This window comes from Streptomyces sp. NPDC088812, assembly GCF_044750285.1.
In the GTDB taxonomy this organism is placed as follows: domain Bacteria; phylum Actinomycetota; class Actinomycetes; order Streptomycetales; family Streptomycetaceae; genus Streptomyces.
Map to the genome: position 1 here is coordinate 1 of NZ_JBIVJP010000035.1, position 80,776 is coordinate 80,776.

Below are 80,776 nucleotides of genomic sequence, written 5' to 3' on the forward strand. Positions count from 1 at the left end.
GGCGACATCCCGGCCGTCCACGCCGGCGCCGACCTGCCCGGCAGCGGCGCGGGCAGCCACCTCCCCGGCGGTACCGCCGACCACCTCCCCGGCGGCACCGCCGACCACCTCCCCGGCGGAACGGCCGGGGACAACCTGCCCGGCGGATCGGCACACGAGCACGGTGCCGGACCCTTCGCCGGCCATGAACCGCCGACCGGCCACACCGAGGGAACGGGCGACGGGCCCAACGGTCACCCGGCCGACGGCGGACGCGAAAGATCGGACGCGGGCGGTCATGAGAGTGCCTCGGACGGGCATGGCGGCGATGTGGCGGACACCGGTCATGGTGATGGCTCGTCGGGCCATGGGAGCGACCGCGTGGGCGACGGTCATACCGGCGACGGCGGCACTCCGCACGATCACACCGATCACGGTGGGCACGAGGCCGACCCTCGGGACGTGCGTGAACCCAGGGGCTCGCTCGCGGACGACGCCGCACGGCGGGCGGCGGACCCCATCCAGATCGGAGACCAGCCGATGCCCTCCCCGGCAACGGGCGAGAACTCGCTCGGCCGGCTGCCGGAGAGTCGTGTACAACGCGATGCGGACGGTCTGATCACCCACGTCGACGGCCGCGACTTCGAGCACTTCCTCAAGGATCTCTCGTACCAGCGCGGTGCGGCTTTCCGGGAGGCCAAGGAACTCGGAACGCTGTCGAGAAGGCAGGTCGGAGCCTGCGCCGGCCAGGTCATGGACCTGCGTACCGGCAATATCGTCGAGGGCATCAACGGAAAGGCCGACAACGTCATTCCGCCGGACCGCGTCCACCCGACGCTCGCCGCGAATCTCGATGCCCTTCCCGATCCCGTTCCGGGTTACGACCATCCCCTGGGGCACGCAGAGGTGAAGGCGGTCAATGAGCTGCTCTGGGAACGCACCAAGCTGGGGCTGCCGGACGGCCCATCGGCGCTGGGCGAGCTTCGTGCGGCGGTCGAATTCCCCTACACCCCGCACATGGATACGCAGCTCCCTGGGCGTCCGGCGCCGTTCTGTGTGAACTGCCACCATATGCTGAAAGATGTGGACAGCCTGCACGGCAGGTTCACTGCTAAAGACGCCGACGACAGTAATTGGATTCCATGATGGCTGAGCCGATCCGTATCGACATTGACGACCCCGAAGTCAATATGGACCACATGCAGCGTTTGCTGTACCGGGGAAAGCTGTTCACGGGCGAGGTCGTGGAACACCTGGGCGATGCGCTAGTCAGCCTTGAAGGCTACGAGGACGGGTTGCGGCACGGTCCGAATCAGGAGTGGTACAAGGACGGCACGCTCCGCTCCGAAGGGACGGCGCGCAGGGGCCGCCCCGTCGGCGTCTCACGCGCGTGGCACGCGAACGGCACGCTCGCGTCCGAACGGGTCTTCGCCGACGACGGGCTGACCATGCTGTCAGACCGCGAGTGGGACGAGAACGGACAGCCTACGCGGGCTTGGAGCAGGGAGGACACCTAGGCGTGCGCCGTCGGTCTGCGGCCGCGAGGGGCGGGTCCAGCGTGGGCTGATGCCCAGATCGCGGCAGGTCTGGCGCCAGGTGGGCACGTCCGGCGACGTACAGCGGGAGGACCGGTGGACCGGGCGCGTGCCTGAACGGCAGCGGGGCGGTTCCCCGACACCCGTACTCGACGGACGACGTTCCGGAGACGCTGGACGCCCTCGGCGAGACGGCGAACCGGATGCCTCGACGAGTTCGCCGGCTCGCGGCTCGCGCTTTCGTACGCCGACGCGGGCAACTGGCTCACCTCCTTCTGGCCGGCCATCGCCTGCCTCGCCCACGACGCCGGCATCGCCGTCGAGGTCGAGTCCGACTGTGCACCGGCCGCCGTCCCGGGGCGCGACCGGTGCGGGGAGTTCCCCGCGTAGGGCGCGACGGGGCGCGGCCGTTCCGTCTCCGGCGCTCGTGCCGCGCCGCCGTCCGTGCCGTCTAGAACAGGCTCAGCAGCGCCTCCGCCGGATCCGTCAGGGTCGTCTCGCCGTCGGGCAGGGGGAGTTCGAACCACACCGTCTTGCCGTGCGGGGTGCGGCGTGAGCCCCAGGCCGCCGAGAGCAGGCCGACGAGTTGCAGGCCGCGGCCGCCCTCGTCCGTGTCGCGGGCCCGGCGGCGGCGTGGCTGGACCAGGCCCGCGTCCCAGACCTCGCAGACCAGGGTGCGGTCCAGCAGCAGGCGCAGCCGGATCTCGCCCTCGCCGTACCGCAGCGCGTTGGTCACCAGCTCACTGACGAGCAGCTCGGTGGTGTCGACGAGGGGTTCCAGGTCCCAGCTGAGGAGCTGGCCGCGTGCGTACTCGCGGGCGCGGCCGACGCTGCGCGGCTCGCGCGGCAGGGTCCAGTCGCCGACCGACTCGGTGGGCAGTCCCTGGACACGTGCCATCAGCAACGCGATGTCGTCCTCGCCGTGGTGCGTGTCGAGGGTGTTGAGGACGTGGTCGCAGACGTCCTCCAGGGGACGTGACGGGTCCGTCAGCGCCCCCACGAAGGCCTGGAGGCCCTCGTCCAGCGGGTGGTCGCGGGACTCGACCAGGCCGTCCGTGTAGAGCGCCAGCAGCGCGCCCTCGGGGAGTTCGACCTCGACCTCCTCGAAGGGCTCCCCGCCCACGCCGAGCGGCATGCCCGGCGGCACGTCGAGCATCAGGGCCGGCTCGCCGGGCTCGACCAGCACCGGCGGCAGATGGCCGGCGTTGGCGAACGTACATCGCCGGGTGACGGAGTCGTAGACGGCGTAGACGCAGGTCGCGAGGTACACCTCGGACAGGTCGGCCTCGCGGGGGCGGCGGGCGGCGCGGGTGGCCTGCTGGACGCCGCCGGGGGTGCCGAGCCCGCGCGCGATCTCGTCCAACGCGGAGAGGACCTCGGCGGGTTCGAGGTCGAGCAGGGCCAGGGTGCGGACCGCCGTGCGCAGTTCGCCCATGGCGACCGCGGCGCGCAGGCCCCGGCCCATCACGTCGCCGACCACCAGCGCCGTGCGGTGACCGGGGAGTTCGATGACGTCGAACCAGTCGCCGCCGACCTCGCTGGGGCGGCCGGTGGAGACGTTGCCGGGCAGGTAGCGGCAGGCGATGTCCAGGCCGGAGGCGACCGGGTCGCCGGGCGGGAGCAGGGACCGTTGCAGTATCAACGCCCGCTCGTGCTCGCGGCGGTAGAGGCGGGCGTTGTCGATGCAGACGGCGGCACGGGCGGCCAGCTCCACCGCCAGGTCCCGGTCCCGGTCCCCGAACGGCTCGCTGCCCTTGGCCCGGGAGAACTGCGCGAGGCCGACGACGGTGTCGTGCGCGACCATCGGAATGGCGAGCGTGGACTGCACGAGGCCGCCGTCCTCGGCGGGGATGCTCTGCGGGCGGGCGGTGCGCAGCGCGTCCGCGCAGGGCGAGTTGAACGGGTAGTGGTGCACCGCCCCGACCGCGACGGGTGCGCCGGTACCGGCGAAGGGTGCGTCGGAGACGGCGGACGCGAAGGCGACGCGGCGCAGTTCGGCGCTGCCGTCGGCGAGCCCGGGCGGGGTCTCGTCACCGGCCAGGAGACCCTGGTAGAGGTCGACGGTGGCCAGGTCGCAGAAGCCGGGGACGACGACGTCGAGGAGTTCGCGGGCGGTCGTCTCCAGGTCGAGGGAGTTCCCTATGCGGGCGCCCGCCTCGTTCAGCAGGGCGAGATTGCGCCGGGCGGCGGCGGCCTCGCGGGCGGCGGCGCGGCGGGCGGTGATGTCGGTGCCGAGCCAGGCGACGCCGATCGGGCGGCCGGATCCGCTCTTCACGCGGTAGAGGTTGATCGACCAGTGCCGGCGTTCGTCGGAGCCGGGGACGAATCCCGTGACGTGCATGTCCGTGATGGAGTCACCGGTCTTCAGGACGCGGCGCAGGATGGCGGTGACCCGCTCGGCCTCCGGGCGGGGCAGGTAGTCGTACACGCCCTTGCCGCGGTGGTCGTCGGGGGTGCCGCCGAAGAGGGAGGCGAACCGGTGGTTGGCGCGGCGGACCCGGAGCCCGGGGTCGATCAGCAGGAACCCGAACGGAGATTGACCGAAAATCGCCTGCGAGGCGGCCAGGTCGGTCTCGATGCTGCGCAGGGTGCGGACGTCGACGACGATGCACACGGCGGCCTTCTCGCCTTCCCGGGTGCGCGTCGGCATGACGTACACCTCGGCGAGGCCGTCCTCACCGGGCTTGCCGTTCTCCATGCCGGGCATCCGGAACGGGACCACGCCGGTCCACTCCCGCCCGTCGAGTATCTCGGCCATCTTGCGCTGGCCGCGTTCGCGCAGGTCCGGGTCGACGAACGCGTCGATCGGGTCTGTGCCGACGGCCCGTTCGGCCGGGATGCCGAAGATGTGTTCGGCGCGCAGGCTCCACTGGTCGACCAGCCCGTCGGGGCCGATGGAGAAGGAGGCGACCCTGATGTAGTCGTAGATCGAGCCGGGCGGACTGCTCTGCCACAGGGCGTCCCCGGCCGGCACCCCGACGTCGCCGCCGGCGCCACCGCCGACAGCCGGGACGTGTCCCGTATCCGCTGCGAGCGCACCCGCGTCCTCAGCCCTCGCGCCGTCCGACGGGTCCTGCGACTCCGTGGCCTTCGCTGGTATCTCGCTCACGCGAACCGTCCCCTCCAGCTCACCGCGCCCGGCACCGGTCACCGGGGGCGGCTGCCCGCAGTATCCAGCACTACGGCGCCGCACGGCACGGTGTTCACGATCACAGCACGGTCCAGACGTATTCAGAACCGTTCCGTGACAACACTTCCAGTCTTCTAACCAGCGAACACGCCGCCGAACCCCACCTTCCGGCACGGGTCGCCGGGCGGGCGTGCCGACGTACGCACACCCCGCCCCGTCCGCCCCCGGCTTCCCGGACGGACTCAGTCGGGCACCACCAGTTCGAACCACACCGTCTTGCCGGTGTCTCCGGGCCGGGTGCCCCACGAGCGTGCGGAGGATGCCACCAGTTGCAGTCCGCGCCCGCCCTCGTCGTCGGGCCGGGCGACCCGCTCACGCGGCGGGTCCGGCAGCGGGTCGGAGACCTCCGCCCGCAGCACGCCGTCCAGGCCGGCGGGGCGGACCAGCCGGACGCCGATGGGGCCGGTGGCGTGCCGCAGCGCGTTCGTCACCAGCTCGCTGACCAGCAGGGCCGCGAGGTCGCCGACGCTGTCCAGCCCCCAGTGGCGCAACTGCCCCCGCACCGCGCCACGGGCGGTGCGCACCGCTCCGGGGTCCGCGGGGAACGTCCACTCGGCGCAGTCGCCTTCGGTGTCGATCACGCCGATCACTTCCCGGGCCAGCAGGGTGCGTCCCATATCCGTTTTCACTGGGTTAATTGGCACATACCCGATATGCGGCGTGCGGTACCGCAGCCGGTGGCACTGGTGGCGCACGGTGGCACCGACGGCGTACGGCGACGCCGACGGCGTACGGGGCGGCGGGGCGGCGGACGGCGAGGCGCGGAAGGAGGCGGGACAGCCGGGAGGGGTGGCGGGGCGGGGGTTCCTCAGCGACGCGGCGCGCGGGGGCGGGGGCTGGGGCTGGGGCTGGGGCTGGGCGCCGTCGGCCCGAGCCGCTGGGCCGCCTCCCGTACGGCGGGCACGTCCTGGTCGAGCCAGTCCACGTCCCAGATCTCGTCCGGGGTGAGCCAGCGCAGGGCGTCGTGGTCCTCCAGGGGGGCGGGGGCCGGGGAGCCGGGGCGCAGACGGGCGGTCCAGACGTGGAGGACGTAGGGGGGTTTCAGCGGCCACTCCCCCGGCACGCGTTCGACGGCTTCGGCGGCCACACCGAGTTCCTCGCGCAGTTCGCGGACGAGCGCCTCCTGCGGCCGCTCGCCGGGCTCGACCTTGCCGCCGGGCAACTCCCAGCGCCCGGCCAGCTCGGGGGGTGCGCTGCGGCGCGCGGCGAGCAGGCGGTCGCCGTCGAGCAGGGCGGCGCCGACCACCACGGTGCGATCCGTCATGCGCCGGAGCCTACGGGACCGCCGGGGCGGTCAGTTGCGGGAGACGTCCCCGTTCTGGCCGATGCGCTCGACCCAGTAGAGCTGCTTGTGTCCGCGGACGTCGAGACTGTCCGCGATCTTCTGGGCCTCGGCGCGCGTCGCGTACCGCCCCACACGGTAGCGATTGCCGTTGTCGTCCTGCCGTATGACGAGCCAGGGCAGGGAGATGGTGCTGTCGTTCATCACGCCCCGCGCCCCCTTCCCTCCCCGGCCCATCCCGGTCCCGTCCCGAGCGCGCCTCGCGCCCGGCCTTGCAAGGAAACCGCAATCCGCATATGCCCGAGCGTACGCCTAACCTTTACGCAGCGAATACGGCTTTTCACCAACAGGTACGCAACCAGCCATGGCGGAGGGGGCGCACGGGTCCGGATGCGCCGGGCGCGCGGCGCGACGCCTCCGGTCGGCGGCACGCCGGGTATCTGGTGGGCCACCTGCGGGAACGACGGGATTCGACCGGATTCCGACGGCGTGCGGGCGGCCTCGCGGAGGGCGGTTTCCGGGGGCATCTGCCACAGGGGTGTGCGCTGTCTCACCGGACGCGCCGCCGCACCCACGACCGTCCGCACCTCACCGGCGGGCCGGGGCCCCAACCATTGGGCGGCCGGTGAGGACCAGGACCACGGACGGGCGGCCCGCCGTCACCCGCCGGGGGGAGCAGCGGGCGGCCACTCCACCGACGGGCGGCTGTCTCGCCGACGGGCGGCCAGGTCACCCGGCAGGCGGCCATTTCACCCGGCAGGTGCCTAGTTCACCGGCAGGAGGCGGCTATTTCACCGGCAGGTGGTAGGCGACCCGGTAGCGGTCGGCCGGGATCACCACGTCCGCCGTCTCCACCGGACGGCCCGACGCGTAGTACGTGCGGTGGACGACGAGGACGACGTGGCCCGGGACACCGCCCAGGGTGAGCAGTTCCTCGGCGAGGCCGGGACGGGCGCCGACCTCCTCGGTGACGTTGTCGACGACGACGTCGATGGCGCGCATCCGCTCGACGACGCCCATGCCGCCCAGGGGGCCCTCCTCGGGCAGCATGACCGGGGAGCGGCCGGTGACGGCGAGGGGCTCCCAGGAGGTGGAGAGCATCATCGCCTCGCCCCCCTCCCGGAAGACGTACCTCGTGCACATCACACGGTCACCGGGCTGGATCGCGAGCCGCTCGGCGACGGCCCGGCTCGCCTCGGCCTGCTCGCTGCTGGACTCCCAGGTCCCGCGCGCGCGGGCATCGGCCTGCTCCTGCCGGAACGGCGTCGCACCGCCGGACGGCCGGTAGCCGGAGCGGGCGATCCGGCGCGGCACCGGCCGCTCCCGCACGTACGTCCCCGACCCCGAGCGGCCCTCGACCAGTCCCTCGGCCATCAGCACCTTGCGCGCCTCCAGGGCGACGGTGTCGGAGACGCCGTACTCCTCGCGGATCCTGGCCTGGGACGGGAGGCGGGTGTGCGGTGGCAGCGAGCCGTCGACGATCTTCTTGCGGAGATCACCCGCGACCCGCAGATACGCCGGCTGCTCACCGAATGTCACTGGCCGCTCCCATCAGGTTGTACAGACAGCAACAGACTGGCAACCGTGGGTTGGGCCGTGCAAGTAAAGGCCAGAGAATCACTCGATGTGATGACTTATCGCCGGGAGAGGCTTTACGCAGGCACTTTCTCCCCGCTATGGACGTGATCACACATCGAGCCCGCCCTCGCCCCCGGAGCCGCTTCCGTCCTCGTAGTCCTCCCCGTAGGTCGGCGGGGTGGTGGCCAGCCCCAGAGCCTCGCGCGCGGTGACGGTGGTGTCGCCGTCCACGTAGGCGTAGGCGTTGTCGTAGTGCTCGTAGAAGGTGTCCACGTCGGTGGCATCCGCCGCCTTCGCCCACTCCTCGGCGGCGTCCCGCATGTCCTTCACCAGCTCGGCGACGGGCTGCTGGGCCTCGGCGGACCAGGTGTGCCCGCCCAGCGCCTCGGCCTGCTCACCGGTCGCGTCGCCGGCCTCGCCCGACCAGGTCCGGTTCACCTCGAGGTCGTCCTCGGCGTAGTCCTCCGGCTCCTCGTAGAGCACCTCGTCGACGGCGGCCATCGCCTCGAGGAAGAACAGCTGGTCGGCGTCGAGGGTCGTCCGGTCGGCGCGCAGCGAGCCGGTGAGGGTACCCCGCTCGTCGGTGTTGGCGAAGACGCAGGTGATCTCGCGGTCGCCCCAGTCCCAGCTGTCCTGGGTGGGCGTCAGGTAGTACATGTCCACCTCCTCGGTCAGCAGCCAGGGGTCCATGGTGTAACCGTCCTGGAGCGTCCAGCACTTGTCCTCGGCCGTGTCCGTGACGTAGTCGTCGCCCGGGTAGCCGCTCCCGGTGAGGGTGACCGTGCCGAAGACCTCTCCGTCGTGCTCACCGGAGCAGGACACCTTGTCGACGTCGTAGACGTCCTCGCGGAAGGTGTCGCCGGGCACGTCGAAGCACTCGCCCTTGGCGAGCGAGAGGCTGCTGTTGCCGCTCGTGCCCTCCTTGAAGCCCTCCCAGACGGCGGAGGCGCCCCCGGTGGCCAGCATCGTCACCCACAGGGCGAGCCCGAGGGAGGACAGCACCGCACCGCCGATCGCCATCCCCTTGCCGCGCTCGCCGCGCCGGCGGATCTGCACCAGCGCGACGATGCCGAGGAGGAGCCCCACGGCGGGCAGGAAGCACAGCACGCCGAGCACGAGCGCGGCGATGGCGACCCCGTTGACCGGCGCGGGCCGGTTGAAGGGCAGGTATCCCTGTCCCCAGACCGGGTACTGCGGCCCCCCGTAGGGGCCCTGCGGCATCCCGTGCGGTACGCCGTGCGGCGGCCCCTGGAACGGCCCGGGGAACGGCCCCTGGGGCGGCGAGGGGATTGCTCCCTGCGGCGCCCCCGCGGACGGCCCCTGCGGGGCTCCCTGAGCCGGCCCCTGGGGGTGGGGAGCGTACGGGTCCTGCGGCTGCGGAGGCCGGTACGGGTCCTGGGGCGGCTGGGGCCCGGAGGGCGGGGGTATGGACACGAGCGACGTGCTCCTGACTGGCGAACTGACGTACGACGACTGGGCGCATGGTAAGCACGGCGCGCGCGGGGGCGGTACGGGGGGCGCGAACGCGACGATCCGGGCGGCGGACCGGCGGACCCCACGCCGGGAGCCGCACCCCGGTCACCTCCCGGGAATACGCCACTGACACCCCGTCAGGGACTGCTCGACGACGTCGAGTCGGCGGACGCGTCACCGCCGAGGAGAAGTTCTTAGGCCGAACGGCCGCTGTGGTGCGTGCCTTCGCGGGTGATCGGGGACCCATGTCGCGCCGGACACTCCGGACACTAGGGACCGCCTGTCAGATCCGATCGGGAGCCACGCATGGAACCAGTCGCCCTTCCGCGAACCTGTCCGTTCGACTATGCCGAGGCCCTCGAGTTCGATCCCGTGCTCCGGCACCTGATGACCGAAGAGCCCGTCTCCCGTATCCGGCTGCCCCACGGCGAGGGGGAAGCATGGCTGGTCACCGGCTACGACGACGTGCGCACGGTCACCACGGACCGGCGTTTCAGCCGCCGCGCCATCATCGGCCGGAACTTCCCGCGCATGACCCCTGAACCCATCGTCCAGGACGAGGCGATCAACGTCATGGACCCACCGGCCAGCAGTCGCCTGCGCAGCCTGGTCTCCAAAGGATTCGCGCCTCGTCACATGGAACGCATGCGGGTCCGCACCCAGCATGTCGTGAACGAACTGCTCGACCGGATGGCGGAGCACGGTTCTCCCGCGGACCTCACCGAGCACCTGGCCGACCCGCTGCCCCTCGCCACCATCTGCGAGGTCCTCGACATCCCCGAGACCGACCGGGACCGACTGCGCGCCCACGCGCGGACCATGATGGACACCGGCGTCGACAACCGGGACGACGCCGTACGCGCCAAGGCCGATCTCCGCGCCTACTTCCACACGCTGACCCGGCACCGGCGCGAGAACCCGGGCGACGACCTGATCAGCGCGCTGGCCACGGCTCGCGACGGGGACGAGATCCTCAACGACCAGGAACTGGCCGTCATGGCCATGGTCCTGCTCATCACCGGACAGGACACCACCACCTACCAGATCGGGAACATCGCCTACGTCCTGCTCACCCGCCCCGAAGAGCTCGCCATGCTGCGCGCCGATCCCGCTCTGCTGCCGCAGGCCATCGAGGAACTGCTGCGCTTCATCCCGTTCCGCAAGGGCGTCGGCATTCCCCGCGTCGCCATGGAGGACGTGGAACTGAGCGGGGTGAAGATCAAGGCAGGGGACATCGTGCACGTCTCCTATCTGACGGCCAACCGTGACGGACGGAAGTTCGACCGGGCCGACGAGCTGGATCTGCATCGTTCCGGTACGTCTCACATGACCTTCGGCTGGGGTGGACATCACTGTCTCGGCGCTCCGCTCGCCACCACGGAACTCCAGGTCGCGCTCGGAACCCTTCTGGAGCGCTTCCCCGACCTGAAACTGGCGAAGCCGGCCGAGGAAGTGCGCTGGAACAAGACGTCGATCTGGCGCTATCCGCTCGCGCTGCCCGTCACCTGGTGACCGCGGGGACCGGCGGACGCGCTTGAAGTCCGTGCGTCCGACCGCCACGCACAGTGCTTCGGACGACTGCCGCCTACCGCGCTCCGCCTCGCCGCGAAGCGCGGATCCGGCAGGGCCCGGAGGCGTCGGGTTGCGATCCGCCGCCTCGACCGTGGTCGGGAACAAGGCTGTCGTCAACGACGCGACGTCACGCGAGCCACAAAGGGCGGCGCGCACCGGGTCCGCCTCGCCGGCCGCCACGCCACCGTGCTGCCCGCGCTCTTGAGCACGTCCGCGTTGGCTTCGGAATATGCCGTTCGTCGGCGCGCGGGCTTGGGAAAGCTCCCCTGCAGCGGTGTGCGTGTAGGGGAGCCTCGGAGAGCCGACCGCTCTCACCTGTCTGACCTTGCGTGGTGTACACATAGGACACTCGGTACACTTGAGCGCATGACACAGCCGTTGCCCATAGAGTCCATCCGCGATGTGCGCGCCCACCTGGCCGAGGTCGTGGAGCGAGCCGATCGGGACGACGTGCCCACGGTGATCACACGCCGGGGCAAGGAGGTCGCCGCCGTCGTCTCCATCGAGGTGCTGCGCAAGTACCAGGAGTGGGAAGAACGCGAGATCAACCGGATCATCGACGAGCGTATGACCAACCCTGCGCCCGGCATCCCGATCGAGGACATCATGAGGGAGACGCTGGCACGCAGTGAGTGAGTACCGCACCGTCTTCCGGCCCGAGGCCCAGGCCGAGCTTCGGAAGGTCCCTCGCGACATGGCGCTGCGCATCCTGGCCAAGCTGACCGAGCTGGAAAGTGACCCACTCGGCTTCAACACCACCGCACTCGTGTCCCAGCCCGAACGCCGCCGCCTACGAGTGGGTGACTATCGCGTCGTCTACACGATCGACAACGGTGAGCTGGTGGTGTGGGTCGTGCACATCGGGCATCGCTCCACGGTTTACGACACCTGATGCCAACTGATCCAGCGCCAGACTGTCCAGCACCGTGACAACGAAGGGGCCGGCCCCTGTCTGCGGGCTGATCCTGACCTGCGACGGAGCCCCTCCAGGGCTCTGACCTGCTCTTTCCGCGTTCGCGAGGACTGGGCGGCCGAGGACCGCGCCCCAGGGCCCGACGACCGCTCGGTGCTCTGCTGGCGGCTCCCCGCTTTCTGGCGCCGGGACCACCCATGACCACCCACATCGAGAGACTCATCCAGCAACTCGAAGTCTTCGAGAAGGTGAACGATCCGCAATGCGGTCCCGCCCTCGTCCCGGTCCCTGCTGGAAGCTTCCGAAGCCCCCACCCGCGATAACGTCTTCGTCGCTCCCACCTGGATCGACCGTACCGACCCATACCCGGAGAGGTGACCGATGCCGTTCCAGCACCCCGAGGAGACCGGCTACGGCCACGTCAACGAGCGCTACGTGACGCGGAAGGACTCGGACCACCCGCGCTACCTCGAACTGAACAGCGCCCGCGTCCTGCGGCCGGGGTGGCCGCACGCCAAACGCTTCGCCCGCCACCTGATCGAGGACGCCGCCACGATCGCTGACGCCGAACTGGAAGCCCTCCTCGCCTACGAATGGCGCTCGCGCCTCACCGCCGCCTGGCTGATCGGTGTCGGTCGGCGGGCGAGCTTCCGCGAGCGCCTCGGTGACCTCCTCCTCGCCAGCGAGGTCTGCTACTCCGGCAGCGCCTACTGTTTCGCCCTGGCCCGCCTCGGCACCCACGCCGACGCCGAGATCCTCACCGCCTACCTCGACCACTACCTCCCCCGCACCGACCTCCGCTACGACCAGCCCGCCGCTCTCGGTGCCCTCCTCCACCTCGACGCCCACCTCGGCACCCACCACGCCAGCCGCTTCACCCAGCCCGACGGCCTCTGGGACCAATGGGTGCAGGCTCTGGTCCACCTGCGCGACCACCCCGCCTGCACACCAGAGGAGCAGCGCCGCTGGACCGACCTCCGCTGCGATTTCGCCAACGGCTGGAGACGTCTTTGACGTTGAGGAGTGCTGCGAGGCGCGTCGAGGACAGCGACGTGACCGCTCCCCCACGTCCCGGACTCGTCCAGCACGCTGTGGCCCCGGTGCGGACGGCGAAGGCCGCCCGACCCACTCCGTGGCAGGTCGGACGGCCAGTCGCTGGACGTTTCGCTGGACGTGTCAGACGTTGAAGCGGAACTCCACCACGTCCCCGTCCTGCATCACGTAGTCCTTGCCCTCCATGCGGGCCTTGCCCTTGGCGCGGGCCTCGGCGACCGAGCCGGTCTCCACCAGGTCGCCGAAGGAGATGACCTCCGCCTTGATGAAGCCCTTCTGGAAGTCCGTGTGGATCACGCCGGCGGCCTCGGGGGCGGTGGCGCCCTTCTTGATGGTCCAGGCACGGGACTCCTTGGGGCCGGCCGTGAGGTAGGTCTGGAGGCCGAGGGTGTCGAAGCCGACCCGGGCGAGGGTGGCGAGGCCGGGCTCCTCCGCGCCGACCGACTCCAGCAGCTCCAGGGCGTCCTCCTCGTCGAGCTCGGCGAGGTCCGCCTCCAGCTTGGCGTTGAGGAAGATCGCCTCGGCGGGGGCGACCAGGGCGCGCTGCTCGTCCTTGAAGGTCTCGTCGGTCAGCTCGTCCTCGTCGACGTTGAAGACGTAGAGGAAGGGCTTCGTGGTGAGCAGGTGCAGGTCGTGGAGGAGCTCCTCGTTCCCGGAGCCCTGGACGATGCCCGCCGAGAAGAGCGTGTCGCCCTTCTCCAGGATCTCCTTGGCCTCCTCGACGGCCTTGACCTTGGGCGCCACGTCCTTCTTGATGCGCGACTCCTTCTGGAGGCGCGGCAGGACCTTCTCGATGGTCTGGAGATCGGCGAGGATCAGCTCGGTGTTGATCGTCTCGATGTCGTCCTTCGGGGAGACCTTGCCGTCGACGTGGACGACGTTCTCGTCCTTGAAGGCGCGGATGACCTGGCAGATCGCGTCGGACTCGCGGATGTTCGCCAGGAACTTGTTGCCCAGGCCCTCACCCTCGCTCGCACCGCGCACGATGCCCGCGATGTCGACGAAGTCGACGGTCGCCGGGAGGACGCGCTGCGAGGAGAAGATCTCCGCCAGCTTCGTCAGACGGGCGTCGGGCACGCCGACCACGCCGACGTTGGGCTCGATCGTGGCGAACGGGTAGTTGGCCGCCAGCACGTCGTTCTTGGTCAGGGCGTTGAACAGGGTCGACTTGCCGACATTCGGCAGACCGACGATTCCGATCGTGAGCGACACGTTGCGACTTCCCGTAGTCAGAGGGCCAGGGGGCCAGACGGCCAGGGGGCCAGAGGGCTGGCCGATCCCCCAGTTTACGGCGTGCCCGCGGCCGCCCCGGCGGACCTGTCGAACGCACGGTCAAGGTCCTGGCCCCGGCGTGTCCCGCGCCGGATTCGGCACATTAACCGACTTATGTTGGACCGATGGAGCAGCACAGGACTCGTCCACGGCGGAACGGGGCGCGACGCGGGACACCACCCCTCCCGCCGCAGGCGGGCCGCGGCGCACGTCCGGCGGTTCCCGCGCGGGGAGGGACCGGCTCCGGCTCCCGTTCCGGTGCGCCGGCCGAGTCCGGTCGCCCCCCGGGCCTCCCCCGGCCCGCACGTGCTCCGGGAGGGGGCGCTGCGGCTCCGGCGGGCGTCGCGCGCCGTCTGCCCGGTCCCCGGCTGACCGGGCTCGGCTGCGGGCTGTTCAGCATGGCGCTGATGCTGCTGGCCGGCTGGCTCGACCACGCGCTGTTCGGCGCCTCGCCGACGGTGTACGGGGTGCTGTTCCTGCCGGTGTGCCTGCTGACCGCGCTGTGGGTGCGCCGGGCCGAGCCGCTGTCCGCGCCCACCGTCGTACCGATCGCGTTCGCGGTGGGGCTCCTGCCCGTCGCCGACGGTGGCGACGGGTTCGGCTCCCGGCTGATGGGTGTGATCACCGCGCTGGCCACGGAGGTCGGCTGGCTCTATTGCGGGACCTTCGTCGCGGGGCTGGTGGTGCTGATCCGCCGGATCGGCGCGGCGGGCCGATCCGGCGGGCGCGGTCACAGCGGGGGCCGTCTGTAGCCGTGCCGGACGGGCGCGGCGACCTCCCCGGGCTGCCGGGGCCGCCCGGCCCCTTCCGGTGGCTGCCGCGCCGTCCGGCGGCCCCGGTGGCTGCCGCGCCGTCCGGCGGCCCCCCGGGGCCCCCGAGGGGCCCCTGAGGGGCTTCCCCGTCCGGCAGGTCCCCAAGAGGCTTCCCCGGGGGTTTGCCTGAAGGCTCTCCCAACGGCCCCCTAGGAAGCCTGGTGGCTGTCCTTGGCCGCCCGCATCGCCGCCCCCACGATGCCCGCGTTGTTCTGCAGCTGCGCCGGGACGATCTCCGCCTTGATGCCCTCGATGAGGGGCAGGAACTTCTGCGCCTTGCGGCTGACGCCACCGCCGATGACGAACAGCTCCGGCGAGAACAGCATCTCCACGTGGGCGAGGTACTTCTGGACGCGGTGGGCCCACTGCTCCCAGCTGAGGTCGCCGTCCTCCTTGGCCTTGCTGGAGGCGCGCTTCTCCGCGTCGTGGCCGTGCAGCTCCAGATGGCCGAGTTCGGTGTTGGGGACGAGGACGCCGTCGACGAAGAGGGCGCTGCCGATGCCCGTGCCGAACGTCAGCAGGATCACGGTGCCGCTGCGGTCCCGGCCGGCGCCGAACGCGACCTCGGCGACGCCCGCCGCGTCGGCGTCGTTGACGACCGTCACCGGGAGGCCGCCGAGCCGTTCGCTGAACAACGCGCGCGCGTCGACGTCGATCCAGCCCTTGTCGACGTTGGCCGCCGTGCGGATGGTGGATCCGCCGGTGACCACGCCCGGGAAGGTGAGCCCCACCGGTCCCGTCCACCCGAAGTGGTCGACGACCTGCTTCACGCCGTCGGCCACGCTCTCGGGCGTCGCCGGGTGCGGGGTGAGCACCTTGCACCGCTCCTGGGCCAGGTCGCCCTGGTCCAGGTCCACAGGGGCACCCTTGATCCCGGATCCACCGATGTCCACGCCGAAGATCTGCATGGCACCACGTTACGACGACCGACTGACGGTCACCGCCACGGTGCCCTCGTCACGCGGACGCCGCCACGGCCCCGCCGTCCGGTCTCACGCGGACGCCGCCACCACCCCGCCGCGCGGTCTCACGCGGACGCCGCCCCCACGCGCCGCGCGGTCACTGCGCCGACGCGGTCCCCGCGCCGGTCCCGCCGCGCTGGGCGACCAGGGCCGCGGCCTCTTCGCGCAGGTCGCGGCGGAGTTCCTTGGGCAGGGAGAAGGTGATGTGCTCGTCGGCGGCCTTGACGAGTTCGACGTCCCCGTAGCCGCGCTCGGCGAGCCACTCCAGGACCTCCTCGACGAGCACCTCCGGCACGGAGGCGCCCGAGGTGACGCCGACCGTGGTCACGCCCTCCAGCCAGGCCTCGTCGATCTCGCTGGCGAAGTCCACGAGGTACGCCTGGCGCGAGCCGGCGAGCTTGGCGACCTCGACGAGCCGCTTGGAGTTGGAGGAGTTGCGCGAGCCGACCACGATGACGAGGTCCGCCTCGGCGCCCATCTGCTTCACCGCCAGCTGACGGTTCTGCGTGGCGTAGCAGATGTCGTCGCTGGGCGGGGAGATCAGCTGCGGGAACTTCTCCTTCAGGGCGTCGACGGTCTCCATGGTCTCGTCGACGGAGAGGGTGGTCTGCGACAGCCAGACGACCTTGGACGGGTCGCGGACCTCGACCTTGGCGACGTCGGCGGGGCCGTCGACGAGCTGGATGTGGTCGGGGGCCTCGCCGGAGGTGCCGATGACCTCCTCGTGGCCCTCGTGGCCGATCAGCAGGATGTCGTAGTCCTCGCCCGCGAAGCGGACGGCCTCCTTGTGGACCTTGGTGACCAGCGGGCAGGTCGCGTCGATGGTGGCGAGCCTGCCGCGCGCGGCCTCCTCGTGCACGACGGGGGCGACGCCGTGCGCGGAGAACATGACGATGTTGCCCGGCGGGACCTCCTCCGTCCGTTCGACGAAGACGGCGCCCTTCTTCTCCAGGGTCTGCACGACGTACTTGTTGTGGACGATCTCGTGGCGGACGTAGACGGGAGCGCCGTACTGCTCCAGGGCTTTCTCGACGGCGATCACGGCGCGGTCCACTCCCGCGCAGTAGCCCCGGGGGGCGGCGAGCAGGACACGGCGGCCAGGCGAAGCGGTCATGCGTCCCATCGTAAGGCCGCGTCCGGCGGGTCGAAGATCGCCTGTGGACGGTGCGCGCGGGGAGACTGGCGGGTGGGCGGGGACGGGCGGGGCTGTGCGCTCCCCGCGGACGATCGGAGGCACGGATGTCCGACACCGGTACGTCGACGGGCCCGCCCGCCGGGGCGCACGAGCTGCGGCGCAGTCTCGGCTTCCGGGACCTGGTGGTCTACGGGCTGCTGTTCATCGCGCCCATGGCGCCGGTCGGCGTGTTCGGCACGCTGGACGCGAAGTCGCACGGGGCGGTCGCGCTCGTCTACGTCGTCGCGACCGTCGCCATGGCGTTCACCGCGTTCAGCTACGCGCAGATGGTGCGGGTCGTGCCGCAGGCGGGGTCGGTGTTCGCCTACGCGCGCGTGGGGCTCGGGAACGGGGCCGGGTTCGTCGCCGGCTGGATGGCGATGCTCGACTACGTCCTCATCCCGGCCGTGGCCTACCTCTTCTCCGGCATCGCGATGAACGCGCTGGTCCCGGAGGTGTCGCGGTGGGTGTGGACGGCACTGGCGGTGGTCGTCACCACGCTGCTGAACCTGTGGGGGGTGCGGGCCGCGGCCCGGGTGGGCTTCCTGGTGCTGGCGATGGAGATCGTGGTGCTGGCCGTGTTCGTGGTGTCGGCGGTCGTCGTCCTCGCGCGGGACGGCGCGGAGCGGGGCTGGCTGTCGCCGTTCACCGGGGACGGGACGCAGGGGGCGTTCGCGCTGTCGGCGGTGCTGGGGGCGGTGTCGGTGGCCGTGCTGTCGTATCTGGGCTTCGACGCGGTCGCCACGTTCGCGGAGGAGGTCACGGGCGGTTCGGCGAAGGTGGCGCGGGCGCTGCTGTTCTGCCTGGCGATGGCGGGTGTGCTGTTCGTCGCGCAGACGTATCTGGTGGCGCTGCTGGAGCCGGTGACGTCGGCCGGGCTGGCCGCGGAGCCGGGGCGGCAGGGGGCGGCGTTCTACGACGCCGTCGACGTGTCCGTGGGGACCTGGCTGCACGACCTGGTGGCCGTGAGCAAGGCGGTCGGGGCCGCGTTCGCCGCGCTGGCCGGGCAGGCGGCGGCCGGGCGGCTGCTGTTCGCGATGGGGCGGGACCGGCGGCTGCCGGCGGTGCTGGCGCGGACGGACTCCGGCGTGCCGCGGGTGGCGGTGGCCTGCTCGGCCGTGGTGACGCTGGTGGCGGCGGTGTGGGCGGCCCGGCGGGACGACGGGATGGATCACCTGGTGTCGGTGGTGGACGTCGGGGCGCTGACGGCGTTCACGCTGCTGCACGCGAGCGTGGTGGGGTGGTTCGCGGTGCGTCGGGCGGGCGGTCCGGTGGTGTGGTGGCGGCACGTGCTGGTGCCGGTGGCCGGGGCGGCGATCACCGTCGCGGTGATCGTGGAGGCGTCCCGCACGGCACAGGTGGTAGGGGCGGTGTGGCTGGCGGTGGGGCTGGTGGTGCTGGGGGCGCAGCGGGGGCGGAGGACACCGGGCGCCGCCACCGGCTGACCGTCCGCCTCGGCCGCCACCGGCTCACCGCGCACCTCGACCGCCACCGGCTCACCGCGCACCTCGAACGCCACCGGCTCACCGCGCACCTCGAACGCCACCGGCTGACCGGAGGCCTCGGCCGCCACCGGCTCACCGCGCACCTCGAACGCCACCAGCTCACCGCGCACCTCGAACGCCACCGGCTCACCGCGCACCTCGAACGCCACCGGCTGACCGGAGGCCTCGGCCGCCACCGGCTCACCGCGCACCTCGAACGCCACCGGCTCACCGCGCACCTCGGCCGCCACCGGCTCACCGCGCGCTTCGGCCGCCGCCGGACACTGCGGGGGTCCGCGGTGCCGGCGGCCGAGGCGGGCGCCCGATTGTCAGCGGCTGCCACTACTCTCGCGGGCATGGCTGTCAACACGTCCGCCGAGACTCCGCTGCCCGTGGGCGAGGTGTCCCGGCTCATCGGGAGGTGGATCGACCGGCTCGGCGCGGTGTGGGTCGAGGGGCAGATCACCCAGTTGTCGCGGCGCCCGGGTGCGGGCGTCGTCTTCCTGACGCTGCGGGACCCGTCACACGACGTCTCGGTGAGTGTGACGTGCTACCGGCAGGTGTTCGACGCGGTCGCGGACGTCGTCGGCGAGGGCGCTCGGGTCGTCGTGCACGCCAAGCCGGAGTGGTACGCGCCGCGGGGGCAGCTGTCGCTGCGGGCGGTCGAGATACGGCCGGTGGGGGTCGGGGAGCTGCTGGCCCGGCTGGAGCAGCTGAAGAAGTCGCTGGCCGCGGAGGGGCTGTTCGCTCCCGGGCGGAAGAGGCCGCTGCCCTTCCTCCCCCAGCTCGTCGGGCTGGTGTGCGGGCGGGCCTCCGCCGCCGAGCGGGACGTCCTGGAGAACGCCCGGCACCGCTGGCCCGCCGTCCGCTTCGAGGTGCGCAACGTCGCCGTGCAGGGCGTGCACGCCGTGCCGCAGGTCGTGCAGGCCGTCAAGGAGCTGGACGCGCTGGAGGAGGTGGACGTGATCGTCGTGGCGCGCGGGGGCGGGAGCGTGGAGGACCTGCTGCCGTTCTCCGACGAGCAACTGGTGCGGACGGTCGCGGCCTGCCGTACGCCGGTGGTGTCGGCGATCGGCCACGAGCCGGACAACCCGCTGCTGGACCATGTGGCCGACCTGCGGGCCTCGACGCCCACCGACGCGGCGAAGAAGGTCGTGCCGGACGTCGGTGAGGAGCTGGAGCGGGTGCGGATGCTGCGCGGCCGGGCGCGCCGGTGCGCGGAGGCGTTCGTGGAGCGGGAGGAGCGGGGGCTGGCCCACGCGCTGGCGCGGCCGGTGGTCCAGGATCCGCACCGGATGATCGACGAGCGGGCGGATCACCTCGCCTCGCTGGTCGACCGCTCCCGCCGTACCCTCGGCCATCTCCTGGACCGCGCGGAATCCGAGCTGACGCACACCCACGCGCGCGTGGTGGCGCTCTCGCCGGCCGCCACGCTGAAGCGTGGGTACGCGGTGCTCCAGCGGGCCGACGGGCACGTGGTGCGGGATCCGGGCGAGGTGACGGCGGACGAGGCGCTGCGCGCGCGGGTCGCCGCGGGTGAGTTCACGGTACGAGTCGACGATCAGGGGCTGGGTGCATGACGGGCAGGACGGACGAGGCGCTCGGGTACGAGCAGGCGCGCGACGAGCTGATCGAGGTCGTACGCCGCCTGGAGGCGGGGGGGACGACCCTGGAGGAGTCCCTCGCCCTGTGGGAGCGCGGGGAGGAGCTGGCCAGGGTGTGCCGGCGCTGGCTGGAGGGCGCGCGGGCACGGCTGGACGCGGCGCTCGCGGAGGAGGGGGAGGCGGAGGAGGAGGGGTGACACGGTGGACGGCTGTGAGGGCGGTCACCCCGCCCCACCGCTAGTTGAAGCTTGAACTTCCATGGCGTACGGTCGATCACGTCAGCCGGTCCGGTGCACCCGGGTCCGGACGCGCACCCCAGGGAAGTCCACGCATGTCTCTCGCTCTTGACCCCGCCGCCCAGGACCTGCTGTTCCGCGAGGCCCGCACCGCGAACACCTTCACCGACGAGCCGGTGACCGACGAGCAGGTGCAGGCGATCTACGACCTGGTCAAGTACGGGCCGACCGCCTTCAACCAGACCCCGCTGCGCATCACCCTGGTCCGCTCCCCCGAGGCCCGCGAGCGCCTGGTCCAGCACCTGGCCGAGGGCAACCAGGCCAAGACCGCCGCCGCGCCGCTGGTCGCGATCCTCTCCGCGGACAACGAGTTCCACGAGGAGCTGCCGCAGCTCCTCCCGCACTTCCCGCAGGCCAAGGACCTCTTCTTCAGCGAGCGTCCGGCCCGTGAGGGCGCCGCCCTGCTGAACGCCGCCCTCCAGGCCGCCTACTTCATCATCGGCGTCCGCGCCGCCGGCCTGGCCGCCGGCCCGATGACCGGTCTGGACTTCGAGGGCCTCCGCAAGGAGTTCCTGGACGACGACCACACCCCGCTGATGGTCGTCAACATCGGCAAGCCGGGCGAGGACGCCTGGTTCCCGCGCTCCCCGCGGCTGGCGTACGAGCAGGTCGTGACCACGGTCTGACAGCTCGAGCACGGCATGACCGAGGCCCCCGGCGATCGCCGGGGGCCTCGGTCGTCGGTCACGCCGGGCGGCGCGGCGCGCTCACCAGGAGGGCGGTACGTCCGGCAGGCGGCGCGGCGCGCTCACCCCGTCACCGATGACGTCTGCGACGACTCCGTCTCCAGCGACTCCGCGAACTGCGCCAGCTTGGCCCACGACGCCGTGCCGGCCACCACCGTCGTCGATCCGTCGGCGCTCTCCACGACGAGGGCGTCGTAGCGGCCCTCGGTGTAGCGGGTCCAGGTGCGGCCGGCGAGCTGCTCCGTCCTCTCCGCCCGTCGGCCGCCCTGCGTCGCCTCGTCGATGAACGTGGACGGCTTCTGAGTGGACTGCTCGACCTGGACGTACTCCCCGTCGGGCGTGTGGAAGCCCAGGTGCCAGGAGTCGTACTGGGTGCCGTCGAAACGCACGGAGGTAGCCTTCCAGGTGGACGGCAGGCCCTCCGGCGCGGCGATCGGGTAGGAGGCCGCGCGACGTGCCGTGAGCAGCTCCACGCGGTAGTCGACGCGCTGGACGTCGGGAGCGTGGTCGTCGTGCGGGATGAAGAGGTACATCACCAGGCCTGCGATCATGATCACTCCCAGGGAGAGCACCATGTCCCGGACCGTCTGCATCTTGCCTTTCGAACCTGCCACGCCCCCTATCGTCGCAGGTGCCCGGTGCGCTCATCCGTGGGGTCCCCTGCTCATTTTGTCGGACTGACGATAGAGTCGGGTTTCGAACCCTCATCCGGCCGTCGTCGTATCAGAAAGGTGCGCTCCGATGACCGAGCACCATCATCTGCCGTCCGAACTCGATGTCCCCTCCGAGGCTCCCGACCGCAACCTCGCTCTGGAACTCGTCCGGGTGACCGAAGCGGCAGCGATGGCCGCGGGTCGCTGGGTCGGGCGCGGCGACAAGAACGGCGCCGACGGTGCCGCGGTGCGCGCGATGCGGACCCTCGTCTCCACCGTCTCGATGAACGGCGTGGTCGTCATCGGCGAGGGCGAGAAGGACGAGGCGCCGATGCTCTTCAACGGCGAGCGCGTCGGCGACGGCACCGGGCCGGAGGTGGACATCGCCGTCGACCCGATCGACGGCACCACGCTGACGGCCAAGGGCATGCCGAACGCGATCGCCGTCCTCGCCGCCACCGAGCGCGGCGCGATGTTCGACCCGTCCGCGGTGTTCTACATGGACAAGCTGGTCACCGGCCCGGAGGCCGCCGAGTTCGTCGACATCGACGCACCCGTGGAGGTCAACATCCGCCGGGTCGCCAAGGCCAAGCGGGCCACGCCGGAGGACGTCACCGTCGTCATCCTGGACCGGCCCCGGCACGAGGGGATCATCAAGGAGATCCGGGACACCGGCGCACGCATCAAGCTGATCTCGGACGGTGACGTGGCCGGCTCGATCCTGGCGCTGCGCGAGGGCACCGGCATCGACCTGCTGCTCGGCATCGGCGGCACCCCCGAGGGCATCATCTCGGCGTGTGCCGTGAAGTGCCTGGGCGGCACCATCCAGGGCAAGCTGTGGCCCAAGGACGACGAGGAGCGGCAGCGGGCGATCGACGCGGGGCACGACCTGGACCGCGTGCTGACGACCGAGGACCTGGTGAAGGGCGAGAACGTCTTCTTCGTCGCCACCGGGATCACCGACGGCGAGCTGCTGCGCGGGGTGCGCTACCGCTCGGAGACCGCGACGACCGACTCGATCGTGATGCGGTCGAAGTCGGGGACGGTGCGGCGGATCGACTCCGAGCACCGGCTGAGCAAGCTGCGGGCCTACAGCGCGATCGACTTCGACCGCGCGAAGTAGGTGGCCTGCGGGAGGGCCTGAACGAGCGTGACGGCCCGTCCCGGACGAGAGGGGCGCCCCCGGTGCGGAGGGGGCGCCCCCTGTCGATGTGCGTCAGCCGGCCGCCGCTATGCGGTCGGTGGCCCTGGCCGCCTTCTTCAGCTCCATGTCTCGGCGCCGACGGCGCGCGAGGACCACCCGGCGCTCGGCGGCGGTGAGGCCGCCCCAGACGCCGTACGGCTCGGGCTGGAGCAGGGCGTGCTCGCGGCACTCGACCATCACGGGACAGCGGGCGCAGACCCGCTTGGCGGCCTCCTCGCGGGAGAGCCGTGCGGCGGTGGGCTCCTTGGAGGGGGCGAAGAACAGGCCTGCCTCGTCGCGCCGGCACACGGCCTCGGTGTGCCACGGAGCGTCTTGGTCCCTGTCCCGCGCCGGCACCCGCTGGGCCGGAACGGCGGCGACCTGCAGGGACGAATGCGGCGGTTGCAGCACGGTCTACTCCTGACGACGGCTTCGCGAGCGAGAGACGATGCAGCAAGGCCTACCCGCTGTGCGCGCGCCTATGCACTGGGTTCCGAACCGCCGGACCGGGCCCCGCGCCGGAAACCAGGCCTCGCGCGCGCCCCCGCCAGGGACCGGTGTTCACCAGCCCCGCCGGCCCATTCGCCGGCCCATCCGCCGGCCCACCCGCTGGTCCGTCCGCCGGTCCACCCGCCGGCCGGCCCCGCCGATCCGCTCCTCGGCCCGCCCCCTCGGCCCGCCCTGCCGGCCCGCCCGCCGGTTCGCGACCGTCAACGGTCCAGATGCCTGCGCACACTCCGGTCGACCGCGCGGTGCACCTTGTCGAGGATGTCCGCGACGACCCGCCCGCGCCTGGGCCGGCCCTCGATGTGGCCGAGGACGGCCCACCCCTCGACGTGGACGACCGGCGCGTCGGGATCGGCGGAGTCGAGCGTGTCGACCTCGAAGGTGCCGAGGACGCCGCCGCCGGTGCCGAACAGCGAGACGTTCTCCGGGACGCGGACCTCGACGTTGCCGAAGACCGAGAACGCCTTGACGACGACGTGCCGGTACTCGAACAGCGCCTCGCTCAGGTCGATCTCGACGCTGCCGAAGACCGCGTACGCGTGGATGCGGCGGCCGACCCGCCAACGGCCCCTGCGGACACTGCTGCTGAAGACGGCGACCAGGTTGTCGTCCGGGTCGGCCGGGAGCGCGCCGGGCGGCGGACGGTGCGGGGCGGGGGTGTACGGCGGGGCGTGCCGGTGGTGGGCGGCGGGCAGGTCCCTGATGAACCCGTCCAGTTCACCGACCGTCCTGGCGGCCAGCACGCCCTCGACGCGCTCGGCGTGCTCGTCGGCGGTGAGGCGTCCCTCCGCGAGGGCCTCGCGCAGGATGTCGGCGATGCGGTCACGGTCGGCGTCCGAGGCGCGCAGCTCGGCAACGGAGGCACGCGGGTCGGCGCCGGGGGCACGGGGGGCGGTCCGCTTCTGAAGGTCCACCACAGCAGCGTACCGAGACACGATAGATCGCGACAGTCCCCGTCGAGGCCGAACTGAGCCTTACCTCACAAGCTCACCGCCGACGGCAGGTTCTACGCTGGTGGACGCTGCCGAAGGAGGCCAGCCGTCGTGCTCTGGAAACCGGCCGCACGCGTCAGTCGAGTGAGGAATGGGCGAGATGCCTGAGTTCGCGTACACCGATCTGCTCCCCATGGGAGAGGACACCACCCCGTACCGGCTGGTGACCTCCGAGGGTGTCTCCACCTTCGAGGCCGACGGGCGGACCTTCCTCAAGGTGGAGCCGGAGGCGCTGCGCAAGCTGGCCGAGGAGGCGATCCACGACATCCAGCACTACCTGCGCCCGGCCCACCTCGCGCAGCTGCGCCGGATCATCGACGACCCGGAGGCGTCGGGCAACGACAAGTTCGTCGCCCTCGACCTGCTGAAGAACGCCAACATCGCCGCGGCGGGCGTGCTGCCGATGTGCCAGGACACCGGCACGGCGATCGTCATGGGCAAGCGCGGGCAGAACGTGCTCACGCAGGGGCGGGACGAGGAGGCGCTCTCCCGCGGCATCTACGACGCGTACACGAAGCTGAACCTCCGCTACTCCCAGATGGCTCCCGTCACCATGTGGGAGGAGAAGAACACCGGCTCCAACCTGCCGGCCCAGATCGAGCTGTACGCCACGGACGGCGGCGCCTACAAGTTCCTGATCATGGCGAAGGGCGGCGGCTCCGCCAACAAGTCCTTCCTGTACCAGGAGACGAAGGCCGTCCTGAACGAGGCCTCCATGATGAAGTTCCTGGAGGAGAAGATCCGTTCGCTCGGTACGGCCGCCTGCCCGCCGTACCACCTGGCGATCGTGGTCGGCGGCACGAGCGCCGAGTACGCCCTGAAGACCGCGAAGTACGCCTCCGCGCACTACCTGGACGAGATCCCGGCCGAGGGCTCGCCGCTCGGGCACGGCTTCCGCGACAAGGAGCTGGAGGAGAAGGTCTTCGAGCTGACGCAGAAGATCGGCATCGGCGCGCAGTTCGGCGGCAAGTACTTCTGCCACGACGTGCGCGTGGTGCGGCTGCCGCGCCACGGCGCCTCCTGCCCGGTGGCCATCGCCGTCTCCTGCTCGGCCGACCGGCAGGCCGTCGCGAAGATCACCGCGGAGGGCGTCTTCCTGGAGCAGCTGGAGACGGACCCGGCGCGCTTCCTGCCCGACACCACCGACGAGCACCTCGAACAGGACGGCGACGTCGTCCGGATCGACCTGAACCAGCCGATGGACGACATCCTCGCCGAGCTGACCAAGTACCCGGTCAAGACCCGGCTGTCGCTGTCCGGTCCGCTGGTCGTGGCGCGTGACATCGCGCACGCCAAGATCAAGGAGCGGCTGGACGCGGGTGAGGAGATGCCGCAGTACCTGAAGGACCACCCGGTGTACTACGCGGGTCCGGCGAAGACCCCGGAGGGGTACGCCTCCGGTTCCTTCGGTCCGACGACGGCCGGCCGCATGGACTCCTACGTCGAGCAGTTCCAGGCGGCGGGCGGCTCCAAGGTGATGCTGGCCAAGGGCAACCGCTCGCAGCAGGTCACCGACGCGTGCGGCGCGCACGGCGGGTTCTACCTCGGCTCGATCGGTGGGCCCGCGGCGCGGCTGGCCCAGGACTGCATCAAGAAGGTCGAGGTCGTCGAGTACGAGGAGCTCGGCATGGAGGCCGTCTGGAAGATCGAGGTCGAGGACTTCCCGGCGTTCGTCGTCGTCGACGACAAGGGCAACGACTTCTTCAAGGACCCGGCGCCCGCGCCGACGTTCACGTCGATCCCGGTGCGGGGGCCGGGGCTGGCGTAGCACCGCGTACGGCGGGGGCGGCGGGGGCGGCGGGGGTTTCTTCGCCCCCGCCGCCCCTTCCCTTCCCGTCCCCGGGGGCTGCCGCCCCCGGCCCCCCGCTTCGGCCCTGAAGGGGCCTCGTCCTCAAACGCCGGACGGGCTGTTTGAGCGCCCCCGATCAGCCCACTCCCGGAACAACCGCGCCCGCCCCCACGCTGAACCCGGTATGAGCGACTACCGCATCGAGCACGACTCCATGGGCGAGGTCCGCGTCCCCGCGCACGCGAAGTGGCGGGCCCAGACACAGCGGGCCGTGGAGAACTTCCCCGTCTCCGGGCAGCGCCTGGAGCGCGCGCACATCGAGGCCCTCGCGAGGATCAAGGGCGCCGCCGCCAAGGTCAACGCCGAACTGGGGGTGCTCGACAAGGAGATCGCCGAGGCGATCCAGGAGGCGGCCGCCGAGGTGGCCGAGGGCCGGTGGGACGAGCACTTCCCGGTGGACGTGTTCCAGACCGGGTCGGGGACCTCGTCCAACATGAACACCAACGAGGTCGTCGCGACGCTGGCGGCCGAGCGCCTGGGCCGGGACGTCCACCCCAACGACCACGTCAACGCCTCGCAGTCCTCCAACGACGTCTTCCCCTCCTCCCTCCACATCGCCGCCACCGCCGCCGTCACCCGCGACCTGATCCCGGCCCTGGAGCACCTGGCCGCCGCGCTGGAGCGGAAGGCCGGGGAGTTCGCCGACGTGGTGAAGTCCGGGCGGACCCACCTCATGGACGCCACCCCGGTGACGCTGGGCCAGGAGTTCGGCGGGTACGCCGCCCAGATGCGGTACGGCGTCGAGCGGCTGCGGGCCTCGCTCCCCCGGCTGGCCGAACTGCCGCTCGGCGGCACCGCCGTCGGCACCGGCATCAACACGCCCCCCGGCTTCTCCGCCGCCGTCATCCAGGAGGTCGCCCGGGTCACCGGGCTGCCGCTGACCGAGGCCCGCGACCACTTCGAGGCACAGGGCGCGCGGGACGGCGTCGTCGAGACCAGCGGGCAGCTCAGGACCATCGCCGTGGGACTGACGAAGATCGCCAACGATCTGCGGTGGATGGCCTCGGGGCCGCGTACCGGACTGGCCGAGATCTCCCTGCCCGACCTCCAGCCCGGCTCCTCGATCATGCCCGGCAAGGTCAACCCGGTGATCCCGGAGGCCGTGCTGATGGTCGCCGCGCAGATCACCGGGAACGACGCCACGGTCGCCGCGGCGGGCGCCGCCGGCAACTTCGAGCTCAACGTCATGCTGCCGGTCATCGCGAAGAACGTGCTGGAGTCGGTCCGGCTGCTCGCCAACGTCTCCCGGCTGCTCGCCGACCGGACGGTCGACGGCATCGTCGCCCACCGCGAACGGGCCCGCGAGTACGCCGAGTCGTCGCCGTCCGTCGTCACCCCGCTCAACCGGTACATCGGCTACGAGGAGGCCGCGAAGGTCGCCAAGAAGGCGCTGGCGGAGCGGCGGACCATCCGGGAGGCGGTCCTGGAGGGCGGGTACGTCGAGCGCGGCGACCTGACGCTGGAACAGCTCGACGAGGCGCTCGATGTCCTGCGGATGACACGTCCGTGACGTTTCGCGCCCGGCGCGAGAACCGTGACGCGCGCCGCAGCGTCGTATGCCCATGGCACCTAATATCTGTGCATGGCAGACGGCGGAGCGGTGAGACACGTGGGAACGGGCGGTGCGGCGGCCTTCTGGGAGCCGGGTGACCAGATCCTGTGGCGCTACCGGGAGAACGGCGGCGAGCGCTTACACATCGCCCGGCCCGTGACCGTCGTCCGCGACGACGAGGACGTGCTCGCCGTGTGGCTCGCCCCCGGCACCGAGTGCGTCAAGCCCGTCCTCGCGGACGGCACCCCGCCGCACCAGGAACCGCTGCACAGCCGGTACGTCAAGCCGCGCAGCGTGGTGCTCGACCGCTGGTTCGGCACGGGCGTGCTGAAGCTGGCCCGGCCCGGCGAGCCCTGGTCGGTGTGGCTGTTCTGGGAGCCGGGCTGGCAGTTCAAGAACTGGTACGTCAACCTCGAGGAACCGATGGCCCGCTGGGACGGCGGCGTCGACTCCGAGGACCACTTCCTGGACATCTGCGTCTATGAGGACCGGACCTGGGAGTGGCGCGACGAGGACGAGTTCGCGCAGGCCCAGCAGGACGGCCTGATGGACGCGGCGGCGGCCGGTCGGGTGCGGGAGGCGGGCCGGGCCGCCGTGGCGGCGATCCGCGCCTGGGGGCCGCCGTTCGACGAGGGCTGGCAGCACTGGCGCCCGGATCCGTCCTGGGCCGTACCGTTGCTGCCGGAGGACTGGGACCGCGTGCCCGCGCGCCTGTCCACATGAGACCCTTGCTGCGCCCCCGGGCAACAAACGTAGGATCGTCCTCCGCAAGCGCAGCACAGAGCAACTCCCGGATCAGACGCCCGGTCTGACCGAACGTCACCGAGGGGCGGCAGGACGTGAGCGAGGGGTACGAGGGCAACACCGGCAGGGCCTTCGACGTGGGCCCTTGGGGCCGTGCCCGATCCACCGGTGACACAGGAACAGCCTCTGACCACGCGGGAATTCCGTTCCGGGGACATGTGTTCCGGGTATCGGGTTCTTCGCGGGACCGACTGCGCGCGCGGCGCGCAGCCCCGGACGGACGGATTCGACACGCGTGACGGAGCAGCCCACCTCCTACGAACGCCCCCAGGGCGTCGACCCCACGGACCCTCGCGGGGCGCTGTTGCGTGCCCAGGCCTCGGCGCCGGGCTCCGCCGCCTTACCGTCCGCCACCGCCCAGGGCCGCACCGAGGACACCCCGGGGGCCGCGCCGCGCGGCCAGGGGACGGGGTCGGCCCCGGCCGGCTCCGAGCACTCCCAGCCCGCGGCCGCCGAGCCGCTGGGCGTGTCGTCCGCGGGGGTGGAGCCGGGCGTGGAGGAGCACCGGCCGCGGCCCGCGCCCGAGTCCATCCCGGTCCAGCCGGGCGCCCAGACCCGGTCCGAGCCCGGCCCCGACGGGCAGGAGCGCCGCACCGGCCAGGCGCCGGCTCCGGGCCGGCCCACGCCGATGCGGCGGGACGGGGACCGGCTGCGCTTCGTGGGCGCGGCCACCCGGCGGATCGCCCGGGGCCTGGACCTGGACGAGATCGTGATGGGGCTGTGCCGGGCCACCGTGCCGACGTTCTCCGACGCGATCCTCGTCTACCTGCGCGACCCCCTGCCGGTGGGCGACGAACGGCCCGTCGCGGACCGGGTCGTGCTGCGGCTGCGGCGCACCGACCGCATCCCCGAGGAGCGCGACACCGAGACCGGGTTCGCCGCGCTCGGCCTGCCGCCCCCGGAGGCACCGGAGCTGTCGGAGCTGTCGGCGGCGATCGCGGAGCTGTGCGAGGTGCGGCCCGGCGGCGCGCTGGCGGAGGTGCTGCGTGGTGTGCGCCCGGTCTTCGCCGATCATCCGGCCGCGCGCGCCGCCCTCCCGGAACTGCTCGGCGAGGACAGCCAGTTGGACGTGCCGGACGGCCAGCGGGCGATCCTGGCCCCGCTGCGCGGCCGGCGCCGGGTGATCGGGGCGGCGGTGTTCATCCGCCGCCCGGACCGCATCCCCTTCGAGAACGACGACCTGCTGGTCGCCGCCCAGCTCGCCACGCACAGCGCCCTCGGCATCGACAAGGCGGTGCTGTACGACCGTGAGGCGTACATCGCCGACGAGCTCCAGCGCACGATGCTGCCGGAGACCCTGCCGCGCCCCACGGGCGTCCGGCTGGCCTCCCGCTACCTGCCCGCCGCGGAGACCGCGCGGGTCGGCGGCGACTGGTACGACGCGATCCCGCTGCCGGGCAGCCGGGTGGCGCTGGTGGTGGGCGACGTCATGGGTCACTCCATGACGTCGGCCGCGATCATGGGCCAGCTGCGGACCACGGCGCAGACGCTCGCCGGGCTCGACCTGCCGCCGCAGGAGGTGCTGCACCACCTGGACGAGCAGGCACAGCGCCTGGGCACCGACCGCATGGCGACCTGCCTGTACGCCGTCTACGACCCGGTCTCGCACCGCATCACCATCGCCAACGCCGGCCATCCGCCGCCCGTGCTGCTGCACCTGGGCGGACGGGCCGAGGTGCTGCGGGTGCCGCCGGGCGCGCCGATCGGGGTGGGCGGCGTCGACTTCGAGGCCGTGGAGCTGGACGCGCCCGCCGGGGCGACGCTCCTGCTGTACACCGACGGCCTGGTCGAGTCCCGGCTGCGGGACGTGGCGACCGGCATAGAGCAACTGCGCGAGAAGCTCGCGGTGACCGCCCAGCTCACCGGGCCGGACCATCCGCCGCCCCTGGAAGCGCTGTGCGACGAGGTGCTCGACATGCTCGGTCCGGGCGACCGGGACGACGACATCGCGCTGCTCGCCGCGCGTTTCGACGGGATCGCACCGAACGACGTGGCGTACTGGTACCTGGAACCGGAGGACGCCGCGCCGGGCCGGGCGCGGCGGCTGGCCCGTCGGGCGCTGGCCCGCTGGGGGCTGGAGGAGCTGTCCGACTCCGTCGAGCTGCTGGTGAGCGAGGTGGTCACCAACGCGGTGCGGTACGCCACCCGGCCGGTGACGCTGCGGCTGCTCCGTACCGATGTGCTGCGATGCGAGGTCGGGGACGACGTGCCGCAGCTGCCGCGGCTGCGGCAGGCCCGCGCCACGGACGAGGGCGGCCGGGGCCTGTTCCTCGTCAACCGGCTGGCCCGGCGCTGGGGAGCGACCCGGCTGAGCACCGGCAAGGTGGTCTGGTTCGAGCTCAACCACGGTTAGACGGTGTGCCGCGGCAGGGCGCCCGATGATCACCGGGCGCCCTGCCGTCACCGAACCGTCCACCACCGAACCGTCCACCACCGGACGGTCCGCCACCGGACGGTCCGCCACCGGACCGTCCGCTACTGGCCCGTCCGCTACTGGCCCATCTGCTCGAACGGGTTCTCGGATTCCTCCGTCTCGGACTCCTCCGCCGTCGGCGACTCCGACGGCTCCTCCGTGGTCGCCTCTTCCGAGGGTTCCTCCGTGGTCGGCTCCTCGGACGGGGTCGCGCTCTCGGCGGGCGCACTGGACGTCGGGGCCTCGCTGCTCGGCTCCTCCGTCGGCTCCGGGGACTCCGACGGGGACGGCTCGGCCGTCACGGTCGGCTGGACCGCGGCGCCCTGGTCGGTCTCCAGGTCGAACTTGGTGACCTTGGTGGAGACGCCGAAGGTGTACGCCGCCCAGATCTGCGCCGGGTAGCCACCACCGTTGATGCGGCCCTTGCCGGGGATCAGGCCGGTCGCGCCGGTCAGGCTGACCTGGGGGTGCGGGGACTTGGCGGACTCGCCGAACAGGCCGACGGAGGTGACCAGGTCGGGGGTGTAGGCGGTGAACCAGGCCGACAGGTTGTTGTCGGAGGTGCCCGTCTTGCCCGCGACCTTCTGGCCGTTGCGCTCGGGGTTGTCCCGTACGGACGTCTGGGCCGTACCGTCGTCGACCACGCCGGTCAGGACCGAGGTGACCGTGTCGGCGGCCTCGCGGCTGATGACCTGCTCGCCGATGGGGTCGGAGAGCTCCACCTCGTGGGCGCTGTTCTCCACCGACTTGATGACGGCCGGGGTGACCTTCTTGCCGTGGTTGTCGAGGGTCGCGTAGACGCCGGCCATCTGGAGGGGGCTCGCGCCCATGGTGCCCAGGGTCTGCGCGGGCACGGCCTTCAGGCCCTCGGTGTCCATGCCGAGGTCACTGGCGGTCTGGAGCACCTTGTCCATGCCGACGTCGACGCCCATCTGCGCGAAGGCGGAGTTGATGGACTTGTTCATCGCCGTCTGGACGGTGACGTCGCCGTAGTCGACGTCGTCCTCGTTCTCCGGGGCGAAGCCGATGTCGCTGCCGACGACGGGGCGCTTGCTGGTGCCGTCGTAGAGGGTGTCGGCGGTGATCTCCTCGCCGTCCTGGGTCTGGGCCGCCTGGTCCAGGGCCGCGGCGAGGATCACCGGCTTGAAGGTGGAGGCGGGCTGGTAGTCGGCCCGGGTGGCGTTGTTCGTGTAGTGCTTGACGTAGTCGACCCCGCCGTACATGGCCACGACCGCGCCCGTTTTCGGGTTCACGGATACGGCACCGGCCTGCACATCGCCGTCGACCGAGCGCTTCTTCGCGTCCAGTTTGCTGGTCAGCTGCTCCTCGACGGAGGTCTCCAGCGCCTTCTGCTTCCTCTTCTCGATGTTGAGCGTGATATTCCAGCCGCCGGCCCTGACCATCGTCAGGGCGTCATTGATGTTCTCGGCGCTGCCCTGGGCGACCAGTTGTCTTGCCAGCTCATTGTTGGCTGCGTCCACCAGGTAGCCGACCTGGCCCTCCATCCCGGGGGCGGCCTTGGGTTCCTCGGGCACCGGGAACTTCAGGGCGTCCCGCTCGGACTGGTCGAGCCAGTCCTCCTCGACCATGTTGTCCAGGACGTAGTTCCAGCGCTGCTGGACCAGCTTCTTGCCGGTGTCGGAGGCGACGGCCCAGTCGTACTGGCTGGGGGCCTGGAGCAGTGCGGCGAGGTAGGCGCCCTGGGCGACGGTGAGCTGGTCGGCGTCGACGCGGTAGTAGGCCTGGGCGGCGGCCTGGATGCCGTAGGCGCCGCGGCCGTAGTAGCTGGTGTTGATGTAGCCGGCGAGGATGTAGTCCTTGGACTTCTCCCGGTCCAGCTTCAGCGAGATGACCAGTTCGTTCAGCTTGCGCGTGACGGTCTGTTCCTGCGTCAGGTAGTAGTTCTTGACGTACTGCTGGGTGATCGTCGAACCGCCCTGGGCGCCCTTGCCCATGACCGTGTTGAGCAGACCGCGGGCGGTGCCCTTCAGGTCGACGCCGGCGTCCTGGTAGAAGGACTTGTTCTCGGCGGCGACGAAGGTGCGCTGGACGGCCTTGGGGACCTCGGAGAGGTCGACGTTCTCCCGGTTGAGCTCGCCGTCGCGGGTCAGCAGGGTGCCGTCGCTGTAGTTGTAGACGTTGCTCTGCAACTGGGCGGCCGCGTTGCCCTCGGGGATCGGCGTCGTCAGGTACAGCACGACGAACGCGCCGATGCCCAGCAGACAGACGCCGAGGAACGTGCCGATCACCTTCTTCCAGGTGAAGAGCCGGCGTATGCGGCCCTTGTCGCCGCCTTTGGCGCCCTTCCTGGCGCTCCGGCGGGCCGCCGCGCGTCCGCCGGCCGCGACGCCGGTGGCCGCCTGGGCCGTCGGCACCGACTCCTCGCGCGGCTCCGGGGCCGCCCCCGGCGAACGGTCCCTGGGCGCTGTGCGGCGGCCACCGCGCTGTCGCGCTCGTCTCTCGTCCGCTCGTCCCATGAGTCCGCTCGCTCCGCTTCCTGTTCGGCAGTCGCACCCGTGCCCGGAGGCAGGTCAGCTCAGAAAGCTAACACCGCTCTCTGTGACAAAGGGGGCCCGATCCGGCCGGGCCCGGGCGTGAGAATCAGCACCCCCCGCGGTGGAACCGGCACACCGTTCCACCGGAAACGACGAACGACGGGGTCCCAGGGTTGCCATCCCGCAATAAAGTGCTATCACTTAGATAGAAGGCCTCGGGCAGAAGGCCGGAGAGAGCAGAGCCAGTTCGCGAGGCAGTGCTCGCGAGAACGGGGGACCCCTATGTCCACGCACGACCCGCAGATCCCGGCGCCCGCCGCGCCCGTCCCATCCGAGCTCGACGTGCCGGAGATGCCCGCCCCGCGCGTGCGGGAGTTCCCCGCACGGAGCGTGGGGGGCGGGCTCGCGCTGCTGACGGGGCTGGCCGGGCTGCTGGCCGGCGGCGGCCTGATCTCGGCCGGCGCGGCGGTGGCGGCGACCGCCGGCAAGGCCGTCCTGATCACCGCGGGCGTCCTCGTCGCCCTCGCCTCGCTCATCGCCGTGTGCGGGCTGAACATGGTGGCCCCGGGCGAGGCCCGCGTGGTGCAGCTCTTCGGGCGGTACCGCGGGACCATCCGCGAGGACGGCCTGCGCTGGGTGAACCCCTTCACCTCCCGCACGAAGATCTCCACCCGGGTCCGCAACCACGAGACCGCGGTCCTGAAGGTCAACGACGCCTACGGCAACCCGATCGAGCTCGCCGCGGTCGTGGTGTGGAAGGTCCAGGACACCGCCCAGGCGACCTTCGAGGTGGACGACTACTTCGAGTTCGTCTCCACCCAGACCGAGGCCGCCGTCCGGCACATCGCCATCGAGTACCCGTACGACGCCCATGACGTGGACGGGCTCTCGCTGCGCGGCAACGCCGAGGAGATCACCGAGAAGCTGGCGGCGGAGCTGCGCGTGCGGGTGGAGGCCGCCGGTGTGCAGATCATCGAGTCCCGCTTCACCCACCTCGCCTACGCCCCGGAGATCGCCTCCGCGATGCTCCAGCGGCAGCAGGCGGGCGCGGTGGTCGCGGCGCGGCGGCAGATCGTGGACGGCGCGGTCGGCATGGTCGAGGACGCGCTCAGCCGGATCGCCGAGCGGGACATCGTGGAACTGGACGACGAACGGAAGGCGACGATGGTGTCGAATCTGCTGGTGGTGCTCTGCGGGGACCGGGCACCGCAGCCCGTGCTCAACACCGGGTCCCTCTACCAGTGACGGATCCCGCCGGGGGCGGTGCCCCGCAGCGTCGGCCGCGGCAGCGCAAGCAGGTGCTGCTGCGGCTCGACCCGTCGGTCCACGACGCGCTGGCCCGGTGGGCGTCGGACGAGCTGCGGTCGGCGAACGCCCAGATCGAGTTCCTGCTGCGCAAGGCGTTGAAGGAGGCGGGGAGGCTGCCGGGCGAGGCCGGCCCCCTCCCGCGTCGCGGACGGCCGCCCAAAGACTCCGCGCCCCGGCCCCCGTCGCCCTGAGAACGGGTGCAGACGCCCCGCGGAGCGGCCGCGGACTTCCCGAGGAGCAGCCGCCGACTTCCCGAGAAGCGACCGTTGACTTCCCGAGGAGCAGCCGCCGACTTCCCGAAGAGCAGCCGCCGACTTCCCGAGGAGCGACCGTCGACTTCCTGCGGAGCGGCCGTCGTCGCCCCGAGCGCGGCCACCGCGGCCCGGCCGGTGACCCGCCGGCGCTGTAGCAGATCTGTGACAATCGGCCCCCACCTGCACACTCCCCAACGCCTCCCCACCGTCCCGGACTTCACGTATACACACCGCGTATACACCGTGTGTACAGTCGCTGCCATGTCCATCGGTCACACCCTTCTGGGACTCCTGGAGTCCGGGCCCCGCCACGGCTACGACCTCAAGCGGGCCTTCGACGAGAAATTCGGTCACGACCGGCCGCTGCACTACGGCCAGGTCTACTCGACGATGTCCCGGCTGCTGAAGAACGGGCTCGTGGAAGTCGACGGCGTCGAGCCGGGCGGCGGCCCGGAACGGAAGCGGTACGCCGTCACCGACGCCGGCGTCACCGACCTCGCCCGCTGGCTCGCCACGCCCGAGAAACCCGAGCCGTACCTCCAGTCGACGCTGTACACCAAGGTCGTCCTGGCGCTGCTCACCCACCGCGACGCGGCCGAGATCCTCGACACCCAGCGCGCCGAGCACCTGCGCGGCATGCGCATCCTGACCGACCGCAAGCGCCGGGGCGATCTCGCCGACCAGCTGATCTGCGACCACGCCCTGTTCCACCTCGAGGCCGACCTGCGCTGGCTGGAGCTGACCGCCGCGCGCCTCGACAGGCTGCGCCGGGCGGTGACGTCATGAGCGCCCCCGCCGGCTCCCTGCTCGCCGCCGAGGACCTGCGCAAGGCCTACGGTCCGACCCTCGCCCTGGACGGCGCCGACTTCTCCGTCCACCCCGGCGAGGTCGTCGCCGTCATGGGCCCGTCCGGGTCCGGCAAGTCCACGCTGCTGCACTGCCTCGCCGGGATCGTCACCCCCGACTCGGGCTCGATCACGTACGACGGGCAGGAGCTCACCGCCCTGGGCGACGCCCGGCGCAGCGCGCTGCGCCGCTCGGAGTTCGGGTTCGTGTTCCAGTTCGGGCAGCTGGTGCCGGAGCTGACCTGCGTGGAGAACGTGGCGCTGCCGCTCCGGCTGAACGGCACCCCGCGCAAGCAGGCCGAGCGGACCGCGCTGACCTGGATGGAACGGCTGGAGGTCGACGACCTGGCCGGCAAACGGCCCGGTGAGGTGTCCGGCGGGCAGGGGCAGCGGGTCGCGGTGGCGCGCTCGCTGGTCACCGGCCCGCGGGTGGTGTTCGCCGACGAGCCGACCGGCGCGCTGGACTCCCTCAACGGCGAGCGCGTGATGGAGCTGCTCACCGAGGCCGCCCGGTCCGCGAACACGGCCGTCGTCCTGGTCACCCACGAGGCGCGGGTGGCCGCCTGGTCCAACCGCGAGATCGTCGTACGGGACGGGAAGTCCCGGGACATGGAGCGGATCGTATGAACCTGCCGCGGTGGCCTCGTGACCTGGGGCTGGGGGTCCGGTTCGCCCTGGCCGGCGGGCGGGAGAGCTGGGTCCGGACCGTGCTGACGGCGGTGGGCGTCGGACTCGGCGTGGCGCTGCTGCTGCTGTCGACCGCGTTGCCGAACGCGCTCGCGGAGCGGAACGCCCACGAACAGGCCCGCATGGACTACACGTTCGACTCCGAGCCGCCGCCCGCGGCCGACGACACCCTGCTCGTCGCCGATGTCGACACGGCGTTCGGTGACCGGGACGTCCGCGGCCGGCTGGTGGAGCCGGAGGGGCCGCGCGCGCCGCTGCCGCCCGGGGTGGACGCGTACCCGGCCGAAGGCGACATGGTGGTCTCCCCCGCGCTGAAGGAACTGCTCGCCTCGGACGACGCGAAGCTGTTGCGCGAGCGGCTGCCGTACCGGATCGTCGGGACCATCGGGGAGAGCGGGCTCATCGGCTCGCGGGAACTCGCCTACTACGCGGGCGCCTCCGGGCTCGCCGCGCACATCGACGGCTCGACGGTGTCCCGGCTGGAGCGGTTCGGGGAGCGGAGCCCGACGGAGGAGGAGTCCGACCCGGTCCTGGTCCTGATGAACATCGTCGTGATCGTGGTGCTGCTGATGCCGGTCGCGGTGTTCGTCGCGGCGGCCGTCCGCTTCGGCGGCGAGCGGCGCGACCGCAGGCTCGCCGCGCTGCGACTGGTCGGTGCCGACAGCCGGATGGCCCGGCGCATCGCGGCGGGCGAGGCGATGGCCGGCTCCCTCCTCGGCCTGGCCGTCGGCACGGGGTTCTTCCTGATCGCACGTCAGCTGGCGGGCTCGGTGGAGGTGATGGGCATCAGTGTGTGGCCCAGCTACCTCGACCCCTCGCCCGTGCTGGCCGCGCTGGTCGCGGTGGCGGTCCCGACGGCCGCCGTCCTGGTCACCCTGTTCGCGCTGCGCGGGGTGGTGATCGAGCCGCTCGGCGTGGTCCGGGCGGCGCGGCCCGCCCGGCGCCGGCTGTGGTGGCGGCTGCTGCTGCCGCCGGCCGGCCTCGCGATGCTCTCCCCGATGGTCGGGCAGGGCCGCGCCGAGGGCGACTTCAACCAGTACCTGGTGGTCGGGGGCGTGCTGCTCCTCCTCGTCGGGGTCACCGCGCTGCTGCCGTGGCTGGTGGAGCGGTTCGTCGCCCGGCTGGGCGCGGGCGGTGTCGCCTGGCAGCTCGCCGTGCGCCGCCTCCAGCTGAGCAGCGGTTCGGCGGCCCGGATGGTCAACGGCATCGCGGTGGCGGTGGCCGGGGCGATCGCGCTCCAGATGCTGTTCGCCGGGGTCGACGGCCAGTACACCGAGGACACCCCCCAGGACCTCGGCCGGGCGCAGATGCAGGTGAGCCTGCCGGACGGCACCCCGCTGGCCCCGACCGCCGAGAGGTTCGCCGGCACCGAGGGCGTACGGAAGGTCACGGCCCTGTGGGAGGGCTACTTCGGCGACTCCAGCTGGCGCAGCGGGAACGGCCCGGACCTCGCCACCGAGCTGACCGTCGGCGACTGCGCGGCGCTGCGCGAGGTGGCCGAGCTGCCGTCCTGCGCGGACGGCGACCTGTTCGTCCTCGACGGTTCCGACTACTCCCCCGACGGGCCGAAGCTGAACGTGCCCGGCACGAAGCTGTACCTGGAGTCGTCCCCCGCCGCGAGCCGCGCGGAGGTCGTCTGGACCGTCCCGGCGGGCGTCACCCGCGCCCACGCGGTCGAGGACCCGACCGGCACCCGGCGCGGCGGCTTCCTGATGACCCCGGCCGCGCTGCCCGAGGACTTCGGGACCGCGGTCGCCGGTCAGCTCTACCTCTCGGTCGACGCGTCGGTGCCCGACGCCGTCGAGCACGTCCGCAACACCGCCGCCGCGATCGACCCGCTGGCCGAACCGGTGACCTGGTCGGCCACGACGACGTCCGCGCGGTACGACTCCCTGCGCACGGGGCTGCTCGTCGGCGCCGTCTGTGTGCTGGCGCTGATCGGGGCGAGCCTGCTGGTGTCGCAGCTGGAGCAGTTGCGCGAGCGCCGCAAGCTGCTGTCGTCGCTGGTCGCCTTCGGCACCCGGCGGCGCACGCTGGGCCTGTCCGTGCTGTGGCAGACGGCGGTCCCGGTCGCGCTGGGCCTGCTGCTGGCCTCGGTGGTGGGGCTCACCCTGGGCGCGGTGCTGCTGCGGATGACGGACACGCCGGTGGCCGTGGACTGGGCGAGCGTCCTGGCCATGACCGGCTGCGGCGCGGCGGTCGTCCTCCTGGTGACGCTGCTGAGCCTGCCCCCGCTGATGCGGCTGATGCGGCCGGACGGGCTGCGCACGGAGTAGGCCGCCCACGGCCGAGGGCTCCTCGCCGAAGAGCGCGGTGAGGAGCCCTCGACACGCTCACAGCCGGTACTCCTTCACCACCCTCCGCACCTGCGCGAAGAGCATCCCCACGTTGACGGACTTGCGGCAGACGACCACCACGACGACGTCCCGCTGCCCGGTCATCCGCACGAACAGGTGGGTGAGGTTGTCGCTGTTGACGAGGATCTCCTGGAAGAAGTGGTTGTCACCGGTGATCCCGCGCCGCTCCTTGAAGACGTCCTCGATCATGACGACCGTACGGCCCTGGAAGAGGTCGAGGGTCGCGCCCGCGAGCAGGTCGAGGACCTCGGGCGGATGGTTGTCGACGGTCTCGCAGGAGAGCAGCATGCCGGTCGACATGTCGACGACGCCGGAGGCGACGCAGTCGGGGGCATCCGTACGCAGTGCTTTGACCAGGCCCATCACCTGGTCGGAGAATTCGGTGGCTCAGTCATCGGTGGCTCAGTCGTCGGTGTCGAGCACCCGTACCGGCAGCGGCCGCAGCGCCTCGCGCAGGGCGGCAGCCAGCTCCGTGTACTCCGCCCCGCGGACGGCGCCGGCCCGCATGGCGAGGGCGATCCGGCGGGTGGGGGCGGGGGCGGCGAAGGAGCCAGTGAGGAGCCGGCTGGAGCGGCTGGTCTCGACGGTGACGGCGGTGCGCGGCAGCAGCGTGCAGCCGAGTCCGCCGGCGACGAGCTGGACGAGCGTGGAGAGCCCGGCGGCGGTCGTCGTCACCGGCGCCCCCTCCCGACGTCCGCCCCCGCCCTCGGACGAGGTCCGCCCCGCCCCGCTCATACCGCGCCCGGCCTCGCGGCAGATCTCGAGCGCCTGGTCGCGCAGGCAGTGCCCTTCGTCCAGGAGCAGCAGATTCAGTTCCTTGAGCACCTCGCGCGGGATGCCCTCCTGGCCGCCGAGCCGGTGGCCAGGAGGAGTGACGAGCACGAAGTCCTCGTCGAAAAGGGGGAGTTCCCGCGTTCCGGGCACCCCGAGCGGCACGGCGAGCAGCAGCAGGTCGAGCCGGCCGCTGTGCAGGCCGTCGACGAGGCTGGCGGTCTGCTCCTCGTGGACCTGGAGGTCGAGGAGCGGGTAGCGCTCGTGGACCAGGCGCAGGACGGTGGGCAGGAGATAGGGCGCGACCGTGGGGATGACACCGAGGCGCAGCGCGCCGGTGAAGGGCGCCCGGACCGCCTCGGCCTCCTCCAGCAGCGCCCCGACCTCCTCCAGCACCGCCTTCGCCCGTACGGCGAGCCGCTCGCCGGCCCCGGAGAGCAGCACCTTGCGGGTCGTACGCTCGAGGAGCGTCACGCCGAGCGTCTCCTCCAGCGCGGAGACGGCGCCGGACAGGGCGGGCTGGCTCATGCCGATGGCGGCGGCCGCGTCCCGGAAGTGCAGGTGCTCGGCGACGGCCGCGAAGGCCCTCAACTGGGCCAGGGTGGGCTGTCGCCGCTTGGCCCCCGCACCGCCCACGCTCTTGGCACCGACATTACCGACGGTCACTGATAACTACCTCCGATCAACCCTAACGAGTGTAGCCATTTCCGTAATCAATGCACTCTGTGCCACGATCGCCTCCGTCCAACCCATGGGAAATGTCCGCGATCCGGACGTTTCCTCGCTGCAAGGAGGGCCTGTGCTCACCGTCGGTGACAAGTTCCCCGAATTCGAACTGACCGCCTGTGTCTCGCTGGAGAAGGGCAAGGAGTTCGAACAGATCCACCACAAGTCCTACGAGGGCAAGTGGCTCGTGGTCTTCGCGTGGCCGAAGGACTTCACCTTCGTGTGCCCGACCGAGATCGCCGCCTTCGGCAGGCTGAACGACGAGTTCGCCGACCGCGACGCGCAGATCCTCGGCTTCTCCGGCGACTCCGAGTTCGTCCACCACGCCTGGCGCAAGGACCACCCGGACCTGACGGACCTGCCGTTCCCGATGATGGCCGACTCCCGGCACGAGCTGATGCGCGAGCTCGGCATCGAGGGCGAGGACGGCTTCGCCCAGCGTGCCGTGTTCGTCGTGGACCCGAACCACGAGATCCAGTTCACGATGGTCACCGCCGGTTCCGTCGGCCGGAACCCCAAGGAGGTCCTGCGGGTCCTGGACGCCCTGCAGACCGACGAGCTGTGCCCCTGCAACTGGTCCCAGGGCGAGGACACCCTCGACCCGGTCAAGCTGCTGGCCGGGGAGTGACCTGACATGGCCCTCGACACCCTGAAGTCCCGCATACCGGACTACGCCAAGGACCTGAGGCTCAACCTGGGCTCGGTCATCGGCAACTCCGACCTTCCCGCGCAGCAGCTGTGGGGCACGGTGCTGGCGACCGCGATCGCCTCCCGCTCCCCGATCGTCCTGCGCGAGCTGGAGCCGGAGGCGAAGGCGAACCTCTCGCCGGAGGCGTACACGGCCGCCAAGTCGGCCGCCGCGATCATGGCGATGAACAACGTCTTCTACCGCACCCGTCATCTGCTGTCGGACCACGAGTACGGCAACCTGCGGGCGGGCCTGCGGATGAACGTCATCGGCAACCCCGGGGTCGACAAGACCGACTTCGAGCTGTGGTCGTTCGCCGTCTCCGCCATCAACGGCTGCGGCATGTGCCTGGACTCGCACGAGCAGGTGCTGCGCAAGGCGGGCGTCGAGCGCGAGGTGATCCAGGAAGCGTTCAAGATCGCCTCGGTGGTCCAGGCGGTCGGCGTGACCCTGGAGACGGAGGCGGTGCTCTCCGAGTAGGGCCGGTCGTACACGGGCCCCGTCCACCCGGGTGGTGGGCGGGGCTCGGCCGTCGCCGCGCGCCCCCCGCCGGGGCACCCGCTCCCGCCGGGGCACCCGCCCCTTCCGGGGCACCCGCCCCTTCCGGGGCACCCGCTCCTTCCGGGGCACCCGCTCCTTCCGGGGCGCGCGTCGCCGCCCCCGCAGGGGCGGCCCCGTTCTCCTCCGGGCTCCCCCGGCTTTCTCAGGCCTCCCCGGAGGGAGCACTCTCCGACGGGCGGCCGGAGCCGTCCCCGGCCTCGATGGGCGCCACCGGCGCCACGTCCAGCGCCGTGGCTCCCCGCGGCCGCGGCGCCTGCCGCAGCGCCGACTCCCGCGAGTACGCGGCCAGATAACTCACGACCGTGTTGGACACCGCCACCAGCGGTACGGCGACCACGGCGCCGCCGATACCGGCGACCATGCCGCCGGCCGCGACCGTCAGCACCACCGCGAGCGGGTGGACGCGCACCGCGCGGCCGAGGATGAACGGCTGGAGGATGTGGCCCTCGATCTGCTGGACGGCCAGGACGACCGCCAGGGTCATCACCGCCGTGAACACGCCCTGCGTCACCAGCGCGACCACGACGGCCAGCGCGCCGGAGGCGACCGCGCCGACCAGCGGGATGAAGGAGAACAGGAAGATGAAGACGGCGAGCGGCACCGCCATGGGCACGTCGAGGAAGTAGATGCCCAGGCCGATGAAGATCGCGTCGATCAGCGCGACGATCACCGTGCCCCGCACGTACGCCGTGAGCGTCGCCCAGGCGCGCGGGCCCGCGCCCGCCACGCCGGCCCGGGCGGTGGCCGGGACCAGCTTGAGGGTCCACTGCCAGATGCGCTTGCCGTCGTAGAGCAGGAACAGCGTCGAGAAGAACGCGAGCAGGATGCCCGTGAGGGCCTCGACGACGACGGTGACGCCCTCCAGGCCGGCCGAGGTGATCTCGTCGGTGTTGGCGCCGACGGCGTCCCGCAGGTTCTCGGCGATGCCGTTGATCTGCTTGTCGGTCACATGGAACGGGCTGGTGAGCAGCCAGCGCCGCAGGTCGTCGATGCCGTCCTGGACCTGGTCGGAGAGGTTGTCGATGTTCTCCATGACCTGCCAGGTCACGAACCAGCCCATCAGCCCGATGACGACGAACCCGAGGATGGCCGTCAGGGCGGTCGCGGGGCCCCGGGGCACCCCCAGGCGCTTGAGGCGGGCGACGGTGGGCTCCAGCAGGGCGGTGAGCAGCAGCGCCACCACGAAGGCCAGGACGACGAGTTGGACGGCGCTGATGACCTTCATCAGGACCCAGACGGTCCCCGCGAGCACCAGCAGCCGCCAGCCCGCCTCGGCGGCGACCCGGACCCCCCACGGCACGACCTGTGCGGGGTCGGGGCGGGGAGTGGGAGGCGGCAGTTCCTCGGGGGGCACCACCAGGGTGTCGGGCGCCACCGGTCCGGTTCCCCCGGCCTCCGCGCTCTCCCGCCGGGCCTCGGCACGGCGCTCGTCGAGCCGCTCCCCCATCCTGGTCAGCCCGGCACCGATCCGGCCGAGCCAACGTGGCACTCGCGACATGATCCGTCCTCTTCCCCCGTCTCTCCCCACCACTCCCCCTGGAGTCGCCGGATCCGACCGTACAGGGCGAAAGCCCCTCCCCCTAGGACGGGGAGGGGCTGCGCGGGGTTGAGCCGACGGGCGCGGACCACGGGTCCTGCTCGACGTGGGGTACCGAGGGGCCGGGGCCGGGTACCGGTGGTCGGCTAGTACCAGTGGTTGGCCTGCCAGAAGGTCCAGGCCTCGCAGGGGCTGCCGTACCGCTCGTTCATGTAGTTGAGGCCCCACTTGATCTGGGTGGCCGGGTTCGTCTGCCAGTCGGAGCCGACGGACGACATCTTGGAGCCGGGCAGGGCCTGGAAGAGGCCGTAGGCGCCGGAGGAGGCGTTGACGGCCTGATAGTTCCAGCTGGACTCGTGGTTCACGATGTTGCTGAAGCACTGGAACTGCCCGCTGGGGACCATCTGCGCCGCCATCGCCTGGATCTGCGCGACGGTGTAGGAGCTCTGGACCGGGAAGTCGGAGGAGCTACGGCTGGCCGTGGCCGTCGCCTCGGCGCGCTCCTTGGCTTCCTTGGCCGCCTCGGCCGCCTTCTCGGCGGCCTTCTTCTTGGCGATCGCGGTCTTGGCGGCCGCCTTGCGGGCCGCCTCCTCGGCGTCCTTCTTGGCGCTCTCGTCCGCGGCGATCGCCTGGACGCTGGCCTGCTGCGTCAGGGACGCGGTCTGGACCTGGGCCTGCTGGCCGACAGGGATGTCCGCGAGGAGGGTCGCGTCGCTGGCCGTCGTTTCAGCGTCGATGGTCTGCGCGGTGCTGCCCGAGGCAACGCCGACGACGCTTCCGACAGCGGTGACCGCCGTGGCCGAGGCCACTGCGAATCCCCGGACCGAGATCCGGCTCACACGGTTTCCTTCCAGCATCGCCCGCTGAGGTGACCCTGGCGGACGCGATCGTGCCCCTGGCACTGGCCTCCCCACTGCGGGGTCACGGAGGCGCGGGCCCGGTGGGCAACTCCCCGTGGGGAGCGCCGCGTGGTGCTCGGGCGGCATACGACGGGCGGTATGGAGTTGGCTGTGAAGCGCTTGTGGTGCCGCACCGATGGGGGCGCAGATGTGTCGTATGCGGGGCCTGACAGGAGTGAGACTCTGCCGTAGTCCAGCGCCGCAAGGCAATTCCGAATCGGGTGTGAAAGCTCACATCCTGTTCGCCCCTGGGGATTTCGCCGTTCGGCCCCACACGAAGGCGCCGCCCGGCTAGGCTCACAGCCTTTGCCGGACGGCGCCAACTACCCCGCGACCTGCGCGAATTCGAGCAGACAGGTCAGATCTGCACGTCCTCCAGCATTTCGGTCACAAGGGCCGCGATCTGGGACCTCTCGGACCTGTTCAGGGTGACGTGCGCGAAGAGCGGATGGCCCTTCAGTTTCTCCACGACGGCGACCACGCCGTCATAACGGCCGACGCGCAGATTGTCCCTCTGCGCCACGTCATGGGTGAGAACGACCCGCGAATTGGCGCCGATACGGGACAGAACGGTCAGCAGGACGTTCCGTTCGAGCGACTGGGCCTCGTCCACGATCACGAAGGCGTCGTGGAGCGAGCGGCCGCGGATATGGGTGAGCGGGAGGACCTCCAGCATGCCGCGGGCGGTGACCTCCTCGATGACCTCGCGGCTGGTGACCGCCGACAGGGTGTCGAAGACCGCCTGCGCCCACGGACCCATCTTCTCGGCCTCGGTGCCGGGCAGGTAGCCCAGTTCCTGCCCGCCCACCGCGTACAGCGGACGGAAGACCATCACCTTCTGGTGCTGGCGGCGCTCCAGGACCGCCTCCAGGCCCGCGCACAGCGCGAGCGCCGACTTGCCGGTGCCGGCCCGGCCGCCCATGGACACGATCCCGATGTCCGGGTCGAGCAGCAGGTCGAGCGCGATGCGCTGTTCGGCGCTGCGGCCCTTGATGCCGAACGCCTCCCGGTCGCCGCGCACCAGCCGGACGTTGCCCTCGGGCGTCACCCGGCCGAGCGCCTTGCCGCGCTCGGACTGGATGGTCAGGCCGGTGTGCACGGGGAGGTCGGCGGCTTCCGGCACGTACACGTGCCCCTCGTCGAAGAGGATGTCCACCTGTTCGCCCGACAGGGGCAGTTCGGACATCCCGGTCCAGCCGGAGGAGTCCGTGATGGCGAGCTCCGCCCGGTACTCCTCGGCGAGGAGCCCGACGGAGGACGCCTTGATCCTGAGCGGGAGGTCCTTCGACACGACGGTGACGTCGAACCCCTCGGCCTGCAGGTTGCGGGCGACCGCGAGGATGCGTGAGTCGTTGTCCCCCAGGCGGTAGCCGGTGGGCAGCACGCTGGGGTCCGAGTGATTGAGCTCGACACGGATGGTCCCGCCCAGTTCCCCGATCGGGATGGGCGCGTCGAGGCGTCCGTACCGCACCCGGTAGTCGTCGAGCAGGCGCAGCGCCTGCCGGGCGAAGTAGCCGAGTTCGGGATGGTGCCGCTTGGCCTCCAGCTCCGTGACCACGACGATGGGGAGCACGACCTCGTGCTCGTCGAAGCGGGTCAGGGCGTTCGGGTCGGCCAGCAGGACGCTGGTGTCGAGAACGTAGGTGCGCCGGTCGGGCTTGTGGCGCTTTGTGCTGGTCACCACGGAAGGACGTACCCCCTCGGATGAGGTCGGGGAGCGACGGAGTGGAGCTGGACCGGAGTTCGGCGCCCCTGCACGGGCCGAAAACCGGCCCTCCGCTGCGTCCGTGCTGACCGCACGATCGGGCTGGTGCAAAGGGCCTCCCGGGCGGACGGCCCCGTGCCGCCCACTGAGGATGCGACACCCGTGGTTCGGGCGTCGACCTGCTTGGACTATGCCCTCGAACACGCGACGCCATGCCACGGCCCGGAACGGCGCGCCGGTGAACTCCTCGTTACTTCCGCACCGACCGGGGCACTCGCGACACTTTCCCCGGTGGTGCGGGCGGGCTCCGGGGCGGGGTGGGGTACGCCCGAACGGGTGGCCGTCCGGAGGTGCGTCAGCCGCCGAAACGGCGGTGGCGGGCCGCGTAGTCGCGCAGGGCGCGCAGGAAGTCGACCTTGCGGAAGGCCGGCCAGAAGACGTCGCAGAAGTAGTACTCGGAGTGGGCCGTCTGCCAGAGCATGAATCCGGACAGCCGCTGCTCCCCGCTGGTGCGGATCACGAGGTCGGGGTCGGGCTGGGCGCCCGTGTAGAGGTGACGTCCGATCATGTCGATGTCGACGGACTCGGCGAGGTCCTCCATCGAGACGCCGTTGTCCTGGGCGTCGACGATCATCGAGCGGACGGCGTCGGCGATCTCCTGGCGGCCGCCGTAGCCGATGGCCACGTTGACCAGTATCCCGTCGGTGTGGGCGGTGCTCTCCTCGGCCTCCTTCAGCGTGCGCTGCATGCCGGCCGGGAGCAGGTCGAGGGTGCCGACGTGGTGCACGCGCCAGCGGCCGTCGGCGGCGAGGGTGCGCACGACGTCCTCGATGATGCCGAGGAGGGGGACGAGCTCCTCCTCGGCGCGGTCGAAGTTGTCCGTGGACAGCAGCCAGAGGGTGACGACCTTGACGTCCGTCTCCGAGCACCAGCCGAGGAACTCCTCGATCTTCTCGGCTCCGGCCCGGTGGCCGTGCACGGTGGTGGAGCCCGCGGCCTTCGCCCAGCGGCGGTTGCCGTCCATGATGACGCCGATGTGCTTGGGCACCTGAGCGTGGTCCAGGTGTCCTTCCACCCGGCGTGCGTACAGCCTCACCAGCAGGCCGCGCAGCTTGTCGCGCAGGTTCACGTGAATGTCAGCCCCTCCGTGCGGATGCGGTCCCTCCGGGCGAATGCGGTCCCCGCGAGGCGGAAGCCTACCCCTGCGGGGCCTGGCCCGTGGAGCTCGGGGGCCGCCGACGGCGCGGTGCGGGGGGCGGTGCGGCATGGGGGCGGTACGGCGCGGAGACCGGTACGGCGCGGAGACCGGTACGGCGCGTGCGGCATGGGGGCCGGTGCGGCACGGAGACCCGGTGTGGCACACGCCGGACGCACGCTCCGGGCCGGCCGCCGGGGGCCGCGCACGCGGGCAGAAAAAACGGGCCGGTCCGTGGGGGGGAGACGGACCGGCCCGAGGGGGGGGTTCCCACCATAACCCTTCGTGAGGGATGGTGCGTGCATCAGCGCGCCACAATTACTCTCCGAAGCCGCGCGGCGACGCGGCGCTGGTCCTGCGCGACCGGGTTTTCAGATGACACATGGCCGAAAGACAGTAGATTCTCAAGTCAATCAGTCATACGGCAACGGAAGTGGAGGTATCCACCCCACTTCGCCCCACATCAGGCAGGCGCACGACCGTCCCCCCGACGGGCTACCCCGGGGACGCACGCCACCTTGACGCGAACGTCACCGCACAGCCCCCTCCACCGCGCGGTGACGCCCGCGCAGCTTTGCTGGCGCGAATTGCACGGCCCTGAACCTATGTGAGGCAGACGGGTGATGCGAGCCGCCGGCGATAACGATGGGGAAACCCTGTGGAGATGGCGGGGCGTTCTGTCGCGGAGTAAGACGGAATACACCGTTCCACTCGGCTGCCACCGAGGACGGCACGGCCCTCTTCGGGCTCTTCCACCAGCGGCCCGACCTCGACGACCGGTTGGCGTGGGGTGAGCGTGCGAGCGCTCGGGCGGAGCTTCCTGGCCAATCCCGCGGCGGGGTGCGGCGAGGGCCCGGGGAAGACCGAGGGGCATCCGCGGAGACGGTCGGCACGGTGCCGAGACGCACGCTCGGGCGCCGTCGGCGGCGGAACTGTCGACCGGGGAACAAGTTTCCCGCCGCACCGGCCGGGCCGACCTCGGTGAAGGCCGGGCCGACCTCGGTGAAGGGTCACTCACCTCCCCGCCTTCCGTGAGGAGGTAGGTCTTCCGAGGGGCTGGGCCTTGTCATCCCCTCACAATGCTTCAGGAATGCGTGGCGAGTTGGCGCATGGGAGGCCCTTCGCGAGCACGCTGGCGAGCCGGGCGGTCATCTCGCTCAGGAGATCGGCGTCGAAACCGGGGACGTTCCGCACCTCGGTCTCGACTTCCAGGGGGAGTTCCGCTTCCTGATCCTGGTGGGACCCCTTGATCTTGCAAGGGAACACGGCGGTGAGGTGCAGGCCGGCATCCTCGCGCACGACATGGACATCGCCACCTGTCGACTGCCAGCCGTCCCTGGACGCGACACCGTTCTCGATGTCCTCAGGAGTGTCGACGGACCAGCGCACGTAGGAGTTGAACCGCGCGCTCGTTCCGTCGATGCCGAGATCGCAGGGGTGTGCGGTATTGGCGTAATGTACTTCGCTGCCTGGCTTCCAGGATTTCGCGACACCTGCCCGTCCGGACATCAACTCACTCACAGGGGTTGAGTTCAGGGGCTCCAGGGTTCCGTCCCCCAATTCGGCCTGCAGCGCATCGATCCTGCTGGATCCGAACAACTCGTTGCACACGCTCCAACCCTGCGGTGCATCGCCCCTGTCCTTACTCTTTCCCTCGCCGGATCCGGAGCAGGCAGACAGCACAACCACCGCCGCGACCACCATGCCGACTCTCCCGGACGCCCTTCCGGTAAACATCACTACGACACCTTCTCCGCGTCCGAGATAGCGTCCTTACCATCTCTGTACGAACCTTCAATCTCCGTAACGAGAGCGTCCTTTTCCTGTTGAGTCATGCCAATGGCATCGGCATAGTTGGAGACAGGCACCCAGACTCCACGCTCACCGACAGTCTCGAGGTTCTGAACCTCCTGCAGTGCTTGCGGATCGTTCTTGTACTCGTTGTCCTGCAAGTACTGCATCGTGTGGTTGCCATAGGCCGTACTGACCGTCGAAGCACCCGACTCCAGCACGATCGGGACGACGGTGGTGGCGACGACGCCGGCGGCCGGACCTAGGATCAAGGCCGTGCCACCAGCGGCGGCCGCCGTTACGACGCCGGTCATCAGGCTCTTGCGCCACTCACCCTGCTTTGCCAACTCCATGTTCTCAGCGGTTGCGTCGTCCTTGAAGTCCTCGCGGATCTGGTGTGACCGGGATTCGTCGAGGATTCCGTTCACCTTGGCCGAGTTGTGGGCGAAGGAAATTCCGTCTTCCCGGTCGCCTTCAAGAGCCGCGAGTCCGCTTGCGGTGTAGACCTGCTGAGCGGCAGAGAGGGTCTGGTAGCCGTCCTGGTCCGCGGCGACCAGCATCATGAAGTTCCGTGCGTCCTGCTCTCCGAAAGACATACGTGTCGAGCCGTCACTGCTGTTGGCGAAGATACGGCCGCGCCCCACTTCGTCACCCGATGCACCGAAGTCCTTGATCGAGTAGTTGATGTCGTCGATGTACGCCGCGCCCATGCGGGCCAGGCTGTCCTTCATGACCTCGGGCGGCGCCCCGGCTTCAGAGGCGACGTTGTAGCGGTCGATCACCTTGTCCATGACCTTCCACGTCTCCTCGTCCCGGTGCAGCACCGGCGGATCCGCGTCCCACGCCGCCCCCGTGGTCGCGGCCTCCAGCGCGTGCCCCAGGGCATCTGGGCCCATCTCACGGGCGTGCTTCGCCTCGTCGCTGCCGGGGTGGACGAGGCTGTCGGGGGCCCACTCGAAGTTCTTGTCGTTCAGTTCGTCGAAGTACGACGTGAAGTCGAGGGTGCCGTCCTTGTCGACCGTGCCGTCCTCGTTGTAGGCGGTGGGCGGGTCGGTGAAGAACCTCTTCGCGGCCTCGGGGCTGTGCCCGAGTGCCTCCAGGACGCTGGTCAGCGGGTCGTAGCCGGCGCCGTTCTTTCCCGACGGGTTGAAGCCCCAGTCGAGGTCGGACCCGCCGATCATGGGCTTGTTCTCCATGAACCGGTACGGGTCCTTCTTGTGCAGTTGCACGACGTGTTCGGCGATGGGGTTGATGAACCGTGCGTCGTAATTCCCGTAGCGCAGGATTCCGCCCAGGAGCTGGTAGCCGTACGGCGACATGCCCGCGCCGGGGTAGAGCTCGACCCGCTGGGTGCCCAGCTTGCGGAACTCCGTCGACCAACTCGCTGGCAGGTGGGGCTTGTTGTCGGGGTCGGTCGCCGAGGCCAGGGCCAGGCCCATGTTCCGCTGGAGCTGCCGGGTGAGGGCGAGCCGCTCCTTGTTGTCGCCCATCGTGCCGTCCAGGGACATGCGGCCGTAGAACTCCAGCGCCTCCTTGGGGCCGCCGAGGGACTTGTAGAAATCCGTGGAGAAGTCCGCGTCCCTGGCGTTGAACTTCATGATGGAGTTCAGCTCCATGAACTGCTTGTCGCTCAGCTCCGGCCCGAGCTTCGCCAGTTCGGCCGCGCGCTCGGCCTGGGCGTCGTCGAGGGACTCGTACGATGCGTGACCGGCGTTGTGCTTGTCATTGCCGTGGCTCTTGGCCAGCGCACGGGTCAGGGACGTGTCGATCTCGGTGGCGTGGGCGACGAGCCGGTTGATGCGGTCCTCCAGCTCCTGCTTGGCGTCGAGCTGCTCCTGGGTGCGCTCGTCGCTGTCACCCCGGATGTGCGGGAAGAAGCAGCGGACCTTGCCCTCGCCGATGTCCTCGACGCGTACCCCGAGGTTCACCGCGTCCTGCTGGACCGCGGTCCGGATCTTCTTCTGGAGTGAGACCAGTTCCGTGTGGCCGTCGACGAGCACCTTGTGGATGCTTTCGGCCTCGGTGTGCAGGTCGTCGATCTCCTTCACCGTCTTGGTGACGAACTCCCGGGTCACCGTGGCGTTCACACCGGCCCATCGGGCCTTGTCCGACTTGGCCTGCATGCCCGTGCGGGCATTCTCCGCCGCGGTCTTGAGCGCGTCCACACTCTTGCCCCAGTCGGAGACCGCGGTGCCGAGTTTGCCGAGGTCGACCTCGACGAGGTCCGTGTAGGTGAGGGCCACCGAGACGCTCCTACTGGAAGTACTTGTCGATCTGGGACACGGGCAGGGCCCCGCCGTCGGTGCCGAGGATCACGGCACCGATCTTGGCGTCCTCCTGGGCATGCAGCTTCTTGCTGAAGTCGAGGTGGTCCGAGATGTGGGCGCATGCCTGGAGCACCGTCTTGAGCTGCGACGTCCAGATGTCGACCGTCGTCTCCAGCGCGCCGCCGGTCGCGAAGCCGTGCGACTTCAGGGCGGCGGCGGCCTGGCTCGAGGAGCCCACGCCGTCCTTGTTCGCACCGGCGCCGGCGATGTCCGCGCCGGTCTGGAGGTCCTCGTACAGGAGGAAAGCGTCGTGGCCGACGGCACCGAGGTCGTCCTGGTTGACCACCAGGTCACCGGCGCCGCTGCCACCACCCGGGTCCGCGGGGATCTGGTTGAGCCGCATCCGCGTCGCTCCGCCCTCCACCGCGTCGGCCTTCAGTTGCTCCCACTCGTCCCACGCCACGTCAGTGCCCCCGCTGCACTCCACCGATCACACAATGTGCTGTGACTTTACCGTGCGTACGGTGTGCGTGGGCTGACTCTGCGCACACAACTCGACTGAGTCATGGGCGCACTTGAGTACGCGGCGGCCGTGATCAGCGGAGGACCGTGTAGTGCAGCAGGGTCACTCCGCTGGGGAAGGTGCGGGACTCGGTGAGGTGGAGGGGGATGGTGGTGCCGGTGGGTGGGAAGAGGGGTTTGCCGTGGCCGAGGAGCACGGGGTGGACGTAGAGACGGATCTCGTCCACCAGGTCGTGACGGAGAAAGGTGGCGGCGAGGTCGGCGCCTCCGAGAACGAGGTCGCCCGTGCCCGGTTGGTTCTTCAGGGCGGTGACCTCCTCGGGTACGACCTCCCGGACGATCGTCGTGTTCCAGTCGGCCCGTTCCAGCGTCCTGGAGTACACGTACTTCGGGATGTCACGCCAGATGCCCGCGAACTCGGCCTCGGTCGCGCTCGCGCGTGGGTCGGCGTCGGCCGTGGGCCAGTAGGCGGCCATGAGGTCGTAGGTGACCCTGCCGTGGATCAGGCCGTCCAGGTCTCTGACGATGTCGTTGAAGTGCTGGTGCAGTGCGTCGTCGACCCGGTGCCAGGAGATGTCGTGGTCCGGGCCCTCGAAGTACCCGTCGATGGAAACCGATGACATCAGAACGATCCTGCGCATACGACGGCCACCCCTTCGTGTCCCGGCTCGCTACCGTGCAGAGGGTAGCTACGCGGCCGAGGGGAGACGAGTATGGCGCGCTGGCGTGACGGGCGGGGGGAGTTCGTCGTGGGCGGCGAGGCGGGCCTGCGGGTCCCCCTGGAGATCGCCACCTCGTACCGGGCACGGACGCGGGGACTGCTCGGCCGGGACCGCGTCGAGGGGGCGTTGCTGCTCTCCCCCGCCGGGAGCATTCACACCTTCGGCATGCGCGTCCCCATCGACGTCGCCTATCTCGACCGCCACCTCACCGTGATCGCCGTCCGGACCATGCCACCGGGGCGGCTGGGGCTGCCCCGGCCGCGTTCCCGGCATGTGGTGGAGGCGGCCGCGGGGGCCCTGGCGGGGTGGGGGGTCCGCGTGGGCGTGACGCTGCGGGTGGAGGTGGCCGACGGGAGGGGCGAGGGACGGCGGGAGCGGTGAGTGGCGGCCCGGGTCAGCTCGCGGTGCGGGGGAAGGTGACCTCCACTCGGCGGTTCTTCTTGCGGCCGGCCTCGGTGGAGTTGTCCGCGATGGGGAACTGTTCGCCGTAGCCGCGCACCTCGAAGGTGATGTTCGGGTCGTTCAGGTCGCCCGCGAGAGCGGCCTGGACGGCGTCGGCGCGCTGTTTCGACAGGACGTCGCCGTGGGCCGAGGAGCCGAGGTTGTCCGTGAAGCCGAAGACGCGGACCTGGGTGGCCTTCTGTGTGTTGATCTCCTGGGCGATCGTGGCGATCCGCGCCTGCGCGGCAGCGCTGAGCTTCGCGCTGTTCTTGCCGAAGAGGACTTCCGCCTGGAGTGCGAAGGTCACGTCGGCGTTGGTGTCCTCCCGGCGTTCGTCGCCGCTCTGGTCCTCGACGACCTGCTTGATGTCCAGCACCTTGGGCTCGGCGAGGGTGGCGCCCTCGGGGAGCTTGAGGTCGGGGTCGTTCGGGTCGACCTCCACGGGGGCGGTGGCGGTAGGTTCGGTGCCCGGCGGGACGCTGGGGCCGTCGGCCCGGGCCGGGCTCGCGGGGGTGAGGAGGAACGCGGTGGTGACCATCGCCAGGGCGAGGGGGGCGGACGCCGTCCGGGTGCGGGTCATGACCGGCCTCACCCGGAGATCTTGACGACCGCGCTGGGGAACAGCGGCAGCTGGAAGGAGACGTCGGTCGTGTCGGCGGGCGGCGACGGGAACTGGAGGAACACGTCGATCGATTCCCCGGCCTTGAGGGTCGAGAAGCCCGTGGTCGTCAGGGGGCGGCCTTCCGTGTCGCGCAGGACGTAGTAGCGCTTCTTGGTCTTGGAGTCGACGAGGGTGGCTCCGCCGAGGGACCTTCCGTTGTTCATGATCTCTGTTTCGTTGCCACTCAACTCCACCGGAATGACGGCCACTTCCGATCCGTCGTTCTTCAGCGCACCGTTGACGGTGACGAAACCGCCGGAGTCACGGACCGCCGAGGTGATCTGGAGGAGGAGCCCGCTCGGGCCCTTGATCTCGGCCAGCGGCGAGTCGGACTGGCCCTCCTGAGCACTCGGCGCGGACCCACTGCTCTGCGAAGCGGACGCCGAATTGTTCGATTTCTTGTCGTCGTCCCCGCCGCCACTACCGCAGGCGGTGGACCCCAGAGCCAGGCCGGCCACGACGGCCAACGTGACCATCCCCCTGCGGGCCTCCGCAGTGAACCGCATGCTCATCACTCTGCTTCCTTCTCCACTCGTCGTTCGCTCGTCAGCCGACCAGGTGGACATCGAAGAGGTCTTCGGGCCCCGGCAGATCGGTGAGGTCATCCGGGTCGAGTTCCCAGTCCTCGTCGTCACAGGTGAGCCCCGGCAGGACGTCGTCCTCCGCGTCCTCGCCCGGAAGTTCGAACGTGCACAGCGGCTCGATCACGGCGGTCGCGGAGGCATGCGCCCGCGTCGTGCTCGTGAGAGGGATGACGGAGTCCCCGGCGGACCGGTTCGCCTGGACGGTGACCTTGTATCCCAGCAGGCCGTCCGGGCCGCACTGCACGTTGCCGGCGTCGTTCAGCGCCGCGAGCTGCGCCGCCCGCCAGCAGGAGTCGGTGGCGCCGTTGCCGTCGAAGACGTCCTGCCATTGGGTGGGATCCCGGACGACCAGCAGCCACTGGTCGGCCAACTGGTCCCGGGTCTCCTGCGCCGCCGCCAGGGCCGCCGCGTCGGCGGCGGTCTGGGCGCCGTTCCGGTTCACCGCCGCCTGGCCGACCGCGAAGTACGCGAACGCGAGAAAGAGCAGGCCCCCCACCACCGTGATGTAGACGGGGAAGACCTGCCCTGCGTCGCCGTACGTACGCGCTCGGGTCAGGGTGCCACCTTGGCGATCTGAGCCGTGAGTTTGTTGACGATGGTGGCGCCCAGGTTCGTATTGGCGATGAGCACCACGATCGCCACCACCACCGCGATGATGCCCAGGTACTCCACGGCGGTCTGTCCCCGGTCGCCACGGCGTCGTACGGCCTGTGCCGTCGTGTTCTTCCAGCCGCTCACCCGGACCCGGGCTGCGACGGTGGTCCTCAGCAGCAGGTCGCTCAGGTCGCTCATGGCGTTCCTCTCCGTTTGAGGCGTTCCCGGCTCTGGGAACGTAGGGCGGAGCGGACGGCCGGGTGAAGGGTCCCTGGGCCCAGATCCGGGCCCAGGCGAAGGGGTGGCGGGGCCTCATGGGGTCACCGCCGTTCCCAGCCACTTGGCGGCCGCCTCGGAGCGGCTGCTGCTGTGCAGTTTGGCGAAGATGCGGTTGATGTGGTTCTTGACCGTCTTCTCGCTGATGAAGCAGGTGGCGGCGATCTGCTGGTTGGTCATGCCGGATGCGATGAGGTCCATGATCTCCGCCTCCCTCACGCTGAGTTCGGAGCCCCGACGTGACTGTCCCACAGCCGATTGCAGTTGCGAAAGCAGTTTGGGAGAAGTCGCTGGAAATGGGGGTGGTTGGGTTACGCCATTGTGTGCAGTCGCACTCTTCATCGATCTCAGCCGGGTCAGTACGGCGGTCGCCGCGGTCGGGGTGAAGTGGGCCCGGCCCTCCCGGACGTCCCGGACGGCGTTCACCAACTCCTCGACGGTGAACTCCCCGTGGACCAGATAGCCGCCCGCGCCCCGGCGCAGTGCCTCCTCGACGACCTCCGACTCGCCGCTGTACGTGAGCATCACGACCGGGGCGATCCCCACCAGGTGGGGCAGCGCAGCGAGGCCGTCCACGCCGGGCATGCGGACGTCCAGCAGGACGATGTCGGGCCGGTGGCGGTGGGCGGCCTCGTAGGCCTCGCGGCCGTCGGCGGCCTCCGCGACGACCGTGATGTCCTCGTGGTCGGAGAGGAGTGCCGTGAGACCGGCGCGGACCACGGGGTTGTCGTCGGCGATCACGACGCGCAGGGGTGGGCGGGGGCCCGGGTGGGGCCGGGAGACGTCTCCGAAGGGGGTCGGTGGCGGAGGCGGAGGCGGAGGCTGAGGCTGCGGCTGCGGCTGCGGCTGCGGTGGTCGGTCCGGCATCGGAGGCGGCCTCCTTTCGTCATGGGGATGGCGGGCGGGGTGTCACGGGTGGAGGGCGGGCGGGGTGCCATGGGCCGAGGGCGGGCGGGTGCCATGGGTCATTCGAGGGCCGTGAGCGGGAGTTCGAGGAGCACGCTGGTGCCGCGGGCGTGCGGGCCGGCGCCCAGGTGGAGGCGGGCGCCGACGGAGGCGGCCCGCTCCGCCATGCCGACCAGGCCGAAGTGTCCGCCGCGGCGGAGCTGTTCGAGGGTGGTGCCGGGTGGGAGGCCGCGGCCGTCGTCGAGGACGCTCAGGCGCAGTACGCCGCCGTGGACGCCGGCCCGTACCTCGACGCGGTGAGCGTCCGCGTGGCGGTGCGCGTTCTCCAGGGCCTCCGAGGCGATCGTGAGGAGGTGGCGGGCCACGGTCGGCGGGACGGGGAACGCCGCGCGGTCGCCCGTCGGGTGGTACGTGGCCGGTACGCCGAGGCGGTCGGCGACGTCGCGGGTGCGTGCCGCCAGTTCCGCCAGGACGTCGACGCCCTGCGCGGGGTCCGTCTCGCGGCGCAGGTCGGTGAGGAGTTCGCGGGACTCCGCGGCGGCCCGGCGGGCGGCGCGGGCGATCAGCGCGGCCTGGTGCTGCACACGGGTCCGGTCCACGCCGGCGGCCGCCGCCGAGCGGGCGAGGCCGTCCGCGGCGAGGGCGACGCCGTGGAGGGTCTTGGCCACCGAGTCGTGCATCTCGCGGGCCAGGCGGGCGCGTTCGGCCGCGACCGCCTCGGTGGCGGCGAGCCGGGCCTTGACGGTGGTCAGGGCGTGCGTCGCGGTGCCGAAGCGGAGCATGAGGTTGCGCAGGGTGGAGCCGACGGCGCCGGTGATGACGCAGAAGCCGGGCAGGAGCAGCCGTTCGGCGAGGCTCGCGCCCGACTCCCGCTCCAGGGTCGCGTGGACGAGCAGGAGGATCAGCGACTGGAACGAGGCGAAGCAGGCCGCCCCGCGCCAGCCGTAGACGATGCCCGCGAGGAGGGGCGTGCAGACGCTGACGTAGGCGAGGGTGGTGTCCGGGCCGGCGGAGATCAGCAGGAGGGTGCCGAAGAGGGTGTCCACGGCCAGGAGGGTGGGGTGGCGCAGGAGGAGCGGGCCGAAGCGTTCCCAGTCGCGGAAGAGGGCGTACGAGCCCATGAAGGTGACGACCACGGCCGCGCCGACCAGCCGGGCGCCCAGGCCCGGGGAGGCGTTGAGGAGGGCGGCCGGTGCGGCCAGCGCGATCATGGCGAGGCGGAAGCCGAAGACCTGGCGGCACATGGCCTGGAGGGCGTTGACCTGGAGGGTGAGGGGTGGCTGGGTCATGAGGGGTGGCTGGGTCGCGGGGGGCGGCTGGGTCGCGGGGGGCGGCCCGCTCTCGGGCACCGCCCCCTCGGGTGCTTCACCGGCTGCTCCCGGGCCGGCGCGTCGGTCCGGGCGGTCGTCGTGCCCCTTGGTGGTCGCCGTCATGACCGTCACCCCGCTCCCCCTACTCGCCCGTGATCGAGGTGAAGTCCGTGCCGGAGCCGAGCAGCATGCCCGCGCCGAGGAGGAGCATGGTGGCCGGGACCATGAACGTGGTGATCATCAAGGTGGCCTTGGGGACCGCCCGGGCCGCCTTGCGGCGGGCGTTCTGGGCGTCGGTGCGGCGCATGTCCTTGGCGATGGAGACCAGCGTGTCCACGATCGGCGCGCCCAGCTCCTCCCCCTGCTGGAGCGCCGTGACGAACATGGCGACCTGCTCGGAGTCGTTGCGGCGGCGCAGTTCGGCGAAGGCCTCGCGGCGGCTCATGCCGAGGTCCATCTGGCGGAGCGTGATGCGGATCTCGTCGGCCCACGGACCCTCGTACCGGGACGCCACGCGGTCGAGGGCCTGGCGGAAGCCGAGGCCCGCGCTCACGACGACGGCGAGGACGTCCAGGAAGTCGGGCAGCGTCCGTTCGATCGCGTCCTTGCGGACGCGGATGGCGGACCAGATGCCGACCTCGGACCAGAACACGCCGAAGGCGACCATGAGGAGGGCGAGGAAGTAGCTGCCCTGGAGGAGGGCGACCAGGCCGCCGAGGGCGCCGACCGCGCCGTAGACCGCGCGCCGGGCGGCGTAGCGGTCGAGGGTGAGGCCCCCGGGGTTGCCGGCCAGGTCGATCCGGCGCCGGTACCGGGCGACCTGCGCGGGGCCCATGAGGCGCAGGACGGCGGGGGCGTACCGCATGCCGAGGCGGTCGACGAGGGAGCCGACGGCGCCGGTGCGGCTGGAGCCGATCTCCAGGGCCAGCGCGAGGTCGCTGGGCAGTTTGGCGTCGGCCCGGTACATGCGCAGGCCGGTGAAGACGCCCCAGACGCCGAGGCCCATGACGAGTGCGAGCAGCAGTTCCATGGCGGGCGGTTCCTCCCCGGCCTCAGACGTCGATGCGGGACATGCGGCGGATGAGGACGAAGCCGACGGCGTACAGCCCGAAGGCGATGATCACGGCGGCCTGGCCGAGGGGGGAGCCCGTCATGCGGTCGAGGGTGCCGTCCTCGACGCTGTTCATCAGGAACAGCGCGCCGACCCCGAGCACCGGCACGGCGTACGAGGTCATGTTCACCTGCGACAGCTGCGTCCGCACCTCCCGTCGCGTCTCCTTGCGTTCCTCCAGCGTCTCCGTCAGGTTCCGCAGCGCCCCGACGACCTGGCCGCCGGCCCGGTTGGAGAGGACCAGGGTCGTGACGAGGACGACCAGTTCGCGGGAGGGGAGGCGGTCGGCGAGTTCGCCGAGGGCGTCGTCGAGGGAGTGGCCGACGGCCAGCTGGTTGGCGACCTTGGCCAGTTCCTCGCCGGCCGGGGCCTCCAGCTCCTCCGCGGCCATGCCGATCGCGGTGCGCAGGGCGAGGCCGGCGTGGGTGGCGTTGGCGAGGATGCGGGCGAGTTCGGGGAGCTGGTTGATGAAGCGTTCGATGCGTTTCTGGCGCTGCCAGGTGAGGAACTGCCAGGCCGCCCAGACGCCGAGGACGCCCGCCAGGGGGCCGAAGAAGGGGGCGAGGGCGGCCTGGCCGATCAGCCACAGGGCGGCGACCGCCGCCAGCATGGAGACGAAGAACTCGCCCGGCGTCACGTCCAGGCCCGTCGCGTTGAGCTTCCGCTCCAGGGTGCGGCCGAGGTTCGTACGGCGCAGCCGCCGGTCCAGGGTGCGGAAGCGGCGCCGGCGGCCGGTGAGGGGGATCTGGCCGGTGGCGGAGAGGCGCTCGACGAGGGCCGCCCGCTGGGCGCGGCCCCGTCCGTAGGTGTGCAGGCCCGCGACGGCCAGGACGCAGGCCAGGAGGGTCACGCCGGTGGTGAGGGTGATCAGGGTGTTCAAGTCCATGGGGCCGTGTCCTGTCCGTCCTGGCTGTCTTATCCGGCTTGTTTGTCTTGTCTACCGGGCTTCTCTGGTCGTCAGTTCGTCGAGCGTGCGGGCCACGCCGAAGGCCTGCGGGATGGGCTGGCTCGCCATGTAGAGGCGGTCGGCGGCGCGGCGCGGGAGCGGGGAGTACGCGAAGGAGCCGTGGATGCGGCCGTCCGCCGTCATCGGCCGGGCGTGGAAGCGGGCGATCGTCGCCAGCCGGTAGGGCTCGCTGCCGTGGCTGTCGAGCAGGGCGATCTCGGTGATGCGGCGGGCGCCGTCGGCGAAGCGGGTGAGCTGGACGATGACGTCCACGGCGCTGTTGATCTGGTCGTGGAGGGCGACGAAGGGGATCTCGACGTCCGACATGGAGGCCAGGGTCTGCAGGCGCATCAGGGCGTCCTCGGCGCTGTTGGCGTGGACCGTGGCGAGGGAGCCGTCGTGGCCCGTCGACATGGCCTGGAGCATGTCGAGCGACTCGCCGCCGCGGACCTCGCCGACCACGATCCGGTCGGGGCGCATGCGCAGCGAGTTGCGGACCAGGTCGCGGATGGTGATGCGGCCCTTGCCCTCGACGTTCGGGGGGCGGGACTCCAGGCGGATCACGTGCGACTGCTGGAGCTGGAGTTCCGCGGAGTCCTCGATGGTGATGATGCGTTCGCCGTCGGGGATGAGGCCCGAGAGGGCGTTGAGCAGCGTGGTCTTGCCGGTGCCGGTCGCGCCGGAGACGATCACGTTGAACTTCGCCTGCACCAGGCCCGCCAGCAGGTACACCATGTGCTCGTCGAGGGAGCCGAAGCCGGTCAGTTCGTGCAGGGTGAAGGAGCGCGGGAAGCGGCGGATGGTGAGGGTGGGGCCGGTCAGCGACAGCGGGGGGATGATGACGTTGACGCGTTCCCCGGAGGGGAGGCGGGCGTCGACCATCGGGTTGGTCTCGTCGACGCGGCGGTTGACCGTGGAGACGATGCGTTCGATGGTCTGCATCAGCTGGTCGTTCGACGCGAAGCGGAGGGGGAGCTGCTCGACCCGGCCGGCCCGTTCCACGAAGATCGCGTCGGGGCCGTTGACCATGATCTCCGTGATGGACGCGTCCTCCAGGAGCGGTTCCAGGATGCCCAGGCCGAGGGCCTCGTCGACCACCCGGCGGATGAGCTGGGAGCGTTCCGTGGTCGACAGCACGGGGCCCTCGCGGCTGATGATGTGCCCCAGCACCCGCTCCAGGCGGGCCCTGCGCTCGGCCGCCGCCAGCGCGCTCATCTCCGCGAGGTCGATCTCCTCCAGCAGCTTGGCCCGGTAGGAGGCGACCAGGTGGCCGTCCTCGCCCCGGCCGGTGTTCTCCTCGGGCGAGGTGATGCGTGCGCGCAGGCTCATCTCCGGTGCCTTCCTTCGCTGGCCTTCAGTGGTCGACCGGCATCGTGGCCGTCTTGCGGGCCTGGCCGAAGTCCCCGATCCCGGGGATGACGGACGGGATGGTGACACCGGCGGTGACCTGGACCTCGTCGCCCAGACCGGCGCTCGTGCAGCTGGTGCCGCCGGCCAGCCAGGAGCTGACCGCGCCCTGGCAGGCCTGCTGGGCGCCCTTGTCGAGGGACGCGCTGCGGGCTCCGGCCCGGGCCGCCGTCCCGGCCTGCTGGGCCGTGTACGCGATCAGGCCCAACTGGACGGCGGCCAGGGCAACGAGGAGCAGGACCGGCACGAACCCGAGGTATTCGAGGGCGACCTGGCCCCGGTCGCGGCGGAGATCGCGGACGCGGTCACGGCGGAGATCACGGACGCGGTCACGGCGGAGATCGCGGACGCGGTCGCGGCGGAGATCGCGGACGCGGTCGCGGCGGAGCTCGCGGACGCGGTCGCGGCAGTGGTCCCGGCATCCCCCGCGGAAGGTGCCCCGCCGGCCGTCCGGGCGGGCGCCGTCGCAGCCGTCCCGCAAGCCGTCCGGGCAGCCGCCGTCACAGCCACCCCCCAAACCGTCCGGGCAGCCGCCGTCACAGCCGCCCCCCAAACCGTCCGGGCGGCCGCCGTCACAGCCGCCTCCCAAGCCGTCCCACCGCCGGTCCCGGTGCTCGTACGCCATCTCAGTCGTCCTCCTCCTCGACCGCGCCCGCCTGACCGTGCACGTCGAACGGGAAGGAGACCGTGCCCGGGAAGAGGACGGGGACCCGCAGGGTGACCCGGGCCGTCACGTACTCCGCTGACCACCCGCAGTCGACCTGGGCGCCGGACCGCCACGCGCCCGACAGCTTCTGCGTGCCCGCCTGTTCGCACACGGCCTGCCGCTCCCCCCGATGCGCCGCCGTCGCCGCCCGCACCGCCTCGTCGGCAGCATTCCCCGCGAGCGTGAAGGTGTACCCCACCAGCACGAACTGCCACACGACCACCAGGGTCACGATGATGAGCGGGGTCATGCCGAGCAACTCGATCGTGACCTGACCCCGGTCGTCCTTGCGCCGCCGTGACATCACCCTCACTCCCTCCTCCGCCGGAACCCCACCGACCCCCGGTCCCCGCCCCGGACCGCGCCGCGGGCCCGTCCGTGTCGGCGCTCGGTGCCCTCCGGTGTCTTCACCAGGCCCAGCTCGCCGGCGAGCGCCCAGGTCGCCTGGCGGACGGCGCCCTTGGCGTCGAGGGCGTGGACGCGGCCGGCGTCGACGGCGGCCTGGAGTTCCTTGAAGTGGGCGGGGATCGTGGTCGTGGCGATGGCCGTACCGGTGATCTTCTGGATGAGCGCGGGCTGGATCTCGGTGGCGCGGCTGTGCCGGTTGACCACGACGGTGGTCTCCTCGGCCTTGCGGATCTGGAGGCGGTCCCACATGCGGACGGCGCGTTTGGCGCCCCGTACGGCCACCACGTCCGGGGTGGTGACCAGCAGGGCCGTGTCGGCCATCTCGACGACGGCGGCTCCGGCGCCGCCGAGCTGGGCGCCGCAGTCGACGACGACGACCTCGTAGCGGGAGCGCAGGGCGGTGACGATCTGGCGGGCCGCGCGGTCGGTGACCTCCTCGCCGCGTTCGCCCTCGCCGGGGGCGAGGAGGAGGGCCACGCCGGTGTCGTGGCGGAAGACGGCCTCGGCCAGGATGCGGGGCGAGATGTCGGTGATGGCGGCGAGGTCGACGACCGAGCGGCGGAACTGGACGTCCAGGTAGGAGGCGATGTCGCCGGTCTGGAGGTCCATGTCGACCAGGGCGGTGGAACGGCCGGACGCCTGGGCGGCGAGGGCGAGCTGGACGGCCGTGAGGGTCGCGCCCACGCCCCCCTTGGCGCCGCTGACGGTGACGACGGTGCCGCCCGCGCCGGTGAACACGTCGCCCCCGTGGCCGAGATGGCGGCGTACGCCGACCGACCAGCGGGCGACCGCCTGGACGCGGCTGGCCAGTTCCTCGTAGTCGAGGGGGAGGGTGACCAGGCCGCGGGCGCCGGAGTCCATGGCCGCGGCGAAGAGGCCGGGGCTCGCGTCGGTGGTGACGAGGATGACGCCGACCGCCGGGAAGCGCAGGGCGACGTCGCGGACCAGTTCCAACGCCGGTACGGGGCCGATGCGTTCGTGGACGACGACGACCTCGGGCAGTTCGTCGACGGACTCCGCGGCGAGGCGGCCGAGGGCGTCGACCAGCTGGGTGGAGTCGGTGACGGGGGTGACGGGTTCGGCGTCCGGGAGCTGGCTGAGCAGCGTGGTGAGGGAACGGGCCGCGTCCGCGTCGCCGACGGCCGGGAAGATCCTCGTGGGCATGGCGGCGGCCCCTTACTTGTCCGTGGCGAGTTCGTACGTACGGTCCTGGTCGGGGACCGCGGTGTCGGTGCCGGGCGCCACCAGCGCCAGCCGGACGCGCTTGGCGAACGACTCGGCGTACGTGATGCGCTGGGCGTCGAGCGTGGACAGGGCGAAGGTGATGGGGACGGCGTCGGTGGGCTGCTGCGCGCGGTTGTCGGCGTCGGGTTCGAGGGCCGTCAGCTCGCCGACGTCGAGGACGCGGGCGTTGGTGACGATGATCTTCGACTGGTCGGGGTCGCTCTCCTTGGCGCCCTCGAAGGTGGCGTAGACGTTGACGGAGGAGCCCGGGGTGATCTTTCCGGCGACGCCGGTGGCCGCGTCGATCATGATGGCGACCTCCTGCTGGCCGGGCTGGAGGGCGGGCTGGTCGACGATCATGTCGCTCTGGAGCAGCGAACCCTTCTTCAGGGTCGTCACGGCGATCTTGCCGCGGATGGCGGCGAGATCGGTCACCGCGTTCTCCGACAGCCACCGCTCGGGCATCTTGATCTTCTCGAACTGGCCCGTGCTGAGCGGAGTGTAGGGCGTGATGTCGGTTTTGAGCCGGTAGGCGGCGACCTCGGGGCCGACCTTGGACTCCACGTCGTCGATGACGGAGAGGACGCCGGCGGAGGCGCCGAGGGCGCACAACACGGACAGGAGCAGGAGGATCACGCCGCGGCGCTGACGGGAGTTCATGAACCGTGCAACCTCGTTGGGGGTCGGGTCGTGCGGACGGGAACGGGCGGGGCGGTGGACCCGGGTCAGCCGCCGGCGGTGAGCGCGCGGCTGTGGCGGCCGCCGCCCGCGGTGAGCGCGCGGACGGGGTGGGTCGTCTCGTGGGCGGGCGGCGGGGTGGCGGAGCAGAAGACGCAGCGGTCACCGATGACGTCGATGCCGCACCAGTGGCAGACGGTCTGCCGTACCGAGGTGACGAGCTGGTAGAGGACCGACAGGTCGGGGAGGTAGGCGCAGAACTCGACGAGCCTGCCGGTGCCCCACCAGTCGGCGGACTCGGCGGGCAGCTCCGTCTCGCGCAGGCCCTGGACCCGCCAGGCGGGGGCGAGGGTGCCGGTGACCCAGTCGGCGGGGAGCTGTCCGCGGGCGACCAGCATCCAGGTGCCGAACTCGGGCCCCTGGAGGACGGTGTCGGGTCCGGCCTTCACCAGCTGCGGCTGTGGATGGGCGAGCACCCCGAACTGGCTGCCCGGGACCCAGGACCGGGCGTGCGACGTCAGGCCCACGGGGATCCGGTCGAGCCGGGCGACGGAGCCGAGGAGGGCGCCGGCGTGCAGGTAGTGGGTGAGCAGCCGGCCCGCCGAGGCGAGGACGCCGGGGCTGAGGTCGCAGGAGGCTAGTTGGCGCAGCTGGCGGGCCAGCACGGCGAGTCCGAGCGGCGGCAGGTCGGGCCGGAACAGGGCGATGCGGTCGCTCTCCAGGAGGGAGCGGACGGTGTGCAGCCGGTGTTCGACGGCCGCGGGGACGGCCCGTGAGTAGACGACGATGAGGTGCCCGTGCTGTTCGACGAGCGTCTGGACGTCGGCGACGGCCTGGTCGAGGGGCCGGCGGTCCAGGCCGTCGAGCACGGCGGCGGGCAGGGTCCGCTCGTCCTGCGGTGGCAGCGCCAGGTCGGCGCCGGTCACGGCAATGGCTGTTGGCACGCGCAGCTCCCCGATTTCCACGGTCCGGCCCACCGGTGTTACTCCGGCGCACCGGGGTGACTTCATTGCGTGACTACCTCAGCACTGTATCCACGGCCCTGTGGCCGGAGAACCACTTTCCGTGGCACTTCCACGGCTGCGAAGCAACTCTTCTTCGCGCAAGTACCGCCAAACCGGCACAGGTTGCCCACACGGCGCCCCACGAACCGGCCTCGGCGCCCGCCGAACCGACCGCACCGACCGCACCGACCGCACCGACCGCACCGATCCACCACACCGCACGTGCCCGTACCGAGGCGCCCCCGCGACGGAAGCCCCCGCTGCCGGCACCCGACCGTCGGCATCCGGCCCGGAACCGTGGGCGACGTACCGCCACCGCACAGCCCCCCTGACGCAGCACACCGCCCGAGCCGCCCGCCGTTGCGGACTGCTCCCCGTACCCTCCATCGCCGGGCTCTCCTTCCCCGTGCCCTCCATCGCCGGGCCCTCCGTTGCCGGGTGCCCGGCCGCCGATATCCGGCCATGGCGGCGTATCGCAACGGATCCGCGTTGCATCCGGCAAGACGCCGGTGTGGTGATCGCGGGCATGGCCACAGACGGGGGAGCCGGTCCCGGCAGGCGGACACCCAAGTCCTCACTTGACGAGTACGCGGAGCTGACCGTGCCAGGCGGCGCAGGACCCGTGACGGAGGTGCCGCCGCCTCCCTCCCTCCCCTCTGCGGAGGCACCACGGCAAGATGTACCTGCAGCAGACGGACGTGACGCTGCCGGGCGCCCTCCCCCTGGTCTTCCGGCGACGTGTGGAGTCGGGTTACCACTTCGGTCGCTGGTTCGGCCCGTCCTGGTCCTCGACGGTCGACCAGCGCCTGGAGATCGACGCCGAGGGCGTCGTCTTCGTCACCGAGGACGGCATGCTGCTCGCCTACCCGCACCCGGCGCCCGGCCTGCCCACGCTCCCCGGTCACGGCCCGCGCTGGCCGCTGGACCGGGAGGACGGCGGCTACACGGTCACCGACCCCCGCTCACGCCGTGTCTGGCACTTCGCCGACCGCGGCGACGACCTGGCCGTCCTGGAACAGATCGACGACCGCAACGGAAACTGGCTCACCTTCGAGTACGACACCGACGGCACACCCCTGGGCATCGTCTCCAGCGCCGGCTACGACGTACGCATCGCCACGGAGGCGGGCAGGGTCACCGCCCTCCGCCTGTCGGCGGCCGACCAGGTGCTGACGCGCTACGGCTACACCGACGGCGACCTGACGCAGGTCGTCAACTCCTCGGGCCTGCCCCTGCGTTTCACCTACGACGAGTCCGGCCGCGTCACGTCCTGGACGGACACGAACGACCGCGGCTACACCTACGCGTACGACGACCGGGACCGCTGCGTCGCCGAGGGCGGCACACACGGCCACATGACCCTGCGCCTGTCCTACGGCGAGCGGGACCCCGAGACATGCCTGAACCGGACCGGCAAGGAAGGAAAGGAGTCGAATGAAAACTTCATCTCCGGATCCGCAGAAGGTCAAAAACTCGTCGATCGATTGCGACGTGAATCCGCAGAATCCATCTTCAGAGAAGATGGATGGCTGACCCAACAAACACTCAACGAGTCCCGTCTCATCATCCGCGGCGAGGATCTAGACAATATGGTGGTGCGCGACCTAATGGTCGAGGACGGAAGCAGCCTCAGCGACTGGGGTAAGTACACTACACGGACGATTCAGTCACCTGACGGAAAAGGTCCTGCAGTACGACTACAAAGCCGTCATGAACAGGAGGTGACAGGATTGCGCGCCCGCTTCAGCCTCCCCAGCAACGCAGACCGGCGAACCCGACAGGGGGTCGACGCACTTACGAAAGGGAAAGAATACGTCATTCTTGAGATATTCGCACCTTCCAATCAGGGTGCCCTTTTTCGTATCGAGTTCGCCAAAGGCGAGGATTCCGCCCTTTTTGCAAGTACGGCATTCACCGTCACGTCAAATGCCATGCCCCCCAGCTGGAAATACTACCAGGCGCGGCCGTACGAGAACTTCCGACTCAAGTTGACTGGGCACTCGACAGGTCTCGGAGAAATTGGGTGCTCGCCCCCACCCGACTTCTGCATGAGAGTCAAGGGCTGGCCGATCCCGAGTTCAGCGATGTCGTGCAATCGATCAACACTCAGGATCAGGAATTCTGCATCAAGGCACTGTCTGACTTGGAAGACATCATCCACCGCCTAGAGCAGCTCCCCGTCCCGGGGTAACGCATTTCGCGATCCGGAGTTCTCCACGCTGACCGACGGCTTATTGGCCTGGCAGCTTCGGTCTTGTCCAGAGGGCACTGACCCTCCGTCGAAAGGCCCCCGGAAAGTCAGTCCAGTGGCCGCAGGCACAGGCTTGTCGTGCCGTCCTCGCTGTATTCCGGGTACGCGAGGTAGTCGCCCTCCTCGCAGCCTGCCGTCCCCGGCTCCAGGACCCGGAACTGGGCGTCGGACGAGCCGCACGGCTCCTCGCTCAGGTCCTGGTCGGGCCAGGAGCCGTCGTTGCGGGCACAGGAGCCGGCGGTGAGGGGCTTCGGGGTGCTGTCTCCGGCCACCCAGCCGATGAGCACCAGGGCGGGGACGGCCGTCACGAGAAGGCCGAGGAGAGAGAGGGGCACGAGGGCGATCACGCCTGCCGGGCGGCGCATCACGGGCTTGCCCGGGTCGAGCGGTGGGCGGCCGCCCCAGGCCGTCGGCTCGGGGAGACGGAGCAGGGCGGACCGGGCGCCGAGGTTCATCAGGAGGGTGACGGGGGTGATGAGCAGCGACAGCGGGCCCCACCAGCCCAGCAGCAGGGTGTCCGCCTGCATCTCACGGAAGACGGCCAGCCCGCAGAGCCGGCAGTACGCACCCTGCCGCCGCAGGAAGCGCATCAGCACGATCATGCCCTGATGGCCTCGGACGGTCACCGGCACGGCCGGGGCGGCTCCGCAGATCTGACACAGGAGGGCGGGGGCCGGACCCGGCTGCGGGTGCGGGTGCGGCGCGGGCGCGTACGCCGAGTGGCCGGCCGGGGGGTGGTGGGGAGGTGGGGGTGTGCTCACGACGTCTCCGTTGTTGATCGGCAGTCGGTGGAGCACCCTATCCAGCTCTCCCGGCTACCCCATCGGCCGGTAGTGCCCCAGCACCCACGCCAACTGTGCGAACCAGTCCGCCAGTTTCTCCCGCGGCCTGGCGTCCACCACGGCCTCGTAGACCCTGCCGTCGGCGTGGACGACCGCCACCATCAGGGCCTTGCCGTTGGGGCTCGCCTTGTAGTGGACGCTGCGGATCTCGGGCCAGTCGAAGTCCGCCGACACGCCGTACATCTCGAAGGCGACGCCCGAGGCGTCGACGACGACCGAGTTGTGCTTGTCGACCGCCAGGAACTCCGGCCCCGACGGCGCGGGGTGGGGCGCCGGGGCGGCGGGGTACTGGGGCGGCGGTGGGGCGTACGGGGGCGGCTGGGGGGCGTACTGCGGTGGCGGGGCAGCACCGTACTGCGGTGGTGGGGCGCCGTACGGCGGTGGGGGCGGGCCGAAGCCCGGGGGCGGGGGCTGGTGGGTCATCGGGGGGCTCCTCGGGCGGCGCGGTGAACGAGTCGGGCCATATTCTTCCGTCTCCCTGGAACATCTCCTCCGGTGTGCCGGAGCGGGCCTCACACCCCTCGCCCCCCTCAGAAGAACTCCGACCACGGCTGGTCCCAGACCTGCTTCACGCACAGCACCAGGAACAGCAGCGCGGCCACCGCGAGCATGCCGTTGCTGATCCATCCGTTGCGCCACTCGCGGGGTGTGCGGGCGGAGTTGAGGAGCCAGATGAGGGTGAGGGAGAGGAACGGCAGGAAGGCCGCGCCGAGCACGCCGTAGAGGATGATCAGGCGGAACGGCTCGCCCTGGAAGAGCAGGACGATCGGCGGGAAGGTCAGCCACAGCAGGTAGGCGCGGAACGGCCGGGAACGCTCGCGCTCGCCGGAGGCGACCTCCGCGCCGGTCGTCCGTTCGCGGCTGCGGTAGCGGGCTACGAAGTCGGCGAACATCAGGCTCACGCCGTGCCAGACGCCGATCAGGGAGGTGAAGGAGGTGGCGAAGAAGCCGATGAGGAAGAACGTGGCCGTCGCCGTGCCGTACTCCTCCTCCAGGATGTCGCCGAGCTGGACAAGTCCCTTGTCGCCGCTCGCGATGGCGATGTTCGCGGAGTGCAGCAGTTCCGCGCCGACGAACAGCATGGCGATGACGAAGACGCCGGTGGTGGCGTAGGCGACGCGGTTGTCCAGGCGCATCACCTTCATCCAGCCGGTGTCGGTCCAGCCCTTGGCGTTGACCCAGTAGCCGTAGGCCGCGAGGGTGATGGTGCCGCCGACGCCGCCGATCAGGCCGAGGGTGTTGAGAACCGAGTCCTTCTCGTCGGGCAGGACCGGCAGCAGGCCCGCGAAGGCGTCGGCCAGGTTCGGGGTGACGCGGATCGCCAGGTACACGGTCACCACGAACATGACGCCCACCAGGACCGTCATGACCTTCTCGAACACCGCGTACTTGTTGAACCAGACGAACACCAGTCCCACCAGCCCGCAGGCGACGGCCCACCACTTCAGGTCCATCACGCCGGGGAAGAGGGCCTGGAGCGGCAGCGCGCTGGACGACATCGCCGCCGCGCCGTAGACGAAGCCCCAGACGACGACGTAGGCGACGAAGAAGTACGTCGTCCAGCGGCCGAGGCTCGCCCAGCCGTCGAACAGGGTGCGGCCGGTGGACAGGTGCCAGCGGCCGGCCGCCTCCGCCAGGGAGATCTTGACCAGGCAGCCGATGATCGCCGCCCACAGCAGGGTGTAGCCGAAGTTGCTGCCGGCGATGAGGGTGGCGACCAGGTCGCCGGCGCCGACGCCGGTCGCGGCGACGACGATGCCGGGGCCGATGTGACGCCAACCGGCCTTGCGGGGGAGCGGGCCGTCGTCGCCGGATGGTGCCTGGGAGGTATGGGGGGTCTGGGAGGCCTGGGAGTCCGTGGGGTTGCCCGTGGTGTCCGCCATGACGGTCAAGAAAGCCCACCGGCGCCGGTCCGGCAAGGGGGCGTGCGCGATCTCCACCCGATGTGGTCAAGCACCGGACGGCTCCCGTGACCCGTCCGGCAGGGGCGGTCGGGCGCCGGCCCGGGGGTCCGCTGCGGGTCGTGGACGGGGCCGGCGCTACGGCTGACGCCGGCCGCAGTCGCCGCATCCGCAGGTGCCGAGTTCGAACCACACGGTCGTGCCCGCCCCGTCCTGACGGCACCCCCAGCGACGGGCGAGCGCCTCCAGCAGGAACATCCCCCGGCAGGTCTGCGCACAGCCCGCCTCCGTCACCTGCGCGGTGCGGCGGCCCGCGTCGGTCACCTCGCAGCGCAGGACACCGTGCGCGGCGGACAGCGTGAGCCGGAAGCGGCGCGCGTCGGGGCCTCCCGCGCCGTCCCGGCCGTGATGGCGCAGCAGGGCGTTGGTGGCCAGCTCGCTGACGAGCAGGACGGCCGTGTCGGCCAGGTCGCCCCGGTCCGCCAGCCCCCAGAGCTCCAGCTGCCGGCGCACCTCGGCGCGCGCCTGACCGACCGCGTGCGGCCGGAGGTCGTACCCGACGCTGAGATGGCCCGCCCCGAGGGGCGGTTGCAGACAGGCGCCGTACGGAGCGTCGGGCTCCGGAAGGCGCCCCCCTGAGAGTTCCGGCATGGCTTCAGGATGGCCGGGCCGGGCGGCCCGTACACGGGGAGGACTACCCGATTCCGTACCTGCGGGGGCGCGATGGGACCCATGGGATCTGCGGGGAGACCGGGGGCCTACGGCCCGTGGGTCCCTGGGGCTCCGTACGGAGGTGTACGTGTCAGACGTACTGGAGGCGTACGGCGGTGCCCCCGTCGTCGGCGTCGCGGAGGTCGACGTAGGCGCACACCTGGCGGGCGAACCAGAGGCCCTGGCCGGGTTCCAGGCCGGGGGTGGTCGGCGGGGCGAAGCCGATGAGCGGGTCGTCGATCCGGCGGGCCAGGGTCAGTTCGCAGACGCAGCCGGGGGGCTCGCCCCACAGCACGGCGCCGGTGACCGGGCCGAGCGCGGCCGCCACCGCGACGGCCGCCGCGAACCGCTCGGCGTCGGCGGCGCCCATCCCGCGTCCCGCTGCCCAGTCCCGCACGGTGTCCGCTTCGGGCACGGCGAGGCGGCGCGCGTCCGGCGGGGGCGGGGGCAGCGGTACGGCCTCCAGCTCGGCCACGAGCCGGAGCGGATCCTCGTACACGCCCGTGCCGGGGTGGGCGCGGCGGGCGGCGGCCACGAGGGCGGAGCCGGCGGTGCGGGTGTCGTAGACGCACAGCGCGGTGGTGGCGGCGTCGGCGAAGAGGAGGTTGGCGAGGGCCTCGTAGCGGATCCACTCGGCGCTCTCGCGCGGTGAGCGGCCGGCCCGTCCGTTCCACACCGGCTCCATCAGCAGGTGGACGCGGCCGTCCGGACCGGTGTGCCCGGACAGGTGCTCGGCCGCCCGGGCCACGGCGTTGGCGGCGGAGCCGGAGTACCAGTCGGTGTGCGGGACGAAGCCGACCCGTTCGGCGTCGGCGCCGAGGGCGTCACGCAGGAGGTCCAGTTTGGCGGGGGCGGCGATGGCCAGGGGCGGGGGTTCGTCAGGGGTCGCGAGTCCTTCGGCGAGGAAGGGAAGGGCGGCGGCCAGGAAGGCGTCGTCCGTGGTGGGGGCGGCCATGCGGTGGTCGAATGCCACCGGCGGGTGGACGGGTCGAGCGGTCATCTGGCCCTCAACTTCGGTGTGCGAGGCGGTTGCGGTGGGTGGAGAGGCGGGTGGGCGGAGAGACGGGAGGCGGAGGAGAGGCGGGAGGTGGAGGAGAGGCGGGAGGCGGAGCGGGAGAGACGGGTGGGCGGTGGCGGGAGCGGTGCGTGGGCGGTGGCGGGAGGGGTGTGTGGGTCGAGGAGGTGTGTGGGTCGGAGGAGGGGTGTGTGGTGGCGGGAGGTTGTGGGTGTCTCACCGTTGGGCCGTCACCCATGCGGCGATCTGGCTGCGGTTGCTGAAGCCGAGCTTGCTGAGGACGCGTTCGACGTGCCCCTCGGCGGTGCGGCGGGCGATCACCAGGCGGTCGGCGATCTGCTGGTTGGCGAGGCCCTCGGCGACGAGTTCGGCGACCTGGGCCTCGCGGCGGGTGAGGCGGACGGCGTCCGGCGGGGCGTCGCCCGGCGGCCGGGGGCTCGCGGCGGGTGCGTGCGGACGGGGTGTGCGGACGGCGGTCGGGAGGCTGTCGGGCCGTCGGTGCCCGGGGGCCTCCGGGCACCGGACCGACGGGGACGGCGGGCGCCGCCGGACGGGGTCGTCGTCACTCAGGGCGTGGGCCACGAGGTCGGGGAGGGAGAGGGCGGCGCCCCGGTCGTAGGCCCTGCGGAAGGCGGTGCTGCCCAGGGCCCGGTGGGCGCGTTCCTCGCTGCCGCGCCGGGTGGAGTTGAGGGCCGCCGATCCCCAGCGGCTGCGGTCGACGTCCGCCCAGGTGCGGTCGGCGCCGCCCAGTAGGACGGCCGCGCGCCCGTGGGCGCCGCGTTCGGCCGCGACCCGGGCCAGCAGGTCGAGCGTGAGGCCCATCCCGACGACGTCGTGCACCGCGAACTTCAGGCGCAGCGCCTCACGGCCGTGCCGCTCCGCCTGCCGCCAGTCGCCCTTCACGCTGTGGGCCAGGGCCATCATCCGCTCCACGTACGACAGCACCCAGCGCTCGCCGTGCCCGACGCACAGCGCGCGGGTCTCCTCGCAGACCGCGACGGCTTCGTCGGCGTGGCCGAGCAGGGCCAGGGAGCAGGCGAGTTCGACGCGGTCGAGGCCGACGAGACCGAGGTGCTGGCCGGGGACGCGGCCGCGTTCGACGCCGGCCCGGAAGTGTTCCAGGGCGCCGGACAGGTCGTCGCTGAAGAGGCGGATGACGCCGACGGCGTACTCGGCGTGGGCGGCCTCGGCGGCGTCGCCGAGCCGGTGGGCGAGGTCGCGGGCCTGTTCGGCGAGGCGGCGGCCCCGGGTGAGGTCCTCGGGGCAGCCGGCGAGGAGCCCGGCGACCCACAGGGCGCGGGCGCGTTCCCGGGTCGGTCCGGGGCTGGCGTCGAGGGCGCGGTCGAGCCAGTAGCGGCCCTCGCGGGGGGCTCCGCAGGCGTGCCAGTGGAACCACAGGGTGCCGGCCAGGCGCAGTCCGGCGAGGGCCTCGCCGGGGGCGGTGAGGCTGAAGTCGAGGGCGGCGCGGAGGTTGTCCTGGTCGGCGCGGAGGCGGGCGGCGATGCCGGGCTGGTCCGGGCCGAACCAGTCCCGTTCGCAGGTGGTGGCCCTGTGCTGCATCCAGTCGCGCAGGCGGAGGCGGGTGGTGTGCTCCTCCCCGGGGTGCTGTCCCAGCCGTTCCAGGCCGTAGTCGCGCAGGGTGTCCAGGAGTCGGTAGCGGACGGTGCCGGTGGGGGTCGTCTCACGGCTGAGGACGGACTTGTCGACCAGGCCGGCCACGGCGTCGAGGACGTCGTGGGCGCGCAGGGGCGGAGCGGGGGGTGCGGTCGTCGGCGAGGACGGAGGCCGGCCCCCTCCCGTCGGCTGCCGCTCTTCCGTCGGCTGACCCCCACCCGTCGGCCGACCCCCGTCCGCCGGCTGCCGCTCTTCCGTCGACTGCTCACCATCCGTCGGCTGACCCCCGTCCGTCGGCCGACCCCCATCCGTCGGCCGACCCTTTTCCACCTGCGGCGCGGACTCCGCCTGCGGCCCGGACTCCGCCTGCGCCCCGGACTCGGACCGCGACCCGGACTCCGCCTGCACGGATTCCAACCGCGCCCCGGACTCCGCCCATGGCCCGTACATCGTCGGGCGCCCGTCCTCCGCCGGATGCCCGTCCTCCGTCGGATGCACGTCCTCCGTCGGATGCCCCCCGCACACCGCCTCCGCGGTCTCCAGGTCGAAGCTGCCCGCCAGGACCGACAGGCGGGCCCAGACCCGTTGTTCCGTCGCGCCGCACAGGTCGTGGCTCCAGGCGACCGCCGCGCGGAGGGTCTGGTGGCGGGGCGGGTCGGTGGGGCTGCCGGTGGTGAGCAGGTGGTAGCGGTCGTCGAGGCGGCGCAGGAGCTGGTCGACGCCGAGGACCCGCATGCGCACCGCGGCCAGTTCGATGGCGAGCGGGAGGCCGTCGAGGCGGCGGCAGAGGCGGGCGACGGAGGCGCGGTTGGCGGCGGTGAGGCGGAAGCCGGGGACGACGGCGGCGGCCCGGTCGGCGAAGAGGGCGAGGGCCGGGTAGCCGTCGGCGGCGGAGAGGTCGCCGTCGGGATCGGGGACGGGCAGCGGCCGTACGTCCAGGAGGTGTTCCTCGGTGAGGCCGAGCCGGTGCCGGCTGGTGGCGAGGAGGCGTACGCCGGGGGTGCCGTGCAGCAGGGCGCCGGCGAGGGCGGCGCAGACCGGCAGCAGGTGTTCGCAGTTGTCGACGACGAGCAGCAGACGGCGGTCGCGGACCCGCTCCACCAGGGCGTCCAGCGCGGGGCGGTCGGAGTGGTCGCGCAGGCCCAGGGCGTCGGCGACCGCGAGCGGGACGAGGGCGGGGTCGTGCAGACCGGAGAGGTGCACGAAGCGCACGCCGTCGGGGAAGGCCCGGGCGACGCGGGCCGCGAGCCGTCCGGCCAGACGGGTCTTGCCGACGCCGCCGGGACCGGTCAGGGTGACCAGCCGGGCCCTGGACAACAGCTCGCGTCCTTCGGCCAGTTCGGTCCGCCGGTCGACGAAACTGGTCGTCTCCGCCGGCAGGCGGCAGTCCCGTCGTGGCGCTGATCCGCCCATGATCAGCCAGTCCTTCGGGTGGGTTCGGAGGGCCGGAGGATACGGCTCCTCTTCCGTGCGGACCCCTAGCCTTCCCCGGTCCGTACATATATGCACGCCCGCCTCACACCTGCGGGTGACCTTCCTCGAGGACCCGGTCGGCACCGCCGCCGGGCCCTACACTGCGCGGCCGACCGAGCCCTCGCGGAGGCGGATTCCGGTCACCGGCCCATCCGTCCACACTTGACCTGACCATGTCACAGCTCGACGATGAGCGGACCCGCGCACAGCCCGTCGCACAGCACGTCGCACGAGGCACCACCCCCCGCTCCACTCCCCCACAGGTCCGGCGATCCCGGACTTCCGGAGAACCGAGGAGAGTTCATGCGACTCCGTATACGCGGCTCAGGCATCCGCGGCGGCAGGCGGACCGCCGTGCTCGCCGCCCTGATGGCCCTCGCCCTCGCGGCACCGGTCTCGGCGACCGTCACGCCCGCGGCCGCGGGCGGCGCCCCGGAGGCCACGGCCTCCGCCGACGACGTCCGCCAGTACGAGATCCACGTCCACCACAGCACGTCCCGGACGCGCACCGCGATCGCCGCGTCCGGCGTGAGCGTGGACGAGGCCGACGAGGAGACCGTGGTCGTCTCCGGGCGCGCGGACCAGATCGAGAAGCTGCGCGCCCAGGGCTACGAGGTCTCACCGGCCGGCTCCGCGCCGGACCGCGTCGCCGAGGGCGAGGTGCGGCTGTACGACTTCCCCTCCGCCGACTCCCAGTACCACAACTACGCGGAGATGACGGCGGAGATCGACCAGCGGATCGCCGCCTACCCGGGCATCATGAGCAAGCGGGTCATCGGCACGTCGTACCAGGGCCGGGACATCGTCGCCGTCAAGATCAGCGACAACGTGGCCACCGACGAGGCCGAGCCGGAGGTGCTGTTCACCCACCACCAGCACGCCCGTGAGCACCTCACCGTGGAGATGGCCCTGTACCTGATCCGCGAGCTGGGCGCCGGGTACGGCACCGACTCCCGTGTCACCGACGCGGTGAACGGCCGGGAGATCTGGATCGTCCCCGACCTCAACCCGGACGGCGGCGAGTACGACATCGCCACCGGCTCCTACCGCTCGTGGCGCAAGAACCGCCAGCCCAACTCCGGTTCCTCGTACGTCGGTACGGACCTCAACCGCAACTGGGCCTACCGGTGGGGCTGCTGCGGCGGCTCGTCGGGCTCGGCGTCCTCCGAGACGTACCGCGGGGCGGCGGCCGAGTCGGCGCCCGAGGTGAAGGTGGTCGCGGACTTCGTGCGCGGCCGGGTCGTCGGCGGCGTCCAGCAGATCAAGGCCGGCATCGACTTCCACACCTACAGCGAACTGGTGCTGTGGCCCTTCGGGTACACCACCGCCGACACGGCCACCGGGATGACGGCCGACGACCGCAACGCCTTCGCCACCGTCGGGCAGTCGATGGCCGCGAGCAACGGGTACACCCCGGAGCAGTCGAGCGACCTGTACATCACGGACGGGTCGATCGACGACTACCTCTGGGGCACGCACCGGATCTTCGGGTACACCTTCGAGATGTACCCGGGCTCCGCGAGCGGGGGCGGGTTCTACCCGCCCGACGAGGTGATCGAGCGGGAGACCGCGCGGAACCGGGACGCCGTACTCCAGTTGCTGGAGAACGCGGACTGCATGTACCGGTCGATCGGCAAGGAGACCCAGTACTGCGGCTAGGTCCGCATCGGGGACCTAGCCGGCGTCGCCCTTGGCGCCCTTGGTGTCCTTCACTTCCTCGGAGCCCCCGGAGCCCTCGGAGACCTCGACGTCCTCGGAGTCCTTGACGTCCTCGGGAGCTTCGGGGCCCCCGGTGTCCTCGGCGTCGTCGGCTTCCGTGACGTCACCGGCGTCCACGCTGTCGACAGTGTCCTCGGCGTCCTCGGCGTCCCCGGCATCCTCGACGCCTTCATCGAAGTAGGCGTCCAGGACCGCGTCCAGTTGGTCGTCCCACTCCTTGAAGCGCCCCCTGGCCGTCGCCTCGATCTCGATGGGGTACCAACGGCGGTCGGGGGTGTGCACCGTGATGGTGTACCGCTTGCCGAAGCGCGGGGTCTCCGTCTCGACCGCGCCGATCTCGTCCCAGCGGAACTCGCACTCCTCCGCGTCCAGCCGGAGACGGACGCCCTTGGCGTCGGCGACGATCCGGGCCCGGCGGTCGGCGGCCTCGAAGACGGGACCGTCGGAGGTCTCCTCCTCCGACTCCTCCCCGTCGGCGGCCGGTTCGGCCGCGGCGGCATCGTCCTCCGCGACGGCCGCCCCGGAGTCCTCCCGCACGGAGTCCTCCCGCACGGAGTCCTCCGGCGCGGCGTCCCCCGGAACGGCGTCCTGCGGGTCGACGCCCCCCGGCTTCCCGCCCTTCGGCTCCGCGGTCACGGGCGAGGTGAGCCCGGGGATGAATGCCGGGTCGAATCCGGCGCCCTCCAGGGGCTGGCTGCTCGAACCTATGCGCTGCTCCACAGCGGGCAGTATGGTCGACGATCCTGTGCCGTACACAGTCAGCCCCTGACTTCGTTATGAGACTCCTACATGGGGCCCCGGGCGCGCAACGGGCCATACGAACAGACTCGGTACGGCCCCGACGCCGGCCGGAGAGGACGTCAGCCCAGGACGGCGAGCGCGTCGATCTCGATGAGGAGCCCGGCGGGCAGGCCGACGTAGACCGTCGTGCGGGCGGCGGGGGGCCGGGTGAGGCCCTGCTCCTCGAAGTAGGCGTTGTAGAGGTCGTTCATCTCGGCGAAGTGGTCCACGTCGGTGAGGTAGACGCGGATCATCATCGCGTCGTCCCAGCTCGCGCCGCCCTCCTCCAGGATCGCCTTGACGTTGGCGAGGGTCTGGAGGGTCTGTTCGCGCAGGGTGGGGCCGGCGGGCGTGGGCGGCTTGCCCTCCTCGGCGGGCAGGAAGCCGACCTGCCCGGCGACCTGGAGGATGTTCCCCTTCCGCACGCCGTGCGAGAACCTCGCCGGCGGGGTGGTGTGGGTCTTCGGCGTGAGCGCGGTCTTGTCGGTCATACGGTGTCCTTCACTGGGGTCCTGCCGGAGTACTCGCCGCTGATGTCGTCGGCCGTGCGGCGCACCTGCGGGAGGAGGGTGAGGAGTTCGTCGGCGGTGACGACGACGTTCGGCGCGGACACCGACATCGCGGCGACCACCCGGCCGTCGGCGCCGCGGATCGGCGCGGCGACGCAGTTGATGAACTCCTCGTGGCCGCCGAGGTCGGTGGCCCAGCCCTGTTCGCGCACCTTCTCCAACTCCCGGAGGAACGCCGGGGCGTTGGGGGTGGAACGGGCCGTGTACAGGGGATAGTCGAGCTTCTCGGCGACCGCGCGCCGCTCGGGCTCGGGCAGGTCGGCGAGGAGCAGCTTGGCGACGGCGGCGACGGTGAGGGCGACGGGCCTGCCGATCCGCGAGTACATGCGGACCGGGTAGCGGCTGTCGACCTTGTCGATGTAGAGGACCTCGCCCTCCTCGTACACGGCGAGGTGGACGGTGTGACCGCACCGCTCGTTCAGCCGCGCCAGGTGGGGGTGGGCGATCTCGCGGACGTCGAGGTTCTCCATCGCCTCCTGGGCGAGGGCGAAGAGGCGGGAGCCGAGGCGGTAGCGCTGGTCGGACTGGCGGTAGACCAGCCCGTGCTCGTGGAGGGTGCGCAGCAGGCGCAGGGCGGTGGACTTGTGGACGCCGAGGCGGTCGGCGACCTGTCCGAGGTCGGCGGGGCCCTCGGCGAGCAGCGGAAGGATGCTCAGGGCGCGGTCGACGGTCTGGCTCATGGGGTGCGTACCTCCTCCAGGGCCTCTTCGGCTTGCGTCCAGCCGGGGCCGAGTCGCAGTCTCCCCCACGCGGTGTCGTCGAGGGCGGCCAGGCGGTCGGCGTGGTGGCGGGAAAGGGGCGCGGCGAGGTCGCCGGGGGCGGTGAGGGCGGCGGCGGCCATGAGGTGGCCGTGGCGCAGCCGGTCGCGGGCGGGCAGCCCGCGCAGGGTGGCGGAGAGGAACCCGGCGGCGAAGGCGTCCCCGGCCCCGACGGCGGCGACGACGTCGACGCGCGGGGCGCGGGCGAAGGTGACCGTGACGGCCGCATCCGCCATGACAGCCGCATCCGCCGTGACGGCCGCATCCGCCGTGACGGCCGCATCCGCCATGACGGCCACGCCCGCCGCACCGGCCGCATCCGCTGCACCGGTCGCAGGCGCGGCGCCGGCCGCAGGCGCGGCGCCGGCCGCATCCGCCGCGTCGGCCGCATCCGCGGCGCCGTCCTGCGCGCGGTCGGTGCCGCGGTCGAAGAGCGTCGCCCCGTCCGCGCCCTGCTTGACGACCACGACACCCGGCTCGGGGAGCGCTTCCAGCACGGCACGCGCGCCGTGCAGCCCCCACGCCTGCCTCGCCTCGTCGTCCCCCACGAACACGATGTCGGCGCGGCGCGCGAGTTCCAGGAGCACGCGGGGCCCTTCGGCGCCCTGCCAGAGCCCGCGCCGGAAGTTGACGTCGAAGGAGACCAGCGGCCGGCCGGGGCGGGGCGCGGTCAGCTCGCGCAGCAGCGCGAGGCAGTCGGGGGACAGGGCCGCGGTGATCCCGGTCAGGTGCAGCACGCGCCCCGCCCGCGCCGCCGTGAGGTCCGTGTTCGCCACCGCCATCGTGGAGGCGGCCGACCCGGCGCGGTAGTACGCCACCTCGTGCGCGTCGGTGGACCGGTCGGCGACGGTGCGGAAGTAGACGCCGGTGGGCCGTGCCGGGTCCCGCCGGACGGCCGAGACGTCGACCCCGTACCCGCCGATCGTCCCGACCAGGTGATCACCGAATCCGTCGGCTCCCACGCGGCTCACCCAGCGCACCGGGTGTCCGGCCGCGGCCAGCGCGCAGACGACGTTGGACTCGGCGCCGCCGACGGCCCGGTGGAAGGAGGGCACGTCGGCGAGGCGCCCCGGCCGGGACGGCAGGAAGGTGACCATGGACTCGCCGAGCGCGACGACATCCACGACGTCGGGGGCGTTGCGCGGTCCGCTGGTGGTCACGATGGTGGCTCCCGGTCCGTGCGAGGGTGCGGCGAGAGGGGCGGTGAGAGGGCCGTGAGGGGGGCGGTGAAGGGCGACTGTTCCGTTGACCCCGCCTCGGCCGAGATGTTAGACAGCCGTGAGCGACATACGCAACGATCGTTGCAGATTCTGCAACGTAGCTGATGAGGAGAGAAGCATGGCGCTCGACACCGCTACCGAAGCGTTCGCCCGTCTCGCCGAGGAACGCGTCGACCACCGTTTCAAGGGCCTCCCGCCGGACGCGGACGGGCTCACGGTCGGCGAGCTGGCCGCGCAGCGCCGCAACCTCTTCACCGACGGCTTCGCGACCCCCGTGCTGGCCCTGTCCGCCGAGCGTCTGGAGCACAACCTGCGGCTCATGGAGACGTACGCGGCCCGCCACGGCCTCGCCTTCGCGCCGCACGGCAAGACGTCCATGGCCCCGCAGCTCTTCCGGCGCCAGATCGAGCACGGCGCCTGGGGCATCACCGTCGCGGTGCCGCACCAGGTCCGGGTGGCCCGGGCGTACGGCGTGCGGCGGGTCTTCCTCGCGAACGAGCTGGTGGACGCGGCGTCCCTGCGCTGGATCGACGACCGGCAGCGCACCGACCCGGACTTCCGCGTCGTCTGCTACGTGGACTCCGTGCGCGGGGTCGAGCTGATGCAGGCGGCGCTGCGCGGCACGTCCCGCCCGTTGGACGTGGTCGTCGAACTGGCCGCAGGTGCGGGCGCCCGCACCGGCGTGCGCACGGAGGCGGAGTGCGCGGCGGTGGCGGCCGCGGTGGCCGCCGCCCCGGGCCTGCGGCTGGTCGGGGTCGCCGGGTACGAGGGCGAGGTCCCGCAGGCCACCCCCGAGCGGGTGCGCGCCTGGCTCCGGCGGCTGGTCGCGCTCGCCGTGGACCTCGACGCGGCGGGGCGGTTCGCGGACGCGGAGGAGATCGTCGTCAGCGCGGGCGGCAGCGCCTGGTTCGACGCGGTCGCCGACGTCCTCGCCGAACTGCCCGGCCTCTCCCGGCCGGTGCTGAAGCTGCTGCGCTCGGGCGCGTACGTCTCGCACGACGACGGCCACTACCGCAAGCTGACGCCGTTCAACCGGGTCCCGGAGGAGGGCGCCCTGGAGCCGGCGTTCCGGCTGTGGACGCAGGTGGTCTCCCGCCCCTCCCCCGAGCAGGCTTTCGTCAACGCGGGCAAGCGCGACGCGGCGTACGACCTCGACCTGCCCTTCGCCCAGGTGGTCCGCCGGGACGGCACGGAACGCCCCGCCACCGGCATCTCGGTCACCGCCCTGTCCGACCAGCACGCCTGGCTGCGCACGACCGGCGAGGCGGACCTGGAGGTCGGCGACTGGGTGGGCCTGGGCCTGTCCCACCCGTGCACGTCCTTCGACAAGTGGCAGCTGATCCCGCTGGCCGAGGCGGACGGCACGGTCGTCGACTACATCCGCACGTTCTTCTAGGCTCACGTTCTTCTAGTCTCAGGTTCTTCTAGTAGGGCTTGGTCAGGTTCGTATCACCGTGGGTATGTCGCGGTGACAGGTGGGGCAAGCGCCGGTCCAGAGGGCGAGGAGTGTCTGCAGTTC

The 80,776-nt window shown here is 71.6% G+C and carries 72 protein-coding genes and 2 pseudogenes; 27 read left to right on the forward strand and 47 right to left on the reverse strand.

Annotation, left to right across the window (positions count from 1 at the left end):
• Positions 1-1,125 (forward strand): YwqJ-related putative deaminase (locus ACIP67_RS40690; RefSeq protein WP_401699150.1); only part of this gene is annotated, 1,125 nt, incomplete at its 5' end.
• A complete protein-coding gene (locus ACIP67_RS40695) occupies positions 1,125-1,496 on the forward strand; it encodes a toxin-antitoxin system YwqK family antitoxin (RefSeq protein WP_401699153.1) in 372 nt (123 codons plus the stop codon). The genes ACIP67_RS40690 and ACIP67_RS40695, both read left to right, overlap by 1 nt.
• Positions 1,497-1,965: 469 nt before the next feature.
• On the opposite strand, the gene ACIP67_RS40700 is transcribed toward ACIP67_RS40695, so the two are convergent.
• From ACIP67_RS40700 to ACIP67_RS40725, 6 genes are all read right to left on the reverse strand, one after another.
• Entirely contained in the window at positions 1,966-4,623 is a 2,658-nt protein-coding gene (locus ACIP67_RS40700) for a SpoIIE family protein phosphatase (RefSeq protein WP_401699155.1), read from the reverse strand.
• Between the two features lie 263 nt (positions 4,624-4,886).
• Positions 4,887-5,321 carry an ATP-binding protein gene (locus tag ACIP67_RS40705; protein WP_401699158.1) on the reverse strand — a complete coding sequence of 145 codons (435 nt, stop codon included), beginning with the start codon at positions 5,319-5,321 and terminating at the stop codon, positions 4,887-4,889.
• Positions 5,322-5,512: 191 nt separating this feature from the next.
• A complete protein-coding gene (locus ACIP67_RS40710) occupies positions 5,513-5,968 on the reverse strand; it encodes a (deoxy)nucleoside triphosphate pyrophosphohydrolase (RefSeq protein WP_401699160.1) in 456 nt (151 codons plus the stop codon).
• Positions 5,969-5,998: 30 nt separating this feature from the next.
• On the reverse strand, positions 5,999-6,190 hold the full coding sequence (locus ACIP67_RS40715; RefSeq protein ID WP_401699163.1) for an SPOR domain-containing protein: 192 nt from the start codon (positions 6,188-6,190) through the stop codon (positions 5,999-6,001).
• Between the two features lie 582 nt (positions 6,191-6,772).
• Complete coding sequence (locus ACIP67_RS40720) at positions 6,773-7,525, reverse strand: GntR family transcriptional regulator (protein WP_401699166.1); 753 nt, start codon at positions 7,523-7,525, stop codon at positions 6,773-6,775.
• Positions 7,526-7,672: 147 nt separating this feature from the next.
• Positions 7,673-8,785: a DUF4190 domain-containing protein gene (locus ACIP67_RS40725; RefSeq protein ID WP_401699168.1), complete on the reverse strand. Its 1,113-nt coding sequence runs from the start codon at positions 8,783-8,785 to the stop codon at positions 7,673-7,675.
• Between the two features lie 558 nt (positions 8,786-9,343).
• Between ACIP67_RS40725 and ACIP67_RS40730 the strand changes: the two genes are divergently transcribed.
• The 4 genes from ACIP67_RS40730 to ACIP67_RS40745 all read left to right on the forward strand — a co-directional run bounded on the left by ACIP67_RS40730 (position 9,344) and on the right by ACIP67_RS40745 (position 12,536).
• A complete protein-coding gene (locus tag ACIP67_RS40730; RefSeq protein WP_401699170.1) occupies positions 9,344-10,549 on the forward strand; it encodes a cytochrome P450 in 1,206 nt (401 codons plus the stop codon).
• A gap of 426 nt (positions 10,550-10,975) precedes the next feature.
• Entirely contained in the window at positions 10,976-11,245 is a 270-nt protein-coding gene (locus tag ACIP67_RS40735) for a type II toxin-antitoxin system Phd/YefM family antitoxin (RefSeq protein ID WP_369172114.1), read from the forward strand.
• Positions 11,238-11,501: a type II toxin-antitoxin system RelE/ParE family toxin gene (locus ACIP67_RS40740; protein ID WP_401699172.1), complete on the forward strand. Its 264-nt coding sequence runs from the start codon at positions 11,238-11,240 to the stop codon at positions 11,499-11,501. Before ACIP67_RS40735 ends, ACIP67_RS40740 begins: the two co-directional genes overlap by 8 nt.
• Before the next feature lie 402 nt (positions 11,502-11,903).
• Positions 11,904-12,536, forward strand: coding sequence for a DUF6000 family protein (locus ACIP67_RS40745; RefSeq protein ID WP_401699174.1), 633 nt, complete (start codon positions 11,904-11,906; stop codon positions 12,534-12,536).
• 162 nt (positions 12,537-12,698) lie between these two features.
• On the opposite strand, the gene ychF is transcribed toward ACIP67_RS40745, so the two are convergent.
• Complete coding sequence (gene ychF / locus ACIP67_RS40750) at positions 12,699-13,787, reverse strand: redox-regulated ATPase YchF (RefSeq protein WP_385067369.1); 1,089 nt, start codon at positions 13,785-13,787, stop codon at positions 12,699-12,701.
• 458 nt (positions 13,788-14,245) lie between these two features.
• On the opposite strand from ychF, the gene ACIP67_RS40755 reads away from it, so the two are divergent.
• Positions 14,246-14,599 (forward strand): DUF6542 domain-containing protein, encoded by a 354-nt coding sequence (locus ACIP67_RS40755; protein ID WP_401699177.1) that lies wholly within the window; start codon positions 14,246-14,248, stop codon positions 14,597-14,599.
• A gap of 209 nt (positions 14,600-14,808) precedes the next feature.
• Here ACIP67_RS40755 and ppgK read toward each other — a convergent pair whose 3' ends face one another.
• Together ppgK and ACIP67_RS40765 are read right to left on the reverse strand one after the other, a co-directional pair.
• The gene (gene ppgK, locus ACIP67_RS40760) at positions 14,809-15,567 is read right to left on the reverse strand and encodes a polyphosphate--glucose phosphotransferase (protein WP_401699180.1); all 759 of its coding nucleotides are present in this window, start codon (positions 15,565-15,567) and stop codon (positions 14,809-14,811) included.
• Positions 15,568-15,718: 151 nt separating this feature from the next.
• Positions 15,719-16,735 carry a 4-hydroxy-3-methylbut-2-enyl diphosphate reductase gene (locus tag ACIP67_RS40765; protein ID WP_389513833.1) on the reverse strand — a complete coding sequence of 339 codons (1,017 nt, stop codon included), beginning with the start codon at positions 16,733-16,735 and terminating at the stop codon, positions 15,719-15,721.
• Positions 16,736-16,860: 125 nt separating this feature from the next.
• Between ACIP67_RS40765 and ACIP67_RS40770 the strand changes: the two genes are divergently transcribed.
• From ACIP67_RS40770 to ACIP67_RS40785, 4 genes are all read left to right on the forward strand, one after another.
• Positions 16,861-18,240 carry an APC family permease gene (locus ACIP67_RS40770; protein ID WP_401699184.1) on the forward strand — a complete coding sequence of 460 codons (1,380 nt, stop codon included), beginning with the start codon at positions 16,861-16,863 and terminating at the stop codon, positions 18,238-18,240.
• A gap of 395 nt (positions 18,241-18,635) precedes the next feature.
• Positions 18,636-19,859, forward strand: a complete 1,224-nt coding sequence (gene xseA / locus ACIP67_RS40775; protein ID WP_401699292.1) for an exodeoxyribonuclease VII large subunit — start codon at positions 18,636-18,638, stop codon at positions 19,857-19,859.
• A complete protein-coding gene (locus tag ACIP67_RS40780) occupies positions 19,856-20,080 on the forward strand; it encodes an exodeoxyribonuclease VII small subunit (protein ID WP_401699186.1) in 225 nt (74 codons plus the stop codon). Before xseA ends, ACIP67_RS40780 begins: the two co-directional genes overlap by 4 nt.
• A gap of 134 nt (positions 20,081-20,214) precedes the next feature.
• Positions 20,215-20,805, forward strand: a complete 591-nt coding sequence (locus tag ACIP67_RS40785; RefSeq protein ID WP_401699188.1) for a malonic semialdehyde reductase — start codon at positions 20,215-20,217, stop codon at positions 20,803-20,805.
• Between the two features lie 122 nt (positions 20,806-20,927).
• On the opposite strand, the gene ACIP67_RS40790 is transcribed toward ACIP67_RS40785, so the two are convergent.
• A complete protein-coding gene (locus tag ACIP67_RS40790) occupies positions 20,928-21,479 on the reverse strand; it encodes a DUF4245 domain-containing protein (protein ID WP_401699190.1) in 552 nt (183 codons plus the stop codon).
• A 127-nt stretch (positions 21,480-21,606) separates the two neighbouring features.
• Here ACIP67_RS40790 and glpX point away from each other — a divergent pair, with 127 nt between their 5' ends.
• Positions 21,607-22,641, forward strand: coding sequence for a class II fructose-bisphosphatase (glpX, locus tag ACIP67_RS40795; RefSeq protein ID WP_401699192.1), 1,035 nt, complete (start codon positions 21,607-21,609; stop codon positions 22,639-22,641).
• 93 nt (positions 22,642-22,734) lie between these two features.
• On the opposite strand, the gene ACIP67_RS40800 is transcribed toward glpX, so the two are convergent.
• Together ACIP67_RS40800 and ACIP67_RS40805 are read right to left on the reverse strand one after the other, a co-directional pair.
• Positions 22,735-23,112: a WhiB family transcriptional regulator gene (locus tag ACIP67_RS40800; protein ID WP_389513821.1), complete on the reverse strand. Its 378-nt coding sequence runs from the start codon at positions 23,110-23,112 to the stop codon at positions 22,735-22,737.
• A 299-nt stretch (positions 23,113-23,411) separates the two neighbouring features.
• A complete protein-coding gene (locus tag ACIP67_RS40805; protein ID WP_401699195.1) occupies positions 23,412-24,122 on the reverse strand; it encodes a DUF1707 domain-containing protein in 711 nt (236 codons plus the stop codon).
• A 169-nt stretch (positions 24,123-24,291) separates the two neighbouring features.
• Here ACIP67_RS40805 and ACIP67_RS40810 point away from each other — a divergent pair, with 169 nt between their 5' ends.
• The 4 genes from ACIP67_RS40810 to ACIP67_RS40825 all read left to right on the forward strand — a co-directional run bounded on the left by ACIP67_RS40810 (position 24,292) and on the right by ACIP67_RS40825 (position 30,758).
• Positions 24,292-25,968 (forward strand): fumarate hydratase, encoded by a 1,677-nt coding sequence (locus ACIP67_RS40810; protein WP_401699197.1) that lies wholly within the window; start codon positions 24,292-24,294, stop codon positions 25,966-25,968.
• Positions 25,969-26,173: 205 nt separating this feature from the next.
• Positions 26,174-27,559: a class II fumarate hydratase gene (locus ACIP67_RS40815; protein WP_401699295.1), complete on the forward strand. Its 1,386-nt coding sequence runs from the start codon at positions 26,174-26,176 to the stop codon at positions 27,557-27,559.
• 72 nt (positions 27,560-27,631) lie between these two features.
• On the forward strand, positions 27,632-28,324 hold the full coding sequence (locus ACIP67_RS40820; RefSeq protein ID WP_401699199.1) for a DUF402 domain-containing protein: 693 nt from the start codon (positions 27,632-27,634) through the stop codon (positions 28,322-28,324).
• Between the two features lie 316 nt (positions 28,325-28,640).
• Positions 28,641-30,758: a SpoIIE family protein phosphatase gene (locus ACIP67_RS40825; RefSeq protein WP_401699201.1), complete on the forward strand. Its 2,118-nt coding sequence runs from the start codon at positions 28,641-28,643 to the stop codon at positions 30,756-30,758.
• Between the two features lie 137 nt (positions 30,759-30,895).
• Here ACIP67_RS40825 and ACIP67_RS40830 read toward each other — a convergent pair whose 3' ends face one another.
• Complete coding sequence (locus ACIP67_RS40830; protein WP_401699204.1) at positions 30,896-33,295, reverse strand: transglycosylase domain-containing protein; 2,400 nt, start codon at positions 33,293-33,295, stop codon at positions 30,896-30,898.
• A gap of 300 nt (positions 33,296-33,595) precedes the next feature.
• Between ACIP67_RS40830 and ACIP67_RS40835 the strand changes: the two genes are divergently transcribed.
• The 5 genes from ACIP67_RS40835 to ACIP67_RS40855 all read left to right on the forward strand — a co-directional run bounded on the left by ACIP67_RS40835 (position 33,596) and on the right by ACIP67_RS40855 (position 38,683).
• Positions 33,596-34,558 carry an SPFH domain-containing protein gene (locus tag ACIP67_RS40835; RefSeq protein ID WP_401699206.1) on the forward strand — a complete coding sequence of 321 codons (963 nt, stop codon included), beginning with the start codon at positions 33,596-33,598 and terminating at the stop codon, positions 34,556-34,558.
• Positions 34,555-34,812, forward strand: a complete 258-nt coding sequence (locus ACIP67_RS40840; RefSeq protein WP_389513810.1) for a hypothetical protein — start codon at positions 34,555-34,557, stop codon at positions 34,810-34,812. The genes ACIP67_RS40835 and ACIP67_RS40840 overlap by 4 nt, the downstream gene beginning before the upstream one ends.
• Positions 34,813-35,136: 324 nt before the next feature.
• The gene (locus tag ACIP67_RS40845) at positions 35,137-35,661 is read left to right on the forward strand and encodes a PadR family transcriptional regulator (protein WP_401699208.1); all 525 of its coding nucleotides are present in this window, start codon (positions 35,137-35,139) and stop codon (positions 35,659-35,661) included.
• The gene (locus ACIP67_RS40850) at positions 35,658-36,347 is read left to right on the forward strand and encodes an ABC transporter ATP-binding protein (RefSeq protein ID WP_401699210.1); all 690 of its coding nucleotides are present in this window, start codon (positions 35,658-35,660) and stop codon (positions 36,345-36,347) included. The genes ACIP67_RS40845 and ACIP67_RS40850 overlap by 4 nt, the downstream gene beginning before the upstream one ends.
• Positions 36,344-38,683 (forward strand): ABC transporter permease, encoded by a 2,340-nt coding sequence (locus tag ACIP67_RS40855; protein WP_401699213.1) that lies wholly within the window; start codon positions 36,344-36,346, stop codon positions 38,681-38,683. The genes ACIP67_RS40850 and ACIP67_RS40855 overlap by 4 nt, the downstream gene beginning before the upstream one ends.
• 57 nt (positions 38,684-38,740) lie before the next feature.
• Here ACIP67_RS40855 and ACIP67_RS40860 read toward each other — a convergent pair whose 3' ends face one another.
• Together ACIP67_RS40860 and ACIP67_RS40865 are read right to left on the reverse strand one after the other, a co-directional pair.
• Positions 38,741-39,127, reverse strand: coding sequence for a hypothetical protein (locus ACIP67_RS40860; protein ID WP_401699215.1), 387 nt, complete (start codon positions 39,125-39,127; stop codon positions 38,741-38,743).
• A gap of 39 nt (positions 39,128-39,166) precedes the next feature.
• Positions 39,167-40,201: a hydrogen peroxide-inducible genes activator gene (locus tag ACIP67_RS40865; RefSeq protein ID WP_401699217.1), complete on the reverse strand. Its 1,035-nt coding sequence runs from the start codon at positions 40,199-40,201 to the stop codon at positions 39,167-39,169.
• 133 nt (positions 40,202-40,334) lie between these two features.
• Between ACIP67_RS40865 and ACIP67_RS40870 the strand changes: the two genes are divergently transcribed.
• Together ACIP67_RS40870 and ACIP67_RS40875 are read left to right on the forward strand one after the other, a co-directional pair.
• Complete coding sequence (locus ACIP67_RS40870; protein ID WP_401699219.1) at positions 40,335-40,889, forward strand: peroxiredoxin; 555 nt, start codon at positions 40,335-40,337, stop codon at positions 40,887-40,889.
• Between the two features lie 6 nt (positions 40,890-40,895).
• Positions 40,896-41,429: an alkyl hydroperoxide reductase gene (locus ACIP67_RS40875; protein WP_401699222.1), complete on the forward strand. Its 534-nt coding sequence runs from the start codon at positions 40,896-40,898 to the stop codon at positions 41,427-41,429.
• Positions 41,430-41,652: 223 nt separating this feature from the next.
• On the opposite strand, the gene ACIP67_RS40880 is transcribed toward ACIP67_RS40875, so the two are convergent.
• The 8 genes from ACIP67_RS40880 to ACIP67_RS40915 all read right to left on the reverse strand — a co-directional run bounded on the left by ACIP67_RS40880 (position 41,653) and on the right by ACIP67_RS40915 (position 52,067).
• Positions 41,653-43,008, reverse strand: coding sequence for an AI-2E family transporter (locus ACIP67_RS40880; RefSeq protein WP_401699225.1), 1,356 nt, complete (start codon positions 43,006-43,008; stop codon positions 41,653-41,655).
• 185 nt (positions 43,009-43,193) lie between these two features.
• Positions 43,194-43,886 (reverse strand): transglycosylase SLT domain-containing protein, encoded by a 693-nt coding sequence (locus tag ACIP67_RS40885; protein WP_401699227.1) that lies wholly within the window; start codon positions 43,884-43,886, stop codon positions 43,194-43,196.
• Positions 43,887-44,304: 418 nt separating this feature from the next.
• Entirely contained in the window at positions 44,305-45,630 is a 1,326-nt protein-coding gene (locus tag ACIP67_RS40890; protein ID WP_401699229.1) for a PhoH family protein, read from the reverse strand.
• 376 nt (positions 45,631-46,006) lie between these two features.
• A complete protein-coding gene (locus ACIP67_RS40895; RefSeq protein ID WP_401699232.1) occupies positions 46,007-46,780 on the reverse strand; it encodes an isoprenyl transferase in 774 nt (257 codons plus the stop codon).
• A 1,140-nt stretch (positions 46,781-47,920) separates the two neighbouring features.
• Positions 47,921-48,550, reverse strand: coding sequence for a hypothetical protein (locus ACIP67_RS40900; protein WP_401699234.1), 630 nt, complete (start codon positions 48,548-48,550; stop codon positions 47,921-47,923).
• A 35-nt stretch (positions 48,551-48,585) separates the two neighbouring features.
• The gene (locus ACIP67_RS40905) at positions 48,586-50,880 is read right to left on the reverse strand and encodes a hypothetical protein (RefSeq protein ID WP_401699236.1); all 2,295 of its coding nucleotides are present in this window, start codon (positions 50,878-50,880) and stop codon (positions 48,586-48,588) included.
• A 10-nt stretch (positions 50,881-50,890) separates the two neighbouring features.
• Positions 50,891-51,367: a hypothetical protein gene (locus tag ACIP67_RS40910; protein ID WP_401699238.1), complete on the reverse strand. Its 477-nt coding sequence runs from the start codon at positions 51,365-51,367 to the stop codon at positions 50,891-50,893.
• A gap of 133 nt (positions 51,368-51,500) precedes the next feature.
• Entirely contained in the window at positions 51,501-52,067 is a 567-nt protein-coding gene (locus tag ACIP67_RS40915; RefSeq protein ID WP_401699241.1) for a dihydrofolate reductase family protein, read from the reverse strand.
• Positions 52,068-52,139: 72 nt separating this feature from the next.
• Here ACIP67_RS40915 and ACIP67_RS40920 point away from each other — a divergent pair, with 72 nt between their 5' ends.
• Positions 52,140-52,529, forward strand: coding sequence for a DUF192 domain-containing protein (locus tag ACIP67_RS40920; RefSeq protein ID WP_401699243.1), 390 nt, complete (start codon positions 52,140-52,142; stop codon positions 52,527-52,529).
• Positions 52,530-52,542: 13 nt separating this feature from the next.
• On the opposite strand, the gene ACIP67_RS40925 is transcribed toward ACIP67_RS40920, so the two are convergent.
• The 14 genes and pseudogenes from ACIP67_RS40925 to ACIP67_RS40990 form a co-directional block, all read right to left on the reverse strand.
• On the reverse strand, positions 52,543-53,169 hold the full coding sequence (locus tag ACIP67_RS40925) for an OmpA family protein (RefSeq protein ID WP_401699245.1): 627 nt from the start codon (positions 53,167-53,169) through the stop codon (positions 52,543-52,545).
• Positions 53,170-53,177: 8 nt separating this feature from the next.
• Complete coding sequence (locus ACIP67_RS40930) at positions 53,178-53,762, reverse strand: hypothetical protein (RefSeq protein ID WP_401699247.1); 585 nt, start codon at positions 53,760-53,762, stop codon at positions 53,178-53,180.
• Positions 53,763-53,796: 34 nt separating this feature from the next.
• A complete protein-coding gene (locus ACIP67_RS40935) occupies positions 53,797-54,390 on the reverse strand; it encodes a pilus assembly protein TadG-related protein (protein ID WP_401699298.1) in 594 nt (197 codons plus the stop codon).
• A complete protein-coding gene (locus tag ACIP67_RS40940) occupies positions 54,387-54,617 on the reverse strand; it encodes a Flp family type IVb pilin (RefSeq protein WP_389514404.1) in 231 nt (76 codons plus the stop codon). Before ACIP67_RS40940 ends, ACIP67_RS40935 begins: the two co-directional genes overlap by 4 nt.
• A 123-nt stretch (positions 54,618-54,740) precedes the next feature.
• Positions 54,741-55,571 carry a response regulator gene (locus tag ACIP67_RS40945; RefSeq protein ID WP_401699249.1) on the reverse strand — a complete coding sequence of 277 codons (831 nt, stop codon included), beginning with the start codon at positions 55,569-55,571 and terminating at the stop codon, positions 54,741-54,743.
• A gap of 98 nt (positions 55,572-55,669) precedes the next feature.
• The gene (locus ACIP67_RS40950; protein WP_401699251.1) at positions 55,670-57,043 is read right to left on the reverse strand and encodes a sensor histidine kinase; all 1,374 of its coding nucleotides are present in this window, start codon (positions 57,041-57,043) and stop codon (positions 55,670-55,672) included.
• A 19-nt stretch (positions 57,044-57,062) separates the two neighbouring features.
• Positions 57,063-57,950 (reverse strand): DUF5936 domain-containing protein, encoded by an 888-nt coding sequence (locus tag ACIP67_RS40955; protein WP_401699253.1) that lies wholly within the window; start codon positions 57,948-57,950, stop codon positions 57,063-57,065.
• A 22-nt stretch (positions 57,951-57,972) separates the two neighbouring features.
• Entirely contained in the window at positions 57,973-58,917 is a 945-nt protein-coding gene (locus ACIP67_RS40960; protein ID WP_401699255.1) for a type II secretion system F family protein, read from the reverse strand.
• Positions 58,918-58,968: 51 nt separating this feature from the next.
• Complete coding sequence (locus ACIP67_RS40965; RefSeq protein ID WP_401699257.1) at positions 58,969-60,306, reverse strand: CpaF family protein; 1,338 nt, start codon at positions 60,304-60,306, stop codon at positions 58,969-58,971.
• Between the two features lie 25 nt (positions 60,307-60,331).
• Positions 60,332-60,673 (reverse strand): annotated as a pseudogene (locus ACIP67_RS40970) (TadE/TadG family type IV pilus assembly protein); the annotation flags it as partial.
• 337 nt (positions 60,674-61,010) lie between these two features.
• Positions 61,011-61,394 carry a TadE/TadG family type IV pilus assembly protein gene (locus ACIP67_RS40975; protein WP_401699259.1) on the reverse strand — a complete coding sequence of 128 codons (384 nt, stop codon included), beginning with the start codon at positions 61,392-61,394 and terminating at the stop codon, positions 61,011-61,013.
• 5 nt (positions 61,395-61,399) lie between these two features.
• Positions 61,400-62,662, reverse strand: coding sequence for a CpaE family protein (locus ACIP67_RS40980; protein ID WP_401699261.1), 1,263 nt, complete (start codon positions 62,660-62,662; stop codon positions 61,400-61,402).
• 12 nt (positions 62,663-62,674) lie between these two features.
• On the reverse strand, positions 62,675-63,382 hold the full coding sequence (cpaB, locus tag ACIP67_RS40985; protein WP_401699264.1) for a Flp pilus assembly protein CpaB: 708 nt from the start codon (positions 63,380-63,382) through the stop codon (positions 62,675-62,677).
• A gap of 65 nt (positions 63,383-63,447) precedes the next feature.
• Positions 63,448-64,410, reverse strand: coding sequence for a hypothetical protein (locus tag ACIP67_RS40990; RefSeq protein WP_401699266.1), 963 nt, complete (start codon positions 64,408-64,410; stop codon positions 63,448-63,450).
• A gap of 662 nt (positions 64,411-65,072) precedes the next feature.
• Between ACIP67_RS40990 and ACIP67_RS40995 the strand changes: the two are divergent.
• Positions 65,073-65,816 (forward strand): annotated as a pseudogene (locus ACIP67_RS40995) (DUF6531 domain-containing protein); the annotation flags it as partial.
• Between the two features lie 886 nt (positions 65,817-66,702).
• On the opposite strand, the gene ACIP67_RS41000 reads toward ACIP67_RS40995, so the two are convergent.
• The 6 genes from ACIP67_RS41000 to ACIP67_RS41025 all read right to left on the reverse strand — a co-directional run bounded on the left by ACIP67_RS41000 (position 66,703) and on the right by ACIP67_RS41025 (position 74,151).
• Positions 66,703-67,416: a hypothetical protein gene (locus ACIP67_RS41000; RefSeq protein WP_401699267.1), complete on the reverse strand. Its 714-nt coding sequence runs from the start codon at positions 67,414-67,416 to the stop codon at positions 66,703-66,705.
• 54 nt (positions 67,417-67,470) lie between these two features.
• The gene (locus ACIP67_RS41005; RefSeq protein ID WP_401699269.1) at positions 67,471-67,920 is read right to left on the reverse strand and encodes a hypothetical protein; all 450 of its coding nucleotides are present in this window, start codon (positions 67,918-67,920) and stop codon (positions 67,471-67,473) included.
• 107 nt (positions 67,921-68,027) lie between these two features.
• Positions 68,028-69,380, reverse strand: a complete 1,353-nt coding sequence (locus ACIP67_RS41010; protein ID WP_401699271.1) for an Nramp family divalent metal transporter — start codon at positions 69,378-69,380, stop codon at positions 68,028-68,030.
• Positions 69,381-69,536: 156 nt separating this feature from the next.
• Entirely contained in the window at positions 69,537-70,049 is a 513-nt protein-coding gene (locus ACIP67_RS41015; protein ID WP_401699274.1) for an ATP-binding protein, read from the reverse strand.
• A gap of 151 nt (positions 70,050-70,200) precedes the next feature.
• Entirely contained in the window at positions 70,201-71,109 is a 909-nt protein-coding gene (locus ACIP67_RS41020; protein WP_401699276.1) for an anti-sigma factor RsbA family regulatory protein, read from the reverse strand.
• A 231-nt stretch (positions 71,110-71,340) separates the two neighbouring features.
• Positions 71,341-74,151, reverse strand: coding sequence for a LuxR C-terminal-related transcriptional regulator (locus ACIP67_RS41025; RefSeq protein WP_401699278.1), 2,811 nt, complete (start codon positions 74,149-74,151; stop codon positions 71,341-71,343).
• A 363-nt stretch (positions 74,152-74,514) separates the two neighbouring features.
• Here ACIP67_RS41025 and ACIP67_RS41030 point away from each other — a divergent pair, with 363 nt between their 5' ends.
• Positions 74,515-75,870, forward strand: coding sequence for a M14 family metallopeptidase (locus tag ACIP67_RS41030; protein ID WP_401699280.1), 1,356 nt, complete (start codon positions 74,515-74,517; stop codon positions 75,868-75,870).
• 15 nt (positions 75,871-75,885) lie between these two features.
• On the opposite strand, the gene ACIP67_RS41035 is transcribed toward ACIP67_RS41030, so the two are convergent.
• From ACIP67_RS41035 to ACIP67_RS41050, 4 genes are all read right to left on the reverse strand, one after another.
• On the reverse strand, positions 75,886-76,650 hold the full coding sequence (locus ACIP67_RS41035) for a hypothetical protein (protein WP_401699282.1): 765 nt from the start codon (positions 76,648-76,650) through the stop codon (positions 75,886-75,888).
• 140 nt (positions 76,651-76,790) lie between these two features.
• Positions 76,791-77,201, reverse strand: coding sequence for a RidA family protein (locus ACIP67_RS41040; RefSeq protein WP_401699284.1), 411 nt, complete (start codon positions 77,199-77,201; stop codon positions 76,791-76,793).
• Positions 77,198-77,959 carry an IclR family transcriptional regulator gene (locus ACIP67_RS41045; protein ID WP_401699287.1) on the reverse strand — a complete coding sequence of 254 codons (762 nt, stop codon included), beginning with the start codon at positions 77,957-77,959 and terminating at the stop codon, positions 77,198-77,200. The genes ACIP67_RS41040 and ACIP67_RS41045 overlap by 4 nt, the downstream gene beginning before the upstream one ends.
• Positions 77,956-79,134, reverse strand: a complete 1,179-nt coding sequence (locus ACIP67_RS41050) for a sugar kinase (protein ID WP_401699301.1) — start codon at positions 79,132-79,134, stop codon at positions 77,956-77,958. The genes ACIP67_RS41045 and ACIP67_RS41050 overlap by 4 nt, the downstream gene beginning before the upstream one ends.
• Before the next feature lie 241 nt (positions 79,135-79,375).
• Here ACIP67_RS41050 and ACIP67_RS41055 point away from each other — a divergent pair, with 241 nt between their 5' ends.
• Positions 79,376-80,653, forward strand: coding sequence for an amino acid deaminase (locus ACIP67_RS41055; protein WP_401699289.1), 1,278 nt, complete (start codon positions 79,376-79,378; stop codon positions 80,651-80,653).
• The last annotated feature ends 123 nt before the right edge of the window (positions 80,654-80,776 follow it).

Bases quoted from the DNA above. Each gene is read 5' to 3' on its own strand.
- ACIP67_RS40960 (WP_401699255.1), bottom strand. From the start codon at position 58,917: ATGGACTTGAACACCCTGATCACCCTCACCACCGGCGTGACCCTCCTG.
- ACIP67_RS40710 (WP_401699160.1), bottom strand. From the start codon at position 5,968: ATGACGGATCGCACCGTGGTGGTCGGCGCCGCCCTGCTCGACGGCGAC.
- ACIP67_RS40855 (WP_401699213.1), top strand. From the start codon at position 36,344: ATGAACCTGCCGCGGTGGCCTCGTGACCTGGGGCTGGGGGTCCGGTTC.
- ACIP67_RS40730 (WP_401699170.1), top strand. From the start codon at position 9,344: ATGGAACCAGTCGCCCTTCCGCGAACCTGTCCGTTCGACTATGCCGAG.
- ACIP67_RS41055 (WP_401699289.1), top strand. From the start codon at position 79,376: ATGGCGCTCGACACCGCTACCGAAGCGTTCGCCCGTCTCGCCGAGGAA.
- ACIP67_RS41045 (WP_401699287.1), bottom strand. From the start codon at position 77,959: ATGAGCCAGACCGTCGACCGCGCCCTGAGCATCCTTCCGCTGCTCGCC.
- ACIP67_RS40745 (WP_401699174.1), top strand. From the start codon at position 11,904: ATGCCGTTCCAGCACCCCGAGGAGACCGGCTACGGCCACGTCAACGAG.
- ACIP67_RS40705 (WP_401699158.1), bottom strand. From the start codon at position 5,321: ATGGGACGCACCCTGCTGGCCCGGGAAGTGATCGGCGTGATCGACACC.
- ACIP67_RS40860 (WP_401699215.1), bottom strand. From the start codon at position 39,127: ATGGGCCTGGTCAAAGCACTGCGTACGGATGCCCCCGACTGCGTCGCC.
- ACIP67_RS41010 (WP_401699271.1), bottom strand. From the start codon at position 69,380: ATGGCGGACACCACGGGCAACCCCACGGACTCCCAGGCCTCCCAGACC.
- cpaB (WP_401699264.1), bottom strand. From the start codon at position 63,382: ATGAACTCCCGTCAGCGCCGCGGCGTGATCCTCCTGCTCCTGTCCGTG.
- ACIP67_RS41015 (WP_401699274.1), bottom strand. From the start codon at position 70,049: ATGCCGGAACTCTCAGGGGGGCGCCTTCCGGAGCCCGACGCTCCGTAC.
- ACIP67_RS40820 (WP_401699199.1), top strand. From the start codon at position 27,632: ATGGCAGACGGCGGAGCGGTGAGACACGTGGGAACGGGCGGTGCGGCG.
- ACIP67_RS40830 (WP_401699204.1), bottom strand. From the start codon at position 33,295: ATGGGACGAGCGGACGAGAGACGAGCGCGACAGCGCGGTGGCCGCCGC.
- ACIP67_RS40980 (WP_401699261.1), bottom strand. From the start codon at position 62,662: ATGCCCACGAGGATCTTCCCGGCCGTCGGCGACGCGGACGCGGCCCGT.
- ACIP67_RS40990 (WP_401699266.1), bottom strand. From the start codon at position 64,410: ATGAAGTCACCCCGGTGCGCCGGAGTAACACCGGTGGGCCGGACCGTG.
- ACIP67_RS40930 (WP_401699247.1), bottom strand. From the start codon at position 53,762: ATGAGCATGCGGTTCACTGCGGAGGCCCGCAGGGGGATGGTCACGTTG.
- ACIP67_RS41030 (WP_401699280.1), top strand. From the start codon at position 74,515: ATGCGACTCCGTATACGCGGCTCAGGCATCCGCGGCGGCAGGCGGACC.
- ACIP67_RS40715 (WP_401699163.1), bottom strand. From the start codon at position 6,190: ATGAACGACAGCACCATCTCCCTGCCCTGGCTCGTCATACGGCAGGAC.
- ACIP67_RS41005 (WP_401699269.1), bottom strand. From the start codon at position 67,920: ATGACCCACCAGCCCCCGCCCCCGGGCTTCGGCCCGCCCCCACCGCCG.
- ACIP67_RS40810 (WP_401699197.1), top strand. From the start codon at position 24,292: ATGGGCGAGATGCCTGAGTTCGCGTACACCGATCTGCTCCCCATGGGA.
- ACIP67_RS40725 (WP_401699168.1), bottom strand. From the start codon at position 8,785: ATGCCGCAGGGCCCCTACGGGGGGCCGCAGTACCCGGTCTGGGGACAG.
- ACIP67_RS40945 (WP_401699249.1), bottom strand. From the start codon at position 55,571: ATGCCGGACCGACCACCGCAGCCGCAGCCGCAGCCGCAGCCTCAGCCT.
- xseA (WP_401699292.1), top strand. From the start codon at position 18,636: ATGGCTGTCAACACGTCCGCCGAGACTCCGCTGCCCGTGGGCGAGGTG.
- ACIP67_RS40755 (WP_401699177.1), top strand. From the start codon at position 14,246: ATGGCGCTGATGCTGCTGGCCGGCTGGCTCGACCACGCGCTGTTCGGC.
- ACIP67_RS40920 (WP_401699243.1), top strand. From the start codon at position 52,140: ATGGCGCGCTGGCGTGACGGGCGGGGGGAGTTCGTCGTGGGCGGCGAG.
- ACIP67_RS40925 (WP_401699245.1), bottom strand. From the start codon at position 53,169: ATGACCCGCACCCGGACGGCGTCCGCCCCCCTCGCCCTGGCGATGGTC.
- ACIP67_RS40780 (WP_401699186.1), top strand. From the start codon at position 19,856: ATGACGGGCAGGACGGACGAGGCGCTCGGGTACGAGCAGGCGCGCGAC.
- ACIP67_RS40955 (WP_401699253.1), bottom strand. From the start codon at position 57,950: ATGGAACTGCTGCTCGCACTCGTCATGGGCCTCGGCGTCTGGGGCGTC.
- ACIP67_RS40900 (WP_401699234.1), bottom strand. From the start codon at position 48,550: ATGGTGGTCGCGGCGGTGGTTGTGCTGTCTGCCTGCTCCGGATCCGGC.
- ACIP67_RS40835 (WP_401699206.1), top strand. From the start codon at position 33,596: ATGTCCACGCACGACCCGCAGATCCCGGCGCCCGCCGCGCCCGTCCCA.
- ACIP67_RS41020 (WP_401699276.1), bottom strand. From the start codon at position 71,109: ATGACCGCTCGACCCGTCCACCCGCCGGTGGCATTCGACCACCGCATG.
- ACIP67_RS40880 (WP_401699225.1), bottom strand. From the start codon at position 43,008: ATGTCGCGAGTGCCACGTTGGCTCGGCCGGATCGGTGCCGGGCTGACC.
- ACIP67_RS40765 (WP_389513833.1), bottom strand. From the start codon at position 16,735: ATGACCGCTTCGCCTGGCCGCCGTGTCCTGCTCGCCGCCCCCCGGGGC.
- ACIP67_RS40845 (WP_401699208.1), top strand. From the start codon at position 35,137: ATGTCCATCGGTCACACCCTTCTGGGACTCCTGGAGTCCGGGCCCCGC.
- ACIP67_RS40785 (WP_401699188.1), top strand. From the start codon at position 20,215: ATGTCTCTCGCTCTTGACCCCGCCGCCCAGGACCTGCTGTTCCGCGAG.
- ACIP67_RS40735 (WP_369172114.1), top strand. From the start codon at position 10,976: ATGACACAGCCGTTGCCCATAGAGTCCATCCGCGATGTGCGCGCCCAC.
- ACIP67_RS41040 (WP_401699284.1), bottom strand. From the start codon at position 77,201: ATGACCGACAAGACCGCGCTCACGCCGAAGACCCACACCACCCCGCCG.
- ACIP67_RS40850 (WP_401699210.1), top strand. From the start codon at position 35,658: ATGAGCGCCCCCGCCGGCTCCCTGCTCGCCGCCGAGGACCTGCGCAAG.
- ACIP67_RS40950 (WP_401699251.1), bottom strand. From the start codon at position 57,043: ATGACGGCGACCACCAAGGGGCACGACGACCGCCCGGACCGACGCGCC.
- glpX (WP_401699192.1), top strand. From the start codon at position 21,607: ATGACCGAGCACCATCATCTGCCGTCCGAACTCGATGTCCCCTCCGAG.
- ACIP67_RS40695 (WP_401699153.1), top strand. From the start codon at position 1,125: ATGGCTGAGCCGATCCGTATCGACATTGACGACCCCGAAGTCAATATG.
- ACIP67_RS41025 (WP_401699278.1), bottom strand. From the start codon at position 74,151: ATGGGCGGATCAGCGCCACGACGGGACTGCCGCCTGCCGGCGGAGACG.
- ACIP67_RS40965 (WP_401699257.1), bottom strand. From the start codon at position 60,306: ATGAGCCTGCGCGCACGCATCACCTCGCCCGAGGAGAACACCGGCCGG.
- ACIP67_RS40915 (WP_401699241.1), bottom strand. From the start codon at position 52,067: ATGCGCAGGATCGTTCTGATGTCATCGGTTTCCATCGACGGGTACTTC.
- ACIP67_RS40875 (WP_401699222.1), top strand. From the start codon at position 40,896: ATGGCCCTCGACACCCTGAAGTCCCGCATACCGGACTACGCCAAGGAC.
- ACIP67_RS40770 (WP_401699184.1), top strand. From the start codon at position 16,861: ATGTCCGACACCGGTACGTCGACGGGCCCGCCCGCCGGGGCGCACGAG.
- ppgK (WP_401699180.1), bottom strand. From the start codon at position 15,567: ATGCAGATCTTCGGCGTGGACATCGGTGGATCCGGGATCAAGGGTGCC.
- ACIP67_RS41050 (WP_401699301.1), bottom strand. From the start codon at position 79,134: ATGGTCACCTTCCTGCCGTCCCGGCCGGGGCGCCTCGCCGACGTGCCC.
- ACIP67_RS40815 (WP_401699295.1), top strand. From the start codon at position 26,174: ATGAGCGACTACCGCATCGAGCACGACTCCATGGGCGAGGTCCGCGTC.
- ACIP67_RS40975 (WP_401699259.1), bottom strand. From the start codon at position 61,394: ATGTCACGGCGGCGCAAGGACGACCGGGGTCAGGTCACGATCGAGTTG.